The 115,343-nt window shown below is 41.9% G+C and carries 88 protein-coding genes and 1 riboswitch (2 of these 89 cut by a window edge); of the genes, 79 read left to right on the forward strand and 9 right to left on the reverse strand.

The window, feature by feature from the left end; genetic code table 11:
- The 15 genes from CTY48_RS19010 to CTY48_RS19080 form a co-directional block, all read left to right on the forward strand.
- On the forward strand, window positions 1-372 hold the 3' portion of the coding sequence (locus CTY48_RS19010) for a DJ-1 family glyoxalase III (RefSeq protein WP_099470003.1). 180 nt of this gene lie to the left of the window's left edge; only the last 372 of its 552 coding nucleotides appear in the window; its start codon lies beyond the left edge, outside the window; it ends in the stop codon at window positions 370-372.
- Window positions 373-385: 13 nt separating this feature from the next.
- Window positions 386-1,201, forward strand: a complete 816-nt coding sequence (locus CTY48_RS19015; protein ID WP_099470004.1) for a DUF975 family protein — start codon at window positions 386-388, stop codon at window positions 1,199-1,201.
- Window positions 1,202-1,203: 2 nt separating this feature from the next.
- Window positions 1,204-1,863: a hypothetical protein gene (locus CTY48_RS19020; RefSeq protein ID WP_099470005.1), complete on the forward strand. Its 660-nt coding sequence runs from the start codon at window positions 1,204-1,206 to the stop codon at window positions 1,861-1,863.
- A 110-nt stretch (window positions 1,864-1,973) separates the two neighbouring features.
- Window positions 1,974-3,263, forward strand: coding sequence for a trigger factor (gene tig, locus CTY48_RS19025; protein WP_099470006.1), 1,290 nt, complete (start codon window positions 1,974-1,976; stop codon window positions 3,261-3,263).
- A gap of 75 nt (window positions 3,264-3,338) precedes the next feature.
- Window positions 3,339-3,920: an ATP-dependent Clp endopeptidase proteolytic subunit ClpP gene (gene clpP / locus CTY48_RS19030; protein ID WP_099470007.1), complete on the forward strand. Its 582-nt coding sequence runs from the start codon at window positions 3,339-3,341 to the stop codon at window positions 3,918-3,920.
- Between the two features lie 35 nt (window positions 3,921-3,955).
- Entirely contained in the window at window positions 3,956-5,254 is a 1,299-nt protein-coding gene (gene clpX / locus CTY48_RS19035; RefSeq protein WP_099470008.1) for an ATP-dependent Clp protease ATP-binding subunit ClpX, read from the forward strand.
- 135 nt (window positions 5,255-5,389) lie between these two features.
- Window positions 5,390-7,711: an endopeptidase La gene (gene lon, locus CTY48_RS19040; RefSeq protein ID WP_099470009.1), complete on the forward strand. Its 2,322-nt coding sequence runs from the start codon at window positions 5,390-5,392 to the stop codon at window positions 7,709-7,711.
- 13 nt (window positions 7,712-7,724) lie between these two features.
- The gene (yihA, locus tag CTY48_RS19045) at window positions 7,725-8,324 is read left to right on the forward strand and encodes a ribosome biogenesis GTP-binding protein YihA/YsxC (protein WP_099470010.1); all 600 of its coding nucleotides are present in this window, start codon (window positions 7,725-7,727) and stop codon (window positions 8,322-8,324) included.
- Between the two features lie 35 nt (window positions 8,325-8,359).
- The gene (ytvI, locus tag CTY48_RS19050; RefSeq protein ID WP_099470011.1) at window positions 8,360-9,481 is read left to right on the forward strand and encodes a sporulation integral membrane protein YtvI; all 1,122 of its coding nucleotides are present in this window, start codon (window positions 8,360-8,362) and stop codon (window positions 9,479-9,481) included.
- A 27-nt stretch (window positions 9,482-9,508) separates the two neighbouring features.
- Window positions 9,509-10,492 carry a D-isomer specific 2-hydroxyacid dehydrogenase family protein gene (locus CTY48_RS19055; protein ID WP_099470012.1) on the forward strand — a complete coding sequence of 328 codons (984 nt, stop codon included), beginning with the start codon at window positions 9,509-9,511 and terminating at the stop codon, window positions 10,490-10,492.
- Window positions 10,493-10,589: 97 nt separating this feature from the next.
- On the forward strand, window positions 10,590-11,750 hold the full coding sequence (locus CTY48_RS19060; RefSeq protein WP_099470013.1) for an iron-containing alcohol dehydrogenase: 1,161 nt from the start codon (window positions 10,590-10,592) through the stop codon (window positions 11,748-11,750).
- Between the two features lie 371 nt (window positions 11,751-12,121).
- Complete coding sequence (locus tag CTY48_RS19065; protein WP_099470014.1) at window positions 12,122-13,372, forward strand: hypothetical protein; 1,251 nt, start codon at window positions 12,122-12,124, stop codon at window positions 13,370-13,372.
- A gap of 134 nt (window positions 13,373-13,506) precedes the next feature.
- A complete protein-coding gene (locus CTY48_RS19070) occupies window positions 13,507-13,869 on the forward strand; it encodes an ArsR/SmtB family transcription factor (protein ID WP_236355034.1) in 363 nt (120 codons plus the stop codon).
- A gap of 35 nt (window positions 13,870-13,904) precedes the next feature.
- On the forward strand, window positions 13,905-14,126 hold the full coding sequence (locus CTY48_RS19075; RefSeq protein WP_099470015.1) for a cation transporter: 222 nt from the start codon (window positions 13,905-13,907) through the stop codon (window positions 14,124-14,126).
- A gap of 19 nt (window positions 14,127-14,145) precedes the next feature.
- Window positions 14,146-16,020, forward strand: coding sequence for a heavy metal translocating P-type ATPase (locus tag CTY48_RS19080; protein WP_236355035.1), 1,875 nt, complete (start codon window positions 14,146-14,148; stop codon window positions 16,018-16,020).
- Window positions 16,021-16,057: 37 nt separating this feature from the next.
- On the opposite strand, the gene CTY48_RS19085 is transcribed toward CTY48_RS19080, so the two are convergent.
- Window positions 16,058-16,447 (reverse strand): DUF5684 domain-containing protein, encoded by a 390-nt coding sequence (locus CTY48_RS19085; protein WP_236355038.1) that lies wholly within the window; start codon window positions 16,445-16,447, stop codon window positions 16,058-16,060.
- Between the two features lie 235 nt (window positions 16,448-16,682).
- Between CTY48_RS19085 and clpB the strand changes: the two genes are divergently transcribed.
- The 5 genes from clpB to CTY48_RS19110 all read left to right on the forward strand — a co-directional run bounded on the left by clpB (window position 16,683) and on the right by CTY48_RS19110 (window position 22,772).
- Window positions 16,683-19,265 carry an ATP-dependent chaperone ClpB gene (clpB, locus tag CTY48_RS19090; protein ID WP_099470016.1) on the forward strand — a complete coding sequence of 861 codons (2,583 nt, stop codon included), beginning with the start codon at window positions 16,683-16,685 and terminating at the stop codon, window positions 19,263-19,265.
- 141 nt (window positions 19,266-19,406) lie between these two features.
- Window positions 19,407-20,465, forward strand: a complete 1,059-nt coding sequence (locus CTY48_RS19095) for an HD-GYP domain-containing protein (protein WP_099470017.1) — start codon at window positions 19,407-19,409, stop codon at window positions 20,463-20,465.
- A gap of 20 nt (window positions 20,466-20,485) precedes the next feature.
- Entirely contained in the window at window positions 20,486-20,659 is a 174-nt protein-coding gene (locus CTY48_RS19100) for a DUF4250 domain-containing protein (RefSeq protein ID WP_099470018.1), read from the forward strand.
- A gap of 69 nt (window positions 20,660-20,728) precedes the next feature.
- Entirely contained in the window at window positions 20,729-21,415 is a 687-nt protein-coding gene (locus CTY48_RS19105; RefSeq protein ID WP_099470019.1) for a polysaccharide deacetylase family protein, read from the forward strand.
- Window positions 21,416-21,443: 28 nt separating this feature from the next.
- Window positions 21,444-22,772 carry a replication-associated recombination protein A gene (locus CTY48_RS19110; protein WP_099470020.1) on the forward strand — a complete coding sequence of 443 codons (1,329 nt, stop codon included), beginning with the start codon at window positions 21,444-21,446 and terminating at the stop codon, window positions 22,770-22,772.
- 64 nt (window positions 22,773-22,836) lie between these two features.
- Here CTY48_RS19110 and CTY48_RS19115 read toward each other — a convergent pair whose 3' ends face one another.
- The 3 genes from CTY48_RS19115 to CTY48_RS19125 form a co-directional block, all read right to left on the reverse strand.
- The gene (locus tag CTY48_RS19115; protein ID WP_099470021.1) at window positions 22,837-23,352 is read right to left on the reverse strand and encodes a DUF4364 family protein; all 516 of its coding nucleotides are present in this window, start codon (window positions 23,350-23,352) and stop codon (window positions 22,837-22,839) included.
- A 98-nt stretch (window positions 23,353-23,450) separates the two neighbouring features.
- The gene (locus CTY48_RS19120) at window positions 23,451-24,383 is read right to left on the reverse strand and encodes a TIGR01212 family radical SAM protein (RefSeq protein WP_099470022.1); all 933 of its coding nucleotides are present in this window, start codon (window positions 24,381-24,383) and stop codon (window positions 23,451-23,453) included.
- Window positions 24,384-25,535, reverse strand: a complete 1,152-nt coding sequence (locus CTY48_RS19125; protein ID WP_099470023.1) for an NAD(P)-dependent malic enzyme — start codon at window positions 25,533-25,535, stop codon at window positions 24,384-24,386.
- 162 nt (window positions 25,536-25,697) lie between these two features.
- Window positions 25,698-25,880, forward strand: a riboswitch (Lysine riboswitch).
- Between the two features lie 263 nt (window positions 25,881-26,143).
- Here CTY48_RS19125 and dapA point away from each other — a divergent pair.
- The 8 genes from dapA to CTY48_RS19165 all read left to right on the forward strand — a co-directional run bounded on the left by dapA (window position 26,144) and on the right by CTY48_RS19165 (window position 36,981).
- The gene (gene dapA, locus CTY48_RS19130) at window positions 26,144-27,034 is read left to right on the forward strand and encodes a 4-hydroxy-tetrahydrodipicolinate synthase (RefSeq protein WP_099470024.1); all 891 of its coding nucleotides are present in this window, start codon (window positions 26,144-26,146) and stop codon (window positions 27,032-27,034) included.
- A gap of 23 nt (window positions 27,035-27,057) precedes the next feature.
- Complete coding sequence (dapB, locus tag CTY48_RS19135) at window positions 27,058-27,813, forward strand: 4-hydroxy-tetrahydrodipicolinate reductase (RefSeq protein ID WP_099470025.1); 756 nt, start codon at window positions 27,058-27,060, stop codon at window positions 27,811-27,813.
- A 196-nt stretch (window positions 27,814-28,009) separates the two neighbouring features.
- Window positions 28,010-29,173, forward strand: a complete 1,164-nt coding sequence (locus CTY48_RS19140) for a galactokinase (RefSeq protein ID WP_099470026.1) — start codon at window positions 28,010-28,012, stop codon at window positions 29,171-29,173.
- Window positions 29,174-29,228: 55 nt separating this feature from the next.
- The gene (galE, locus tag CTY48_RS19145; RefSeq protein WP_099470027.1) at window positions 29,229-30,221 is read left to right on the forward strand and encodes a UDP-glucose 4-epimerase GalE; all 993 of its coding nucleotides are present in this window, start codon (window positions 29,229-29,231) and stop codon (window positions 30,219-30,221) included.
- A gap of 10 nt (window positions 30,222-30,231) precedes the next feature.
- Window positions 30,232-31,725 (forward strand): UDP-glucose--hexose-1-phosphate uridylyltransferase, encoded by a 1,494-nt coding sequence (gene galT, locus CTY48_RS19150; protein WP_099470028.1) that lies wholly within the window; start codon window positions 30,232-30,234, stop codon window positions 31,723-31,725.
- Window positions 31,726-32,086: 361 nt separating this feature from the next.
- Window positions 32,087-33,133, forward strand: a complete 1,047-nt coding sequence (locus tag CTY48_RS19155; protein ID WP_099470029.1) for a tetratricopeptide repeat protein — start codon at window positions 32,087-32,089, stop codon at window positions 33,131-33,133.
- A gap of 19 nt (window positions 33,134-33,152) precedes the next feature.
- Window positions 33,153-34,403 carry a GTPase HflX gene (gene hflX / locus CTY48_RS19160; protein ID WP_099470030.1) on the forward strand — a complete coding sequence of 417 codons (1,251 nt, stop codon included), beginning with the start codon at window positions 33,153-33,155 and terminating at the stop codon, window positions 34,401-34,403.
- A 166-nt stretch (window positions 34,404-34,569) separates the two neighbouring features.
- The gene (locus CTY48_RS19165; protein WP_099470031.1) at window positions 34,570-36,981 is read left to right on the forward strand and encodes a ribonucleoside triphosphate reductase; all 2,412 of its coding nucleotides are present in this window, start codon (window positions 34,570-34,572) and stop codon (window positions 36,979-36,981) included.
- 121 nt (window positions 36,982-37,102) lie between these two features.
- On the opposite strand, the gene CTY48_RS19170 is transcribed toward CTY48_RS19165, so the two are convergent.
- Both CTY48_RS19170 and CTY48_RS19175 read right to left on the reverse strand, forming a co-directional pair.
- Window positions 37,103-38,779 (reverse strand): S8 family peptidase, encoded by a 1,677-nt coding sequence (locus CTY48_RS19170; protein ID WP_236355041.1) that lies wholly within the window; start codon window positions 38,777-38,779, stop codon window positions 37,103-37,105.
- Between the two features lie 75 nt (window positions 38,780-38,854).
- Window positions 38,855-39,706 (reverse strand): AraC family transcriptional regulator, encoded by an 852-nt coding sequence (locus CTY48_RS19175; protein WP_099470032.1) that lies wholly within the window; start codon window positions 39,704-39,706, stop codon window positions 38,855-38,857.
- A gap of 163 nt (window positions 39,707-39,869) precedes the next feature.
- On the opposite strand from CTY48_RS19175, the gene CTY48_RS19180 reads away from it, so the two are divergent.
- From CTY48_RS19180 to hisA, 24 genes are all read left to right on the forward strand, one after another.
- Window positions 39,870-40,958: a glycoside hydrolase family 88/105 protein gene (locus tag CTY48_RS19180; protein ID WP_099470033.1), complete on the forward strand. Its 1,089-nt coding sequence runs from the start codon at window positions 39,870-39,872 to the stop codon at window positions 40,956-40,958.
- Between the two features lie 184 nt (window positions 40,959-41,142).
- On the forward strand, window positions 41,143-42,426 hold the full coding sequence (locus tag CTY48_RS19185; protein WP_099470034.1) for a dihydroorotase: 1,284 nt from the start codon (window positions 41,143-41,145) through the stop codon (window positions 42,424-42,426).
- 18 nt (window positions 42,427-42,444) lie between these two features.
- Window positions 42,445-43,368 (forward strand): orotidine-5'-phosphate decarboxylase, encoded by a 924-nt coding sequence (pyrF, locus tag CTY48_RS19190; RefSeq protein ID WP_099470035.1) that lies wholly within the window; start codon window positions 42,445-42,447, stop codon window positions 43,366-43,368.
- Window positions 43,369-43,385: 17 nt separating this feature from the next.
- The gene (locus tag CTY48_RS19195; RefSeq protein ID WP_099470036.1) at window positions 43,386-44,153 is read left to right on the forward strand and encodes a dihydroorotate dehydrogenase electron transfer subunit; all 768 of its coding nucleotides are present in this window, start codon (window positions 43,386-43,388) and stop codon (window positions 44,151-44,153) included.
- Window positions 44,153-45,055 carry a dihydroorotate dehydrogenase gene (locus CTY48_RS19200; RefSeq protein ID WP_099470037.1) on the forward strand — a complete coding sequence of 301 codons (903 nt, stop codon included), beginning with the start codon at window positions 44,153-44,155 and terminating at the stop codon, window positions 45,053-45,055. The genes CTY48_RS19195 and CTY48_RS19200 overlap by 1 nt, the downstream gene beginning before the upstream one ends.
- A gap of 30 nt (window positions 45,056-45,085) precedes the next feature.
- Entirely contained in the window at window positions 45,086-45,760 is a 675-nt protein-coding gene (gene pyrE, locus CTY48_RS19205; RefSeq protein WP_099470038.1) for an orotate phosphoribosyltransferase, read from the forward strand.
- An 18-nt stretch (window positions 45,761-45,778) separates the two neighbouring features.
- Window positions 45,779-45,931, forward strand: a complete 153-nt coding sequence (locus CTY48_RS19785) for a hypothetical protein (RefSeq protein WP_180272787.1) — start codon at window positions 45,779-45,781, stop codon at window positions 45,929-45,931.
- A gap of 83 nt (window positions 45,932-46,014) precedes the next feature.
- A complete protein-coding gene (locus tag CTY48_RS19210; protein WP_099470039.1) occupies window positions 46,015-46,479 on the forward strand; it encodes a VanZ family protein in 465 nt (154 codons plus the stop codon).
- Window positions 46,476-46,811: a DUF6142 family protein gene (locus CTY48_RS19215; protein WP_099470040.1), complete on the forward strand. Its 336-nt coding sequence runs from the start codon at window positions 46,476-46,478 to the stop codon at window positions 46,809-46,811. Before CTY48_RS19210 ends, CTY48_RS19215 begins: the two co-directional genes overlap by 4 nt.
- Before the next feature lie 21 nt (window positions 46,812-46,832).
- Window positions 46,833-48,908 carry an aminopeptidase gene (locus CTY48_RS19220; RefSeq protein WP_099470041.1) on the forward strand — a complete coding sequence of 692 codons (2,076 nt, stop codon included), beginning with the start codon at window positions 46,833-46,835 and terminating at the stop codon, window positions 48,906-48,908.
- Between the two features lie 167 nt (window positions 48,909-49,075).
- On the forward strand, window positions 49,076-50,203 hold the full coding sequence (locus CTY48_RS19225; RefSeq protein WP_099470042.1) for a 5-(carboxyamino)imidazole ribonucleotide synthase: 1,128 nt from the start codon (window positions 49,076-49,078) through the stop codon (window positions 50,201-50,203).
- 33 nt (window positions 50,204-50,236) lie between these two features.
- On the forward strand, window positions 50,237-50,752 hold the full coding sequence (gene purE, locus CTY48_RS19230; protein ID WP_099470230.1) for a 5-(carboxyamino)imidazole ribonucleotide mutase: 516 nt from the start codon (window positions 50,237-50,239) through the stop codon (window positions 50,750-50,752).
- 65 nt (window positions 50,753-50,817) lie between these two features.
- A complete protein-coding gene (purM, locus tag CTY48_RS19235; RefSeq protein ID WP_099470043.1) occupies window positions 50,818-51,843 on the forward strand; it encodes a phosphoribosylformylglycinamidine cyclo-ligase in 1,026 nt (341 codons plus the stop codon).
- Window positions 51,837-52,460 (forward strand): phosphoribosylglycinamide formyltransferase, encoded by a 624-nt coding sequence (gene purN / locus CTY48_RS19240; protein WP_099470044.1) that lies wholly within the window; start codon window positions 51,837-51,839, stop codon window positions 52,458-52,460. Before purM ends, purN begins: the two co-directional genes overlap by 7 nt.
- Before the next feature lie 22 nt (window positions 52,461-52,482).
- Window positions 52,483-53,754 carry a phosphoribosylamine--glycine ligase gene (purD, locus tag CTY48_RS19245; protein WP_099470045.1) on the forward strand — a complete coding sequence of 424 codons (1,272 nt, stop codon included), beginning with the start codon at window positions 52,483-52,485 and terminating at the stop codon, window positions 53,752-53,754.
- A gap of 125 nt (window positions 53,755-53,879) precedes the next feature.
- Complete coding sequence (locus CTY48_RS19250) at window positions 53,880-55,955, forward strand: glycosyl hydrolase 115 family protein (protein WP_099470046.1); 2,076 nt, start codon at window positions 53,880-53,882, stop codon at window positions 55,953-55,955.
- 31 nt (window positions 55,956-55,986) lie between these two features.
- Window positions 55,987-58,068, forward strand: coding sequence for a beta-galactosidase (locus CTY48_RS19255; protein ID WP_099470047.1), 2,082 nt, complete (start codon window positions 55,987-55,989; stop codon window positions 58,066-58,068).
- 127 nt (window positions 58,069-58,195) lie between these two features.
- Entirely contained in the window at window positions 58,196-60,157 is a 1,962-nt protein-coding gene (locus tag CTY48_RS19260) for a fructose-1,6-bisphosphatase (RefSeq protein ID WP_099470048.1), read from the forward strand.
- A gap of 332 nt (window positions 60,158-60,489) precedes the next feature.
- Window positions 60,490-61,497 (forward strand): ABC transporter ATP-binding protein, encoded by a 1,008-nt coding sequence (locus CTY48_RS19265; protein WP_099470049.1) that lies wholly within the window; start codon window positions 60,490-60,492, stop codon window positions 61,495-61,497.
- Window positions 61,481-62,344: an ABC-2 transporter permease gene (locus CTY48_RS19270; protein ID WP_099470050.1), complete on the forward strand. Its 864-nt coding sequence runs from the start codon at window positions 61,481-61,483 to the stop codon at window positions 62,342-62,344. Before CTY48_RS19265 ends, CTY48_RS19270 begins: the two co-directional genes overlap by 17 nt.
- A 12-nt stretch (window positions 62,345-62,356) precedes the next feature.
- On the forward strand, window positions 62,357-63,817 hold the full coding sequence (locus tag CTY48_RS19275) for a GldG family protein (protein ID WP_099470051.1): 1,461 nt from the start codon (window positions 62,357-62,359) through the stop codon (window positions 63,815-63,817).
- Window positions 63,817-64,398, forward strand: a complete 582-nt coding sequence (locus CTY48_RS19280; protein ID WP_180272788.1) for a DUF4340 domain-containing protein — start codon at window positions 63,817-63,819, stop codon at window positions 64,396-64,398. Before CTY48_RS19275 ends, CTY48_RS19280 begins: the two co-directional genes overlap by 1 nt.
- 73 nt (window positions 64,399-64,471) lie before the next feature.
- Window positions 64,472-64,867: a hypothetical protein gene (locus tag CTY48_RS19285; RefSeq protein ID WP_099470053.1), complete on the forward strand. Its 396-nt coding sequence runs from the start codon at window positions 64,472-64,474 to the stop codon at window positions 64,865-64,867.
- 167 nt (window positions 64,868-65,034) lie between these two features.
- Window positions 65,035-65,811 (forward strand): phosphoribosylformimino-5-aminoimidazole carboxamide ribotide isomerase, encoded by a 777-nt coding sequence (gene hisA, locus CTY48_RS19290; RefSeq protein WP_099470054.1) that lies wholly within the window; start codon window positions 65,035-65,037, stop codon window positions 65,809-65,811.
- Between the two features lie 165 nt (window positions 65,812-65,976).
- Here hisA and CTY48_RS19295 read toward each other — a convergent pair whose 3' ends face one another.
- On the reverse strand, window positions 65,977-66,177 hold the full coding sequence (locus CTY48_RS19295) for a cold-shock protein (protein ID WP_099470055.1): 201 nt from the start codon (window positions 66,175-66,177) through the stop codon (window positions 65,977-65,979).
- Window positions 66,178-66,543: 366 nt separating this feature from the next.
- Here CTY48_RS19295 and gmd point away from each other — a divergent pair, with 366 nt between their 5' ends.
- Window positions 66,544-67,617 carry a GDP-mannose 4,6-dehydratase gene (gmd, locus tag CTY48_RS19300; RefSeq protein WP_099470056.1) on the forward strand — a complete coding sequence of 358 codons (1,074 nt, stop codon included), beginning with the start codon at window positions 66,544-66,546 and terminating at the stop codon, window positions 67,615-67,617.
- A gap of 28 nt (window positions 67,618-67,645) precedes the next feature.
- Window positions 67,646-68,575, forward strand: a complete 930-nt coding sequence (locus CTY48_RS19305; RefSeq protein WP_099470057.1) for a GDP-L-fucose synthase family protein — start codon at window positions 67,646-67,648, stop codon at window positions 68,573-68,575.
- Window positions 68,576-68,675: 100 nt separating this feature from the next.
- On the opposite strand, the gene CTY48_RS19310 is transcribed toward CTY48_RS19305, so the two are convergent.
- Both CTY48_RS19310 and CTY48_RS19315 read right to left on the reverse strand, forming a co-directional pair.
- Complete coding sequence (locus CTY48_RS19310) at window positions 68,676-69,341, reverse strand: nitroreductase family protein (RefSeq protein ID WP_099470058.1); 666 nt, start codon at window positions 69,339-69,341, stop codon at window positions 68,676-68,678.
- Window positions 69,342-69,397: 56 nt separating this feature from the next.
- Window positions 69,398-69,766, reverse strand: a complete 369-nt coding sequence (locus CTY48_RS19315) for an ArsR/SmtB family transcription factor (protein WP_099470059.1) — start codon at window positions 69,764-69,766, stop codon at window positions 69,398-69,400.
- Window positions 69,767-69,932: 166 nt separating this feature from the next.
- Between CTY48_RS19315 and CTY48_RS19320 the strand changes: the two genes are divergently transcribed.
- The 25 genes from CTY48_RS19320 to radA all read left to right on the forward strand — a co-directional run.
- On the forward strand, window positions 69,933-71,651 hold the full coding sequence (locus tag CTY48_RS19320; RefSeq protein WP_099470060.1) for an oleate hydratase: 1,719 nt from the start codon (window positions 69,933-69,935) through the stop codon (window positions 71,649-71,651).
- Window positions 71,652-71,928: 277 nt separating this feature from the next.
- Window positions 71,929-73,032, forward strand: coding sequence for an ABC transporter substrate-binding protein (locus CTY48_RS19325; protein WP_099470061.1), 1,104 nt, complete (start codon window positions 71,929-71,931; stop codon window positions 73,030-73,032).
- Between the two features lie 72 nt (window positions 73,033-73,104).
- On the forward strand, window positions 73,105-73,905 hold the full coding sequence (locus CTY48_RS19330) for a cyclase family protein (protein ID WP_236355042.1): 801 nt from the start codon (window positions 73,105-73,107) through the stop codon (window positions 73,903-73,905).
- 4 nt (window positions 73,906-73,909) lie between these two features.
- Window positions 73,910-76,363, forward strand: coding sequence for an ATP-binding cassette domain-containing protein (locus CTY48_RS19335; RefSeq protein WP_180272789.1), 2,454 nt, complete (start codon window positions 73,910-73,912; stop codon window positions 76,361-76,363).
- Window positions 76,360-77,295: an ABC transporter permease gene (locus CTY48_RS19340; protein ID WP_236355043.1), complete on the forward strand. Its 936-nt coding sequence runs from the start codon at window positions 76,360-76,362 to the stop codon at window positions 77,293-77,295. Before CTY48_RS19335 ends, CTY48_RS19340 begins: the two co-directional genes overlap by 4 nt.
- Window positions 77,296-77,312: 17 nt before the next feature.
- Window positions 77,313-78,332, forward strand: coding sequence for an alcohol dehydrogenase catalytic domain-containing protein (locus CTY48_RS19345; protein ID WP_099470062.1), 1,020 nt, complete (start codon window positions 77,313-77,315; stop codon window positions 78,330-78,332).
- 93 nt (window positions 78,333-78,425) lie between these two features.
- Complete coding sequence (locus tag CTY48_RS19350) at window positions 78,426-79,106, forward strand: GntR family transcriptional regulator (protein ID WP_099470063.1); 681 nt, start codon at window positions 78,426-78,428, stop codon at window positions 79,104-79,106.
- A 162-nt stretch (window positions 79,107-79,268) separates the two neighbouring features.
- Window positions 79,269-79,712, forward strand: coding sequence for a MarR family winged helix-turn-helix transcriptional regulator (locus tag CTY48_RS19355; protein ID WP_099470064.1), 444 nt, complete (start codon window positions 79,269-79,271; stop codon window positions 79,710-79,712).
- A gap of 13 nt (window positions 79,713-79,725) precedes the next feature.
- Entirely contained in the window at window positions 79,726-81,453 is a 1,728-nt protein-coding gene (locus CTY48_RS19360; protein ID WP_099470065.1) for an ABC transporter ATP-binding protein, read from the forward strand.
- Entirely contained in the window at window positions 81,453-83,351 is a 1,899-nt protein-coding gene (locus tag CTY48_RS19365) for an ABC transporter ATP-binding protein (protein ID WP_099470066.1), read from the forward strand. Before CTY48_RS19360 ends, CTY48_RS19365 begins: the two co-directional genes overlap by 1 nt.
- A 90-nt stretch (window positions 83,352-83,441) precedes the next feature.
- Window positions 83,442-83,915, forward strand: a complete 474-nt coding sequence (locus CTY48_RS19370; protein WP_099470234.1) for a methylglyoxal synthase — start codon at window positions 83,442-83,444, stop codon at window positions 83,913-83,915.
- 356 nt (window positions 83,916-84,271) lie between these two features.
- Window positions 84,272-92,359, forward strand: coding sequence for a rhamnogalacturonan lyase family protein (locus tag CTY48_RS19375; RefSeq protein WP_099470067.1), 8,088 nt, complete (start codon window positions 84,272-84,274; stop codon window positions 92,357-92,359).
- Window positions 92,360-92,719: 360 nt separating this feature from the next.
- Entirely contained in the window at window positions 92,720-99,784 is a 7,065-nt protein-coding gene (locus CTY48_RS19380) for a rhamnogalacturonan lyase family protein (RefSeq protein ID WP_099470068.1), read from the forward strand.
- A 309-nt stretch (window positions 99,785-100,093) separates the two neighbouring features.
- The gene (gene licT / locus CTY48_RS19385; protein ID WP_328587816.1) at window positions 100,094-100,957 is read left to right on the forward strand and encodes a BglG family transcription antiterminator LicT; all 864 of its coding nucleotides are present in this window, start codon (window positions 100,094-100,096) and stop codon (window positions 100,955-100,957) included.
- An 85-nt stretch (window positions 100,958-101,042) separates the two neighbouring features.
- Complete coding sequence (locus tag CTY48_RS19390) at window positions 101,043-101,861, forward strand: HAD family hydrolase (RefSeq protein ID WP_180272790.1); 819 nt, start codon at window positions 101,043-101,045, stop codon at window positions 101,859-101,861.
- Window positions 101,862-101,892: 31 nt separating this feature from the next.
- Window positions 101,893-103,308 (forward strand): glycoside hydrolase family 1 protein, encoded by a 1,416-nt coding sequence (locus CTY48_RS19395; RefSeq protein WP_099470071.1) that lies wholly within the window; start codon window positions 101,893-101,895, stop codon window positions 103,306-103,308.
- Between the two features lie 35 nt (window positions 103,309-103,343).
- Complete coding sequence (locus CTY48_RS19400) at window positions 103,344-103,601, forward strand: HPr family phosphocarrier protein (protein ID WP_099470072.1); 258 nt, start codon at window positions 103,344-103,346, stop codon at window positions 103,599-103,601.
- A gap of 20 nt (window positions 103,602-103,621) precedes the next feature.
- A complete protein-coding gene (ptsP, locus tag CTY48_RS19405; RefSeq protein ID WP_099470073.1) occupies window positions 103,622-105,250 on the forward strand; it encodes a phosphoenolpyruvate--protein phosphotransferase in 1,629 nt (542 codons plus the stop codon).
- 212 nt (window positions 105,251-105,462) lie between these two features.
- Complete coding sequence (gene glpK / locus CTY48_RS19410) at window positions 105,463-106,974, forward strand: glycerol kinase GlpK (protein WP_099470074.1); 1,512 nt, start codon at window positions 105,463-105,465, stop codon at window positions 106,972-106,974.
- Between the two features lie 340 nt (window positions 106,975-107,314).
- A complete protein-coding gene (locus CTY48_RS19415) occupies window positions 107,315-109,243 on the forward strand; it encodes a beta-glucoside-specific PTS transporter subunit IIABC (protein ID WP_099470075.1) in 1,929 nt (642 codons plus the stop codon).
- Window positions 109,244-109,370: 127 nt separating this feature from the next.
- Window positions 109,371-110,804 (forward strand): 6-phospho-beta-glucosidase, encoded by a 1,434-nt coding sequence (locus tag CTY48_RS19420; RefSeq protein ID WP_099470076.1) that lies wholly within the window; start codon window positions 109,371-109,373, stop codon window positions 110,802-110,804.
- A 168-nt stretch (window positions 110,805-110,972) separates the two neighbouring features.
- Entirely contained in the window at window positions 110,973-111,341 is a 369-nt protein-coding gene (locus CTY48_RS19425) for a GntR family transcriptional regulator (protein WP_099470077.1), read from the forward strand.
- Between the two features lie 14 nt (window positions 111,342-111,355).
- Complete coding sequence (locus tag CTY48_RS19430; RefSeq protein WP_099470078.1) at window positions 111,356-113,833, forward strand: ATP-dependent Clp protease ATP-binding subunit; 2,478 nt, start codon at window positions 111,356-111,358, stop codon at window positions 113,831-113,833.
- Between the two features lie 88 nt (window positions 113,834-113,921).
- Window positions 113,922-114,335, forward strand: a complete 414-nt coding sequence (locus tag CTY48_RS19435; protein ID WP_099470079.1) for an endosialidase — start codon at window positions 113,922-113,924, stop codon at window positions 114,333-114,335.
- 154 nt (window positions 114,336-114,489) lie between these two features.
- Window positions 114,490-115,343, forward strand: partial view of a DNA repair protein RadA gene (radA, locus tag CTY48_RS19440; protein WP_099470080.1) — the 5' portion only. 502 nt of this gene lie beyond the right edge of the window; only the first 854 of its 1,356 coding nucleotides appear in the window; the start codon lies at window positions 114,490-114,492; its stop codon lies beyond the right edge, outside the window.

Genomic DNA, 115,343 nt, shown 5'->3' on the forward strand with positions numbered 1-115,343 from the left:
GACAGGGAATACGATATGCTGATATTGCCGGGAGGTATGCCTGGTACGAAAAATCTAGGGGCAAAGGAGGCACTTGTGGAGCGGCTGAAACGCTATGCAAGGGAGGACAAAAATATTGCTGCAATATGTGCGGCACCATCCGTGCTAGGGGACAATGGAATTTTAAAAGGTAAAAAAGCAACCTGCTATCCGGGGTTTGAGGAGCGCTTGACAGGTGCGGCTGTATCCTACGATAATGTGGTGACTGACGGCAATATTATAACAAGCAGAGGAATGGGAACCGCAATGGATTTCGGCTTTGCAATTATAGAAAAACTAATAAACAAAGAGACAGCTTTAAAAATAAAAGCTTCGATTTGTTACAACAATTAAGGGGGATCATATTATGTGGAATAGGGCAGGTTTGAAAGCAAATGCCAAGGAGAATCTGAAGAGATTTTACTGGCCGGCATTTTTGGTATGTTTAATTGTAGGAATGTTTACAAACGGCGGCGGAGGCGGTAGTGTAGCCAATGGTCTGCAAGGCGTGTTTATGCTTGGCACAGACTATGACAGCTACTACGATGACAGTTTCTATGATGACAGCAGCTATTATTATGGGGATACTTCCTCTGATGTATTCTCTTCGGTTGAGTCGCTAATTGTTATGCTTGGTGTGATGACAATTGTTTTTGCAATCGTTTTTGTAATTGCGTTAATTGTTAAGCTGCTGATTGGCAATCCTTTGCTGGTTGGTAAAAACAGATATTTCATGAGCAACCGTGATGTGAAAAGCAGTATCGGTGAAATCGGTTTTGCGTATAGCAGCGGACATTTTGGAAATGTGGTGAAAACCATGTTTTTGATGGATTTATATGTTTTTCTATGGTCCTTATTACTTATTATTCCGGGAATTATCAAATCCTATGAGTATGCGATGGTGCCTTATCTCATGGCAGAAAATCCTGCAATGGAATCAAGTCGTGCCTTCGAGATCAGCAGGGAAATAATGCGGGGCGAAAAGTGGAATTACTTTGTGCTTCAGCTTTCCTTTATCGGATGGTTTCTCTTAGGCTCAATGCTCTGCCTTATCGGTGTTGTATTTGTAAATCCGTACTATGAGGCTACACTGGCGGAATTTTACGGCTGGGGAAGAGAAAAAGCAATGGGAGCAGGAATTAGTAACAGTTATGAATTAATCGGATTCGGGGAGAATAAATAGTTATGAAAATGGGGAAGAGTATCATAATAGTAATCAGTCTGTTGGTTTTAACTGCATTTAGCGGCTGTTCTGCAATCAGTCTGCTGACACAGGGAGAATTTGATGCATCGGGATATGTCGTATCCCTTTTGGATGCAGGCTATAAGGGCGAATTTGAACAGTATATCAAGCTCACGAAGGATACCGAGGAAAATGTTCAGAGTACCTATGACGGTGTGATGGAGGCGAAAGCAGACGGATTTATCAGCTTTGTGGGAGCAACATCGACCGAGGAGCTGAAAGAAAAATACATTGCGTACAGCAAGCAAATTTTTAGTCATGCAAAGTATGAAGTGGCAAACACGACGAAGACAGAAAACGGTTTTACAGTAGAGCTTACAGTTTACCCGATTACATTATTAGAGAAGGTTTTGGAAGAGGGAGAGGTCTATGTAGCCGATTTTAATCAGAGAAATGAAAACGGTGAATTTGCTGAATATACAGACGAAGAATTTGAGGCGGAGTATGCCAACGGAATTACGGCGATTTTTGAAAACAATGTTGCGAATATTGAGTACGCCGAGCCGGTTACTCTCACGATCAATCTTATTTTGAGTGATGGCAAGGTTTATGAGATGAGTGATGCAGATTATACAGCGATAGACGGTGCGTTATTGCAGTAGTAAGAAAAGACTAGTAATTTCAAAAAGCTTGTGATATACTATTAAAATGACTGTACGTATGGATAAGTATAGATACTTTTCGCATATATTTTAAGGAGGAATTTGTAAAAATGAGTTTACAAGTAGAAAAATTAGAGAAAAATATGGCAAAGCTTACAATAGAGACTTCAGCAGAAGAATTTGAAAAAGCTTTACAGACCGCATATCAGAAAAATAAAAGCAAGTTTAACGTTCCTGGATTTCGTAAAGGCAAAGTGCCTCGTCAGATGATTGAAAAAATGTATGGAGCTGCTGTTTTCTATGAAGATGCGGCAAATGAGATTATTCCTGAGGCTTATTCCCAGGCAGCTGAGGAGAGCGAGCTTGATATCGTTTCTCAGCCAGAAATCGACGTGACACAGATTGAAAAAGGAAAAAACTTTATTTTTACAGCAGAGGTTGCATTAAAGCCAGACGTTACATTAGGCGACTACAAGGGAATTGAAGTAGAGAAAATTGCTGTTGAAGTGGCAGACGAAGAAGTGGATGCAGAGTTAGATAAAGAAAGAGAAAAGAATTCCAGAGTAGTGGAAGTTTCCGATAGAAAGACCGTACAGGATGGCGATATGACAACAATTGATTTTGAAGGATTTGTTGACGGAGTTGCATTTGAAGGCGGAAAGGGCGAGGATTATCCGCTCACAATCGGTTCTCATTCCTTTATTGACGGATTTGAAGAAGCTTTGATCGGCGCTGAAATCGGTGTTGAGACAGATGTAAATGTGACCTTCCCTGAGGCTTATCAGGCAGCAGAGTTGGCAGGAAAGCCTGCATTATTCAAGGTGACAGTAAAAGAAATCAAAGCGAAGGAGCTTCCGGCAGCAGATGATGATTTTGCAAAAGACGTTTCTGAGTTTGATACAATTGCAGAGTACAAGGCTGATTTAAAGAAAAAGCTTGAAGAGAAAAAAGAAAATGAAGCAAAGGGAGCAAAGGAAGACGCTGTAATCGAGAAAATCATTGAGAATGCAACCATGGACATTCCGGAAGCAATGATTAAAACTCAGATCAGACGTATGACAGATGACTTTGCACAAAGAATTATGTCTCAGGGCTTATCAATCGAGCAGTACTTCCAGTTTACCGGTTTGGATTACGATCAGCTTTCAGAGCAGATGAAGCCGCAGGCGTTAAAGCGTATTCAGAGCAGATTAGTGTTAGAGGCAGTTGCGAAGGCTGAGAAGATTGAGGCATCAGAAGCTGATGTTGAGAAGGAAATTGCCACCATGGCAGAAGCTTACAAGATGGAAGCTGACAAATTAAAAGAATTAATCGGAGAAAACGAAAAAGAGCAGATGAAAGCAGACCTTGCAGTACAGGAAGCTGTTAAGGTTGTAGTAGATGCTGCCGTAGAAAAATAATAAGAAACACTCACGTCGGAGGCATATTAGTTGATATGTCTCCGAAGAGTCTATATATAAAAAGGAGGAATCAGTATGAGTTTAGTACCATATGTCATTGAGCAGACGAGCAGGGGCGAAAGGTCTTATGATATTTATTCCAGATTGTTAAAGGAAAGAATTATCTTTTTAGGTGAGGAAGTAAATGAGACAACAGCAAGTCTTATTGTTGCCCAGTTATTATTTTTAGAGTCAGAAGATCCGACAAAGGATATTCATTTATACATTAACAGTCCGGGTGGGTCCGTTACCGCAGGTATGGCAATTTACGACACTATGAATTATATCAAGTGTGACGTATCAACCTACTGTATCGGTATGGCAGCCAGCATGGGAGCATTTTTGCTTGCAGGCGGCAAAAAAGGAAAGAGATTTGCAATGCCGAATGCTGAGATTATGATTCATCAGCCGCTTGGCGGTGCACAGGGTCAGGCTACCGATATTAAAATCGCAGCAGACCACATTATTAAGACACGTAAGAAATTAAATGATTGTTTGGCAGCAAACACAGGCCAGCCACTTGAGGTAATCGAGAAGGATACAGAGAGAGACAACTGGATGAGCGCTGAAGCTGCAAAGGAATATGGCTTAATCGACGATGTGATTGTGAGCAGATAGTCGATTGAAAACCAAGAATGAAGTGAGGTGAGCGCATGGCAGGAAAAAATGGCGATGAAAGATTGAGATGTTCCTTCTGTAACAAGACACAGGAACAGGTAAGAAAGCTGATTGCAGGGCCAAACGGCGCATATATTTGCGACGAGTGTGTCGACATTTGCGCGGAAATTATAGAAGAGGAATACGAAGAAGAACCAAGAAGTGCTGAGGAGATTAACCTATTAAAACCTGAGCAGATTAAGAGTTTTTTGGATGATTATGTAATCGGACAAGAAACAGCGAAGAAGGTTCTTTCTGTTGCGGTATATAATCATTATAAGAGAATTACATCAGGCAAAGATCTGGATGTAGAACTGCAAAAGAGTAATATATTGATGCTTGGACCGACCGGTTCAGGAAAGACACTGCTAGCGCAGACACTTGCCAAACTGATTAATGTACCTTTTGCGATAGCGGATGCGACCGCTTTGACGGAGGCAGGCTATGTAGGTGAGGATGTTGAAAATATTTTGCTGAAGCTCATACAGGCGGCAGACTATGACATTCAAAGAGCAGAGTACGGAATTATATACATTGACGAGATTGACAAGATTACAAGAAAGTCTGAAAATGCTTCCATCACAAGAGATGTATCTGGCGAAGGTGTACAGCAGGCTCTTCTTAAAATATTAGAAGGAACGGTTGCATCCGTACCGCCGCAGGGCGGAAGAAAGCACCCTCATCAGGAACTCTTGCAGATTAACACAACCAATATTTTGTTCATCTGTGGCGGAGCGTTTGAGGGGCTGGAAAAAATTATTGAGACGAGAATGGATCAGAAGTCCATCGGTTTCAATGCTGATATTGCAGATAAGAGAGAAGAGAATATAGGTGAGATACTGCGTCAGGTATTGCCGCAGGATTTTGTGAAATTCGGATTGATACCTGAATTTATCGGGCGTGTGCCGATTAATGTATCCTTGGAGCCTCTTGATAAAGAAGCACTGGTTCGCATTATCACAGAGCCTAAGAACTCCATTGTCAAGCAGTACAAGAAATTGTTTGAGCTGGACGGAGTAAAATTAAGCTTTGATGAGGATGCGATTGGGGCAATTGCAGAACGCTCCATAGCAAGAAAAACAGGGGCAAGAGGACTTCGCTCCATTATGGAAAGTGTTATGATGGATGTCATGTATACGATTCCGTCTGATGAAACAATTGTGGAGTGCATAATAACAAAAGAGGCAGCAGAGGGAAGCGGAGAACCGATTATTGAGCGGAAGGAAGAGCTTCCAAACAAAAAGAAAACAATTGCACAAAAGATTCTAACAAAAGCCGGAGACGAAAGTGCTTGAGCTGAAATAGAGTAATAAAAAGAAACTGTTATAAGGTGTCTCTGTTGGGACACCTTATGTTATATAGGAAATTATATAATTATATTGTGCGCAGAATGTGCGAGAGTACATTCTTTTTACAGAAGGAGGAAGAATATGAGTGAATTAGAACAAATAAGACTGATACCGACCGTGACACTCAGAGGAATGACAATTCTTCCAGATATGGTGATACATTTTGATGTGAGCAGAAAAAAATCAATTAAAGCGGTAGAAAAGGCAATGCTTGGCGACCAGAGAGTTTTTCTGGTTACACAGATTGATACAGACGAAAATGAACCAGACATGGAGGGCTTATATAAAACGGGCTGCATCGCCACGATAAAACAGGTGATTAAGCTGCCCAACAATATTTTGCGGGTGCTTGTGGAAGGCGAAGGAAGAGGAGAACTGAATCTGATAGCGGAAGACGGGGAATATATTTTATCCGAGGTATGTGAGCTTGATGCGGATATGGGGTTTGAATTGTCAGAAGCAAGCAAAGAGGCGATGGTTCGAAATTTAAAAGAACTGTTTGCACTTTACAGCGCGGAGAATACAAAAATCGGGAAAGATATGGTAAAACAGCTTCTTGAATATGAGGATTTGCAAAAGCTGGTGGATCAGATTATCATTAACCTGCCTCTTCGTTTTGAGGATAAGCAGAAAATGCTTGATGCGGTTGAATTGGAGGGCAGATATGAGGCTCTTTCCGTACTTTTGAGCAATGAAACAGAGATATACCGAATTAAAAAAGATTTACAGGCAAAAATAAAAGAAAAGGTAGATAAAAATCAAAGAGAATATTTGCTTCGCGAGCAGCAGAAGTTAATCCGCGAAGAACTCGGCGAAGATAATATTGAATCGGAGGCTGAGCGTTATTACGAGCAGATGAAGAAGCTGAAAGCTTCTAAGGAAGTGAAAGAAAAAATTGAAAAAGAGATAAACCGATTCAAAAATATTTCTTCCAATTCCTCCGAAAGTGCGGTGATTCGAGGATATATCGAGACACTTTTGGAAATGCCTTGGAATAAGGTATCAAAGGACAACACTGATTTGAAATATGCAAAAGACACCCTGAATGAGGACCACTACGGGCTTGAAAAGGTTAAGGAGAGAATATTAGAATTCCTTGCGGTGAGAACTCTGACAAAAAAAGGGCAAAGCCCGATTATTTGTCTGGTAGGGCCTCCCGGAACCGGAAAGACCTCAATCGTGAAAAGCGTTGCAAAGGCACTGGAGAAGGAATATGTGCGTATCAGCCTTGGCGGTGTGCGTGATGAGGCAGAGATAAGAGGGCACCGGAGAACCTATATCGGAGCTATGCCGGGGCGTATTGCAAACGGACTTAAACAGGCAGGGGTAAAAAATCCGCTTATCCTTCTGGACGAGGTGGATAAGGTAAGCAGTGATTACAAGGGAGATACCTCTTCCGCTCTTTTGGAGGTGCTGGACTCAGAACAGAACATTAAATTCCGAGATCATTATATTGAGCTGCCGATTGACTTATCTGAGGTGTTATTTATTGCGACAGCAAATTCCCTTCAAACGATACCGAGACCTCTGCTTGACAGAATGGAGGTCATTGAGGTCACAAGCTACACAGAAAATGAGAAGGAACATATAGCGAAGGAACATCTCATAAAGAAACAGCTTGAAAAGCACGGATTGACAGCAGCGCAGCTCACTATCACAGATAAGGCACTTACCTCCCTTATCCGCTATTATACAAAGGAAGCGGGGGTACGAAGTCTTGAGAGAAAGCTTGGTGAGATATGCAGAAAGACAGCAAGAGAGATATTGGAAAACAGTAAGGACTCCGTTGAGATAACAGAGATAAATCTGGAAAAGTTTTTAGGAAAGCCAAAATTCAGCTTTGATATGGCGAATGAGCAGGATGAGATAGGAATTGTCAGAGGGCTTGCATGGACGAGTGTCGGGGGAGATACTCTTCAAATTGAAGTAAATGTAATGCCGGGAAAAGGTGAGCTTCAATTGACCGGTCAGCTTGGAGATGTGATGAAGGAATCTGCAAGGGCAGGCATCAGTTATATCCGGTCTATGGGAAAAGAATATGAAATTGATGACGGCTTTTTCAAGAAAAATGACATTCATATACATATTCCGGAAGGAGCGGTTCCAAAGGACGGACCGTCAGCAGGTATTACAATGGCGACCGCTATGATTTCCGCAATAACAAACCGAAAGGTGAAAGCAAGCGTGGCAATGACCGGTGAAATTACACTGAGGGGCAGAGTGCTTCCGATTGGCGGGCTGAAGGAGAAGATTCTTGCGGCGAAGAATGCCAAGCTGAAAACAGTGCTTGTGCCGGAAAAAAATAAAAAGGATATTGAAGAGGTATCGGATGAAATTAAAGAGGGACTTCGGATTATATTCGTAAGTCACATGGAAGAAGTACTAAAGGAAGCCTTGGTATAGAGAGGAAGTTTAAATGATTATTAAAAATGCAGAACTGGAAATTGTATGTGGTATCACAAGCAAATTACCTGAAAATGAACTGCCGGAAATTGCGTTTGCCGGAAAATCAAATGTGGGGAAATCTTCCCTGATTAATGCGCTGATGAATAGAAAGTCACTGGCAAGAACATCAGGACAGCCGGGAAAGACGCAGACCATCAACTTTTACAATGTAAACAAGGAATTTTATCTGGTGGATTTGCCGGGATACGGCTATGCGAAGGTGTCAATTGAGATAAAAGAAAAATGGGGGAAGATGATTGAGCGGTATTTAAAAAGCTCAAAGCAGCTCAAGCTTATTTTTCTCTTGATTGATATTCGCCATGAGCCTTCCCAGAATGATAAAAGCATGTACGACTGGATTGTATATAATGGATATGAACCGGTTATTATTGCGACAAAAATGGATAAGCTAAAAAGAAGCCAAGTTCCAAAGCATGTCAAAATGTTGAGGACAGGGCTTGATCTGGCAAAAGAAACAACGGTTATCCCATTCTCCGCTGAGACAAAGCAGGGAAGAGATGAAATACTGGATTTGGTGGAAAGCTATCTGGCACCAGAAGAGGTACAGTAGAAAACGGTGACGTACTCTGAGATTGAGGTGGTTGTTTGAAAAAATCTACAAAATATTTAAAGCTTTTTGTAAACATACTAGTTATCATTGTGTCTCTCGTTATCATCATATATGTGGTTCCGAGAGTGCTCTGGTTTTTTCTGCCCTTTGTAATCGGCTGGCTGTTGTCTGTAATAGCGAATCCGCTTGTGAAGTTTTTGGAAAAGCATTTAAAGCTTGTGAGAAAGCACAGCTCCATGCTTATTATTATAGCAGTGCTTGCTCTTGTTTCCTTTGGCGGCTACTTTGCGGTGGCAAAAATCGGCGGCGAGGCTATCAGTCTGTTGAATAACCTACCGGAAATATATGAAAATACAGCAAGCGAATTTAATAAGGTGGGTGATAATTTACAGGTGGTTTTTGAACGACTGCCGGAAAATATTCAGACGTCTCTTTCGGAGGTACAAAGTGATTTTTCTGATTATGTTGGAAATATCATAAGTGCTGTCGGTATGCCTACGGTGGAGGCTGCCGGAAATTTTGCAAAAAATCTCCCGTCAAGGCTGATTGCTATTATTATGACGATATTATCTGCTTATTTTTTTATTGCAGACAGAGAAAAAATCGTTATGTTTGTAAGTGAACATACTCCAGCGGTTGTAAAAAAGAATACAGATGCGATTATGGAAGAGCTTCGGCATGCAGTGGGCGGCTATTTTAAAGCGCAATTTAAAATTATGTTTATTGTTGCCGTTATCTTATTTGTCGGATTTACCATATTGGGGGTGGACTATGCGGTTTTGCTTGCACTGCTTATCTCCTTTTTGGATTTCCTGCCCTTCTTCGGAACGGGAACGGCATTGATACCGTGGGCATTGGTTAAATTCTTATCTGCAGATTACAAAATAGCGGTAGGGCTCCTTATTATTTATGGAGTGAGCCAGTTGGTCAGACAGCTTATCCAGCCTAAAATCGTGGGCGACAGTATGGGGCTTAATCCTCTGCTGACCCTGATATTTATGTATGCAGGTTATAAGCTAAAGGGTGTTTTAGGCATGATTTTGGCGGTTCCAATCGGTATGATTGTCATCAATCTTTATTTGAGCGGCATTTTTGACAATATCATCAGAATTGTCAAAGAGGTATTAAAGGATATAGACGAGTTTAGAAAGCTTTAACAACGTTTTAGAAAAGAGGAAAACAGGATGAAAATATTTGTGTACAATTATCGTAGAGATGATGAAGAAGAATTTTTTGAACTTTTTTCCAAGCAATATCAAGTGACATTAGGAATCAGCGAAAAGTCCCCGACCGTGGAAAGTGCAAAGCTGGCAGAAGGTTATGAATGCGTAAGCGTTATTACGACGAAGATTGATGCCGCTATTTTGGGAAAATTCCATGAAGTGGGAGTGCGGTTTATTTCCACGAGGACAATCGGCTTTGACCACATTGATTTGGAAAAGGCTAAGGAGCTTGGAATAAAGGTTGGAAATGCAACCTATTCCCCAAGCAGCGTGGCAGATTATGCTATTATGTTGATTCTCATGTCACTTCGAAAGATGAAACTGATTTTAAACAGGACGAACTATCAGAATTTTGCGCTTGACGGTGTCAGAGGCAGGGAGCTTCCGACGCTCACGGTTGGAGTGCTTGGAACCGGTCGGATTGGCAGATGTGTAATAGAGCATTTAAGCGGCTTCGGCTGTAATATTCTGGCCTATGATTTATATGAATCGGAGGAGGTAAAACGGTACGCCAAATATGTGGCATTGGAGGAGATATTACAAAGCTCAGATATTATCACGCTTCATATGCCTGCTACCGAAGATAACGAACATTTGATTCAGGCAGAGACAATAAGGAAAATGAAGGATAACGTAGTCATCGTGAATACAGCGAGAGGCTCTCTCATCGATACAGAGGCTCTGATAGAAGGGCTGGAGAGCGGGAAAATCGGTGCTGCCGCCCTTGATGTGGTGGAAAACGAGTCACGCCTGTTTTACAAGGATTGCAGCACAAGAGTAATCGGAAACCATGAGCTTTTGCTGCTAAAGAGTTATCCGAATGTTATTCTGACCCCTCATACTGCCTTTTACACGGATCAGGCAGTCAGTGATATGGTAGAAAATTCGATTAAAAGCTGCTGTCTTTTTCTGCAAGGAGAGAAAAATCCTTGGGAAGTGGCTTGACATAGAGTTAGCTCTACATCTTATAATGAGTTTAGAATAATAAAACAAAGATATATGTTAATAGACATGATATCTGGGTATCAGAAAGGAGCTTTTAATGGAAAATTTTAGGTTTAATGCGTATACGGAGATTCTTTTTGGAACGGGACAGATTGAAAAGCTGGCACAAAGTGTGGAGACCTATGGGAAAAATGTTCTTTTGACCTATGGAGGAGGAAGCATTAAAAAAAGTGGGATTTATGATAAGGTGAAAGCACTCTTAAAGGATTTCAATATTGTTGAATTGAGCGGAATTGAGCCAAATCCAAGAATTGAGAGTGTTCGAAAGGGAGTTGAGCTTTGCAGAGAGCATAACATTGACGTAATTTTGGCAGTGGGCGGCGGAAGTACAATCGATTGCAGCAAGGTGATTGCGGCAGGCTATTATTATGACGGAGATGCGTGGGATATCGTGACAAATCCGGAATTGATTGACAAGGTGCTTCCGATTGTGACGGTGCTTACATTGGCGGCAACCGGCTCTGAGATGAATAAGAACGCTGTAATCTCCAATATGGAAACAAATGAAAAGCTTGGCACTGCGAGCATGAAAATGATCCCGCAGACCTCTATTTTAAATCCGGAGTATATGTTTACACTTCCGGCTATTCAGACGGCGGCAGGAACAGCAGACATTATGTCTCATGTGCTGGAAAATTATTTCCAGAAGACAGAGGGAGCTTTCGTTCAGGATAAAATTTCCGAAGGGCTGCTGCAAACCTGTATCAAGTACTGTCCTATCGCAATAAAGGAGCCGAATAATTATGAGGCGAGAGCCAATTTGATGTGGGCGAGTTCACTTGCATTAAACGGACTGTGCGGCTGCGGTAAGAGCGGAAGCTGGACCTGCCATCCGATTGAGCATGAGCTGAGTGCTTACTATGACATTACACATGGCGTAGGCCTTGCTATTGTGACACCAAGGTGGATGAGATATATACTAAGCGAGAAAACGGTGGATAAGTTCGTGGATTACGCGCTGAATGTATGGCAGCTCTCTCCGAATGAGGATAAGTTTGCATTGGCAAATGAGGCAATTAATAAGACAGAAGAATTCTTTAAGAGCTGTGGTATTCCGTCTACTTTGACAGAGCTTGGAATCGATGACTCCAAATTTGATTTGATGGCAGAGAAAGCAGTAAAATTCGGTGGCTTGGAGTATGCTTATGTAGGGCTTACACCGGCTGATGTGAAGAAAATATTAGAAGCCTGTCTGTAGGATAGGGATAAAAGAAAGTGTGAGCTTTGCTCACACTTTTTTTATATGGTAGGAAAATTCTTCGAATTTCCTACCATATAAAAATATTATGCGCACCTCGCGGAGTGGAAGTAGTTGCTACGCAACCCGCTCGGGCGCGAAGTGTGAGCAAAGCTCACACTTTCTTATGATTGCAAATAAATATTTAAGAATATCTTACGTTTCCATAACGGGAAAAGTGGCTGAAAAAAAGTGCCTAAAATCCGGTGTTTTGAAGGGGACAACCGGGAGAGAAATGGAGTGGAATTATTTGACAGAAAGCTTGAAACATACTATACTGTTTAATATAAAATGAACTAAAATAGTTCAAAAGAAGGGAGAAGGAGATTAACATGAGAGTATTAAAAAAATCAACTATTGCAGCTGTTTTAACCTTTATATTTATCTTGGCAGCCTCCATTTTACCGGCTGATTCAGCCTTGGCTGCTACAAAACCATCACTGAATTCTACCTCAGGCACTGTCTTTATGTATACGGAGGATAGTATATATGTGAAGAATATCCCAGCTGGTCTTGAAAGTATTTCATGGAGTTCAAGCAACAAATCTGTATTAAAGGTAAAGTCAAATGCAAAAACAGGTGTAGAATGTACCTTGCTTCCACAGAAATCCGGAACGGCAACAGTGACCTGTACAATCGTTTCATCAGAGAAAACATATAATTTGACCTGTAAGATTACAGTAAAAAAAGCAAGCCCTTTCAAGAAGATTTATATTGACGGAAAGAACAAATATAAATCAAAGACATCGTCCATCACTTATAATACAACAAGCTCAAGCAAGATAAAGGTGACATCAAAATTGGCAAGTGGCTGGAAGCTTGTAGGTGCTGAATATCAGGTGTTTAACACTGCTACAAGTGCAAAGAGTGTAGTGGATATTCCAAGCAACAATAAAGTTCCTATCGGCAAATACATGACCAAAGTGTATTTTACGGCGATGAATGATGACAATGAATATTTTGTTTATACGGTTATTTTAAAGAAAACGGTAAGTGAGACGGCAAAGCCTAGCTTTTCTAAGAAGACAGACACGATTTTCTTAAAGACTACGAATAACACAGTATCGGTTAAAAATTTTCCAAGTGGTGCAACTGCTGTTTGGAGCACAAGCAAGAAGAGCGTAGCGACGGTTAAGGCAGGCGATGAGGCAGGAACAGCTGTATTGACACCAAAGAAGGCAGGTACTACAACCATTACCTGTACAATTACAAAAAAGAATAAGACAGTTTCTACCATCACCTACCAATTGAAGGTAGCGAAAAAGGTAAAACCACTTGAAGCAGTAGAGATTGACGGAAGCAATATTATAGGAAAGACGAGCAATAACTACTACAAGTTTAGTACAACCGATCATTCTGTATTAGTACAAAGCTATGAGAACAGCGGTTGGACCATACAATCCGAGAACTATGTTGTGTATAAGTCTCCAACATTTTGCGGTACAGAGCAAAAGATTACAGGCATTGGAACCGTACCAATCGGAAATTATAAAACAGTTGTGCAAGTAAAACTGAAAAATAATAAGTCGAGTGCAATTTATACCTTTACACTGGAGCTTTATAACAAGAACTATAAAAAATAAATTTTGATGAACAAGAGGAATATACAAAAAGCTAATAATTTTTGTATATTCCTTTTTGATTCCTATTGACAAACTTTCCAAATGTGATAATATGAACATATGAACAATCATTCATATGAAAGGAGACAAGATAATTGAGAGAGCAAAACGAAGTAGCAAAATGCGAAGAACTTTGTATCCATGAAAATGTGGTAAAAGATGTTCAGGGACATATGCCGCCCGATGAAAAACTAATTGATTTGGCAGATTTTTTTAAGATATTTGGAGACACAACAAGAATAAAAATTTTATATGTATTATTTCAGTCTGAAATGTGCGTGTGTGATATTGCAGATCTTCTGAATATGACCCAGTCGGCTATTTCGCATCAGCTTAGAGTATTAAAGCAGATGCAGCTTGTAAAATTCAGAAGAGAAGGAAAAACAGTATTTTATTCTCTGTCAGACGGACATATTAAGACAATTATAAATCAAGGTATGGAACATATTAACGAATAAGGAGCAGGCTGCATGAGCAGCAGGAAGGAAAGATTATGAAGAAAATATTTATATTGGATGAATTAGATTGTGCAAACTGCGCAGCAAAAATGGAGACAGGAATCAACGATTTGGATTGTGTAAATAAAGCGACGGTATCCTTTATGACGAAAAAGCTTGTCTTGGAGACAGATGAGGATAAAATGGAACAGGCAATCGCGGAGGCATCAAAGGTTGTGAAAAAGATTGAGCCGGACGTTGTGTTAAGAGCAAAATAATCGGTAAAGAGGGTGCACTATGACAAAAAAAATGAAACGACAGCTTAGAAATATTATATTTGGTGCCATCGTATTTATGATTGGAATGATATTGCCAAGGATTGTTGCCGTTGGCAATAACGGTGAGCTTTTTATTTTCTTGGCAGCTTATCTTATCGTAGGAAGTGATATTGTAAAGCGGGCGGTAAAAAATATACCGACCGGACAATTATTTGATGAGAATTTCCTGATGAGTATTGCAACCATCGGAGCCTTCCTCGTAGGTGAATATCCGGAAGGTGTGGCGGTTATGCTGTTTTATCAGATAGGAGAGCTGTTCCAGAGCTATGCGGTTGAAAGGTCTAGAAAATCAATCACAGAGCTTATGGATATTTATCCGGAATACGCAAATCTTAAAAAAGGCGACACAATCGAGCAGATTGATCCGGATGAAGCAGAGGTCGGCGATATTATCGTCATTAAGTCGGGAGAAAAAGTGCCTTTGGATTGTAAGGTGATAAAAGGAACAACAACACTTGATACGAAAGCACTGACAGGTGAATCGCTGCCAAGGGAGATTGAGGTGGGCGATAGCTTAATCAGCGGCTGCATTAATATAAATGGTGTTGTGGAAGCAGAGGTTATCAAGGAATTTGGAGAATCAACAGTAAGCAAAATTCTTGATTTGGTTGAAAATGCCAGCAGTAAAAAGGCAGAGGCAGAAAACTTCATCACCAAATTTGCAAGATATTACACTCCTATCGTTGTGATTTGTGCAATAGCACTTGCGATTATCCCTTCTCTTATTGTAGGAGGCTGGGAGACTTGGATTTACCGTGCATTATCTTTCTTGGTAATTTCATGCCCTTGTGCTTTGGTTATTTCCATTCCGTTAAGCTTTTTCGGAGGACTTGGAGGCGCATCCAAGACGGGAGTTCTCGTAAAGGGCAGCAACTATCTGGAAGCGTTAGCAAATGCTGAGATTGCGGTGTTTGATAAGACCGGAACGCTGACAAAGGGAACTTTCCAGGTAAAAGAGGTAAAAAGCAGGGGTAAATATAGCGATGAGGAGCTGATTCAATTTGCAGCCTATGCGGAAAGCTACTCGAATCATCCTATTGCCGATGCACTGAAAAATGCTTATGGCAAGGAAATAAATTATGATGATATCCTTAATGCGGAAGAAATTGCGGGTCATGGCGTAAAAGTAGAGATAGACGGTAAGACGATATATGCTGGAAATGGAAAACTGATGAAAAAACTGGGTATCAATGCAGGCGAGGAAGACTTCGGGGGTACGCTGGTTCATATCGCAGTGGACATGGAGTACGCCGGCTATATTGTGATTGCCGATGAGATAAAAGAAGATGCAAAGCTTGCAATTGACGCATTAAAACACGCTGGTGTAAAAGAGATAGTTATGCTGACCGGAGACAGAAAGAAAGTCGGGGAAGCGGTGGCAAAGGAACTTGGCATTGACACGGTGTACACAGAGCTGTTACCTGCTGATAAGGTAGAAAAGGTGGAAGAACTGTTTCGGAAAAAGTCTCAGAAAGGAAAGCTTATATTTGTTGGTGACGGAATCAATGATGCACCGGTGCTTGCGAGAGCAGATATTGGCATTGCAATGGGAGGACTTGGTTCAGATGCGGCGATTGAGGCAGCCGATATCGTGATTTTAACGGATGAGCCGTCTAAAATTGCAAAGGCAATGCAGATTTCGAAAAAAACGCTTCGAATAGTAAAACAAAATATTGTGTTTGCGATTGGGGTAAAGGTTTTGGTACTAATACTTGCCGCAATCGGCAGTGCAACCATGTGGGCGGCTGTGTTTGCCGATGTGGGAGTATCGGTCATTGCAATCATCAATGCCATGCGTGCATTAAAGGCAGGAAAAGGGGCTGTCACACTTTAGTGTGACAACCCCTTTTTGCTACATAATAAAAACTGTTTTACACAGCCTCAGGAGCAGTATACTCTGCTTTGCCGAAGCCAAGAATTATGTAGAAAATTGTTGGTAAAAAGATGAGTCCCAATGTAAAGCCAATACCTTTACCAAAAGCTTTTGCAAGCTTGTATGAGGTCATGATTGAAATAACAAAAGAAACAATCGGGATAATATAAGCTAAGAATACCCAACCGGTTCCCCATGTTATTTTACACAGGCAATAAAGATTATAAATTGGAATTATGCATTTCCAACCTGCAAGTCCAGCCTTTGTAAACATTTTCCACATGCCGGCAAGAGTAAGTACTCCAATAACCAGTATAACAATCAGATATACTCCTAATACTGCCATGATTGCGGATTCATCATAAGAATAATAACCATAAGCGTCCATTTTCTTTTCCCCCTTCATTTTTTAGACTATAATAATATATCATATTAAGTCGAATTGAGCAACTTATTTTACTTCTGACATTAGTACTAATTTATTTTGAACAAAAGTACCGATTTGACTGAAAATAAGAGAGGAATAAAAGTTAAAAAAATAATAAAAAAGTGATTGACATTATAAAAATAAGTGTTATATTAGTTATAGAACAAACAACAAATAAAAATGAGGAGGTGGGCTTATGAATATAAGCAAATTTACACAAAAGTCAATGCAGGCGGTAAATGACTGCGAAAAGCTTGCGTATGAGTATGGAAATCAAGAAATTGAACAGGAGCATTTGCTATACAGTCTGCTCATGCAGGAAGACAGCCTTATTTTGAAGCTGATAGAGAAAATGGAAATTAATAAGGACTATTTTGTCCAAACAGCGGAAAATTATCTGAAAAAGAGAGTGAAGGTGTCAGGCGGCCAGGTATACATTGGTCAAAATCTGAATAAAGTGTTGATTCATGCGGAGGATGAGGCGAGGCAGATGGGAGATGAGTATATCTCCGTGGAGCACTTGTTTTTGTCTCTTGTTCAGTATGCAAACGGTGCGCTGAAGCAGATTTTCAAGGAATATGGTATTACAAGAGAACGCTTTTTAAAGGCACTATCTACGGTCAGGGGAAATCAGAGAGTGGTGAGCGACAACCCAGAGGCGACCTATGACACACTGAACAAATACGGTTATGATTTGGTGGAGCGTGCTAAGGAGCAAAAGCTTGATCCGGTAATCGGACGTGATAGTGAAATCAGAAACGTAGTTCGTATCCTGTCTCGTAAGACGAAAAACAATCCGGTGTTAATCGGTGAGCCGGGTGTCGGAAAGACGGCAGTTGTGGAAGGGCTTGCTCAGAGAATTGTGAGAGGAGACATTCCGGAAGGATTAAAGGATAAGAAACTGTTTGCCCTTGACATGGGTGCCTTGGTGGCAGGAGCTAAATACAGAGGTGAGTTTGAGGAACGCCTAAAGGCGGTGCTTGAGGAAGTCAAAAAGAGTGAAGGTCAGATTATTCTGTTTATTGACGAGCTTCACACGATTGTGGGAGCAGGAAAGACTGACGGTGCAATGGATGCCGGAAATATGTTAAAGCCAATGCTTGCAAGAGGTGAGCTTCACTGTATCGGAGCGACAACACTAGACGAGTACAGAATGTACATTGAAAAGGATGCAGCGCTGGAGCGACGCTTCCAGCCTGTTACAGTAGACGAACCGACGGTAGAGGACACAATCTCTATATTGAGAGGACTGAAAGACCGCTATGAGGTTTTTCACGGGGTCAAGATAACCGATTCAGCTCTTGTGTCTGCGGCGGTTTTGTCAAACCGTTATATTTCGGAGCGTTTCTTGCCGGATAAGGCGATTGATTTGGTGGATGAAGCCTGTGCCTTGATTAAAACAGAACTTGATTCCATGCCGTCAGAGCTTGATGAACTGTCTCGAAGAGTTATGCAGATGGAGATTGAGGAGGCGGCCCTGAAAAAAGAGACAGACCGTCTGAGCAAAGACAGACTGGACGCACTTCAAAAGGAGCTTGCAGAACTGAAGGATGAATTTAACAACCGAAAGGCAAAATGGGACAATGAGAAAAATGCGGTAGAAAGGCTGCAGAAGCTTCGCGAAGAAATCGAGGATATGAATAAGCAGATACAGCTTGCACAGCGGGATTATGACTTGAACAAGGCCGCAGAGCTTCAATATGGAAAGCTTCCGAAATTGGAGCAGCAGCTTGCCATTGAGGAGGAAAAGGTCAGAGCGGCAGATTTGTCCCTGATTCATGAGAGTGTGACGGAAGAGGAAATCGCAAAGATTATTTCCAGATGGACCGGAATTCCGGTTGCAAAGCTGACAGAGAGTGAGCGAAGCAAAACACTCAATCTTGACAAAGAGCTTCACAAGAGAGTGATTGGTCAGGAGGAGGGCGTCACAAAGGTAACAGAGGCGATTATCCGTTCCAAGGCAGGAATCAAAGATCCGACAAAGCCGATTGGTTCCTTTATTTTTCTCGGACCTACCGGTGTCGGAAAGACGGAACTTGCAAAAGCTCTTGCGGCAACGCTATTTGACAATGAGCAGAATATGGTGCGTATCGATATGAGTGAATATATGGAGAAATACTCCGTATCCAGACTGATTGGAGCTCCTCCCGGATATGTAGGTTATGAGGAGGGTGGACAACTGACCGAGGCGGTGCGCAGAAAGCCGTATTCCGTCGTGTTATTTGACGAGATTGAAAAGGCTCACCCGGACGTATTTAATGTACTTTTGCAGGTGCTAGATGATGGAAGAATCACCGATTCACAGGGAAGATGTGTGGATTTTAAAAATACCATTCTCATTATGACCTCCAATATCGGTTCCGGTTATTTGCTGGAAGGAATCGACGAAGAGGGCGAGATTAAGGAAAGCAGCACCGGTATGGTTATGGCAGATTTGAGAGCTCATTTTAAGCCTGAATTTTTAAACCGACTGGATGAAATTATCATGTTTAAGCCTCTGATGAAGAAGGATATCGCTTCGGTTATCAACCTGCTTGTGAAGGATTTAAACAGCCGTCTGGAGGATAAGGAGCTGGAAATCGAAATCAGCCAGGAGGCAAAGGATTTTATTGTGGAAAACGGCTATGACCCAGTTTATGGTGCAAGACCGCTGAAGCGTTATCTGCAAAAGCATGTGGAGACACTCGCGGCAAAATTGATACTTGCAGATGAAGTTTTGCCGGGCAGTAAAATTGTAATCGAAGTAAAGAATAATGCATTAAATGCCCATATTAAATGACAAAAAAGTAAAATAATCTAAAATTATTTAAAACTCACCCGATTTTGGCAGAAAATAGGAGACAAAACTTGTCTTTGGTAGTATAATAAAGTTGAATTATAACTATGTCATGATTTCCTGTATAGAAAGTCGGGTGAGAATATGAATAACACGAGTGTACTTATTGTTGAACAGCTTAATCCGGGTATGATTGTCGCGGAGGATGTTTATGATAATAGAGGTCATCTGATCATTTCACACGAACTGGCAATTTCCGAGAAAATGATAATGCGGCTGAAGCTATTTTCAATTGAGCGGGTCAAGGTATATGAACCGGAGGGAATGAGCGGTAAGGAGACTGGAAAAGGACATCTTGCGGAGAGTCTGGAATTTCAGGAATTTAAGCAGAAGTATGTAAAAAATGTGGACGAGTTCAAAGATACAATCAATGATATTGTATATGGAAATGAGCCGCTTGACCAGAATATGCTTCTTAGCAATATCAATGAGTTTGTGCAGGAAAGCCCAAGCCGGTCTCAACTGTTTTACATGCTCAGAAGCCTGAAGGAATATGATCATACGGTTTATACCCATAGCTATAATGTAGCAATTATTTGTAAAATGTTTGGTATCTGGCTGAATAAGAGCCTGGACGATATAGAAGCCCTTACTATGGCGGGCCTTTTGCATGACATCGGAAAGCTTGCAGTGCTTGAGAGGATGACAGGCAAGGAGACAAAGGAAGAACGCGAGATTCTTATGCGAAGCCACACGCTCCGAGGCTATGAGGTGCTGAAAAATAAAAAGATTGATGAGAGAATCAAGCTGGTGGCACTGGAACATCACGAGAGAAGAAACGGCAGCGGGTATCTGAGAGGACTAAAAGGCAATGAGATGAGTGAGTTTTCACAGATTGTCGCAATTGCAGATATTTATGATAAGATGACAGCGAGCGGAAAGATAGCAAGAACCGCGCCGATGTATGTGTTTGAATATTTTAAAAAGGAAGGCTATGATTTGTTTGAGAGTAGATTTTTACTTCCGTTTATTGAAAAAACGGTGGAAACCTATCTGCACAACAAAGTAACCTTGACAAACGGCGTGGAAGGTGAAATAATAATGCTGAATCCGCAGGAGAAGAGCAGACCGCTTGTTCGTACTCCTTATGGCTTCATCGATTTGAATACAGAGCGGAATTTGGAAATAAAAGAGATATTATAGAAGTTAGAAAGAGGCAGTTGATGTTACCGAAAGATCCCATGATACTGCTTAGCTATGTGAATACGCAATTACGGGATTTTTATCCGAGCTTGGAGGAAATGTGTAAGAGTATGAATGTGGTGCAAGCAGAAATAGAAAATCGTTTAAGAACGATAGATTATGAATACGATAAAGCCCTGAACAAGTTCGTTTAGGGCTTTATGTGATTAAATGGAGCGGCTTCACATATATTTATTATATATTGTCATGGAAAAGGTTGCAGCATGAAGCGTCGATGTTTTATTTTGTTTTGGATTGATTTGGTGTTGATTTGTATACTATTTGCCATAAATATAAAGGAATTAAAAGCGGAGGTTTTTTTGCAGTCGCCGCCGGAACAGCCTGTTACGGAAGTGGAGGACAATGCCAAGAAGGTGGCACTCACCTTTGACGACGGACCGCATCCTGTTTATACGAAACAAATTTTGGAGGGGCTTAAGGAGCGGAATGTAAAAGCCACTTTTTTTATGATCGGGAAAAATGCAGAAGCCTATCCGGATGTTGTGAAGCAGGTTTATGAGGAGGGGCATTTGCTTGGAAACCATACATACAGCCATGCACAGCTTAATATTTTGAGCGAGGAAGAGCAATGTGAGGAAATCACAAAGGCGAGTGAGGTGATTTTTGAAATCACAGGTACTTACCCAGAGTTTATAAGGCCATCCTTTGGAGAGTGGGATAAGAATTTAGAATGCGATTTGATTCCTGTGCTCTGGACAGTGGATACGCTGGATTGGACAACGGATAATGTTGCAAAAATCGTAAAAAAAGGAACAAAAAATATAAAGGACGGAGATATTATATTGATGCATGACTGTTATGGATCGTCCGTGAAAGCGGCACTTCAAATTATTGATGAATTGCAAAAAGAGGGATTTGAATTTGTGACAGTAGATGATATTATATTATAAGAGCATTAAGCCACAAAGGAGAGAAAAAATGGATTTATTTGAATATATGAGAAGCAATACCTTGGAAAAGGAATCACCGCTTGCCGCAAGACTGCGTCCGCGAAAGCTTGAGGAGGTAGTGGGGCAGCAGCATATCATCGGAAAGGACAAGCTGCTTTATCGTGCCATTAAGGCGGATAAGCTGAGCTCCATTATTTTTTACGGTCCGCCGGGAACGGGAAAGACGACGATTGCAAAGGTCATAGCGAATACGACACGCGCGGAATTTACCCAGATTAACGCGACGGTGGCGGGAAAAAAGGATATGGAGCAGGTCATTGAGCAGGCGAAAAACAATCTTGGCATGTATGGGAAAAAGACCATATTGTTTGTCGATGAGATTCATAGATTTAATAAGGGCCAGCAGGATTATTTGCTTCCGTTTGTGGAAGACGGAACGATTGTCCTAATCGGAGCAACGACAGAAAATCCTTATTTTGAGGTGAATTCGGCTTTGATTTCAAGATCGATTGTATTTGAACTAAAGCCTCTTGAAAAAGAGGATATTGCCCTTTTGATTGATCGGGCGGTTTATGACAAAGAGAGGGGAATGGGTGCCTACGAGGCGATTATCGATGATGACGCAAAGGAGTTTTTGGCAGATATTGCAAACGGAGATGCAAGAAGCGCACTCAATGCCATTGAGCTTGCCGTTTTGACCACGGAGAAATCGGAGGACAAGAAAATCCATATCACGATAGCGGTTGCCGAGGAATGTATTCAAAAAAGGGTGGTACGTTATGATAAGTCGGGAGATAACCACTATGATACGGTATCCGCGTTTATTAAGAGTATGAGAGGCTCCGACCCTGACGCGGCAATCTACTATCTGACAAGAATGCTCTATGCAGGGGAAAGCATTACGTTTATCGCCAGAAGAATCATTATCTGCGCGGCGGAGGATGTCGGAAATGCAGATCCGAATGCTCTCTGTGTGGCGGTTGCAGCTTCGCAGGCAATTGAGCGGATTGGAATGCCGGAGGCAAAAATTATCCTGTCACAGGCAGTCAGCTATGTAGCGACAGCGCCAAAGAGCAATTCTGCCGTTATGGCGATTGATAAAGCATATAGAGTGATGGAGGAGACAAAGACGGCACAGATACCGGCACATTTGCAGGATGCCCACTATAAGGGGGCTTCCAAGCTTGGACATGGCTTGGGATATCAGTATGCTCATAATTTTAAAAATCATTATGTAAACCAACAATATCTGCCCGACGGATTGGAAAATATGGTATTTTACGAGCCGTCACAAAACGGATATGAAAAAAACATTTCGGAGCATATGAGACGAATACGGAAAGAAGCAGAAGAGTAAAGGAAGCTGTTACTTCGCAAAAAAATCAGCCAAGCCCCTCATTCATGGAGGCTTAGCTGATTTTTTATCTCATTAATTTATCCATCAGATAGGAATAGACCTCCTGGCTTTCTGCCTTCCAGTTGGAGCAAATGGCATTCGCCTGTTCCTTTGTAGGGACAGTAAGGGTGAGGCTGATTAAATCAACATTTCTTTCTTTTACCCTGCATTCAACGGCGTAATCATTGTTTGTCGTCTTATAAAAATCCGCAGTGGTGGAAACTTCGTCAATCAGGGAAAATTGGTTGACAGTCAGATATTCGTCGATATCGGCGACAATGGAGGAAGAAATCTTATTTCCAAAATAGTCCAAGGTGCTGATGCCTTCCTCTGTTATATGGTAATGGGAACTGTTTCGGAAGGTTTCAACCTTGATTAGGTCGGCATCAATAAGCTCTGAAATTGCCTGTCTGAGAGAAAAATAAGTCGTATATTCTTTTCCTAGAATAAAATCGGTAATCTGAGCCTCTGTCAGCGGAAAATTAACCTTATCAAGCATATATAAAACAATCAATTTATAAAGTGTTAATGATTCAGACATATATTCTACCTCCTATATCCAAACAAGATGAAGCGGTAAACAGCTTCACTTATCATAAATGATAACACATGAACAAGTTCATATATTATAGTATACCACTAAATGAGCTTACCTTGCCAGCTATCTTTTTCCTTAAATTTCCTATGAATTGAATTTAGAACATATTTTTTATTCAAGCTCCATTTCGGCTCAATGAGTAAATCTCTGGGACCGTCACCGGTTATGCGGTGAATTACGATATGCTCAGGAAGCCGTTCTATTATATTGATTACAATATCGATATACTCCTCCATAGATAAAACAGGAAAGGGCTCCTCTTCATACAAAACAGCTAAGTCTGTATGTTTCAAAATATGAAGCAATGAAAGCTTTATGCCGTCAATCGTAAGCCCTGCCAGATAAGTAGAGGTTTCCTGCATATCCTGTGCCGATTCGCCCGGGAGTCCTACGATGACATGCGCAATAACCGGAATGGAAAGTTCGGATAACTTAAATGCGGCGTCCTCAAAACAAGAGAGCGGGTAACCGCGCCGGATAAGGCGTTCACTTTTTTCATGGATAGTCTGCAGTCCAAGCTCAATCCATATTGGCTTAATTTGATTTAGCTCATCTAAAAGGGCAAGTACTTCAGCGCTTAAACAGTCAGGCCTGGTGGCAATGGAAAGAATTGCAATGTCAGGATGAGAAATCGCTTCGTAAAATAGCTTGCGAAGATAAGCGACCGACGCGTAGGTATTTGTATATGCCTGAAAATAGGCGATATACTTTTGACCGGACGTTTTGTGCTTCACGAGCTGCTTCGCCTGCTCGATCTGCTCGGTGACGGAGAGCAGCGGGCTTGCGGCAAAGTCGCCGGAACCGCCTTCGCTGCAAAAAATACAGCCTCTTGTGCCAAGTGTGCCGTCACGGTTTGGGCAAGTCATGCCTCCGTTTAGGGAGAGCTTATATATTTTTTCACCGTAGGTATTTTTAAGAAAAGCGTCAAGGGAGTGATAACGTTTCTCGCCCCATGTTTTAACCTTGTCATTCATCTATTTGATATGGTCCTTTACCGCCTTGCTGACAACCTGTGCAACTCTCGGGTCAAAAGCCTCCGGCATAATGTTATCCTCATTTAAATCCTCATCAGCGACTAAGCCTGCAATGGCAGCAGCGGCAGCCAGCTTCATCTCCTCCGTAATTTTGGAGGCACGTCCTTCCAAGGCTCCTTTAAAGATACCCGGAAAAGCAACTACATTGTTGACCTGATTTGGGAAATCAGAGCGTCCGGTTCCGACAATCTTTGCACCGGCAGCCTTTGCGATATCCGGCATGATTTCCGGTACAGGGTTTGCCATTGCAAAAATAATTGCATCTTTATTCATGGAAGCAACCATCTCAGCGCTCACGATGTTCGGAGCGGAAACTCCGACAAAGATATCGGCACCCTTTAGTGCATCGGCCAAGGAGCCGCTCTTGCCAGAGAGATTTGTCACCTCTGTCATGTTTTTCTGCATCCAGTTCAAATCGGCAGTGTCCTTGGAAATGATACCGCATTTGTCGCACATAAGTACATTTTTAAAACCATAGGTCAATAAAAGCTTTGTGATGGCAATGCCGGCAGAGCCTGCTCCGTTTACGACAACCTGACAATCTTCTTTATTTTTGCCTGTCACCTTCAGGGCGTTGATGATACCTGCCAATACCACAATCGCGGTTCCGTGCTGGTCGTCATGGAAAACCGGAATATCAAGCAGTTCATTTAAGCGGTCTTCAATCTCAAAGCAGCGCGGTGCGGAAATATCCTCGAGATTAATACCACCAAAAGCAGGTGCGATAGCTACTACAGTGCGAATGATTTCTTCTGTATCCTGCGTATCAAGGCAGATTGGAAATGCGTTTACATTGCCGAATTCCTTGAATAAAACAGCTTTTCCCTCCATAACGGGCATAGCGGCATAAGGACCGATGTTGCCAAGCCCTAAGACAGCACTTCCGTCGGATACAACCGCAACGGTATTAGATTTTATTGTATATTTATACGCAGCCTCTTTGTCAGCGGCGATTACTTTACATGGTTCTGCTACGCCCGGAGTATAAGCAAGACTTAAATCCTCCCTTGACTTTACAGGTGTTTTAGATACTGTTTCAAGCTTACCATTCCACTCCTCGTGGAGAAGCAAGGCTTTTTCGTTTGTTGTCATAATAGCCTCCATCTTTCGCAACGGCGAATTAATCTTTTGAATAATAATACCATTTACTTTGCATCAAATCAAGGTCAGTGACTAAAGTTATCGTTACGGTTGACAGCACACATAAATGGTGATATAGTAAGGATAACTTAATAAAGGTAGCAGTTGTGAAACTGCTTTGGTAGAGGTTGCGTTTGACAAGAGTATATTGTTTGATGTGTCAGGCATAGAAGAGAACAATAGAAAGGGGATAACGCCGAAGAGATATATATCCTGTATATATATATTTTCTGGGCATATGGTGAATAGCTATGTGACTGTCATCTTATTCGTATAAGGTGGTGCGCTATCTGGAAGAAAGTAATGAAAACGAAATCTTTTTAGAGTCTGATGCACTGCGTCGGCTCTTTTTTTGTATGACAGGAAAGTTCTCAAATTCCCTATCATTAAAAGATATTATGCGCATCGTGCAAAGAAGAAGTTGCTTCACAACCCGCTTGGGCGCAATAATGTGCCAAGTCACATTATTTTATTAAGCTGGAGTGCACAAAAAGATAATTTCATGGATAGACTATATTACCATAGCAATTAAGTAAAAATTGTTTAAGGAGGATTTGAACATGGCAATATTTAAAGGAGCAGGTGTAGCGATTGTCACACCGTTCAAGGAGAATTCTGAGGTTAATTATGAAAAGCTGGAGGAAATCATCGATTACCAAATTGACAATGGCACGGATTCCATTATCATTTGCGGAACGACAGGGGAAGCTTCCACGCTGACACATGAGGAGCATTTGGAGTGTATTAAGGTAGCGGTTGAGAGAACGAAAAAGAGAGTTCCGGTTATTGCGGGCACAGGCTCTAACTGTACGAATACTGCGGTTTATCTGTCAAAGGAGGCACAAAGTTACGGTGCGGACGGGGCTTTGATTGTAACCCCTTACTATAATAAGGCAACACAAAAGGGATTGGCAGCGCATTATACTGAGATTGCAAAAAATATTGACATTCCGATTATTATGTATAACGTTCCGAGCAGAACCGGTTGCAATATTCTTCCTGAGACAGCGGCAGCACTTGTGAAAGAGGTAGATAATATCGTTGCAATCAAAGAAGCAACGGGAAACATCTCCCAGGTTGTCAAGCTGATGCAGCTGACAAACGGTGATATTGACCTGTACTCCGGAAATGACGATCAGATTGTACCGTTGCTGTCCGTAGGCGGACTTGGTGTTATCTCGGTTCTATCCAATATTGCGCCGAGAGAAACACATGATATCGTTGCAATGTATCACGCAGGAAACCGCGAAGAAAGTCTTGCTCTTCAGTTGAAGGCGATTCCATTGATTGACCAGTTATTCTGCGAAGTGAATCCGATTCCGGTTAAAAAAGCCATGAATCTGATGGGCTTCGAGGTAGGTCCTCTCAGAATGCCGCTGACGGAGATGGAGGAAGTACATGCCAAAAATCTCGCACAGGCAATGAAGGATTTTGGAATTAAATTAGTGTAACGATAAAATAGGTAGGAGGCAATATGATAAAAATTATAATGCACGGATGTAACGGACATATGGGTCAGGTTATATCGGAAATTGTAAAAAATGATGAGAACAGTACGATAGTTGCAGGCATTGATTTAAATGCAGAAAAGAAAAATGATTATCCTGTGTTTCGCTCGCTTTCGGAATGTGATGTGAAGGCAGATGTCATCATAGACTTTGCTTCCCCGAAGGCGACAGATTCACTTCTTGACTATTGTATAGAAAATAAAGTTCCCGTTGTCTTATGTACAACAGGCTTATCTGAGCAACAGATAGAGCGAATTGAGAAGGACAGCAGCAAGGTGGCTGTTTTAAAATCTGCCAATATGTCTCTTGGAATCAACACGCTGTTAAAGCTTCTTCAGGATGCTGCGAAGGTATTTGTACCGGCAGGCTATGATGTGGAGATAATTGAAAAGCATCACAACCAGAAGGTGGATGCCCCAAGCGGTACGGCGCTTGCCCTTGCCGATTCCATCAATGAGGTGCTTGACAATGAATACGAATATAAGTATGACCGAACGCAGGAACAAAAGAAGAGAGAGAAGAAGGAAATCGGAATGAGCGTGGTGAGGGGCGGCACGATTGTGGGAGAGCACGAGGTATTGTTTGCTGGAACAGACGAGGTAATTGAGATTAAACATACGGCGTACTCCAAGGCAGTCTTTGGAAAGGGAGCCGTGGAAGCGGCAAAATTTCTTGCAGGAAAAGAGCCCGGACTTTACAATATGAGCCATGTGATAGGATAAAAAGCAGACTATAAAATGAATGATAATCAATAGACTTGTAAAAAGAATGTGTCTTGGCACATTCTTTTTTATATCACATCACAACTTTATCTAATCTATTTTCTTATTTACAACAGGCATATATATGGTATAATAGAATTAACAACATAAAATATGTTTTAAAACAGAAAATATATATTTATAAAGGAGCGTAAAGATGAAGAAAGAATTGATAAAAAAATTCGAAGAAGTATTTGGAAGCGACGGAGAAATCAAGGCTTATTTTGCACCCGGAAGAGTAAACCTCATTGGTGAGCATACAGACTATAATGGTGGTCATGTATTCCCGTGTGCGCTTACAATCGGAACGTATGCGATTGCAAGAAAGAGGGAGGATGACAAGCTGCGTTTTTATTCTATGAATTTTGAACAGCTTGGTATGCTTGAAGCTGATTTAAAAAGTCTTGCGTTTGATAAGGCAGCAGACTGGACAAACTACCCGAAGGGTGTTATGTGGGCATTTCAGAAAAAGGGCTATGAAATTTCAACAGGCTTTGATATTCTTTTGTTCGGAAATATTCCAAACGGTTCAGGTCTCTCCTCCTCTGCTTCCGTTGAGGTGGTGACCGGAGTTCTTCTTAAGGATATGCTTGGACTGGATGTGACGATGGTGGATATCGCATTAATCGGACAGTATGCAGAGAATAATTTTAACGGTGTAAATTGTGGTATTATGGATCAGTTTTCCATTGCGATGGGTAAGAAGGATAATGCGATTTTCCTTGACACAAGCGATTTATCCTATGAATACGCACCGATTAAACTGGAAAACAGTAAAATTGTCATTATTTCCAGCAATAAAAAGCGTGGACTCGGAGATTCTAAATACAACGAAAGAAGAAGCGAATGTGAGACGGCTCTGGCAGAAATCCAGAAGGTGAAAGCTGTTCAGTCGCTTGGAGAGCTGACCGAGGAGGAATTCCACGAGGTGGAAAGTGCAATCGCAGACCCTGTGAGAAGAAAGAGAGCAAAGCATGCGGTGTATGAGAACCAAAGAACCATCAAGGCGGTAAAGGCATTGAAGGAAAATAACATTGCCCTGTTTGGAAAGCTGATGAACGAATCACATGTCTCCCTTCGTGATGACTACGAGGTGACGGGAATTGAACTTGATACGCTGGCAGAAGCAGCATGGGAGCAGGAAGGTGTAATCGGCTCCAGAATGACAGGAGCAGGCTTTGGCGGCTGTACGGTAAGCATTGTGGAAAATGACAAGGTAGAGAGCTTTATTGACAAGGTAGGAGCAAAATATCTGGAGAAGATAGGATATGCAGCAGACTTCTATGTGGTTGACATAGGAGAAGGTGCAAGGGTAATATAAGAAGAGTAAAATAACAAAAACAAATCAAATTAAAAAATAAATCGGAGGAAGAGACATGACCATTTTAGTACTAGGCGGAGCAGGCTACATCGGAAGTCACACGGTATATGAGCTGATTGACAGAGGAAACGACGTAGTCATTATTGACAATCTGGAAACCGGGCATATAGAGGCTGTACATGAAAAGGCAAGATTTTACGAAGGAGACATCAGAGACCGTGCGTTTGTGGATGGGGTGCTGGATAAAGAAAAGATTGATGCAGTCATTCATTTTGCGGCAAACTCCCTTGTGGGTGAGAGTATGGTAAACCCGCTGAAATATTATGACAATAATCTCTGCGGAACGAAGGTACTGTTGGAGTCCATGATTGCGCATGATGTGAAAAAAATTGTTTTCTCTTCCACAGCGGCAACCTACGGGGAACCGGAGCGAATCCCGATTTTGGAGGGAGATAAAACAGAGCCGACGAATACATACGGTGAGACGAAGCTTTCGATGGAGAAAATGTTCAAATGGACAGACAAAGCACATGGTTTAAAATATGTATCGCTGCGCTACTTCAATGCCTGCGGTGCGCATAAGAGCGGCACAATCGGGGAGGCGCATAAGCCGGAAACTCATCTGATACCGCTGATTTTACAGGTGCCGTTAAAGCAGAGAGAGGCGATACAGATATTTGGAGAGGACTATGACACGAAGGACGGAACCTGTATCCGCGATTATATTCATGTCACAGATCTTGCACAGGCACATATTCTTGCGGTGCAGTACCTGATGGAAGGAAACGAGAGCGACATCTTTAATTTAGGAAACGGAGTCGGTTTCACGGTTAAGGAAGTGATTGATACGGCACGAAAGGTAACCGGTGAAGAAATCAAGGCAGTTGTGGCAGAGAGAAGAGCCGGAGACCCTGCCCAGTTAATTGCGTCCAGCGAAAAGGCGAAGTCAGTACTTGGCTGGAAGCCGGAGCATGCTGATTTAGAGGAGATTATTGCTGATGCGTGGAAGTGGCATAAGTCACATCCGCAGGGATTTAAAACCGTTTAAGGAGAAGAACATGATAAACAGAAATATAAAACAGCTTGTAACCTATGGTCTGGAAACCGGTCTGATTGAAAAAGAGGATATCATCTATGTGACAAATCAGCTTTTGGAGCTGTTAAAGCTTGATGAATATGAGGAGCCGGAAGAGGCTGACAAAGTGATTGATTTGGAAAAGGTGCTTGACGCTTTGTGTGATTACGCCTACGAGCAGGGGATTATTGATGATAATGGTATTGTGACAAGAGATTTATTTGATACAAAACTTATGAATGTACTGCTGCCAAGACCGAGTGAGGTGATTTCACGTTTTCACAATCTTTACAAGGAAGCGCCGAGGAAGGCTACCGACTACTTTTATAAAATCAGTCAGGACAGCAACTATATCAGGCGCTACCGAGTAGAGAAGGACATGAAGTGGATTACAAAAACGGAATATGGTGATTTGGATATTACAATCAATCTCTCAAAGCCGGAAAAAGACCCGAAGGCAATTGCGGCGGAAAAGCTTGCCAAGCCAAGCGGCTATCCAAAGTGTCTTCTGTGCAAGGAAAATGAAGGCTATGCGGGACGCATTAACCATCCGGCAAGACAAAATCACAGGATTATTCCGATTGAAATCAATGACAGCCAGTGGGGCTTTCAGTATTCTCCATATGTTTATTACAATGAGCATTGTATTGTATTCAACGGGGAACATGTACCGATGAAGGTTGAAAAGGCGACCTTTAAAAAGCTGTTTGATTTTATTAAGCTGTTTCCGCATTATTTTATCGGCTCCAATGCCGATTTGCCTATCGTGGGTGGTTCCATATTAAGCCACGACCATTTCCAGGGAGGAAACTATGAATTTGCGATGGCGAAAGCACCGATCGAGAAAACCTATGCGATAAAAGGTTTTGAAGATGTGGAGGCAGGTATTGTAAAATGGCCGCTGTCCGTTATCCGAATTCGTTCCAAGAGTGCCGAACGTTTGGTGGAGCTGGGAGACTATATTCTTGGAAAATGGCGTGAATACACCGATGAAGAGGCATTTGTCTATGCTTACACGGACAAGGAACCTCACAACACGATTACGCCGATTGCCAGAAAATCAGGAGACTTATTTGAACTGGACCTGACTCTTCGAAACAATATCACGACTGAGGAATGTCCGCTTGGAGTTTACCATCCGCATAATGAACTTCATCATATCAAAAAAGAAAACATTGGGTTGATTGAGGTGATGGGACTCGCCGTTTTACCGGCAAGACTAAAAGATGAAATGCAGGAACTCTCCCGTTATATAGTGGAGAAAAAGAACATCCGGGAAAATGAAATGCTCGCAAAGCATGCAGACTGGGTTGAAGAATTCCTGCCAAAATACAGTGATGTGAGCGAAGAGACAATCATGGATATACTAAAAGAAGAGATCGGTATTGTCTTTACAAGAGTATTGGAGGATGCCGGTGTATACAAGTGCACGGAAGAAGGAAGAGCGGCATTTGAACGGTTTATTGTATCACTATAATATAAGTGATATTAATTGTTTTTTATGAGTTGGCAAATATAGAATAAAGAATGAGCATAGCCTCGCTGCCTTGAAGAGAAAAGGACGCGGGGCTTTTTGCAGGCAAACTCAGGAGAGAATAAAATAATGGTAACTGTTCAGAACCAATCTTGAAAACACTACGTGTTTTCAAGATGTGGCGTATCCGCCAAATAAATTTGATAAAGAGTATGCTTATAAATGCGAGCATTTAACGCATAAGCTTTATCAAATTTGCTTGGCTCTGAACAGTTAAAAATAATGTATATATTTCTTACCAAATAAATGGTATAATAGCGACATGAGTTTTTTGTAGAATTTTGGTTATAGTTTGGAGGATATTATGAAGAGATGGATGACCATTTTTATAATAGCAGCATGTCTGCTTGGCGGATGTGCTAAGGCGGGAGAAGAAACGTCATATACGGAGCAGGGAATGACGGCGATTGAGAACAAAAGCTATGATGAGGCGCTGACCTTTTTTGAGACGGCGGCAAGCAAGGGCGAGGATGAACAGCTTGTATTTCGCGGAAATGGGATTGCTTACATAGGAAAGGGAGAGTATGAGACTGCTATCGAGAATTTAAAGATAGCCTTGAAGAAGGCATCCGGCAAGGTGACGGATTTGGAGATTGACACATCCTATTATCTTGCACTGGCACAGTACAAAAACAGTGACAGAGCGGCAGCGATACAGACATATACAAATATTCTTGCATTTGATGAGAAGGATTCAAGAGCATATTACCTGCGTGGAACCGTATATCTTGCAGATGGGGATTTAGACAGTGCAACCAAGGATTTTAACGCGGCAATCGACTGTGATAAAAACGAATATGAAATGTATATTAATATTTTTAACAATTTAAACAACAAAGGTTATACGGAGCAGGGACAAAGCTATCTGAACAAAGCGCTGGAGATTGACAGCAAGGATGACGGCTTGAAAAAAGGTATGATTTACTACTACTTGGGAGATACTGAAAATGCCATGAGTTCTCTGACCAAGGCAAGAGAAGCGGGAAATAAAGAGGCGCTTTTGTATCTTGGAAAGGTATATCAGCAGCTTTCTGATAACAACAGTGCAACTGCTTTGTATGAGGAATACATTGCAGGGGCAGGGGGCGCAAGCGGGCTTGGAATGGTCTACAATACCCTCGGTATGTGTAAAATGGAAAGCGAAAGCTATGATGAGGCTTTGACGGCATTTCAGGCGGGTATCGCATTGAATGAGGGAGACTCCATTCAAGAGCTTTTGTTTAATGAGATAGTGGCATATGAATACCTGAGTGATTTTGCGGCTGCGAGTGAGAAAATGGAGGCATATGCCTCGCTTTATCCAAATGACAATACGGCGAGCAGGGAATATGAGTTCCTAAAGACGAGATAACAAAAGTGAGGAGCAAAGCGTGTCTGAAATGATAGAATTAGATGAAATACAAGAAAAGGTAATATTAATCGGTGTGTGCTTAAACGACGAGGATGATACAAGAGAGTCCTTGGAGGAGCTTGCTGATTTGGTTAAGACCGCAGGTGCCGAGGCAATTGCAACGGTAGTCCAAAACCGTGAGGCGATTCATGCGGGAACCTATATCGGAAAAGGAAAGATTGAGGAGACAAGAGAGCTGGTCGAAGAGCTAGGGGCGACAGGAGTAGTCTGTGATGATGAGCTGTCTCCGGCGCAGCTTCGTAATTTGGAAGAGCAGCTTGGGACAAAGGTGATGGACAGGACCTTGGTTATCCTTGATATTTTTGCAAAAAGAGCGACAACGAGTGAGGGTAAGATACAAGTTGAGCTGGCACAGTTAAAATACAGCCTTGCCCGTCTGGTAGGTCTTAGAAGCTCTCTGTCCCGTCTGGGAGGCGGTATCGGAACAAGAGGTCCCGGTGAAAAGAAGCTTGAGATGGACAGACGTTTGGCAAAGGAGCGTATCTCCCAGCTTAAAAGGGAACTGGCGGAGGTGGAGCGTCACAGAGAGGTGACAAGGAGCCAGAGGAGTAAGAAAAACACTCCGGTGGCAGCAATCGTTGGTTATACGAATGCAGGAAAGTCCACACTTTTAAATACATTGACGGGAGCGGGTGTGCTTGAGGAGGATAAGCTATTTGCAACGCTTGATCCGACGACAAGAATGCTGGAGCTTCCGAGCAAGCAGCAGGTGCTGCTGACGGATACGGTCGGCTTTATCAGAAAGCTGCCTCATCACTTGATTGAGGCATTTAAGAGCACCTTGCTGGAGGCAAAGTATTCCGATATTATTATCCATGTGGTGGATGCTTCCAATCCGCAGATGGAGAAACAGATGCATATTGTATATGAGACCTTGGACAGTCTCGGCATTAAGGACAAGCCTGTGCTTACCCTTTTTAACAAGCAGGATAAGCTTGAGGAGAGAATTATTTTGCGGGATTTTCGCGCAGATAAAATCCTTCATATATCGGCAAAGCGTGGAGAAGGACTTGAGGAATTGCAGGCGGAGCTTGAAGAGCTTTTAAGGCAGCAGAATATTTTGGTAGAACGGTTATTCCCATATGACGAGGCAGGAAAGATTCAAATTATAAGAAAACACGGTGAGCTGTTGGAGGAGGAATATAAAAATGACGGTATTTACGTCAAGGCATATGTTCCGGTCCAATACTATGAAACGGTTGTAAAATAAGAGTTTGGTGACTGTCAAGCATAAATGCCAGGAACACTATATATTGTGTAAAATTAACAAAAAACACAATATGTAGTGTTTTTTTGTTGACCTTCTATTTGAAATTTGCTAAAATTTTCATTAACGGATCATAGTACGTGTTGGGAAAAATAGGGAGGGATATGTAATGTTTCAAGTAGTAAAAAGAGACGGTGAAGTAGCTGATTTTAATTTAAAAAAAATCAATGAGGCGATTTCAAAAGCGTTTCATGCAACGCAAAAGCAGTATAACGAGGAGATAATCGATTTACTTTCACTGCGTGTGACGGCAGATTTTCAGAAGAAGATGAATGATACGCTGATTCATGTGGAGGATATTCAGGACAGTGTGGAGGCAACTCTTGAGCAGGCAGGCTACACAGATGTGGCAAAGGCATATATTTTATACCGGAAGCAGAGAGAGAAAATCCGTAATATGAAATCCACTATTTTGGATTACAAGGACATTGTAAACAGCTACGTCAAGGTGGAAGATTGGCGCGTCAAGGAAAATTCAACCGTTACCTACTCGGTGGGTGGACTTATTCTGAGTAATTCGGGGGCAGTGACGGCAAACTACTGGCTTTCTGAAATTTATGATGAAGAAATTGCGAATGCACATAGAAATGCGGATATTCATCTGCATGATTTGTCCATGCTGACTGGATATTGTGCGGGCTGGTCTCTAAAGCAGTTAATTCAGGAAGGTCTTGGCGGCATTACCGGAAAGATTACTTCTGCGCCGGCAAGCCATCTTTCTACACTTTGCAACCAGATGGTTAATTTCCTTGGTATTATGCAGAATGAATGGGCGGGAGCGCAGGCATTTTCCTCCTTTGACACCTATCTGGCACCGTTTGTCAAGGTGGATAATTTAAGCTATTATGATGTGAAGCAGTGTGTTCAGTCCTTTATCTATGGTGTCAACACACCGAGCCGCTGGGGAACGCAGGCACCGTTTTCCAATATCACGCTTGACTGGACTGTTCCAAATGATTTGGCTGAACTGAATGCCCTCGTAGGCGGCAGGGAGATGGATTTTAAGTACAAGGACTGTAAGAAGGAAATGGATATGATTAACAAAGCCTTTATCGAGACGATGATTGAGGGCGATGCGAACGGAAGGGGCTTCCAGTATCCGATTCCAACCTATTCCATCACAAAGGATTTTGACTGGAGCGAGACGGAAAATAACAAGCTGCTCTTTGAAATGACGGCAAAATATGGAACTCCGTATTTTTCCAACTACATCAACAGTGACATGGAGCCAAGCGACGTGAGAAGTATGTGCTGTAGGTTAAGGCTCGATCTGAGGGAGCTTCGTAAGAAAACAGGCGGCTTCTTCGGTTCCGGAGAGAGCACCGGATCGATAGGTGTTGTGACGATTAATATGCCAAGGATTGCGTATTTGGCAAAGAACAAAGAGGACTTTTATCAGAGACTGGATCGTATGATGGATATTTCCGCACGTTCTCTAAAGATAAAAAGAGGTGTTATCACAAAGCTGTTTCATGAGGGCTTGTATCCATATACAAAACGTTATCTGGCTGGTTTTGACAACCATTTTTCTACAATCGGACTGATTGGAATGAATGAGGTCGGGCTAAATGCCAATTGGCTCAAGGCAGATTTGACACAGGAAAAGACACAAGAATTTACAAAGGAAGTCCTAAATCATATGAGAGAGCGTTTGTCCGATTATCAGGAAAAATACGGCGACTTATATAATTTAGAGGCGACGCCGGCGGAATCCACGACATACCGGCTTGCAAAGCATGATAGGAAGCATCATCCTGCTATTATCACGGCGGGGCATGAAAACGATACCCCTTATTACACAAATAGCTCACATCTGCCGGTAGACTACACGGAGGATATTTTTGAAGCGCTGGATATACAGGATGAGCTACAGACTTTGTACACATCGGGAACGGTATTTCACTCCTTCCTCGGTGAGAAGCTTCCGGATTGGCAGGCAGCAGCTAAGCTTGTTAAAACGATAGCAGACAACTATAAGCTTCCTTATTATACGATCTCACCGACATATTCTGTATGCAAGGACCATGGCTATATCAGCGGCGAGCATTTCAACTGCCCGATCTGCGGCGCGACGGCGGAGGTATACAGCCGTATTACGGGCTATTACAGACCGGTTCAGAACTGGAATGAGGGAAAGACACAGGAATATAAAAACAGGGTAACCTATGATAAGGAAAATGCCTGTGAAGGCAATGCATGGAAAGAGGCGGCTTGCAGTACAGAACATGAGGAAGCTGCACGTAGAAGCTATATGACCATTTCAAATGATGAGGTTACGATTACACCGGCAAACCAAGAAACAAAATATTTATTTGTCACAAAAACCTGTCCGAATTGCAAAGTGGCAAAGGAATATTTGTCAGAGGAAGAATATGAGATTGTCGATGCGGAGGAAAATAGTTCCCTGGCGCAAAAATATGGTGTGATGCAGGCTCCGACGTTGATTGTTATCAAAGACGGCGAGGCAGAAAAATATGTCAATGCTTCAAATATTAAAAAATATATAGATGACGTGAAATAAAGCTATTGAACAGTTAAAAACAAGAGGAAGCTGCTTGCTGCTTCGCTTGTCATAAATAAAGAAAGGGAAGCTCTGCTTGCAATTTCCGGCAAGTGAAGGGCTTCCCTTTTTTGTATGCAGGCTAAATAAGCATTCGAAACATACCATAGACATCAACCATGCCGTAGCCCCATACATTGTTTGGATAGGTCAGAGTAGGCAGGCGTCTGGCACCTCTTATAAGCAATTCTTTAATGATAAATCCGTTAATCGGTATAAAATTATCTTCCACTACTGCCCATTCCAATACCATCGCAGTGATTCCTGTTGTGTGGGCGGCAGAGGCTCCGGTTCCGGTTATGGCGCCATAACCGTTGTTCAAGGTAGGGCAGGTGAGATTGACACCGGGGGCCGCCAAATCCGGTTTTATGCCTCCGATGCGTGTGTACCCTCTGCTTGAAAAGGGAGCGATTCCATCCGTTGTGGGATCATAGGCGGTAATGGTCATAATGTCGGGGGCATTAGCGGGGGAGGTAATTGTGATATCCGGGTTCGAATTGAGAAAGTAGGTTTCCGGCGAAATTAAGTTGCCGGCGGGCAGCCATACGTTAAATTCGGAAACCGTATTATCAATGTTTCTTATTCCAAAGCGCCAAATTCCTTCCTGTGCGTTATTAAACCGAATTAGAATAAGCTGATCACCGGACTGGATATCGAACAACATATTGTTGACATACAATCTGCTGGGCTCAAAGATAAAGGTTATTTCATTACATTCTTCTAAGGTAGGGTAAATCGGAGCAATGTATTCTCCGGTAGGAGAGCGGATATCGATGGAAAGGCGAAATGGAATCTGCTGCCATAGCTCCATAAAAAATTCCTTGTCATTACTGCTTACATTTAATTCAAATTCGGTAATCTCACCGCTTGCCCTAGTTGTTCCGTTGAAATGCCGCCTTGTATTTCCTTCATTTCCGGCAGAAGCAACGACTGCAGTACTCGGAAGCCGGGTGACATATGCCAGATAGCGGCTTAGGGTTCCGTAACCGTCATGTCCGCCCTGGCTGCTTCCGAGTGCAATACAAACAGTCAGGGGACGGTTTAAACGCTGAGCGACGGAGATTAAATAGTTGACTCCGAACATGATATCTGATTCCTGATAGCAGAGCCTATCAACGGGAATGGAAAGCATTTCCTTGTTAATTATTTTTGCGGGTTTTAGCTTTACTATAACGAGTTGAGAATCGGGGACAACGCCGCTGAAAGCCTGAGATACATTGGGTGTTCCGGCAATAACGCCGGCAATCATGGTACCATGCCCCTCTACATCCTGCGAGGGAACAATGGCCAGGGGATCCTCGCTTGCTAATGCGGCATCAATCTGCTCCTTTGTGTATTCTGTTCCGTAGGTAAAGCCCTGCGGCGGATTTCCACCATCATTGATTGTCTGGTCCCAGATAGAGACTATTTTACTTGTTCCGTCCCTTCCTATGAAGGCTTCATGCTGATAGTCGATACCGGTATCGACTATTCCGATCAATACACCTTGTCCGTAGAGGTTAAAGTTGGGGTTGAGCTGAATTTGCTGAATGCCCGATTTCTCCAGACTAAGGGTGGCCTCGGTAGTGTAAAGAATCGGAAGAACGGAATAGGAAAAGGTCGCCTGCCCCAGGGAGCACTTGTTAAATGTATTTACCGGGATATGGACAAGGGAAGAGACAAAGGTAATAGTTGTGTAAGGGCTATTTCTAAACAGAGGCAACAGTTCATTTTCTACTATAATATCTAGATAATCTTCGCTTATTATTTCATTTGCCAATGCTGTCCTCCTGTATTGTCAAAATAGGCATTGTTTTTACATCATATGAAGGAAAGAACCCTGTTATGCAAGCATTTAGCCTTTTTGCGCGTCTCGCTTTCTGTAATAAAGTGGGGAATGCCCAGTAATTTCACGAAAAATCCGTCCAAAATGTGTGATGCTTCCAAAGCCCACACGTTCAGCAATTGTGTATACCTTAAGGGAAGTATTTTCCAACAGCTTAATTGCTTCTTTTACCCGCACACTGTTAATATATTGCACAAAGCTAAAGCCAGTCACCTCTTTAAATGTTCGGCTTAGGTAATAGGGGCTGACAAAAAAATGATCCGCCACAAGGGAAAGTGATAAATCTTTTTTGTAATTTGCATTGATATAGCGGACAATTTCAGAGACACGCTCATGCATCGGATTGATGTACTCCAAGGCTTCCATATTGTTTAATTCCATATGCCGGGATGCAAAAACAAGAAGTTGTGCCAAAAGTGATTGTATTACAATATCATAGCCCTCGCGTAATCCCTGTGCTTCCTTTACAATCTGCAAAAGATAATCCTCAAAGCGCAGTCTATGCTGCATAGAAAAGTGAATGACCAGATATTCCTTCGAAAATTCGGGGCGCAGTGTCTCAAAAAAGCTCTCGTGCAGGGAAGGCAGGAAGGCTTCCTTAAAGTTCAATATTATTTTTTCGTGCTCAGGCTGATTGGTATTGGCAGTTTTGTGAAGCACATTTGGGTGTACAAGCAAAAAATCACCAGCCTTTAGCAAAAGAGTACGGTCCTTGATAAAGAAAGTGCGTTCACCGGACAGTAAATAATATGCCTCATAGGTGCTGTGAAAATGACTGTTTGGCATAAGATGTTCCGCCTGTTTTCTTTTGGAAACAGAAAATAAATCTTCTGTTGCGTTAAGGGTAAAGTTTTCATCCATCACGGCAGCCTCCTTAGTAAATGTGATTGTAAAAAGGAAAAATAACAAAAGAACAAGATATAAGAAGATTTTAAACGATTCGGCAATAAATGTACAGATAAATCGTTTATGATAGGGGTATAAGAGCTGTGATTGAAACAGCCAGTGTGAAAGGAGTATTTTCATGGAAAAGATAAACGGAAAAACACCGTTGCAGTGGGGCGAACTTGCCTGTGATACGTTGATAGCAAAATTTGAGGCAAAGAATTTACCGCCTGCGGGGCATTTTCACTATCATCAGGGTGTGTTTTTGCTGGGGATGGAGCAATGTCTTAATCAGAACGGCGGAGAAAAGTATGCCGGGTATATAAAAGCTTGGATTGACAGCGTGATAGATGAAGAGGGAATGATTATTGATTATGACCCTACCCAGCTTGATGATGTACAGCCCGGAATGTTATTGTTTTCCCTCTATGAGAAAACGAAGAATGAACGCTATAAAAAGGCGCTGGATACGCTTGGAGACCTGCTAAAAAACTGGAAGACAAACTCTGTCGGAGGCTTTTGGCATAAAGGCATGTATCCGAATCAGATGTGGCTGGACAGCCTCTTTATGGGAGGTCCGTTTGCCGTTAAATACGGGAATATGTTTCAGAAGCCGGAATATTTTGACATGGCAGCTTTGCAGGCAAAGCTGATTTATGAGAATACGGTTGATGAAAAGTCAGGATTATTGTATCACGGATGGGATGAGAGCAGGGAGGCGGAGTGGGCTTCTCACGAGACAGGAAGAGCACCGCAGTTTTGGGGACGCTCCATCGGTTGGGTTCCGGTTGCAATATTGGAGATGTTTGATTCTATGCCGGATGACCATAAAGATAAGAAGAAGCTTGTACATATCTTGCAAAATGTCATCAAGTCACTCATTCCGTTTCAGGATGAGGAGACAGGGCTTTGGTATCAAGTAATAGACAGAGTAGACGATTCAAGAAATTGGCTGGAGACATCCTGCACCTGCCTATTTGTCTACGCAATTGCGAAGGCAGTCCGCATGGGATACCTGCATGAAATTTACTTAAAATATGCAAAAAAGGGTTTTGAGGGTGTGATTAACCGCTTAAAAACAGATGAAAACGGAATCGTCATTGACGGCGTATGTGTGGGAACCGGAATCGGCGACTATGAGTTTTACCTGGACCGTCCGACAAGCACAAATGATTTGCACGGTGCGGGAGCATTTATCATCATGTGCGCAGAAATGAATTTAGCATAAAACATTACAAAAAAGATGTAAGGTATGACAAGTTAAAAGATAATTTGTACAGAGAAAATGGATACACCCTTTTTTAAAAGAAAAAGGGTGTATTTTTGTAATAGATTTATTATTGTGACACTCTTGGGAGTGTGGTACAATAAAAATAAATATTTGCAGGAAATGGATTTAGAAAGGAATAAATATGAAGCTGTTAATTAAAAATGGCAGGGTGATTGATCCTGCGAGCAAACAGGACGAAGTGATGGATTTACTCCTTGAAGACGGAAAAATTGCAAAGAAAGCCGCCAATATTCAGGAAAAAGAGGAGACGCTTACTGTGATTGACGCGAAGGGTTGTTTTGTTATGCCCGGGTTTATTGATTTGCATGTACACTTGAGAGAGCCAGGCTTTGAGAACAAGGAGACGATAGCAACAGGGGCAAGGTCTGCGGCAAGAGGAGGCTTCACAACAATCTGTGCAATGCCGAACACGAAGCCAGTCATTGACAATGTGGACCGTGTTAAGTTTGTGCTGAACAAGGCAGCAGAGGTTGCAGCGGTTAATATATGCCAGGTAGGTGCGGTCACGGTCGCACAGCAGGGCGAGGAGTTAGCTGATATCGAGGGCATGGCAAAGGCGGGAGCGATTGCTATCAGCGAGGACGGAAAGTCCGTTATGAATGTAAAATTATATGAGGAAGCCATGAGACTGGCAGCGCGCTCTGGTATTCCGGTATTTGCCCACTGTGAGGACAAGGATTTGGTTGGTGCAGGGGTGATTAATAAAGGAGCAAAGTCGGAAGAGCTTCAAGTGGAAGGCATCAGTAATTTGGTGGAGGACATCATTGTAGCCAGAGACATTTTGATAGCTAAAGAAACGAATGCGAAGCTTCATCTGTGTCATTGCTCGACGAAGGACAGTGTCAGTCTGGTTGAGGAGGCAAAGAAAAAGGGTATCTCCGTGACAGCCGAGGTTTGCCCGCATCATTTTACCCTGACAGAGGACGATATTGTAGCAGGAGATACGAACTACAAAATGAATCCGCCGCTTCGTACGAAGGAGGACGTGGAAGCCTTGAAGCTGGGGCTTAAAAATGATATTATGGATATTATCGCAACAGACCATGCGCCTCACCATGCGAAGGAAAAAGCAAAGTCATTAAAGGAAGCACCTTTTGGCATAGTAGGTCTGGAAACAGCGGCTTCCCTCACAATCACCGAGCTGGTTGATAAGGGCTATCTGACACCGATGCAGATGGCGGAGAAATTAAGCTATAACCCGGCGAAGGTAATCGGCATAGACAGAGGAACACTTGCGGAAGGAAAAATAGCGGACATTGTCATACTGGACCCGGAGAAGGAATATGTAGTGGATGTAAATGATTTTGCCTCGATGGGCAAGAATACCCCTTTTGCAGGAAGAAAGCTGAAGGGACAGGTTGTCGCTACAATTGTGAACGGAAAAGTTGTGTATCAAAATAATTAGTTCAATACGGAGGATATTATGATAAATAAACTGATAACGAAAATTCAAAAGACAAATGCACCAATCGTGGTAGGTCTGGACCCAATGCTTGACTATGTACCGGAGCATATCAGGAAGCGTGCTTTCGCCGAATTCGGTGAGACACTTCAAGGCGCAGGTGAGGCAATCTGGCAGTACAACAAGGAGATTGTGGACACAGTGCATGACTTGATACCGGCGGTAAAGCCACAGATTGCAATGTATGAGCAGTTTGGATTAGAAGGGCTGAAAGCGTTTAAAAGAACGGTTGATTACTGTAAGGAAAAGGATTTGGTCGTAATCGGTGATATCAAACGAGGCGATATCGGTTCTACCTCTGAGGCATATGCCGTGGGGCATATCGGCAAGGTGCAGGTAGGTTCAAAGAGCTATGCGCCGTTTGATGAAGATTTTATAACTGTAAATCCTTACCTTGGAACAGACGGTATCAAGCCTTTTGTTGACGTTTGCAAGGAAGAGAAAAAGGGATTGTTTATCTTAGTGAAAACCTCCAACAAATCAAGCGGAGAATTTCAGGACCGTTTAATTGACGGAAAACCATTATATGAATATGTAGGCGAAAAAGTTGCCGAGTGGGGCGCTGATTGTATGGGCGACTCCTACAGCTATATCGGTGCCGTAGTTGGTGCTACCTACCCTGAGATGGGCAAGGTGCTTCGAAAGGTTATGCCAAAATCTTTTATTTTAGTGCCGGGATATGGTGCGCAGGGAGGAAAAGCCTCCGACTTGCTTCCGTATTTTAATGAGGACGGCTTAGGAGCCATCATCAATTCCTCAAGAGGAATCATTGCTGCTTATAAAATGGAAAAATACCAGAAGTTTGGTGAGGAAGCTTTTGCGGATGCATCCAGACAGGCGGTTGTGGATATGATAGAGGACATCAATCAGGCACTTAACAAATAGGAAGCGTAGGGAATACAATGTCAGAGAAATTTCAGGAAACGGCATCTGTGCTAAGTCAGGAAAGGCTGGCAGCAGGTGTATATAGCATGTGGATTCAGACAGAAAATATTGCGAAGGCCTCAAAGCCGGGGCAGTTTATATCAGTTTATTGCAACGACCAGAGCAGAATGCTGCCGCGTCCGATCAGTATATGCGAGATAGATACAGAAAAAAATGCACTCAGAATTGTCTACCGCATATTGGGAAAAGGAACAGAGGAATTTTCTTCATATAAGGCAGGTGACTCTGTTCGGGTTTTGGGACCGCTTGGAAACGGCTTTCCTCTCAGCGATAAAAAAGCGATTTTAATCGGTGGGGGTATCGGAATACCGCCGATGCTTGAACTTGCAAAGTCGTTAAAGGGCGAGAAGGATATTGTGGCGGGATACCGCGATGAGCTGTTTTTGCAGGAGGAACTGAAGCAAAACGGTGATTTTTATGCGGCAACCGAGGACGGAAGCACCGGAACAAAAGGAAACGTCATGGACGCCATTCGGGAGAACAAGCTGGAGGCGGAGATTATTTATGCCTGCGGCCCGACTCCTATGTTAAAAGCAATCAAGGCATATGCGATAGAGCACAACATCGAAGCTTGGCTCTCCTTGGAGGAAAAAATGGCATGCGGCATCGGTGCCTGTCTTGCCTGTGTGTGTCAATCCAAGGAGAAGGATGAGCATACGAACGTGAATAACAAGCGAGTTTGCAAGGAAGGTCCTGTATTCTTGGCGACGGAGGTAGAATTCTAATGAATATGAAGATAAATTTGGCAGGAGTAGAATTAAACAACCCCGTTATGACCGCGTCTGGCACTTTTGGCTCGGGCGAGGAATACAGTGAATTTGTGAATTTGAATCACCTGGGAGCAGTCGTGACAAAGGGCGTGTCCAACGTACCTTGGACGGGAAATCCAACCCCTAGAATAGCCGAGACCTACGGCGGAATGATGAATGCAATCGGACTTCAAAATCCGGGCATGGAAGTGTTTATAAAAAGGGATATTCCTTTTTTGAAGAAGTATGATACCAAGATCATTGTAAATGTATGTGGAAAAACGACAAAGGATTACTGTGAAGTTGTGGAAAGACTCGCAAGTGAGCCTGTGGATATGCTGGAAATCAACATTTCCTGCCCGAATGTAAAAGAGGGCGGAATTGCCTTCGGACAAAATGCAAGCTCCGTTGAGGCAATTACAAAGGAAATAAAAAAGTACGCAAAGCAGCCGGTTATTATGAAGCTGAGCCCGAATGTGACGGATATCACAGAGACTGCCAAAGCAGCAGAGGCAGGCGGAGCCGATGTTTTATCCTTGATTAACACGCTGACCGGAATGAAGATTGATATAAACCGCAGAAGCTTTGCTCTTGCCAATAAAACAGGAGGATTGTCCGGTCCTGCAATCAAGCCGATTGCGGTCAGAATGGTATATCAGGTTGCCAATGCAGTGAAGCTTCCGATTATCGGCATGGGCGGCATCGCAACCTATGAGGATGCAGTGGAATTTATTCTTGCGGGTGCAAGCGGAGTTTCCGTAGGTACCGCCAATTTTGCAAATCCGTTCGCGACGCAGGAGGTTGTTGACGGTATTGCAGACTATATGAGAAGAAACAAGATTGAAGATATACAGGAATTGATTGGTGCGGTAAAGTAAGTGAAATAGACAGAATGAGAGGAAAATACTATGAACGAATACAAGAAAGAATTTATCGAATTTATGGTAGACTGCGGCGTGCTGAAGTTTGGAGATTTTGTGACAAAGAGCGGAAGAAAAACCCCGTTTTTTGTGAACACAGGTTTTTACCGTACAGGTGCACAGCTTAGTAAGCTGGGCGGTTATTATGCACAGGCGATTCATGACAAATTCGGAGTGGATTTTGACGTATTATTCGGACCTGCCTACAAGGGAATCCCTCTGACGGTAGCGACTACAATGGCAATGAGTGAAAAATATGACAAGGATATCAAATACTGCTCCAACCGAAAAGAGGTAAAGGATCACGGGGACACCGGGATTTTACTTGGAAGTCCAATCAGTGACGGAGATAAGGTTATCATCATCGAGGATGTGACAACTGCCGGAACGTCCATACAGGAGACACTTCCGATTATCAAGGCACAGGGAAATGTTGATGTTATGGGACTTGTGGTATCCGTAGACCGAATGGAGAGAGGACAGCATGAAAAGAGTGCGCTAGCTGAAATCGAGGAAAACTACAACATAAAGACGACTGCTATTGTAACGATGGCAGAGGTTGTGGAGCATTTGTATAACAAGGAATACAAAGGAAACATTATAATAGATGATACTTTGAAAAATGCAATTGATGCATACTATGAGCAATACGGCGTAAAATAGTCTGGGAGGTGACTTAATATGGGTGAAAAAGCATATAAAGCAATGGGCGGCGTGGGTGCGCTGAACATTACAGTTGGAATTATTGTGATTGTTGTGGGCGTTGTCTCAGGTATTCTGCTTATTGTAGGCGGCGGAAGACTTCATAAGAATAAATCTGAGATTATATTTTAGTAAAAAAGAAGCAAAATAGTGTCTTAAAATAATAATTTTATTTTGAGGCACTATTTTGGTAGACGGGAAAAGAGGAAGCAAGATTGAAAAAGAAAGAAGCAAATAAGGTAAAATGGATAGGAACTTTGCTTTTTATTATATATATTATTTTCTTGGTTTATTTCCTGTTTTTTGCAGAGAGCATGGGGCGCACTGTGAGTAACAGAGAATATTCCTATAATTTAATTTTGTTCAAAGAGATAAAAAGATTTATTCGCTATCGCAATGAACTTGGAATGATGGCAGTTGTCACAAATATATTTGGAAATATCATATGCTTCATTCCGTTTGGAGCTATGCTTCCCCTTTTAAGCACAAAGCTTCGAAGGCTTTTGGTTGTCACACTGGTGAGTTTTGAGCTGAGCCTTGTGATTGAGGTGACGCAGCTTGTTTTCAAAGTGGGAAGCTTTGACGTAGATGATTTGGTGCTGAATACAATCGGAGGTTTTATTGGTTTTATTTTGTATAGCATCATGGTGAAAATTTATAGAAAGTGGTCAAAAAAGTGAAGAGAAGGCAAAAGAGAAAACAAAAGGATATAAAATTTTCGGATAAGAGACATGCAGTTTCCGGCATTACATCAACGGTGCTTGGAGTGATTTCGTTAGGGCTTATGATTGCCCTGTTTATTATTTCCTACCTTCAAAAAGGTAATGCGGGAATTTATACAGGTTCTATCGGATTGTCGGCGCTGATTATTGCAATCGTAGGCTTGGTGAAAGGGCTTAAAAGCTTTGGAGAGAAGGAGCGGTATTACCTGTTTTCTAAAATCGGGTCGATTACCAATGCCATCATTTTAATATTTTGGATTGCAATCTATGTGATAGGAACATGGTATTAAGAAAAAGAAAAGGAGTCAGATATGAATTATAGAGAATTATTTAAAGAAGAAAATGAAGCGATAATGGAGAGATATGACCTCTCCATGGAGAGAATTGAGGTAATCTCAAAGGAAGAGAATGTGGCGGAGCCTTACCGCGACTTTTTTCATAGGACGGCAAGATTTATTATAGAAATCGCTGACTTGGTGAGAATGGTACAGCGCGATGAGTTGGAGGCAAAAAGCCTTGAAGAGGTGCAGGCATTAAATACATCACTCTATCAGGATATTTTAGGCGATAACTATGAGAGAAGCTACGGAAATCCAGCGTATGCAGTTAATCACCTCGGAGAGGAATACGGAAGATATTTAAGCTTTTTATACACGGAAATAAGAGGTATGATTATCTATGCCTACGAGCAGAGACTGACGGACATTACGATTCACAATGAGTTGTTTATCGAGATTTACAATGCATTTGAGGATATGGAAGAGCTCACGCCGGAGACTGTGAAAAATACACTGTACTGGTTTGTAAGCGACTACTCCGATATGACGGTGGAATATCGAATCAGAGAGCAGCTTGACATAGAGCTGTCTTTTGCGGCGGATATTATCACGAAGGAAGACTTGTCAGACTTGCGTTACCTGTATAAATTCGGAGAGTATATTACGGAAAATGAACTGAAAACAGCAAAGCATTTAAATAATATGAGCGAGGAACAGATCGAGGCGATGGCAAGCACCTATACGGAAGGCTACCGCATGGGCTTTATCCTTGGCAATAAGGACTTATCAAAGAAGGAAATTGTAAATATCCGCTATAATTTAGGATTTGAGCGCATCGTGAAAAAAGCAATTGAGCAGTTTGAAAAAATGGGACTTCGTCCGGCGATTCACAGAGCGGCAGTCAATACGATAAATAAAAAGCAGCATTATAAGATGGGCTATTATGGCGCCATTGCAAACAAGCAGTTTGAATATGACCATCGTGCAGACAATGCGATTTATCTGGATAAGGCATTTGTGGAGCGAAAGCTTGGCGTTTTAAAGGTGGCATATGAGAAATATAAAAAAGAGGCTTCCAAGTTTGCAGGACCTGCGGTGATGGAGATTTTTGGAGAGGTTCCGTTTGCACCGGAAAGTAAACCGGAGAGCTTTACGCTGTCAGACAAGCAGCAGAAATGGTCTGTGGAATATGATACAGAAGCAGGACAGCTTGTAAATCAGTATATTAAAGGCGAGGAGAGAAGCTTTACGATTATCGCCTATCCGGTACCGGAGATTGGAGAAAAATACGAGGAAATCTTTGATGAGACGGTAAAAATTAACACACTCGATTATAAGCTATATGAAGGTATCCAGCAGATTATCATCGATGCGCTGGATGAGGGAAGCCACGTTGTCATCAAGGGCAGAAATGGAAACAAGACGAATTTGACTGTACAGCTAAAGGAGCTTGCGGACAAGGAGAAAGAGACAAAGTTTGAAAACTGTGTTGCAGATGTCAATATTCCGGTCGGCGAGGTGTTCACTTCACCTGTTTTGAAGGGAACAAACGGTATTTTGCATGTCAGCCAGGTCTACTTAAATGAGTTAAAATACATTGATTTGGAAATTGAGTTTGAGGACGGCAAAATTAAGAACTACACATGCAAGAACTTTGAGCAGGAAGAAGAGAATAAAAAGTTCATCAAAGAGAACATTCTGCGCAATCATGAGACGCTTCCAATGGGAGAGTTTGCCATCGGAACGAACACGACTGCTTACATGGTCGCAAAAAAATATGATATCGCAGATAAGCTTCCGATTTTGATTGCGGAAAAGATGGGACCTCATTTTGCAGTGGGTGACACCTGCTATAGCTGGTCGGAGGACAATAAGATATACAATCCGAACAAAAAGGAAATTGTGGCGAAGGACAATGAAATTTCCATTCTCCGAAAAGAAGATGTGAGTAAGGCGTACTTCAACTGCCATACCGATATCACCATTCCGTATGAGGAGTTGGGAGAAATCACCGTGATGACAGAGGAAGGAAATGGAATTACGATTATTAAGGACTCACGTTTTGTCTTAGCGGGGACGGAGGAATTGAACAAACCGTTTGACATGTAAGGAAAATGACTAAATATTGATTAGAAAATCTAATAGGCAGAAAGCCGCAAAATGCAAAATATAGGTTGACTAGGCAGAAAAGTCCTAGTAAAATTACTTATAAATAGAACGATTTTTAGTAATTAGACTTATAAAAGAAATTTGTTTTTTACAATAAAGGAGAAAGCATGAAGAGAATTGGTATCATAGGCGGCGGTCAGCTGGGAAAGATGATGATTTTGGATGCAAAAAGGCTGGATTACTATTTTGTGATTCTGGACCCGACACAAAACTGTCCGGCTCACAGCATTGCAGATGAGCATATCGTCGCAGGTTTTGATGATATAGAAGCCATCAAGCAGTTGGCGGAAAAGTCTGATGTTGTGACCTATGAATTTGAGCATATCAGTCTTAAGGCATTGCAGGAGCTGGAGAAAATGGGACATAAGGTTTACCCTTCCAGTGAAACACTCTCTCACATCCAGAATAAGTATGACCAGAATAACTGGCTGAGAGCGCATCAAATACCAATTCCCGATTATGTTTTCATCAACAATCTTAGCGAGCTTCAAGCTGCACATGAAAAATTTGGCTATCCGATGATATTAAAGACATGTACCGGAGGCTACGACGGCAAAGGAAATGCAGTCATTGAGAAAGCCGGAGATGAGGAAACGGCATATGAAGCACTTGGAGGCGGAACCTTGCCGCTTATGATAGAGGAGTGGATTCCGTTTGAAAAAGAGGTGTCGATACTCGCATGCAGAAGCATAAACGGTGAGGTTGCAGTTTTTCCGGTTGCGGAGAATGTGCATAAAAACAGTATTTTGGATGAGACAACCGTTCCGGCAAAAATCAGTGAGGAATCCAACAAGGAAGCCTTTAAGATAGCCAAAGCGTGTCTGTCAGCCTTTGATGCTTACGGAATGATATGTATTGAGCTGTTTGTCACAAAAGAGGGCAGAATACTGGTCAATGAACTGGCACCAAGGCCCCATAATTCCGGTCACTATACGATTGAGGGCTGTTATACATCCCAATATGAGCAGCATATCCGTGCTATTTTAGGGCTTCCGCTCGGAAACCCGGCACTCATCCGCCCGACAGCGATGAAAAATATCATCGGTGACAAGAGCGGAAAAGCGGAGCTAAAAGGAGTTGAAGAGGCTTATCAATACAGCAATGTCAAGCTTCACATTTACGGAAAAGAAACCGTGTCAAAGGGCAGAAAAATGGGACATATCACTGCCACAGGAGATACGATAGAGGAGGCTCTTGCACAGGTGAGAGGAGCCTATGATAAATTAAGCTACTAGCCACAGGATTTTGAGGAAAGGACAATGCAAAATATGAAGCCAGTTGTAGGAATTATTATGGGAAGCGATTCGGATTTGCCGGTTATGTCAAAAGCGGCAGAGATACTGGACGCTCTGGATGTAGATTATGAGCTTACAATCGTGTCGGCTCACCGCACCCCTGACAAGCTATACAGCTATGCCAAGGAGGCAAAGCAAAAAGGATTGAAGGTTATTATCGCGGGAGCCGGAGGAGCCGCACATCTTCCGGGTATGACAGCGGCGATGACGCCATTGCCGGTTATCGGCGTACCGGTGCAGACAAAGGCACTTGGCGGAGTGGATTCGCTTTATTCCATTGTGCAGATGCCGCCGGGAATACCGGTTGCAACCGTAGCGATAAACGGAGCCTTAAATGCGGGCTTGCTGGCGGCAAAGATTGTTGCCACAGGCGATGATAAATTGTCAAAGAGAGTGGAAGACTATGCAAAAGATTTGGAGACAATGGTAGAAGAAAAAGCCTCCAAGCTGGGGGATATCAAATATAAGGCTTATTTAGATCAGATGTAATAGATAGGCAAAAGAAACAGCCACAATAACCAACCGCACAACAGTGCAATCTAGGAGGAAGAAAAATGGATTACAAAAAAGCAGGCGTGGACATTGAAGCAGGATACAAATCAGTAGAGCTCATGAAGGAGCATATCAAAAAGACAATGCGTCCGGAGGTTTTAACGAACATCGGAGGATTTTCAGGAGCATTTTCCATGGAAGCATTTAAAAATATGGAGAAACCTACCCTTGTATCGGGAACGGATGGAGTCGGAACCAAATTAAAGCTTGCTTTTATTTTGGATAAGCATGACACCATCGGCATTGACTGTGTTGCGATGTGTGTGAATGACATTGCCTGTGCAGGCGGTGAGCCGCTGTTTTTCTTGGACTATATTGCGTGCGGCAAAAATGAACCGGAGAAGATTGCGATGATTGTAAAAGGTGTTGCAGAGGGCTGTCAGCAGTCAAATGCTGCATTGATCGGCGGTGAGACGGCAGAGATGCCGGGCTTTTATCCGGAGGACGAATATGACCTTGCAGGCTTCGCGGTAGGTGTGGTTGACGAGAAAGATTTAATTACCGGCAAGAATTTACAGGCAGGGGACGTATTAATCGGAATAAAATCCTCAGGCGTTCACAGCAACGGTTTTTCTCTTGTAAGAAAAGTATTTGATATGACCAAAGAGTCGTTAAATACATACTACGAGGAGCTTCAAACGACACTTGGCGAGGCACTTTTGGCACCGACCAAAATCTATGTAAAGGCGCTTAGAGGCGTTAAAAATGCGGGTGTTACCATAAAAGCATGCAGCCATATCACAGGCGGCGGTTTCTATGAAAATGTACCGAGAATGCTGCCGGAAGGAAAGCGTGCCATAATCAATAAGAACAGCTATGAGGTTCCTGCTATTTTCAAAATGCTTGCAAGCAAGGGTGACATCGCAGAAGAAATGATGTACAACACCTACAACATGGGTATCGGAATGATCGTTGCGGTGAAGAAAGAAGATACCGAAAAAACGCTTGCCGCAATCAAAGAGGCAGGCGAGGAAGCGATGATAATCGGTGCGGTTGAGGACGGCGAAACAGGAGTTACATTATGCTAAAAATAGCGGTGCTCGTATCAGGCGGAGGTACGAACCTCCAAGCGATTATTGACGGGATAGAAAAGAAAACAATCACGAATGCAAAAATAGAAGTTGTAATCAGCAATAACAAAAATGCCTATGCATTAGAGCGTGCAAGGCAAAACCAAATTCCTGCGGAGTGCATTTCTCCGAAGGATTTTGAGACGAGAGAGCTTTTTAATGAGACATTATTAAGCACCATCGAGGCCTATCAGGCAGACCTCATTGTGCTTGCAGGCTTCTTGGTCGTACTGCCGCAGAAGATGGTGGAAACTTATGTAAACCGTATTATCAATGTCCATCCGTCTCTTATACCGGCATTTTGCGGAAAAGGCTATTATGGGCTGAAGGTTCACGAGGAGGCACTGGCGCGCGGTGTGAAGGTAAGCGGTGCTACCGTGCATTTTGTGGATGCAGGGACGGATACCGGCCCGATTATCCTCCAAAAGGCAGTAGAAGTAAAGGAACAGGACACTCCTGAAATACTCCAAAAGCGTGTGATGGAGGAGGCAGAGTGGGTGATTATGCCAAAGGCGATTGATTTGATTGCTAATCAGAAAATACAGGTGACAGACGGTAAGGTAGTGACGAAATAAGTCCACAGAGCGGAGGAATTCGATGAAAGTATTAATTGTTGGAAGCGGCGGAAGAGAACATGCCATCGCATGGAAGGTATCCCAAAGCAGCAAGGTAGATAAAATTTACTGTGCTCCGGGCAATGCAGGAATTGAAGAGTATGCAGAGTGTGTCGATATCGGCGCGATGGAGTTTGACGAGCTGTTGGCATTTGCGAAGGAAAAAGAGATTGATTTGACGGTAATCGGCATGGACGATCCTTTGGTAGGAGGAGTTGTGGATGTGTTCGAGGCGGCAGGAATGCGCGTGTTCGGACCTAGAAAGAATGCAGCGTTTCTGGAAGGCTCTAAGGCTTTTTCCAAGGATTTGATGAAAAAATATAATATCCCGACAGCGGCATATGAAAACTTTGATGACCCGGATAAAGCGATTGCCTATCTGGAGAAGGCAGAGTTTCCGCTTGTTTTAAAAGCGGACGGGCTGGCACTGGGAAAAGGTGTATTAATTTGCAATACTCTGGAGGAAGCAAGGGAAGGTGTCAAAGCCATCATGCTCGACAAACAGTTTGGTGATGCCGGAACCCAGATGGTTGTAGAAGAATTTATGACAGGCAGGGAGGTTTCCGTGCTGTCTTATGTGGACGGAAAGACGATTAAGACAATGACTTCGGCTCAGGACCATAAGAGGGCATTGGACGGCGACCAAGGCTTAAATACAGGCGGTATGGGTACGTTTTCACCGAGTCCTTTCTACACAGAGGAAGTGGATGAATTTTGTAAGAAGTATGTTTATCAGGCGACGGTAGATGCGATGGCAGCAGAGGGCAGAGAATTTAAGGGGATTATTTTCTTCGGACTGATGCTGACGGAGAAAGGACCTAAAGTGTTGGAGTACAATGCACGCTTTGGAGACCCGGAGGCACAGGTTGTTCTGCCTCGAATGAAAAATGATATTGTGGAAGTATTTGAAGCCTGTATTGACGGCACGTTAGACCAGATAGATTTGCAGTTTGAGGATAATGCAGCTGTATGTGTCGTGCTGGCGTCAGAGGGCTATCCGGTTGCTTATGATAAGGGACTCGTAATCTCAGGACTGGATGCTTTTAAAGAGAAGGATGGCTATTATGCTTTCCATGCAGGAACGAAGAAAACGGACAAAGGCATTGTCACAAACGGAGGACGTGTCATCGGTATAACAGCCAAAGGAGCTGATTTGAAGGAAGCAAGGGCGAATGCCTATGATGCAGTAAAATGGGTGGATTTTGCCAATAAATATTGCAGAAATGATATCGGAAAAGCAATTGATGAGGCGTAAGAGCCTTTCGTAGTGTTAGTACAAAAAAGGAACTGTTTGTAGAGCAGTTCCTTTTTTGTACCTAAAAGGTCAATATATGCAATGTTTTAGTCAAGAATAAGAATGAAATATATTACAGTTGTGATATGATAAAAGCAGGTAAACACGATAAAAAGGCAGAAGAGATTCAGCAAAAAAAGAAAAGTGAGGATACCGCCATGTTTATGTTTAGCAAAAATACTGTAATTACAGCTAAGACCATGAGTAAACCTGTTTTAAATGCAATCTGCATATTGGAGAGAGATAGGGATAAGGTGTTTTCGGACAGCACCTGTCCGGCAAATGAAATCATACTGAAAGAAGAAGTGCTGCAGGAAGAGCAATTTGTCCTGAAGGTAGAGGACAGTCAGGTAAGCGTGACCGCAGGTGACGATTTAGGCTTTATCTATGGCTTATTATATATCAGTGAACACTATTTAGGCATTAAACCATTTTGGTTTTGGATGGATCAAAAGATAGAAAAGAGGACAAGCATAGAGCTTAAAGCAGTACGCCATAAGTCTGAAAAGGCAGCAGTGCGTTTTCGCGGCTGGTTTTATAATGATGAAGTACTGATGATGAAGTGGAAGTATAATGAAAATGGTGTGGACGGCTGGAAGATGGCATTGGAGGCACTTTTAAGGTGCGGCGGAAATATGGCAATTCCGGGGACAGACACGATGTCGCGCAGAAACAGAGCGATGGCGGCAGAGATGGGATTGTGGATTACACATCATCATGCGGAACCTCTCGGAGCGGAGATGTTTGTTCGCGCTTATCCGGATACGGAGCCTAACTTTATGGAGCATCCGGAGCTTTTCTATAAGCTGTGGGAGGATGCGGTCTTAGAGCAAAAAGACTGTAAGGTTGTTTGGAATCTCTGTTTTCGTGGGCAGGGAGATGTGCCGTTTTGGCATACCGATACGAGCGGTCAGTTTGATACGCCCCAAAAGCAAGGACGTTTGATAAGTGAGCTGATTAAAAAGCAGTGTGATATCGTAAAAAAGCATGTGGCTTCCCCAGTATTTTGCACGAATCTTTATGGTGAAATCATGGAGTTATACGAGCAGGGATATATCGACCTAGATGAGGATATTATCAAGGTCAGAGCTGACAACGGCTTTGGCAGAATGGTGACAAGAAGACGTGACAACCACTGTGTCAGGGTCTCTTCCATGCCGGACAAGAAGGACAGCGGTGCGCAGGGAATTTATTATCATGTTTCTTTTTATGATTTACAGGCGGCAAATCACATTACCATGCTTCCAAATTCTGTCGATTTTGTGGATAGAGAGCTTACACAAGTAATAGAAAATGGCGGGGATGATTTCTGGGTGATTAACTGTTCTAATGTGCGCCCTCATACCTACTATCTGGACGCAGTTAGGAAAAAATGGTTTGGAAGAAAGATTGATGATGCGGTGCAAAGCAGGGAATTTGCGGCTGATTATTATGCAGGAAACAAAAGCATAGCACAATACTATGAGGCTTATCCGCAGGCAATGATTTCTTATGGTGAGAATGAAGATGACCATATGGGAGAGCAGTTTTACACGGAAAATTTGAGAATTATTGCACACCAGCTTTTGGTGGACAGGTCAAAGAATGCGGAGCCCCTTTACTGGATTGCAGGGGAGGGCACCTTGGCAGAGCAGGTAAAAAGAGTATGCGAGCTATGCCAAAACGGGTTTAACAGGCTGGAAGAATATTATAAAAAATGTGAGGAGATAAGCGGGGAGCTTGCCAAAGCGGAAAAAGAGCTTTTTGACGCGACTCTTCTCTTACAGGCAAAAATTCATTATTACGGCGTAAAGGGAGTTGTACTGTTTGGTGAGGCATACCGCTTCTTTGAGGAGCGGGATTATAAAAAAGCCTTTGTTTTATTCGGACGAAGTGCAGAATGCTTTGATGTTGCAGACAAGGAGATGCGGGCAGCCGAATATGGAGTGTGGGATAATTTTTATCTGAATGACTGCTTTGCAGATTTAAAGCATACCGCCTATATGATAAGAAAGGTGATGGGTCTTGTCCGTGAGCTGGGGGACAATGTACGCCATGACTCATGGTATCACGGTTATTGCTACGCGAAGGAGGATCAGAAGGTATTTCTTTTGCTTGTCACGGATAATCATATGACGGATCAAGAGCTTTATGAGGTGATGCGGGAAAAGGAAATGATGTAAATCGTTATAATAAATTAGGAGGGCTTTTTAAATGAAAGGTATCGGCAGCAAAAAGGGAAATGTATGGAGCAAAATAGGGCTTGGCGTGTGCTATTATCCGGAACATTGGGATAAGAAGTATTGGCAGGACGATTTACGGCGCATGAAGGAGCTAGGCATTCAGACAATCCGAATTGCAGAGTTTGCCTGGAATAAATTTGAGCCGGAAGAGGGGACATTTGTGTTTGCCTTCTTTGATGAGTTTATGGAGGTTGTGAAGCAGGAGGGGATGAAGGTGATTTTCGGAACACCGACCGCAACGCCTCCCGCTTGGCTTACCCAGAAATACCCAGAAGTCTTAAATGCGGCAATCAACGGAGATTTGTATAACCACGGTGCCAGACGGCATTACAATTACAATTCATCTAAATATCGGGAGCTTAGTGCCAGAATCGTGAGAAAGCTAGGAGAGCACTACGGGAGTCACCCCAATATTGTGGGCTGGCAGATTGACAACGAGCTAAATTGTGAGGTGGACGTATTTTATTCGGAGAGCGACCACGAGGCATTTCGCGTGTATCTGAAAGAGCGATATAAAAAACTGGAAGCGTTGAATGCTGCTTGGGGAACAAACTTCTGGAATCAGACCTACTCTGACTGGGCACAGATATATGCACCGCGCTTAACCGTGAACAACGGCTTTAATCCTCATCAAAAGCTGGATTATATCCGTTTTATATCGGAAAGTACGATAGCGTTTTGTAAAATGCAGAGTGATATTTTGAGGGAGTATGTAAAAGAGGGGGATTTTATCACAACAAACGGTATGTTTGGTCATTTGGACAACCATAAGATGACGAAGGAGTGCCTTGATACCTACACCTATGACTCTTATCCGAATTTTGCCTATGCGCTGAACAGTGACCCACAAAAATCAAACAACCTAAATGACAGAAAATGGTCCAAAAACCTGACAGAGGTTCGCTCGGTTTCATCGCATTTTGGCATAATGGAGCAGCAGTCTGGAGCAAACGGCTGGAATGACCGAATGGAGGCGCCTGCACCAAAGCCGGGCCAGATGATGCTTTGGGCGATGCAAAGTATTGCGCACGGAGCGGATTTTGTCAGCTTTTTCAGGTGGAGAACAAGCTGTATCGGCACGGAGATTTATTGGCAGGGTATTTTGGATTACGACAATCGGGATAATCGAAAGACGGCAGAGGTAAAGCAGATAGCAGAGCGTCTCGAAAAAATCGAGGAGATGGCAGGAGCAGATTTTTTTGCTTCCTTTGGACTCATAAAGAGCTACGATAATGTTTGGGATGAGGAAGCGGATGTATCGCATCAAAAGGTGCAATCCTTCAGTGAACAGGAAATTTTTTGCGCCGCGCAGCTCTCCCATACACCGTTTGATATCATCTATCTGGGCGATGACTTGCAGGAAAATCTGGAAAAGTTAGAAAAGTTTCCGGTTGTATTTTATCTGCACGCTTCTATCGTGGGCGAAGGGGAGCAAGAGGTGTTGGAGCGATATGTAGAAAACGGCGGTATTTTGTGTATGGGCTGTAAGAGCGATTATAAAAATGAGAACGGGCATTGCAAGATGGAGCCGGCACCTGCACAGTTGAGAAAGCTGACAGGAGGAAATATAAGAGAGTTTACATGGGTCAGACCGGAGGAGAAAGTCACCTTAGCATGGAATGAGAAACAATATGAAATGCCGATATTCAATGATGTTTTAGAAGCGGAGGAGGCAAAGGTGTTAGGTACTTTTGGCGGCAGCTATTATGAAGGAAGCCCTGCACTGTTAGAGAATAATTACGGAAAAGGGAAGGTACTACATTTAGGAGGTGTATTCACCAGAGAGATTGCAACGGCAATTTTGGAATATACGAGTGTAATCCGTCCTTTTGAAAGCCTCTTAGCGGCGCCAAAGGATTGTGAGATTGTGTTGCGCAAAAAAGAAGGAGCCCATTATCTTTTTGTGTTAAATTACAGCAAGGAGGAACAGACTATTTTTCTCAAAAAGGAAATGCACGATGTTGACAGCCAAGAAGCCGTAATGGGCGAGGTTATACTAAAGTCCTATGAGACAAAGGTGTATTCTTTTCCTGGAAATAGTGTGATAAGTTAATTAATTAACAGTATTTAAGGTTTTCACGGCTTCTTTTTTGTGTTACAGTATAATTGAAAAAATATTGCTACCAGCCGTTGGCTTTATGCAATGAAATATGTAGATACAATATATGGAGGCATTTAAAATGAATGATTTGGAACTTAAATATTTAAAAAGTATTGCAAATCTTTATCCAACCATAGCGGCGGCTTCGACGGAGATTATCAACTTACAGTCTATTTTGAACTTACCAAAGGGGACAGAGCATTTCTTGACTGATATTCATGGGGCAGATGAACAATTTTTGCATGTACTGAAAAATGGATCGGGATCGGTCATTCGAAAAATTAATGATGCGTTTGGAAATACATTGAGCAGCCGCGATAAAAAGATGCTAGCCACTCTTATTTATTATCCGGAGCAAAAGATTGAAATGGTATTAAAACAGGAAGAAAACATTGAGGATTGGTATAAAATTACATTGCACCGGCTGATTCTGATCAGCAAGCGGGTGGCGTCAAAATATACCCGCTCAAAGGTGCGAAAGGCGCTGCCGAAGGATTTTTCTTATATTATCGAGGAGCTTATTACGGAAAAAGCAGAGGTTTTGGATAAAGAAGGCTATTACAACGAGATTATCAATACAATTATTCGGATTGGGCGGGCGAAGGAGTTTATCATTGCCCTGAGCAAACTGATACAGCGGCTTGTGATCGACCACTTACATATTATTGGAGATATTTTTGACAGAGGACCGGGACCGCATATCATTATGGATACGCTGATGGACTATCACTCTGTGGATATTCAGTGGGGAAATCACGATATTCTGTGGATGGGAGCAGCTTCCGGACATCCGGCATGTATTGCGAATGTGGTCCGGATTTCAGCAAAGCACGGAAACCTCGATATGTTGGAAGAGGGATATGGCATTAATCTGATTCCTCTTGCAACCTTTGCCTTAAATACATATAAAGATGACACCTGCCAGCGTTTTCAGGTTGACAGCTCTGCATGCAATTATGATGAGAAGGATTTGGAGATTGACAGCAAAATGCATAAAGCGATAACCGTCATCCAGTTTAAGCTGGAGGGCCAGTTGATTATGCGAAGAAGCGACTTTGCGATGGAGAGCAGATTGCTTTTGGATAAAATTGATTTTGACAAGAACACGATTGTTATTGACGGGCAGGAATATGAGCTGCTAGACAGTAATTTTCCGACAATCGACAGGGCAAATCCTTATCAGCTTACTGAGGAGGAGGAGCAGGTCATGGAACGGCTCAAATCCGCATTTCAAAAGTGTGAGAAGCTGCAAAAGCATGTCCGCTTTTTATTTGCAAAGGGAAGCCTGTACAAGGTATATAATTCCAATCTCCTCTATCACGGCTGTGTTCCTCTGAATGAGGACGGAAGCTTTAAGACGGTGACGCTGTTTGGAAAGCAGTACAGCGGCAGAGCGTGGTATGACTATCTGGAGAATTGCGCAAGAAAGGGCTATTACAGCGAGGAGAATACGGAGGTAAGACAAAAAGGGCAGGATATCATGTGGTATATCTGGTCGAATGAGAATTCTCCGCTGTTTGGAAAAGCCAAGATGGCGACGTTCGAATGTTACTTCCTAAGCGAGGAAGAAATGCATAAGGAAAAGAAAAATCACTATTATTCCATGCTTGAGGAGGAAGCGGTGGTGAACCGCATACTGGAGGAATTTGGTGTGGATAGTGAGATCGGACATATTATCAACGGGCATATGCCGGTGGAGCTGAAAAAGGGTGAAAATCCGATTAAGTGCAACGGAAAGCTGCTGATTATCGATGGTGGTTTTTCCAAGGCGTATCAGAGAAAAACCGGGATTGCAGGCTACACACTGATATCCAATTCCGTCGGACTCCGTCTTGTATCGCATGAGCCTTTTGAGTCGGCAGAGGACGCAATCGTAAATGAAAAAGACATCCATTCTGACACAACGATTGTGGAGAGCTTTCCGACGAGAAGATGTGTGGGTGATACAGATATCGGAAAAGAGTTGAAGGAGAAAATCCATGAATTGGAAGCACTTCTCCGCGCATACAGACGAGGAACTCTGATTGAGAAGGAAGCTTAGGGATAGTAAAGCCTCAGTATACGTGTAAAAAGCTGTCGAGTGAGTTCATAAAAAATACACAGAAACATTTCATAAAATACACATTTTATTACTATGCTACTACATGGGTAATTAAATGTGTATTTTTTTATATCATAGGAAATTGCTTTGCAATTTCCTATTGATATAAAAACTATTTTTGCGCACCTCGCGGAGTGGAAGTTGTTGCTTCGCAACCCGCTCGGGCGCGAAGTATGAGCAAAGCTCACACTTTCTTATATTGTTTAGAAAATATTCTCAAAAGTGTAAAAATAATACACATTCCTTATACTATAATTAGGAGGGTCATAAAATTGATAGAAGTGAAAAACCTTGTGAAAAGGTACGCGGACAATGTCGCGGTAGACAATTTGAGTTTTAAGGTAGAAAAGGGACAAATCTATGGCTTCTTAGGACCAAACGGAGCCGGAAAATCAACAACAATGAATATTATTACGGGCTACATAGCGGCGTCCGGCGGAGAGGTTATCATCAATGGACATGATATCTTTGAGGAGCCGGAGCTGGCAAAAAAATCGATTGGTTACCTGCCCGAGATACCCCCTCTCTATATGGATATGACGCCATATGAGTATTTGAAATTTGCAGCAGAATTAAAGAAAATAGAGAAAAAAGAGCGAGAGGGCATGATTGAGGAGGTTATGAAGCTGACAAAGATTGAGGATGTCGGCAACAGGCTGATTAAGAATCTGTCCAAGGGTTATAAGCAAAGAGTCGGACTTGCACAGGCGATACTGGGCTACCCGGAGGTTATTATTTTAGACGAGCCTACCGTAGGTCTTGACCCGAAGCAGATTATTGAAATCCGAGATTTGATTAAGAGTTTAGGCAAGAAGCACACGGTTATTTTAAGTTCACATATTCTATCCGAGGTTAGTGCGGTATGCGACTACGTTATGATTATTTCAAAGGGAAAGCTGGTGGCAAGTGATACGCCGGAAAACTTAGGAAAGCTTATGGCAGGAACAAACTCTTTGGATTTGACGATAAAGGGCGAAGAAAAACAGGTGGAAGAAATACTTGCGTCAATAGAAGAAATTCAGGAATTTACAATACATCATTCTGTGGAGGCAGATGCAGTTGACATCTCCCTAAAAACAGCAGAGCAGGTGGATGTGAGGGAAGTTGTTTTTTATAAAATGGCAGAAGCAAAATGCCCGATTCTTTCCATGAAGACCTCCAATATGTCTCTTGAGGACGTATTCCTCGAACTGACAGGAGGAAACAAGGAAGTAGAGGAAAATCAATCTTTTGAAGAGGATGAGGAAGAGGAGGAAAAAGAAGATGACAGCAATTTATAAGAGAGAGTTAAAAGCGTATCTGACCTCCATGACGGGATATATTTTCATGGCATTCATCATGTTTTTGGTTGGTATTTATTTTACAGCCTATAATTTAACGTACGGTTATGCTCATTTTGGATATGTATTATCCTCCTCCGTCTTTGCCTTCTTGATTGTAGTGCCTATTTTGACCATGCGCCTTCTGGCAGAGGAAAAGAAGCAAAAGACTGACCAGATTCTGCTCACAGCACCGGTAAAAGTACTGGATATCATTTTGGGAAAATATTTTGCCATATTGACGATATTCACGATACCGGTTGTACTGTTTTGCTTCTACCCACTTTTATTGTCTCAGTTTGGAACGGTGGCATTTCCTATGGCTTATACTTCCATTATAGGATATTACCTTCTGGGTGCAGCGTATCTTGCGGTGGGAATGTTTGTCTCCTCCTTGACGGAGAGCCAGGTAATTGCAGCGGTAATCGGTTTCGGAACCTTGCTTGTCAGTTATATGATTACGGGACTTACCCAGTTTGTTTCAAGCAGTGCCATTGCCTCCTTTATCGGATTTACGATAATTGTCCTGATTATAGCGCTTGTGGCATACAACATGACAAGAAATCTTGTTTTTTCCGCAGCAGTAGGTGTGGCGTTTGAAGCGATTATGCTTATCCTGTATTTATATAAATCGACTCTTTTTGCAAGCTCAATCGGAAAAATATTAAATGTAATTGACCTTGCCTCCAGATATGAGAACTTTGTTAACGGAATATTTGATGTTACGGGAGTTGTATACTATTGCTCCGTTATCGTATTATTTATATTCCTCACCGTTCAGTCATTACAAAAAAGACGTTGGAGCTAGCAGGAGGTTAAAATGAAAATAATAGATGATTTAAAAAACAAAGGGCCGAAGGAGCCTAAATTCATAAATAAAAAAAGCTTGAGAAACGGATCCTACAGCATGGCTGTGACAGCACTGGTGCTGGCGATTATTGTAATTGTCAATTTGGTTATCAACAATCTGCCATCCACCTACACAAAGTTTGACTTAAGCGATACGCAGTTATTCAGCATATCGGAGGAGACGACCAGCCTGCTTGGCAGTCTTGAGGATGATGTAACGATTTATCTTGTTGCACAGACAGGAAATGAGGACAGTACCATTGTGGAGCTGTTGGATAAATATAAGGCGTTATCTTCCAGTATTAAGGTGGAGTACAAGGACCCTGTCCTATACCCGAATTTTTTATCCGGTTATACGACAGACCAGTTAAATGAAAACAGTCTTGTTGTGGAGAGTGCAAAGCGCTCCAAGGTGGTTGATTACAGCGATATTTTCCAGACAACAACAGACTATACGACCTATGAATCCACAACAGAATTTGACGGAGAGGGTCAGCTTACAAGTGCGATTGACTTTGTAACCTCCGATAATCTTCCGGTTGTCTACGCGTTGGAAGGACATAATGAACAAACCCTGTCAAGTGATTTGCAGGAGCAAATTGAAAAACAAAATATCACGGTGGAGACACTTAGTCTTATGACTAATGAGGCGGTTCCGGAGGACTGTGCATGCCTTTTGATTTATTCCCCGTTAAACGATATCTCAACGGAGGAAGCAGATAAAATAACAGCCTATTTAAATGGCGGCGGTGATGCCTTTATTGTTTCCGGTTATCAGGAGGAGGAGTTGCCAAACCTTGATAATCTCTTAGCGACTCTCGGTGTGGAAAAGACAAGTGAAATTGTATTTGAAGGGGATTCAAACTACTATGCAGCGCCATACAATCACTATTTGGCACCAATGCTTGACAGCCATGAAATTACATCACCGCTTAGCACGGCAAAAGAAAGAGTATTACTGCCATATGCTTTGGGTATCAAACAGCTTGACACGAAAGCAGAGACAATATCAATTGTTCCTTTGCTAAGTACGACGGATTCGGCATATGGAAAGCTTTTGACGTCTGAGACTTCCACGACAGAGAAGCAGGACGGCGATACTGACGGACCGTTTGATTTGTCAGTGGCAATCACAAATACAATTGATGACAGCACAGAGAGCAAAGTTATTTTGACAACATCTGATTACTTAATGGACGATTCTGCAAATAAGACGGTAGCAGGCGGTAACCATGATTTTATTTTAAATTCGTTCAACTGGCTGACAGAGCATGAAAGCGGTATTACAATCCACTCAAAGAGCATGGACAGCGCAAAACTGGTACTAAGCGCAGCACAGGTTAACTTCTGGAGCTTTGTTGCAATGATTTTACTGCCGCTGGCAGTGGTTGTTACAGGAATTGTTGTATGGTTGAGAAGGAGAAAGAAGTAATGACGAAAAAGAATAAAACGGTAAAACTAATCTCTTTGCTCGTTCTGTTGATTCTTGCGATTGCTGCTTATTTCGTTGTTGAAAAAATTAACAAGGACAATGAGGAGAAAGAAGCGCAGGAGGAAGCCGCCGACACCATCATCATAAATTCTGTTGAAACAGATAAAATTGCCTCCTTTTCCTATATTTATGACGGGACTACATATGTATTTAGCAAGGACGGCGATACATGGTACTGCGCGAACGAAGCGGGAACCGAACTTGATCAGATTTTAGTGGAAAATTTAATAAAAAATTTTGAAAGTGTGGAAGCAACAAGGCTTGTGGAAGAAAATGCAGCCGATTTGTCACAATACGGACTCGATGAGCCGGCAAATGTGATTTCTGTGACTGATACGGACGGAACTACGATTTCTTATGAAATTGGAAATGAAAACCAGACAGTCAGTGAATATTATATGAAGAAAAGTGACAATAATACAGTATATCTAGTCGGAACGTTTGCGACATCTTTTCAAAAAACAATTGAGGATTTAAAAGCGGCAGAGGATGAGACAACAGATGAAATAACACAGGATTAATTTGACAAGTATAAAAAATTGATTTTACGTGCATATTAATATTGAAATTTAATATGTAAAGGAGAAGTCAATTATGAAAAAGTTTAAAAAGCTATGTGTTGGTGCAATTTTAGTTGTTGCCATTGGCTGCCTGACCGCATGTACAACGACAGATACAACAAAGGATAATACGACAGGCACGGGCACAACAACCGGAACGACGACGGACAAAACAACCGGAACGACGACAACGGACACAAATAAAGCGGACGGAAATACAGGAACTACAACAACGGACACAACGAAGGATACAACAACCACGACAACGGATGATAACAAGGGTGTTGTGGGAGAAGTGGCTGAAGATGTAGGAGATGCAGCTGACAAGGTAGGAGATAAAGTGGAAGATGCGGTAGATAATAATACGACCACGGACAAAGCGGCCACAACCAATGATACCACAACAAACAAAACGACTACCAATCAGTGATAGAAGAAATTCTTGTGTTAAAATGATAAGTTGTATATAATAAAATAGAAAGCTAAGCGAAACGGATCGTTTTGCTTGGCTTTTTAATTCATGACAAGTGAAGCTGCAAGCAGCTTTATCTTGTTATCATTAGGAAAGTTTTTGGGAAATGTACATAGGAGGAAATCATGAAATTCAGACCATGTATTGATATTCATAACGGTAAGGTGAAACAGATTGTGGGCGGAAGTCTTACAGATGAAAAAAATCAGGCAGTTGAAAACTATGTTTCGGAAATGGATGCGGAATACTATGCATATTTTTATGAAAAAGACGGCTTAAAGGGCGGACATATTATTCTTTTGAACAGCAGAGAATCCGAATACTACGAGGCAACCAAAAAACAGGCAGTCATGGCGCTGAATGCGTATAAGGGCGGCTTGCAGATTGGCGGAGGAATACAGGCGGAGAATGCGGCGGATTATTTGGATGCAGGTGCGAGTCATGTCATTGTGACCTCTTATGTATTTCAAGGCGGAAAGATTCATATGCCTAATCTTGAGAAAATAAAAAGCGAGGTGGGGAAAGAGCGCCTTGTGCTTGATTTAAGCTGTAGGAGACGTGGAGAGCAATATTATATTGTAACGGATCGCTGGCAGAACTATACGGATGTCATAGTGAATGAGGAAACGCTTGACTTTTTTGGTAAATACTGTGATGAGTTTTTGATTCATGCGGTTGATGTGGAAGGAAAGGCGCAGGGCATTGAAAAAGAGCTTGCGAAAATGCTTGGAGGCTGGGGAAAAATTCCGGTTACTTATGCCGGAGGAGTAGGCAACTTTGCTGATTTAAAAGAATTAAAGGATTTGGGACAAAATAAATTGGATGTGACAATAGGGAGTGCTCTTGATTTATTTGGCGGAAAAATGCCTTATCAGGAAGTACTTCGATTTATGAGTAACTGAACTGCTACTTTTATAAAGCAAAAAAGATGCGCACTTGCATGAAATGTATCAGTGATACCGATCATGCGAGTGCGCGCTTTTTGTTTTAGTCACCTACAATAGCTTTAATCAAAAATAAAAAATCGAAATTTATATTAATGAAAAAGGCACATCTTGAAAGACTGATTATAATTTGTTTACGTTAGTAGCCTGAGGACCTTTTGCGCCGTTTACGATTTCAAATTCAACAGCCTGTCCTTCTTCTAATGATTTAAATCCGTCCATCACAAGGCCTGAATAATGTACAAATACATCGTTTCCTGCTTCGTCAGAAATAAATCCATATCCCTTTTGGTTATTAAACCATTTAACTGTACCTTTGTTCATAATAATATACCTCCATAATAAATAAAAAAAGTAAATAGTTCATGTTGTTTTTCCTACAACATGTTTAAAGAATATCATAAAATATTCCAATTGTAAAGAAGAAATTTTAAAAATTTGGTATAAAAGTTACAAATAACAGGATGATAAAATTGTTTTGTTTAGGAAAAAATAACAAATAAATACAAAAAGCGACAGGAAATACAGAGGAATATGTGAAAGAAATAACTACCCTAGCAAGATTTTACCTTTTTAGAGCAAATAAATCTATTATTATTATAAAAATAATGTGATATATTAGAAAACGTTGGAATGAAAATAAAGCAAGATTAAACATAACGATGAAATATAAAATAACGGAGGAATAGAATGGGAAAGACAGCGTTAATAACAGGTGTGACAGGGCAGGACGGCTCTTATTTGACGGAGCTTTTATTAGAGAAAGGCTATGAGGTACACGGAATTATTCGAAGACATAGCAGCACAAACGTGGAAAGAATCAAGCATTTATTACAGAATCAGGATTCTAAATTTCAGCTCCACTATGGAGATTTATCAGATTCCAGTAATCTCAACCAGCTTTTATACAAAATAAAGCCGGACGAAATCTATAATTTAGGAGCGCAGTCTCATGTAGGTGTATCCTTTGAGGTGCCGGAATATACAGCGGACGTAACGGGTGTCGGAACACTTAGGCTGCTGGAAGCAATTCATCTTTTGAATAAAGATGCAAGATTCTATCAGGCATCCACCTCAGAATTATTTGGAGGATTGCCGGAAACAGCGCCGCAGAGTGAGAAAACTCCATTCTATCCAAAGAGCCCATATGGTGCTGCAAAGTTATATTCCTACTGGATTACAGTAAATTACAGGGAGTCCTATAACTTATTTGCATCAAACGGTATTTTATTTAACCACGAATCACCGCGCAGAGGAGAAAACTTTGTGACAAGAAAGATTACAAGAGCAGCTTCCGCTATCCATCTTGGATTGCAGGACAAACTGTCCCTTGGAAATCTAAATGCAAAGAGAGACTGGGGCTTTGCAGGAGACTATGTAGAAGGCATGTGGAGAATGCTCCAGCAAGATAAGCCAGATGATTATGTGCTGGCGACAGGAGAAACTCACACAGTAAGAGAATTTGTAGATTTAGCATTTGCGGAAATCGGAACAGAATTAAACTGGGACGGTGAAGGCATCAATGAAAAGGGTTATGACAAAAAGACAGGAAAACTATTAGTGGATGTGGACCCTGTATTTTATAGACCGGCAGAGGTTGAATTTTTATGGGGAAATGCGGCTAAGGCAGAAAAAGAGCTGGATTGGAAGAGAAAGACAACCTTTGAGGAACTGGTAAAAATGATGATGGCATCGGATTTGGAACAGCTTAGCAAGGCAGAAATCGGAGTAAATCAATTCAGCCTGATTGAAAAAATCGGATAAGCAGCTTGCTTTGTTAGGAGGCAGAAAAATGGAAAGAAATTCAAAAATATTTGTGGCAGGTCACAGGGGAATGGTAGGTTCTGCGATTGTACGAGGGTTACAGGCAAACGGCTATGAAAATATTGTGACACGCACCAGAGCGGAGCTTAATTTGCTCAGACAGGATGAGGTTGAGAAGTTTTTTGCAGAGGAACAGATCGACTATGTATTCTTAGCGGCGGCAAAAGTTGGCGGTATCATGGCAAACAGCCAGTATCCGGCAGATTTTATGTATGAAAATATGATGCTCGAGATGAACGTAATTAAGAGTGCTTATGACAATCAGGTAAAAAAATTGATGTTTTTAGGAAGCTCCTGCATTTACCCGAGAATGGCACCGCAGCCGATGCCGGAGGACTGCCTTCTCAGCGGCAAATTGGAGGAGACAAACGAGGCATATGCCTTAGCGAAAATATCGGGACTGAAGTACTGCGAATATTTAAATAAGCAGTTTGGCACGGATTATATTAGTGTTATGCCGACGAATCTCTATGGCATCAATGACAATTATCATCCGACCAACTCACATGTTTTACCGGCAATGATTCAGAAAATGCACCTGGCAAAGGCAAATAACGAGGCAGAGGTTGTCATATGGGGAAGCGGAACACCGCTTCGTGAATTTCTTTATGCGGATGATTTGGCGGATGCCTGCATTTATCTGATGAACAACTATTCGGGAAATGAGACGGTCAATATCGGAACCGGAAAAGAAATTGCAATCGGAGACTTGGCAAGGCTTGTCAAGGAGGTTATAGGCTTCGAAGGAAATCTTGTTTTTGACAAGACAAAACCAGATGGAACACCGAGAAAGCTTTTGGATGTGAGAAAGCTTGAGAGTCTGGGATGGAAATATAAGACGGAACTTCGAGAAGGAATTAAGTTTGCGTATGAGGATTACCTAAAAGGGCATAAATAAAGTGTGTTACGGCAGAACATTTGCCGAGACAGACTTCTGATATAAATATAGGGAGGATTCCAGAAGAATCCTCCCTATATTTATGTGCCGAAACCTGAAACTAAGCCCACTTAAAATTCTCAATACCAGCTCCAATTTCAAAATGATATTTAGCAATACCAAGGTCAATTTTGCTGTTAACACCAAACCCTGCTTTTGCTGATACAATATCTTTATTCAGTGAAAATACAAATTTTTGTTGATTCATCGCTGTAGGAGCAAGAAGTGCAGCTTCCACACCCTTTTGAAACCACTCAGGAGCGGCACCGTTTGATTTGATGACGGAATCACTCGATTTTGATTTGTGAGGAACGCCTTGCGTTTCACCATATCCGATAGAAATGACAAGATAAAGTTTCTCACCTTCTTCAATCTGGTAAGCTGATTTTACTTTGCTGAAAGTCAAAGCGACCCAGCAGGTATTCAATCCGAGCGTTTGCGCCAAAAGAACTACTTTTTCTCCGTAATAACCACATTTTTCTTCGAAACCTTCGCCCTTTTTCCCTACAACTGCAATATAATTTTTTACGCCTGAGAATTTTCCGTAATGTGCCAGTCTTCCGTCAAATCCCTTTGGCTCATCAAGAACGAGCTGCATGTGAAGACCGCCTTCCTTATTACATTGCTCGATACAAGACAGCAGCTCTTTTTTTACTTCACCCTCAATCCGTTTGTCCGTATAAGCGCGGACGGAATGTCTTATGTTAATTGCTTCGAATAAATCCATCTTTGTTACCTCCTAAGGTTTCTGTTATTTTGGGTATGTTCTCTCACTAATATATGTTACAAATTATTAAGATCACCACTTCTATCTGGCACATACTTCATAATGTTTTTTATATCCTGAAAAAGAATAATCAAATTATTCAGTTCATTGTCCGTTGGATCAAGATAATAATAGACACAGGTGCCCTCTTTTCGCACCTTTACAATTCCTGCATCCTTTAGTATCTGCATGTGATGGGAAACGGCAGGTCTTGAAAGATTAGTTTTTTGAGCAATATCCACCACACGGCTTCCATGACATTCGCCTTTTAGCATGATGCAAAGCAAATGCTGCCTTGTTTGGTCCCCGATTGCAGTTAAAGTCTTTTGGCAGGATTTAAATTCTGCCTCAAGCTGCTTGATATCTTCTAACGTATTTTCTGGCATAACTATCACCTCGTTTTGTTTAAGTACTTGAACACTTGTATTATATCATAGTTTTTTTTAAATAAGTTATCTGTAAAGAAAATCAAGATGAATAAAATAAAAGCTGAATAAATTTCTGGAATTAAGAGAATATGTATACTAAAAACAAAATAAGGAGAAATGACCTATGGCAAAACGAGCAGTGAAGGCACTGGCGGTCGGAGCAACAGCGGCGGCAGCGGCAGGAGCGGTATATACGGCAAAGAAGAGTGCAAAAAATATGGAGATAAAGAGGGCAGAAAGACTGATAAAGGCTTATGATCCCCAAGACAGACGAGCGTATTTTGTGGGAGGCGGACTTGCTAGTATGGCGGGAGCCGCATATCTCATTCGGGATGCCAACTTCAAGGGAGAAAATATTTTTATTTATGAGGGGAAAAGTATATTGGGCGGCAGCAACGACGGTATGGGAACGCCTGAAAACGGCTTTGTATGCAGAGGCGGCAGAATGCTGAATGAGGAGACATATGAAAATTTCTGGGAACTTTTTTCTACGATTCCGTCTCTGGAAAAGCCGCATAAAAGCGTCACGGAAGAGATATTGGAATTCGACCAGGCACATCCGACTTGTGCAAAAGCCAGATTGATTGACAAGAACGGGAAAATTGTTAACGTTTCAAGCATGGGCTTTAAAAATGAGGATAGGATGGCTCTTGGAAAGCTTATGATGACACCGGAGGATCAGCTTGATGATTTGACCATTCAGGATTGGTTTCGTGAGACACCGCACTTTTTTGAGACAAACTTCTGGTATATGTGGCAGACGACATTTGCATTCCAAAAGTGGAGCAGTCTATTTGAGTTTAAACGATATATGGAACGAATGCTCTTTGAATTCAGCCGGATTGAAACGCTTGAAGGAGTTACAAGGACACCTTATAACCAGTATGATAGCGTGATTCTTCCGATAAAAAAGTTTTTGGAGGATAAGGGGGTAAATTTTGTTACAAACTGTGTTGTAAAAGACATTGATTTTCAAAATGACAGCACGATTACTGCAACAAGTATCCATTTGGAGAGCAATGGTGAAGAGGATGTGGTGTATTTGAAGGAAAAGGATTTATGTCTTATGACGAATGGCTGCATGACGGATTGTGCCACACTTGGGGATTATAATACCCCGGCTAAAATGGAGGCTACAAACCCAATTTCTGCGGAGCTGTGGAGCAAGGTTGCGGAAAAAAAACAAGTACTTGGAAACCCGGCACCTTTTTTCTCAAAGCCGGAGGAAACAAATTGGGAGAGCTTCACGGTCACCTGCAAAAGCGACTGGCTTCATAAGCTCATCGAAGAAATATCGGGAAATATTCCGGGAAGCGGTGCGCTTATGACTTTCAAGGACTCAAACTGGCTGATGAGCATTGTGGTTGCGGCGCAGCCACATTTTATCAATCAGCCTGCCGATGAATATATTTTCTGGGGTTACGGGCTGTACACAAATACTGCGGGAAACTATGTACAAAAGCCGATGAGAGACTGCACTGGAAAAGAAATTCTGGAAGAACTTTTATATCATCTTCATCTGCAAGAAAAGGAATTGGAGATAAAAGCTGATATTGTCAATGTGATTCCTTGTATGATGCCTTATATTGACGCACAGTTTCAACCGAGGAAAAAAACAGACCGCCCGCCGGTAGTGCCTCCAACCTCTGTAAATTTTGCTATGATAAGTCAGTTCGTGGAAATTCCCGAAGACATGGTATTTACAGAGGAATATTCTGTGAGAGCTGCAAGGATTGCGGTATATCAGCTTCTGGGACTGCCAGAGGTAAAAATTTGCCCGGTAACGCCATTTAAAAAGAATCCGATTGTTTTGGCTAAGGCATTGAAGACAGCGTACCGGTAATGAGCTTATATATTATAGAAGAAAGAGGCTGTCATGTGACAGCCTCTTTTTGTATGATAGGAAGGTTCTTGTGTATAATCGACAAGAATAAGAAGTATAAATTAAACAAAATGACGAAAAATAAAATAAAAATATTATTAATATAGACAGAAATATAGTAGTATGCTAATATATTAGTATCGAAAGAGACATAAAACAAAACCTCGAGTCGAAGAAAATGTTAAAACTTGCAAAATCTATAATGACATTTTGCAAAACAGAGAGAAGGAGAAGTAAGATGAAAAAGAAAAACAAATTTATTGCGTCACTTGTTGCTTTGTCAATGGTGGCAGCTTCCTTAACAGGATGCGGCAGCAGCACTGCAGACAATGCAAACACAACAGATACTGCAAATACCAGTGAAGGGGCAAAGAGCGAGGACAGTGCGGCCGCCGATGCATCATCAGGAAAGGGCTATGTAATCGGTTTTACCAATTCCTATAACGGAAATACTTATCGTCAAAAAATGGAAAGCTATATGAATGAAACGATTGAGGAATTAAAGGCAAGCGGAGAGGTCAGTGAATTTATTATTGCAGAAGCAAACCAGAATAATTCCACACAGGTTCAGCAAATCCAGAATTTTATTACACAAGGAGTAGATGCTATTATTATTGATCCGGGCTCAGCTACCGCATTAAATGGTGCGATTGAGGAAGCTTCAGAGGCAGGAATTCCATGTATCATAATCAACGACGGACCGGTTGATTCTACCGCAGACCTTTGCTATCAGATTAACTTCGATACCATATCTCAGATGAGTGCTTTGACGGAATATGTGGTAAAGGCTATGGGTGGTAAAGGTAATCTGATTGAGCTGCGAGGAACAGCAGGCTCTCAATTTGATGAAATAGCACATCAGGGAGTAGCGCAGGTGCTTGAAAATTATCCGGATGTCAATGTAGTGGCAGAGATCTACACAGATTGGACAGGTTCAAAGGCACAATCTGAATTAGCATCCGTACTTCCTACCCTTGATAAGGTAGATGGTGTTGTAACGCAGGGTGGAGACTCTTATGCGGCAGTCCAGGCATTTGAATCAGCAGGCCTTGATTTACCGATTATTGGCGGCGATAACAGAGGATATTTCTTGAAATGGTGGGCAAATAACGCGCCAAAGGGATATGATACTATTTCTGTTTCCTCTAATCCTTGGATTGGCGCATCAGGAATTTATGTTGCGATTGATATATTAGATGGCAAGGATGTACCGAAAGATATGACTCATCCGTTTGGTATCGTTACAGCAGAGCAGGTAGGCGATTATGCAGATGTGGCAGATGAAGATATTTCTTGCCCAACCTATGACAGAGAATGGGTAAGAGAAAATCTTTACCAATAAAATAAGTTATAGTTTCTGCAAAAGATAGACCTTCCCCTTCTGGCGGATACATCCGTACAGAAGGGGAAACGGTTGAATAGGAAACAAGAAAAACAGGTATCTAAAGAAGGGATAATGATGCGAAGCATCAGGTATAACATGGTATCAATAGATAATCAATTTATTTCGATGATGGAACAAGTAAAAAAGAATTTTCAAATTATCGATTTGAGTTACACCTTAGAAGAGAATATGCCTGTATGGCCGACGCACCCGAGATATGGTGCGGTTGTATATGAAACCTATGAGCAGGGCGGTACTTCTATGCATCGGATGATAACAATTGGAGAACATAGCGGAACACATATAGACAGTCCGAAGCATTTTATCGCAGGTGGCAGAGGTGTGGATGAGTTGGATATTACATCTGTCATGGGACGAGGTGTGGTACTGCATGCAGAGCATATTACGCCCAAAGGTGTACTGACACTAAAAGAAATAAAGGAATTTGAAGAAAAATACGGAGAAATCCAAAAAGGGGATATTGTTATAATCCGTTTTGGATGGGAAGAGAAATACGCACTTGGAAGAGAAGGGGAAGAATTTTTAGCTGACTGGCCCGGATTATCTGAAGAAGGAGCAAAATATTTTCTAGATAAAGAGGTATTGGCAGTGGGATGCGATACACTATCCTTGGATGCCTTTGGCGTAAAGGAATATGTGTGCCATGAAATCTTACTGGGAAATAATATTCCGATTATTGAAAATATGTGTAATTTAAAGAAATTACCTCCTGTTACCTATGTGATAGGTTTGGCAAGCAAATTTAAAGGAGGCTCAGGCTCTCCAATCCGCATTACGGCGTTCGTAGAACCAGATAAAAAAGGAGTGTGATTGTGTGAAGGAGAAAGAAAAGCGTGCTCCCTATATGGAGCTGATTGAGATAGATAAGTTTTTCGGGGTTACAAAGGCGCTTCAGAAAGTTAGTTTAGAGTTGTATGAAGGAGAGGTAATAGGTCTTGTTGGCTCAAACGGTGCGGGAAAGTCCACACTTATGAAGGTCATCACGGGCGTTTTGCCGCCTACCGACGGAGCGATTAAGGTGAACGGGCAGGTGCTGTCTAAGTACACAACAAAGGAAGCAAAAGAAGCGGGAATTTCCTGTGCTTATCAAGACTTGTCTCTATGCAGCAATTTAAGCGTATATGAGAATTTTGCCATGCTTAATGTTGACCATAAGCTTATGAGCAAAAGAGGATGGAGAAAAAAGGCAAAACAGGAAGCAAAGGATTTGCTCGAGCAATATTTTCCCAATAATAATATTGATGTTATGGTGCCTGTTGAGAAGCTGTCATTGGCAGAAAAACAGATTGTAGAAATATGCAAAACACTTATGATGGAAAACTTAAAGGTGCTTATTTTAGATGAGCCAACCTCGGCTCTGTCCACAGATAAGGCGCGTCAATTGCAGAAGGTAGTAAAAGAATTAAGTGGCAGAGGAATTGCTGTTATTTATATTTCCCATAAGCTTGATGAAATTAAAGAGGTGTCAAACAGGATTGTACTGATGCGAAACGGTCAAAACATGGGAGAGTGTAATCCGAATGAAATACAGACCGATGAACTGATACAGATGCTTGGAGGAGAAAGTAAGAGAAGCAGAGTAGAAAAGCAGACAGCAAAGGGAGCAGTAGAAGAAACCATTTTAAAGATGCAAAACGTGACAACGAATTCCCTTTTTGATATCAATATGGAAGTAAAAAGAGGGGAAATTGTAGGAATTTCAGGATTAGTCGGTTCCGGGCAGACACAGCTTCTCAATGCGATTTTTGAAACAGGAAAGCGTATCGGAAAAGATAATAAAAACGGAATTCGATTGGATACCACTGTGGCGTATGTGAGTGGTGATAGAGCCAAGGAAGGAATTTTTTCTCTGTGGGATATTCACAATAACATTATGATTTCTAATTTAGATCAGGTGAAAAAAGGATTGTTTTTAAATAAGGAAAAGGCAGAGGCTTTGACGACGCACTGGTATGATAAATTAAAATTCAGAGCAGAGGGAATTCATAGTCCGATTATGTCCTTAAGCGGAGGAAATCAGCAAAAGGCTTTGATTGCAAGAGGTATTGCATCAGGCGCGGACCTGATTATCTTAAACGACCCGACCGCGGGAGTTGACATTGGAACAAAGCAGGATATTTATGGGCTTTTGGAGGAAGCGAAGAAGGAAGGAAAGTCTTTTCTGCTTTATAGTACAGAGGATGCAGAAATTGAAATTTGTGACAGGGCTTATATTATGCATGAAGGAGAGATTACGGAGGAACTGAAAGGTTCTGATATAACCGTGGCAAATATTGTAAAAGCCTCCTTCAAGGAGGTGGTACATAAGAGTGAGAACAAGGAGAAGACACGCAGCCGTATGTCTGCATTATTTAGCTCAAGAGCACTGCTTCCTATTGCAACAATGCTGATTATGATTTTAGTCAATGCTGCAATAAATCCTAATATTTTATCCTACTCTGGACTTCGTATGCTGATGGGCTCAGCCGTGCCTCTTGTTTTTGCTGCATTGGGACAGATGTTTATCGTTGTTTCCGGCGATATTGATATGGGAAACGGCTACTCAATCGGTTTGGTCAATGTGTTGATAGCGGTGCTACTGACAAGCAATCCGGTATTTGGAATTATAGCTTTAATTATTTTTATTGCAGCATATTCCCTTATGGGTGCCTTGGTACATTTAAGAAATATTCCGGCTATTGTGGTTACTTTGGGGGCACAGTTTATATGGCTCGGCTTTGCGCTGATTTTTGCCCCGACTCCGGGTGGATATGCACCAGAATGGCTGCTGGCAGTCTATAAACTTAAGTTCCCGGTTATCCCGATGCCGATTATCATTTCTATATTGGCAGCTTTTATCGCATGGTATGTTTTATACCGTGCAAAATACGGCATGATACTCAGAGGAATCGGAAATAATCCAATTGCGGTGGAGCGTTCCGGTTGGTCCTATTTATGTGCGAAGATGACAAATTACGGTATTTCAGCAGTTATGGTTATCCTGGCAGGTATGTCCTTCACGGCGGTATGTCTTGGAGCAGATGCCAACGCCTCAGCTTCTTACTGTATGCTCAGTATTGCAACAATTATTTTGGGAGGCTGTGAGATGGCAGGAGGGCGTGTGACACCGGTAGGTGTTGTGGCAGGTGCAATTGCGATGTCCTTTATTACAACGCTGCTTACCTCATTGCAGATAGATTCTAACTTCCAGACGGCTGTAACCGGATTTATTTTGATTTTTGTATTGGCAGTTAAATTGATTTCCCACAAAAAGGAGGCGGTAAAATGATAAAAAAGACGTTAAATCGATATGAATTTATATGGCCGCTTTTAGGCTCTATTGTACTGTGGGTTTTAATTGTGACAGTTTCGGGAAAGTTTAGCATGAATCAGTTGTTTTCCAGCGGTAAGCTTGCTACCTTTGCGCTTCTTTTGGCGCTGGCTCAGATGATTGTCGTAACCGGAGGTGACGGTGCGATTGATTTATCCCAGACATATATTTTAACTTTATGTGCCTATGTATCCAGTGATTTGATGAATACAAATATTTTTCTCGGACTGTTGGCAGCGGTTTTAGTTGGAGCACTGTGCGGCTTGGCAAACGGTTTGATTAATATTTATTTAAAGGTTCCGGCAATGATTACAACCTTGGCGACGGGCTACATTATATTTACGATTGTGCTCCTTGCAGCACCTAAGATGAAAACATTGCCAAATGCAGATTTTGTAGCATTCATCAACTCTAATTGGAAAGGCTTCTCCATGTTGACGGTAATTTGTATTGTAGTAGCAGTTTTGCTTGCGGCGCTTTTATACAAGACCAAATACGGAAAACAACTGCATGCAGCCGGACAAAACAGATTGGCAGCAAAATATACAGGAATTAATGTGAATTTCGTTGTAATAGCAGCATTTACTCTGGGAGGTGCCCTCTGCGGCTTCGCGGGAGTATTGTGCGGTGCATTTATAGGAGGTGCTTTCCAGGATATGGGTTCAACCTATTTTCTGCCGTCGATTGCAGCGGCATTTGTAGGAGGAACTGCGGCGGCAGGAGGAAAGTCAAATGTAGCAGGTGTATGTCTCGGTGCGTTGATGATGTCCTTTATGTCAACCTTTTTAAATGCGGCACACCTGTCACCCGGAGTGCAAAAGCTTATTTTAGGTACGTTCTTGGTACTTATTTTGGTAGCTTCTGTCAGCAATGCAACGAAGAAAAAATAGCGGAAAGGAAAATGACTATGAGAGGAATACAAATTGTAGAGCCATATGAGATTAAAATGGTTACTCTGCAAAAACCAATAATTACACAAGAAAACAATGTATTGATAAAAATGAAGGCTGCCGGTATATGCGGCTCTGATGTAGGAATTTATCATGGAACAAATGCGGCAGCAGTATATCCTAGAGTAATAGGGCATGAGATGGTAGGTGTCGTAGAAGAAATCGGCGACGATGTAAGCAAGGTAAAGGTAGGGGACAGAGTCATCGTGGATCAGGTTGTAAAGTGCGGTGAATGTTATGCGTGCAGGCACGGAAGAGGAAACGTGTGCCAAAATCTCAAGGTAAGAGGAGTACATATTGACGGAGGATATCAAGAGTATATTGCTGTTCCGGAACAGGACTGTTATCTTATTCCGGAGGGATTATCGAATGAGGATGCGATTATGATTGAACCGACGACAATTGCGATACAAAGCTGCGCCAGAGCAAATCTTGTGAAAGAGGATAATTTGTTGCTGCTGGGCTGTGGTGCATTGGGGAGCAGTATTTTAAAAATTGCACGTTTGTCCGGTGCTACTATTATAGTAGCAGATGTGGTGGAGGAAAAACTTCAGGAGGCGCTGGAAAACGGAGCACACTACGCAATCAACCTGAAAAAAGAGAATTTGGAGCAAAAGGTTCAGGAATATACGGGCGGTTATGGACCTACGGTATCAATTGATGCGGTTTGTAACAAGGATTCTTTGGCAAACCTTCTAAATGTCACAGGAAATGCAGGAAGAGTAATTACAATGGGCTTTTCCGTGTCGCCTACAGAAGTTACACAGTATTCGATTACCTCAAAGGAATTGGATGTGAGAGGTTCCCGACTGCAGAACGAAAAGTTTCAGGAAGCCGTAGATTTGATTCAGAAAGGCTGCCTTGACTTAAATGGAAGCGTATCCCATGTTTTCCCATTCATGGATGTCCAGAAGGCATTTGATTTTATTGAGAGTAGAAATCCGTCCATTCGAAAAGTAGTTTTGACCTTTGAATAAAAATAATAAAATGTAAGATGTTGACAGAAATATGTCCATTCGCTATTATATTAACATAGAGAAGTTTAGAAAAAAGAAAAAAGGATATACGGGATGAAAGTACGTCGAAAACATGCAGGTGAAGCGGCAAGAGAATATGCACTATCTGTTATAAAAGAGAATATTATATCGTTTGATTTGGCTCCGGGCTCTTCTATTAATATTAACGAATTGGCAGCACAGCTTGGGATAAGCAGAACACCGATACGAGAAGCAATATTGGAGCTGAGCAATGAGAAAATAATAGAAGTATATCCGCAGATCGGAAGCATGGTATCTTATGTAGATTTTGAGATTGCCAATGATGCCAGATTTGTGCGGCTTGCGATTGAGCGTGCCGTAATTGAGGAGGCATGTGAAAGAGCAACGCAGCAGGATATTGAAGAGTTACAGCTAATGCTGAAAATGCAGGAGTTGTATTTGGAAAATGGCTCTGCAGCACAAGTTTTGGAACAGGACAATGATTTCCATAGGAAGTTGTTTGAAATCGGAGGCAAGGAAGCAGCATTTTTTGTCAAAGATTATCTGTCTATCCATTTTGACAGGATACGAAGTTTGCGTCTAAACGCAATCCGTGACAGTAAGACTGTGAATGAACATCGAGCGATTGTTGAGGCAGTGAAAAATAAGGACAAGGAAATGGCAAGAAGTGCGATTGATAAGCATTTGAGCGGCTATTCCTTGGAAGAGCAAACACAGATGAGGGAGAAATACCCTCAATACTTTAAAAAGTAAAAAAACAGATGCACTCTGAATTTCGGAGGCGTCTGTTTTTTTATATCACAGGAAATTCTTGTAATATAAAAAATAAATAACTTGTTGACAACTCAACTATATTGTATTAAAATAGTTAGAAGTTAAACTGTTAGAAATCAAACTAATAAGAAAGGGGAAATTATGCACGATAAATGTGAACAGAAACGTATAAGTAAAGTAATAATCGATTTATCCTACCAACTCAAAAGAGACCTTGACGCAGCAGCGGCAAAGCATGGTCTTACAAGAATGCAGGCGGTCGTTATAAAACATCTGGAGGAGGAGACCCAAAAAGGGGATGTCTTTCAAAAGGATATAGAAAAGGAATTTCGCATCAGGAAGTCCTCGGTTACAAGCGTTTTACAGCTGCTGGAAAAGAACGGATATATTGTGCGCGAGAGCGGAAAAGAAGATGCTAGACTGAAAAAAATTGTTTTAACGGATAAGGCGAAGACTGCAAATGCCATGATTGGCAATACACTTGAGAGAAGAGAAGAGAAACTGAATCAGATATTATCAGAAGAAGAGAAAAAATACTTTTTTCAGGTGGCTGAAAAAATAGCAGAGACATTGGAAGGAAATTAGAACGGAGGAATCTATGATTAAAAAACTATACAGCTATATCGGTGAATTTAAGAAGGATACTTTTCTGACACCGGTATTCATTATGTTTGAAGTAATATTTGAAATTATTATCCCGACGCTGATGGCGCTCATTATTGACAAGGGACTTGAAAACGGGGATATCAATTATGTGATAAGAATCGGAGTTGTGATGGTTGTAATATCACTGTTATCTCTGGCGAGCGGAGCGTTGGCGGGAAAATTTGCAGCGACTGCATCGGCGGGCTTTGCAAGAAATTTAAGAAGGAGCATGTATGAAAATATTCAGGAATTTTCCTTCTCAAATATTGATAAATATTCAACGGCAGGATTGATTACAAGACTGACAACCGACGTCACAAATGTACAGAATGCATTTCAGATGATTGTCAGAACTTGTGTGAGAGCACCGTTTATGCTTATCAGTGCGATGGCTATGTCCTTTATTATCAATGCAAGGCTTGCGGTTATCTTTTTGATTGCGACAATTTTCCTTGGAACTGCCCTGTACTTCATTATGACAGGTGTGCACCCGTATTTCGTTCAGGTGTTTAAAAAGTATGATGACTTAAATGCCAGCGTGCAGGAGAACTTAACCGGTATTCGCGTGGTAAAGGCATATGTAAGGGAAGAGCATGAGGTTATAAAATTTGAAAAGGCATCTAGGGTTCTGTATGAATTATTTATAAAGGCAGAAAAAATTATTATATTAAACAGCCCGCTTATGCAGTTTACAATGTACACCTGTATCATGCTCCTGTCATGGTTTGGCGCAAAGCTGATAGTAGGTGGCTCCTTGGGAACCGGGCAGCTCATGAGCTTTTTTACCTATGCGACAAGTATTTTGATGAGCCTTATGATGATATCCATGATTTTTGTCATGGTAATCATGGCAAGATCCTCCTCAGAGCGTATCGTTGAGGTGCTTGAGGAAAAAAGTGATTTGGTAAATATAGAAAAGCCAAACTTCAAGGTGAAGGATGGCTCAATTGAGATGAAAGACGTAGCATTTAGCTACAGCAATGATTTAGATAAGCTTGTGTTAAGCGATATCAATCTGTCCATTAAATCTGGTGAGACAATCGGAATTATCGGCGGTACGGGTAGTGCGAAATCCTCCCTTGTACAGCTTATACCAAGGCTCTACGATGTTATACAGGGAAGTGTGAAGGTTGGCGGTGTTGACGTGCGGGAATATGACATTGAGACACTTCGCAATGAAGTATCAATGGTATTGCAGAAGAATGTATTGTTTTCAGGCACGATTAAAGAGAACTTAAGATGGGGCAAGCAGGATGCGACAGAGGAAGAGATTATCAGAGTCTGCCGGCTTGCACAGGCAAGTGAATTTATTGAGAAACTGCCGGATGGGTATGAGACTTATATCGAGCAGGGAGGAACCAATGTTTCCGGCGGACAAAAACAGAGGCTTTGCATTGCGAGAGCATTGCTGAAAAAGCCCAAAATCCTTATTTTAGACGATTCTACCAGTGCGGTGGATACAAAGACAGATTCCTTGATTCGAAAGGCATTTATTGAGGAGATACCGGAGACGACGAAGATTATCATTGCGCAGAGAATTTCCTCCATACAAGATGCGGACCGGATTATTATTTTAAATGACGGCAGAATTGATGGTTTCGGAACGCACGAAGAGCTTTTGGCAGAAAATCAGATATACAGAGAAGTGTATGAATCACAGGTGAAGGGGGCGAATGCATAATGGCAGAAAATAATAAAAATCAAGCGCCTTCAAAGAGAAGTGCAAATGCGGGAAAGACATTAAAAAGACTTCTTGCTTATATTTTTAAAGGGTATAAGCTTCCGTTTATCGTTGTAGCGGTTTGTATTTTAATCAGCTCATTGGCGAGTGTAATCGGAACATTGCTGTTGAAAAATTTAATTGACGATTATATTGTGCCGATGCTTGGAACGGACAGCCCAAATTTCGGACCCCTTTTAAAAATAATCGGTGTGATGGGTATTGTTTACTGTGTTGGAGTTATATCCACCTATGCCTACAGCAGAATTATGGTTCAGATTTCACAGGGTACACTGCGAAGGATAAGAGATGATTTGTTTTCCCATATGGAGACACTTCCGATTCCTTTCTTTGATCGGAATGCACACGGAGATTTGATGAGCTTGTATACAAATGATACAGATACGCTCAGACAGATGATCAGCCAGAGCTTACCGCAGCTATTAAGCTCGATTGTCACGGTTGTCAGTGTATTTATCTCCATGCTTATCTTAAACGTTCCTCTTGCGATTGTATCTGCACTCGTGGTTGTTATCATGCTTCAGGTTACAAAGAATGTGGGAGGAAAGAGCGGAAAGTATTTCGGCGCCCAGCAGAAGGATTTGGGTATGGTGAATGGCTATATCGAGGAGATGATGGAGGGGCAGAAGGTTGTAAAAGTATTTTGCCATGAAGAGGAAGCGCAGAGACAATTTAATAAGTTGAATGATAAGCTCTTTGACAGTGCGAACAATGCAAATATATTTGCAAATATCCTGATGCCGATTATGGGAAATCTGGGCTACTTAAACTATGTTCTCGTAGCAGTGATAGGCTCTCTTTTGGCAATACAGGGAATTGGAGGTTTCACGTTGGGAGGACTTGCTTCTTTCCTGCAATTGACAAGAAGCTTTAATATGCCGATTACGCAGATGTCGCAGCAGTTTAACTCCGTTATCATGGCGCTTGCAGGCGCAGAGCGAATTTTCAGGGTAATGGATGAGGCTTCAGAGGAGGACGACGGCTATGTGAAGATTGTCAATGTCACGGAAGACAGTGAGGGAAATATCGTTGAAGTAGAGAAGCGGACCGGAATGTGGGCATGGAAGCATCCTCATGAGGATGGCAATGTGACGTACACGAAGCTTTTGGGTGATGTTGTGTTTGAAAATGTGGATTTTGGCTATGTGCCGGAAAAGACAGTATTGCACGATATTACACTCTACGCAAAACCGGGACAGAAGGTTGCCTTTGTAGGCTCCACAGGTGCAGGCAAAACGACGATTACAAATCTGATTAACCGATTTTATCCGATTATTGACGGAAAAATCCGTTATGACGGTATTAACATCAATAAGATTCACAAGCCGGATTTGAGACAATCACTGGGTATTGTTTTGCAGGATACGCATCTGTTTACCGGAACGGTTGCAGATAATATACGCTACGGAAAGCTGGATGCTACGAATGAAGAAGTGGTAGCAGCGGCAAAGCTTGCCAATGCGGACGGTTTTATACGCCATCTTCCGGAGGGATATGACACCATGCTCAGAGGAGACGGAGGAAGTCTTTCTCAAGGGCAGAGACAGCTTCTGGCAATCGCCAGGGCGGCAATTGCAGACCCACCGGTGCTTATATTGGATGAGGCAACCTCAAGTATTGATACGAGAACAGAAGCGATTGTACAGCAAGGGATGGATCGTCTCATGGAGGGCAGAACCGTATTTGTCATCGCACACAGACTTTCGACAGTCAAGAATTCGGATGTTATCATGGTGCTCGAACAGGGTGAAATTATTGAGAGAGGAAGCCATGACGACTTGATTTCACAGAGAGGAAAATATTATCAGCTTTACACGGGAGCGTTTGAGCTGTCTTAATGCTACGGCGATTTTATCAAAAATATATAGGATTTTGGGCGAAAATGATATATAATGGGTGTAGTAATGATATACAGAAAGGATGAAATTATGATAAACGAAGAATATATAACACTGGCGCTGAACAAAAGTAAAAGCATTGCCTTAATCGCACATGATAATAAGAAGAGCGAGCTGATTGACTGGTGTATCGCCAACTATGAAGTGCTCAAAAACCATACACTTTGTGGAACAGGAACAACGGCAAGAATGATAACGGACAAAGCTGGCTTGCCGGTAAGAGGTTATAACAGCGGACCGCTTGGAGGAGACCAGCAGATTGGTGCCAAAATTGTTGAGGGAAAAATTGATTTGATTATTTTCTTTTCCGATCCGTTGACGGCACAACCCCATGATCCGGACGTGAAGGCGCTTCTTCGAATTGCACAAGTATATGATATACCGATTGCAAACAACAAGGCGACAGCCGACTTTATCATCACCTCCCCTTATATCAATGAGGTATATGAGCACCAGGTTATTAATTTCAGCAAAAATATAAAAGATAGGGCAAACACCCTGTAAATAGAATTTAAAAGTCACCTGCTATTCAAATGGACGAATGGCAGGTGATTTTTTTGTGATTTAACCGTCAAAATTACGAAAAACGCAACTTAAATTTGATTTTCATGGTTAAAAATGATTATTATAGGGTCCGAAAACAATAAAAACCAAGAAAAAATGATAAGGTTTTTAGAGAAAATAAAAATAAAAAAATAATGAAAAAAATGAAAACAATGTAAAAATGTGGTATAACCAACAAAAAAATAGAGGGACAAAAATGATAAGCACAATCAAAATTGATTATTGAGAATAAAAATAAAAGATAGTATGCTCCGAATGTAGTAAAAAAATACAATCGGAGAGGAGAGGTATTCTTTATGATACCCAAAATGAAAAAGATTCATCGTTATTTAAAGAATATGCTGGTGATGGTGCTGGTAGTTGCGCTGGTGGGAAGCAATCTGCTAACATCATCCATGACGGCATATGCCAAGGAAGTGACAACAGAAAACACTGAAACAAATGAGGCAGAAGAAGCAAGCGCCCAGGATGAAACGGCTGCGGAAGATACGACTACTGATACAAGTAGTACAGAAACAACAGCTACCGAAGGAACAGCTTCAGAAGCTACAGATGAATCCGTAACGGAAACAACCACAACGGAGCCAGTGGCAGATACGGATGAGACAAGTAGTACAGAAACAAATACTACAGAAACAGCAGAAAATGAAAGCGAGACTACAGATTCTGCAGATGAGGCTGAAAAGAGTTTGACGGTAGATGCCCAAAAGTCAGGCGAAAAGGTATTGGCAGCACAAAAAACCTATAATTTGGGAAATGGAAAAGACATCTCAAAAGAGACTCTTTTTGATGATGCAGTTGGATATGGTTTTAGTGATGCAGCTTATCCGAATGAAGCACAAGGATGGATATCCGGTGTCTACTATCCAAGAGAGGCATCCGTTACAACGGGAGCAGCTTCTTATGTAGAAAATGGTGATGGTTATGCAGCTATTTCCAGTAAGGTGTGGACAGAAACAGAAAGCACCGGTTATGGTATTTATACCTACGAAAATACTTCTACTTTGGATTTTAATTTGGATTCAGCTAACTACGATGTAACAGTAACTTTGGTTAATCCAACGAGCAGTGAAATTTCAGCTTATGTAGAGGCAGAAGATATCACAAAGGAAAGTGCCATTACAGTAGCAGCAGGAGAAACAAAAAATGTTGAGTTTACTGCATGCTTAGTAGACGGCGTGCTTAATCTGAAATTTTTAGGAACAAGCTCTGCGACTACAGAGGCAACAGCATCAACAAAGACAGTATATGTTAAAAGTGTAAGCTTTGAAAAAGTGGAAAATGAAGCAGGAAGCAAGCCTACTATTTTTATTGCTTCCGATTCAACCGTTCAGACTTATGAAGCTTCTTACTATCCACAAAGCGGATGGGGCCAGGAATTATACAAGTTCTTTGGTGAGCTTGTAGATGAGCGTGAATGTGATGATTGCGATTACAGTCAGAGCCAAACTTATGAAACTGAAAATGTTATAATTGAAAATAGAGCAATCGGAGGAAGAAGTTCTAAATCCTTCATAGAAGAAGGCAAGCTGGACGATTTACTCGAAGATGTAAAACCGGGAGACTACCTGTTAGTTCAATGGGGACACAATGATGCAACTAGTTCAAGACCAAACAGATATGTATCCTCAGCAGATTTTGAAAAATGGATGCAGTATTATGTAGACGGAGCAACACAAAGAGGAGCGACTTGCGTTTTAGTTACTCCGGTTGCAAGATATAGCTATACGACAACAGAAAGCGGAGAGTTAGACAGCTTTGCAAGCAACTTTGAAGCTTACAGACAAGTAATGAAGAAGATTGCAGACGAACAAGACGTTCCGTTAGTTGATTTAACACAGTTATCAATTGATCTTTGTAATAATTTCGGTATCGAAGGTGCAAAATCCCTGTTTCTTATGTTAGCGGCAGGAGAGTATAGCGGTTATTATGCAGGAGGAGTATCTGATTCAACTCATCTTCAACAATATGGTGCATACAAATTTGCACAGTGTGTTGCAAAGGGAATTGAAGATAATGATAAGTTGGCAGAACTTGCATCAACGGTAAAGCTTACATTACCGGAAAATGTGCCAGCTACACCGGCTAATTTAGCAACTACCACAATCGGAGCTTCCAGTATTTCTATGACTTGGGATGCTGCCTCAGACGCAGAGTTGTATTACATATTCCGTCAAGAGCTTACTGAAGGTCAGACTGCGGATGATGTTGACTTTTCATCTGCAACAAAATATTCCGTAAGTTCTAAAAACAGCTACACGGATTCTGCTTGTGCAGGCGGAAAAACTTATGTATATGCAGTTGCAGGCTTTAATGAATTAGGCTTAGGTACTTTATCTGATAAAATTACGGTTACTACAAAGTCATCAGCTTATAAGTTTGACTTTGGATTATCTACCAGTTCAAACGTAATGGAAGGCTGGACCGAAATAACAGAAAAGACCATGTACTCAGCATCAGTTGGATATGGTTTTATTACAGCACCAGGAGCAGCAAGAAATCGTGCAAATAATGGTAATGCAGATTCTTCTGCCTTAGCAGACGATTTTTGTCTTGGAGCATCAGAATTTGCATTAGATCTTCCAAATGGAGATTATGAAGTAACGATATATGCTTGTGATTTACTTCCGGGAACAAGTACCATTAAGGCAAGTTACACGGGAGAAGGAAAATCTATTGGTACCATTTCCACAAAACTAGCATTGGCAAGTATGACAGCAACCGTTCGAGTTGCAGACGGACAATTAAATATCGGTATCGGTGGAACCAATGCGTATATCAACGGTATGGAAGTAACACCGATTTTAGGAACACCGACTCAATTAACCTATAATGAGAATGAATTGGAAATTGGAGATTTTCAGTCCACTTTCTTAATCAGCTTTATGGGAATTGATGAAGCAGCATATTATAATGTATATCAGAAAGCTACTGCTACAGATAAAAAGTTCTCTGTGATAAAGAAAATTCAGGCAGCGGATATAAATAATTTGGATGCTCTTGCCATGACCGCAGTATCAGGAGAAACTTATCAGTATTATGTAACAGCAGTAACTGCAGGAGGAGCTGAAAGTGGTCCAAGTAATACGATAGAAATTAAAATGATTGATCTATCAGTTCCTGTTCCGGTAGCGCCTCAAAATGTAAAATGTGACAATGCACAAAACGGTTCTATTACCCTGTCATGGGATAATGCTGGTGATGCATCATCATATGTTATTTATCGCTCTTCAAAAGCAGAAGGCGAGAAGGGCTTTAAAGAATTTACAAAAGTAGGAACAAGTACAACTGCAAGTTTCACCGATACAGGCAGTGATTTAACAACAAATATCCACTATTACTATAAGGTTCAAGGAAAAAATAAAGGTGGAGTAGGTGAATTATCTGCAGCATGCCAGACACCGATTACCGGAGAATTAGTAGCTTCAGCACCGGAAAAGTTAACAGACAGAGGTATAGTAGCAGTAAACCTTGCAGGAGATGCAGGAGCTGACACTAGTCTATCTGCGACAGATTCAGAGGGAAATGAATATACAAGCGGAGTTTATGTAAGCTGGAGAGCCTTTGAAGCTGATTTTGACGGTGATAATAACGTGACTACAACCTTTACCGTATACAGAAACGATACCCCGATTGCTTCTGACATCAAGGTTACCAACCTTGTAGATGAAGGAGGCAAAGTAGGTGATGTGTACAAGGTAGTGGGAAGCAACGACGGTTCACTTGGATTACAGCCAAAAGAAACAAAGGCTTGGGATAACCAGTATCTTGAATTACAGTTATATAAACCGGCAGATGAAACAATGCCGGATGCAACAACCTGTACCTACACAGCAAATGATATGTCAGTAGGTGATGTAGACGGAGACGGAGATTATGAGTTGTTTGTAAAATGGTATCCGTCAAATGCACAGGATAATTCAGTAGCAGGTTATACAGGAAAGACATTTATCGATGCTTATGATATTGATATGTCAACGGGCGCAGTTAAACTTTTATACAGAATTGACTTTGGAGTTAATATCCGTTCCGGTGCTCACTATACACAATTCCAAGTATGGGACTATGACGGAGACGGCAAGGCGGAATTAGCAGCTAAGACAGCAGATGGTACAACGATTTACCAGAGTACTGATGGAACAGATACAGGCTTAGTAGAAACCGGATATGTGGGAGCATGCAACACCGATGCACTTCCAACAAATACCATCAGCAGTGCAAATGATTATAGAAATTCCTCCGGATATATCTTAAACGGATCGGAATATCTGACCATGTTTGATGATGATGGAACTATTTTAGATACAACAGATTATCTTCCTGCAAGAGGAACTGTTTCAGCTTGGGGAGACTCCCATGGAAACAGAGTAGATCGTTTCTTGTCAGCAACGGCATATTTAGATGGAGAAACTCCGTCAGCAATATTCAGCCGCGGGTATTATACAAGAATGACCGTGACAGCATATAATCTGTTGGATACAGACAACGACAATATAGGCGATAAGCTTGCCACCACTTGGGAATTTGATACAAATAATTTATTAGAAGAATATACACAAGAAGAAATTGAAGCACAGGGCTTTCATAATCTTAGCATTAATGATGTAGATAATGATGGAAAAGACGAAATTATCTATGGTTCTGTAACGATAGATCACGATGGTTCTTTGATGTATACCACAGGACTTGGGCATGGAGATGCAATGCATGTTTCTGACTGGGTTAAATGGAATGATGGATTAGAAATTATGCAAGTGCATGAGCATGACAATGCGGCTTACCATGTAGAAATCCATGATGCAGAAACCGGAGAAATCTTAATGGGTTATTACACAGGTAAAGATACGGGACGTGGAGTAGCAGCAGATATCGACCCGACCTATCCACAAGCCGAATTTTGGTCTATTGCGTCACCAAGTTATGTTTCAAGTGACGAACCTGCTTGGAATTCCAAAACAGGCGGGGTATATTCAAGCTCTTCAACTTTGGAAAAACTTATAACAATTTCAAATTCTTCACCTGCTTCAAATGCTGCAATATTCTGGGATGGAGATTTGCTGTCTGAAATATTTGACCATACATTTGATACAACAGCTTATGTCCCTCTTACAACAACCATATCTGATTGGGATTATGAGACAGGCAAAGAAGTGATAAATTTTGAATCATCTGAGGTATTTACTTCTAACGGAACAAAAGGAAATCCGGGATTAATTGCAGATATTCTGGGTGACTGGAGAGAAGAAATGATACTTCGAAGTGCAGCAGATAACAGCAAGATCAGAGTATATACAACAACGATTCAAACTGATTATGTGGTTCCTTGTCTGTTGGAAAACTTAGCATACCGTGAAGGTGTTGCTTGGCAGAATGTAGGGTACAATCAGGTGCAAAGCTTAAGTTATTTGTTATCAGATAGTGTTATTACTGCTCAGGTTTCTGTAGCAGAAACAACAAAGAATTCCGTAACGATTAACTTTACACCGGCAAATGATGGAACCTACGGACATGAAATACAAGGCTATGAAGTGTATCGTACAGTCACAGGCAGTGAGGATTACTCCTTAGTGGCAACGATCCAAAATAATGACCTTATCGTAAAAGACGGAACCTCCGGCGAAAACACGGTATATGTTTATAAGGATACTACAGCAAAGGGTGGAACCGGCTATGTGTATAAAGTAGCAGCAATCATAGATAACAAAACTTCCTTTATGTCAAGAACATCCAGTGCAAACACATTGGTGGATGTAAAAGAAGTAAAAGCGCTTACTCTGGCTGATATCGTAGAGGATACTGCTTTAGCAGAAGGTCAGACAGTTGCAAGTCTTCTTCCTACGACAGTAACAGTAGTTGATTCCAATGATAACGAAGTACAAGCTGACGTTGCATGGGATGTTTCAGAAGTTGATCTTTCAACACCGGGAACTTATAAGGTGTATGCAACTGTTTCTGGATACGATGAAGTGGTAGAAGTAACTCTTAAGGTTATTGAAAATGCAATAACAGCGTATACGGCAATTAGTGATATTAAAACAGTAATCGGAAATACTGTGACTTTACCGTCTACGGTAGAAGTTACATATTTAAATGGTACGAAAAAGTTAGTTAACGTAGTTAAATGGAATGGAACCTATGATAATAATAAACTGGGAACCTATAAGATGACAGCAGAAGTGGAAGACGAGTCCAATGTTGAAATTTCAGTTAATGTTGTTATCGTAAATGATTATGTAACAGCAGTAACAGGAACTTTTGAACCAATTGAAATTTTAATAAATGATGAGATGACGACGAGTGATTTGCCTTCCACCATTGCAGTGAAATATGCAAGCGGCAATACCGGAACGGAGGAAATTGACTGGAATCTTATAGCGGTGGATACGTCCAAGGCAGGTGTGATTACAATCAAGGGAAGCGTGGATGATGTAGCGGTTTCTCAGATTGCAAGAGTAGTAGCATACCCAGCATTATACAAATTTGATTTTGGTATTGATAAAACAATGGTACAAGATGGCTGGACAGGTGTCACGACCAATATTAAGGGCGGAACAAAAAGTGTAGTAGAATTAGGAATTGAATATACAAAAGAAAAGGGATACGGATTTGTAGAAGCAGCCAGCTTCCAGGGAAGAACGGAAACCTCCTATACCCATCAGGATGACAATTATCCGATGCCGACAAAAGTATACCATGACTTTGCACTTTTAAGCGGTCAAGAATTTAAGGTAGACCTTCCTAACGGAGATTATGTTGTTGAAATCATGTGTAACTCTGAACTAAAGAGCAATGCGCAGGGCTTGATTGAAGGCGTGGCATATAATTTTAGTGCCGCAGCAGGTAAATATGCAGTTCAGTCATTCAATGTAAGTGTTAAAGACAAACAGATGAACATTACATTTACAAACAGTAACTCTCGTATCGGAGCTGTAGTAATCCGTACGGTGAAAACAAAGTTTGACGTAACATTTGATACAGACAGCGGAAGCGCAGTAGCAACTCAGACAGTAGAAAAAGATGGGCTTGTAACTGAGCCGACAGTACCGACCAAGGAAGGCTATACTTTTGAAGGCTGGTACAAGGATGCTGAATTTACAACGGTATGGAATTTTGCAGCAGACAAAGTTACAGCAGATACCGTACTGTATGCAAACTGGATTGAAGCATCTACCACTCCGACAGATCCGGAGAAAGAGAAGTTTACAGTATCATTTCATACAAATGGCGGAAGTGCGGTGGCAGATCAGACAATCGAAAAGGATGGACTTGTGACGAAGCCGGAAATACCGACAAGAGAAGGTTACACATTTGAAGACTGGTACAAGGACTCTGAATTTGTGACGGCATGGGATTTTGGGGCAGATAAGATTACGGCAGATACCGTGTTATATGCAAACTGGACAAAGGACGTAGTAGTAGAAAACTATACTGTAGCGTTTAACTCAAACGGAGGAAGTGCAACTGCTTCCCAGACCATAGAGTCAGGAAAACTTGTAACAGAGCCAAAAGCACCGACAAGAACAGGCTATACATTCGGCGGCTGGTACAAAGAGAACTCATTCCTCACAAAATGGAATTTCAAGAGTGATAAGGTTACAGGAGCCACCATTCTTTATGCAAAATGGAATGCAATTAAAGTATCAAAGATAGCAATCAGCGGAAATGATTCGATTATCGGCATTGGCACAACCAACACACTGACAGCAACGGCAGAGCCGACGAATGCAGCAGTGAAAACTGTGTTGTGGTCATCCTCTGACAGTAAAATTGCAACAGTAAGTACAAGCGGTGTTGTGACAGGAAAGAAAAACGGAACTGTTACAATTACAGCGACAGCAGCAGATGGAAGCGGCGTGGCAGCATCCGTGAAGATAACGGTAGGTTATAAGATTACCTATAAGCTTAATGGCGGTAAAAACAATGCTAAAAATCTATCCGGCTTTGAGGGAAATAAAGCTGTGAAGCTACAGACACCGACCAGAAGCGGCTATACCTTTAAGGGCTGGTACACAGACAGTAAATTTAAGACAAAGATAACACAGATTAAGAAGGGCACGAAGAAGGCAGTTACGGTTTATGCAAAATGGGAAAAGATAACCGTTGACAAAGCAAGCATTAAGAGTGTTACCAACTCCGGAAAGAGCGCAATGAAAGTAACCACAAATGCGGTAAGCAAAGCAAAGGGTTACGAGATTGTTTACTCAACGGACAGCAAGTTTAAGAATAACGTGACGACTGTTTTGGCAAAGAAGAGTGCAACAATTAAGAATCTGACAAAGGGCTCAACCTACTATGTAAAAGTAAGAGCATACAAGGTAGACCCATCCGGAAATAAAGTTTACGGAAAATACAGTTCAGTAAAGAAAGTACAGATTAAGAAGTAAAACCAAAAGAGAAATATAAAGAAGATGTGCCGTTCATTCATAGGAATGAACGGTGCATTTTTTATATAATAGGAAATTTATGCGCACGAATGCAAGTTAATATTGATTCTCAACCTCAAAAATGATTAATTGACAGCAAAAATAGGGAAGAAAATTGTGAAATAGCTTGTTTGATTTTGTAAAATAAAAGAATAAAAAAGAACTCGTCTCAATCCTACACCTTTTTATATAGAAGAAAAGCAAGCGAAAATAACAAAATTAAAAGTGATAGGCGGTATCAAAAATGATTGTTGTACAGGAAATAAAAGGTGCGTATGCTTCAAGTGTAAAAATATTTGGAGAGGAGAGGGATTCTTAATTATGCCCAAAAGGAAAAAGATTTATTGCTGCTTAAAGCGTATGCTGGTTTCGGTGCTGATTTTGGCGTTAGTATCAACTAACTTATCAGTGCTCAACGTGGCTGCGTATGCGAATGAAGCGGCAAGGGAAAGCGTGGGGATTAACGCGACAGAGACAGATGGCACTCTAACTGAGACAGGGGAGAATGAAACAGAGGAGGATGGTGTCAAAACTGAAACGGAAGAGAACGTAATAGAGGAGACAGACGAAACACAGGCAGAAGCTGGTGAGTCTGATGAAAGCCAAAATACAGATGAGACAGCTGATACAGAAGCTGATATAGATACAAAAGAGACTGACGCTGCAATCAGCGAGGAAAAAGAGACCAGTCTTAAGAAAGATGCAGATGGAAGGGTGCTTGCGGAGGAGAAAACTTACTACTTTGGCACTTCCAAAGATATTTCGTCAGAAACTCTTTTTAGTGACGAGGCGGGTTATGGCTTTAGCGATGTGACCTATCCTGACGAAGCGAAAGGCTGGGTAAGCGGTATCTATTATCCGAGAACAAGCCTGGTTGAGCAGAGCACAGCCTCCTTTGTTGAGGATGGAAGTGATTATACGGCGATATCCAGTAAGGCATGGACCGAGACCGAAAGCACCGGATATGGTGTATTCACCTATGAAAATACATCTAGTCTGGATTTTAATCTGGAGCCGGCAAACTATAAGGTAATCGTCGAATTGGCGAATCCGACTGACAGCGAAATAGCGGCATGCGTTGAAGCAGAGGATATTACCAAGAAGAGCGGCATTACAGTGGCAGCAGGCGAAACAGAGGCAGTTGAGTTTGTCTCCTGCCTGGTTGATGACGTGCTCAACCTGAAATTTTTAGGAACAAGCACTGCCACAACGGAGGCAGATGCCGAGACAAAAACGGTGTATGTAAAGAGCATAAGTCTTGAAAAGCTGGAAAATGAGGCAGGAAATAAGCCGACTATATATCTTGCTTCCGATTCAACCGTTCAGACCTACGAAACCTATGAATATCCCAAAACAGGATGGGGACAGGAGCTGGTCAACTTTTTTGGCACATTCGTAGAAGAGCGGGAGGCTGAAAATTGTGATTATAGCCAGAGTCAGGTTTATGAGACCGAGAATGTGATAATTGAAAACAGAGCAATCGGCGGAAGAAGCTCCAAGTCCTTTATCGAGGAGGGAAAACTCGATGATTTGCTGGAGGATATCAAGCCGGGAGATTATCTGTTTGTGCAGTGGGGACATAATGATGCGACATATTCAAGGCCGAACCGCTGGGTTTCCTCTGAGGATTTTGAACAGTGGATTCAGTATTATGTGGATGGAGCGGCACAAAGGGGAGCAACCTGTGTATTAGTTACTCCAATTGCGAGACTCAGCTATAAGACGACCGCAAGCGGTGAACTAGACACCTTCGTGTGCGACTTTGAGGCATATCGAAATGTGATGAAGAAGATTGCAGAGGAACAAAACATTCCTTTGATCGATTTGTCACAGCTCACAATCGATCTTTGCAACTCTTTTGGAATTGAAGGGGCAAAGTCCTTGTTTCTCTGGCTTGCAGCCGGAGAATATGATACATATCCAAGCGGTTCATCCGATGCAACCCATTTACAGCAATATGGCGCATATAAATTTGCACAATGTTTGGCAGGCGGGATTAAGGATAATGAAATGCTTGGTGAACTGGCAGCTTATGTTGATCTGACACTTCCATCGGAAAAACCGGCAAAGCCATCTGATTTGACGAAAAAGACAGTCGGATCTTCCAGTGTTTCTATGAGCTGGACAGCGGCAGACAGCGCCGAACTCTACTACATATACCGCGCAGAGCTTGAAAAAGGCGAAACGGCCGATGATGTTGATTTTTCCGAGGTAAAAAAATATTCCGTAAGCTCTAAAAACACCTATACCGATTCTTCCTGTGAAGGGGGAAAAACCTATGTATACGCAGTTGCAGGCTTTAATGCATTGGGGCAGGGTGAGTTATCGGATAAGCTAACTGTCACAACAAAGACACCTGCATACCGATATGACTTTGGAATAGCAAGCAGCTCCTACGTGATGGAGGGCTGGACAGAGATAACGGAAAAGACATTGTATTCGACAGACACAGGATACGGTTTTATAACCCCTCCTGCAAAAGCAGGAAGACTACGCTCGAACAATGGAAATGCAGATTCTTCAAGAATGGCGGATGATTTCTGCCTTGGAGAGTCCGAGTTTGCACTTGATGTTCCAAACGGAGATTACGAAGTGACCATTTATGCCGGAGACTTATTGTCAGGCACGAGTACCATCAAGGCAAGCTACACAGCGGAAGGCAGTGCCATCGGTACAATTTCAGCCAGACAATCATTGGAGAGTCTGACAACGATTGTGAATGTAAGTGATGGACAGCTAACCATTGGAATTGGGGGAACCAACCCTTATATTAACGGTATGGAAGTAACATCGTTATCGGACACGCCGACGGAAGGTGAACTGGTGCCGTCAGAACCGGAGACGTTGACCGACAGAGGCTTGGTAGCGGTAAATCTAGCCGGAAATGCAGGGGCAGACACATCCCTTTCTGCAACCGATAATGAGGGGAAGGAGTATACCAAAGGAGTCTATGTAAGCTGGAGAGCTTTTGATGAGGATTTTGACAGTGATCATAACCTTACGACAACTTTTACCGTTTACCGAAATGACACTGCGATAGCGACCGATGTAAAAATTACGAATCTTGTAGATGAGGGCGGAAGCGCAGGTGATACATACCGCGTAGTCGGAAGCAATGACGACGCACTTGGAAACGGTGGTTTACAGGTGAAGGATACACAGGTTTGGGATAACCAGTATCTTGAACTGCAGCTATATAAGCCGGCAGATGAGACGATGCCGAACGGAAAGACCTGTACCTATACAGCAAATGACATGTCAATCGGCGATGCTGACGGAGACGGGGATTATGAGCTGTTTGTCAAATGGTATCCGTCGAATGCACAGGATAATGCCAATTCAGGATATACCGGAAAAACCTTTATAGATGCCTATGATATTGATATGGCAACAGGTGAAGTCAAGCTTTTGTATCGGATTGATTTCGGCATTAATATACGTTCAGGTGCACATTACACACAGTTTCAGGTATGGGATTTTGACGGAGACGGAAAGGCAGAGCTTGCAGCAAAGACGGCGGACGGCACGACTGCTTATATCAGCAGTGACGGTACGGACGCGGGACTTACAGAGGCAGGCTATGTCGGAGAATGCAATTCGGATGCTCTGCCGACTGATACAATCAGCAGTGCAAATGATTATAGAAATTCCTCCGGCTATATTTTGAACGGACCGGAGTACCTGACTATGTTTGATGATGATGGAAGTATTCTGGATACGACTGATTATATTCCGGAGAGGGGCGATGTCTCAGCGTGGAAGGACTCTTACGGAAACCGTGTAGATCGCTTTTTGTCAGCCGTTGCATATTTGGATGGACAGACTCCGGCGGCAGTATTTTGCAGAGGATACTACAGTAGGACAACGCTGACTGCATATTGCCTGCTGGATACGAACAATGACGGATTCGGTGATACACTGGATATCTACTGGAAGTTTGATTCCAACAATTTGCTTGATGAGTATGCGGCAGATGATATCGAGGCGCAGGGTTTCCACAATCTGAGCGTCAATGATGTAGACGGTGACGGGAAAGACGAAATTGTTTACGGTTCCCTTCTTATCGACCATGACGGAACGCTGGCTTATACGACCAAGCTTGGACATGGCGATGCGATGCATGTCTCTGACTGGGTAAGCTGGAATGAAGGACTTGAGATTATGGAGGTGCATGAACACGCCGAGGTCCCTTATCATGTGGAAATACATGATGCGAAGACCGGAGAGGTGCTGATGGGTTACTATGTAGGTAAAGATACCGGACGAGGCGCGGCAGGCGATATCGACCCAACTTACTTGGGGGCAGAATTTTGGTCTATTGCAGGGCCGAATTACTCTTCTTCTGATAAACCGGCTTGGAATTCTAAGGAAGGAGGAGTTTATTCAACTTTATCAACAATCGGAAATATTGTGACAACTGCGATAAATTCCCCGGCGTCAAATGATACTATTTTTTGGGACGGAGATTTACTGTCCGAAATATTTGATCATACCTTCAATGAAGCGGCATATGTTCCCCTTACGACCACTGTTGCAGACTGGGATTACGGGAATGGAACGGAGAAACTGGTTTTTGAATCAGATCAGGTTTATACCTCCAACGGAACAAAGGGAAATGCAGGTCTGATTGCTGATATTCTCGGAGACTGGCGCGAGGAAATGATACTGCGGTGTTCCGCGGATAACAGCAGGATACGAGTTTATACGACGACAATACAGACCGATTATGTAGTTCCTTGCCTCACAGAAAATCTGGCATACCGCGAGGGCGTTGCATGGGAGAATGTGGCATATAATCAGATGCCAAAACTAAGCTATCTGCTTTCCGAGAACCTTGTTACGGCACAGCTTTCCGTGGAAGAGACAACGAAAACTTCCATAACGTTGAACTTCACACCTGCAAATGACGGAACCTATGGAAATGAAATCCAAGGCTATGAGGTATATCGAGCGGAGGGAGACAGTGAAAACTATTCGCTTATCGCCACGATTTTAAATGACGACCTTACAGCGAAGGAAGGCACCTCGGGCGATAGTCTTATGTATGTATATAAGGATACGAAGGTTTCGGGAGGAACGAACTATTCTTATAAAATTGCTGCGATTGTGAATGACAAGACATCATTTTTATCTCAGGTAGTGGCAACAGATACACTGGTTGACATAAAAACAGTAAAAGAGATTATACTGGAGCCTATTGCGGCAAATACAGAACTTAAAGAAGGACAGACGGTTGCAGACCTCCTTCCTGCTTCTGTTGCAGTGATTGACCAAAATGATAAGGAAACAACAGCGAGGGTTAGCTGGGATGTTTCTGCAGTTGACCTCTCCACGCCGGGAAGTTACACCGTTAAGGCTTCTGTTTCCGGTTATAGCCAAGTAATCGACGTGACACTTCAAATTGTTGAAAATACAGTGACAGGCTACACGCCGATTGCAAATATTAAATCTGTAATCGGCAAAACCGTGATACTCCCTGAAACAGTGGAATTGACTTATTTAAATGGAAGCAAAAAGACAGTCAATGTGGCAAAGTGGAACGGAGAATTGGATAACAACACGCTTGGAACGTACACTTTGACTGCGGAGTTGGAAGAGCAAACAAATCTTGAAATTACGATCAAAGTCATTATTGTAAATGATTACGTGACAGAGATAACCGGAGTGCTGGAGCCGATTGAGGTTTTAGTAAACAGCGAAATAAAAGCTGCTGATTTGCCGGCAACCGTCACCGCAAAATATGCGAGCGGCGCTACAGGAGCGGCAGCGATAAGCTGGAACACTTCAAACTTGGATACGAGCAAGGAGGGCGTTATTACAATTAAAGGAAATGCGGACGATTACGGGGTTTCCCTACTTGCCCGTGTTGTGAAATACAAAGCACTCTACAAATTCGATTTTGGTATTGATGCGGCAAAGGTTTACGAGGGCTGGACAGGGGTTACCGTGAATGCCAAGAACGGAACAAAAACCTCCAAGGAGCTTGGCATTTTATATTCAAAGGAAAAAGGCTACGGTTTTGCAGGAGACGGCACGGAAAAGATTGAGGGCAGAACGGAAGGCTATACTCACTTTTTTGAAACCTATCCGCTTTCGGTATTGGTATACAACGATTTTGTACTTCCGGCAGGACGAACCTTTAATGTTGATATGGAAAACGGGCACTATATTGTTGAGATAACAGGCGGTACGAATACCGGCTCAAGCGAGGTAAGAGCAACGCTGGAGGGAAGTGTTGCGGTTTCCGTAAAGAATGCTAAAAATGAGTATAATGTGGGTATCTATGAGGTTGATGTGGCAGACGGACAATTAAATATTGCCTTTGACGAGAGTGTTATCTCAAGATGCTGTTCTATTGTAATTCGTCTGGCAGAGGGTGAAGATCCAACTGATCCAACCGACCCGGTTACTCCTGTGGAAAAATTCACAATCAACTTTCGTACAAACGGCGGAAGCGAAGTTGCAGCGCAGACCGTTGAAGCAGGAAAATTAATAACGGAGCCGACTAATCCGACCAGAGCAGGCTATATCTTCGAGGGTTGGTATAAGGAAACTTCGCTTACGACTAAATGGAATTTCCAAAGCGATAAGGTGCAGGCAAATACCATTCTTTATGCAAAGTGGAAAGCCATTTTAGTAAGCAAAATTACAATCAAAGGGCAGGCGTCCGTCATCGGTGTCGATACAAGCAACACGCTGACCGCCACCGTGACCCCTGAAAATGCAGCGAACAGGGCAGTGCTCTGGTCCTCCTCCGACAGCAAAATAGCGACGGTCAGCCAGAACGGTGTTGTGACAGGAAAGAAGCGGGGAACCGTGACAATCACAGCTACTGCATCGGATGGAAGCGGTACTTATGCGTCCTGCAAAATAACAGTAGGCTATAAGATTACCTATAAGCTAAACGGCGGCACCAACAATGCCAAAAACCCTTCCGGTTTTGCAGGAAATAAGGCAGTGAAACTTCAAACTCCTGCCAAGAAAGGATATGTGTTTAAAGGCTGGTATACAGACGGAAAGTTTAAGACAAAGATAACCCAGATTAAGAAAGGCACAAAGAAAGCAGTCACAGTTTATGCAAAATGGGAGAAAATAACCGTTGGCAAGGCAAGCTTGAAGAGCCTCACCAATTCCGGCAAAGGAAAGATGAAGATGACAGCGGATGCGGTAAGCAAGGCAAAGGGATATGAGTTTGTTTACGCGACGGATAAGAAATTCACCAAGAATGTGACAACTGTGCAGTCAAAGAGCAAGAGTACAACAATCAAAAAGCTCATCAAAGGCTCTACCTACTATGTAAAGGTTAGAGCGTATAAGACGGATGCTTCAGGAAATAAGATTTATGGAAAATACAGTTCGGTAAAAGCGGTCAAGATTAAGAAATAAAAGCAAAAATAAAAAGTAGGAAGCCGGCATACCAGCATTTGACATGCCGACTTCCTGTTTTGTTGTAATATTACACAAAATTAACAGGCCAAGTTTAATTAAAATGACGAAAAGAACAAACAACTTTGACAATAATAAGACAGTATGGTATCATAAGTCCTATAAAGAATTTGCTTTATTTATATATTATTAATAAGATTAGGATTGTTACTGGTAATGCAGGCGAAACCAACAGATTTGAACATTTTCAAAGGGATTGTTCTAATTTTGTGTGGTTTATTTTTTTAAGCAATTGGCGTCACGCTTATTATGAATATAATGATAGGAAATGATGGCAGAATGAAAATTGAGAAAATTATTAATAATAACATAGTAAGTTCCTTTGATAACAAAGACCGAGAAATCATTGTAATGGGAAGAGGTCTTGGCTTTGGGCGGAAAATCGGTGAAACGATAGAGGATGCCAAGGTTGAAAAAGTTTTCAGAATGGACACCGAGGCGGAGACGGCACACCTGCAAAGCGTGCTGGCGGATGTTCCCCTCGAAAATATACAGGTTACGGATGAGATTATTACATATTCGAAGACAGCGATAACAAAAAAGCTGAATAAGAGTATTTACATCACGCTGACAGATCATATTAATTTTGCCATTGAGCGCTATAAGCAGGGACTTAATTTTAATAATGCCCTTTTGTGGGAAATTAAGAAGTTTTATGTTCAGGAATATGCGGTGGGCAAGAAGGCACTTGAGATTATAAAGGAAAGACTTGATATAGAGCTTCCGAGTGATGAGGCAGCATCGATTGCCATGCACTTTGTCAATGCGGAATTCGGAACAGATATGCCGTATACGATTGATATCACGAAACTGATTCAAGGTGTTCTAAAGATTATCAAATATAATTATCAGATGGAAATTGATGAAGACTCTCTTAATTATGAGAGATTTATCACACACCTGAAGTTCTTTTCCCAGCGTATTATCACAAATCGTGCGAACGCGGGACATGATGAAGAATTTTATGAGATGATTAAGAATCAGTATTATGAAGACTATAAGTGTGCAGAAAAGATAAAAAAGTATATTGAGACGGAATTTAAAATGCAAGTTCCGGAGGAGGAATTGGTCTATCTGACCGTCCACCTAAAAAGAATAACGTCAACCAATTAGGGTTGTTACTGGTAATGCAGGCAAGACCTAGGCTTATATGTTATGTGATAAGTCTAGGTTTTTTTCTAGACAAGGAGGCAGAAGAATGGAACGAATCATTTTTATAGATGTGGACGGAACGCTCTGCGACGTAGACGGAACGGTTCCGCAGTCAGCCATAACGGCAATTCAGACCGCAAGAAAAAATGGTCATAAGATTTTTATATGTACCGGCAGGGCAAAAAGTGAGGTTTACCCTTCTATTTTTGCAATCGGCTTTGATGGAATGGTAGGCTCGGCAGGCGCATATGTGGAATGCGGCGACGAGGTTGTGTTTCATAAAAGTATAGAGGAAGAGGCACTCAAGGAGCTGATAGGCTATCTGGAGGAAAATAATATTGCATTTTTATTGGAGACGACAAAGGGCGTTTATCTGAAAAAAGAGGATAAAGAAGAGCTTGAAAAAATATTTAAGAGAAGCAATATGGCAAAAAACGGGGCTGCCGAAGAGTTTGTAAGCCTGATGCACGCGGTGGAAAATATTCATGATATCAAGAATGTCAATAAAGTTTTGTACTTTAGGGCGCCGCTTGATATTGAGATTATGCAGGAAAGGCTGAAGGAGCACTTTCTCATATTGCCGAACAGCATAGGAGGTTTTGGAGAGAACAGCGGGGAGATATCCGATAAAAATATTAATAAATCAACCGGAATACAGAAAGTTTTAGGATATTACGGTAAAACTAAGGAGAGTGTAATCGCCCTCGGAGACGGGGCAAATGATGTGGAAATGCTGAAGTTTGCCGAAGTCGGAATTGCGATGGGAAATGCATGGGATTATTTAAAAGAGTACGCTGATGAGGTGACAGACTCGGTAAAAGATAACGGAATTTACAACAGCTTTAAGAAACATGGGCTTATCTGAATAAAATAAAAGATAGAAAGAAGGAGAAAATATGGTAAAAGATTTTCCGGAAGGATTTTTGTGGGGCGGTGCAGTAGCTGCAAACCAATGTGAGGGTGCCTACCTTGAAGATGGAAAAGGGCTGAGTCTTCAGGATGTTACTCCGAAGGGAGGAATAGGAGGATTAATTACACCCGAACCGACTGAGGATAACATGAAACTTGTAGGTATCGATTTTTATCATCGCTATAAAGAAGACATCAAGCTGTTTGCTGAGATGGGCTTTAAGGTGTTTAGAACCTCAATCGCATGGTCCAGAATTTTTCCGAACGGCGACGATGCTGAGCCAAATGAAAAAGGATTGGAGTTTTACGACAATTTATTTGATGAATGTCTAAAATACGGAATTGAGCCGCTCGTTACGATATCGCATTATGAGACGCCGCTGAATCTTGCAAAGAAATATGACGGCTGGAGAGACAGACGCCTTATCGGTTTTTATGAAACCTATGCAAGAACTATTTTTACGAGATATAAGGATAAGGTAAAATACTGGCTGACATTCAATGAAATTAATTCAATTGTACATGCACCGTTTATGAGCGGCGCGATATACACAGAGAAAGAAAAGCTTTCCATGTCAGATTTGTATCAGGCAATTCACCATGAACTGGTAGCAAGTGCGCTTGTAACCAAGCTTGGACATGAAATTATGCCGGATGCCAAAATAGGCTGTATGGTGCTTGGGATGCCGGTATATCCGATGAGTCCTAAGCCGGAAGACGTCCTAAAGACATTGGAGAGAGACAGAGAGAACCTTTTGTTCAGTGACGTACAGGTAAGAGGAAAATATCCGTCATATGCAAAGCGTTTGTTTAAAGAACAGAATATCCAGATTAAAATGGAGCCGGGAGATGAGGAAATCCTGAAAAATACGGTGGATTTCATATCCTTTAGCTACTATATGAGTATTTGCGAGAGTACAGACCCTTCTGCAAAGGCAGGACAGGGAAATATCATGGGCGGAGTGCCAAATCCGCACCTAAAAGCCAGCGAATGGGGTTGGCAAATTGATCCAAAAGGGTTAAGATATATATTGAATACTTTATATGATAGATATGAAAAACCGCTGTTTATTGTGGAAAACGGACTGGGAGCTGTAGATAAGCTTGTGGAAGATGAAAACGGAAACAAGACAGTGGAAGATGACTATCGTATTCAATATCTAAATGACCATTTGGTTCAGGTTGCAGAAGCAATTGAAGATGGTGTGGAACTGATGGGCTATACCACATGGGGCTGCATTGATTTGGTAAGTGCGTCCACAGCAGAGCTGAAAAAGAGATATGGTTTCATCTATGTTGACAGAAACGATGATGGAACAGGTACCTTAGAGAGATATAAGAAAAAATCATTCGATTGGTACAAAGAAGTAATTGCCACAAACGGCAAATCACTGATAGAATAAAAAATAAAAACACGCAAAAAGGAAGGAAGAAAATTATGAAAAATTTTAAGTATGTAATCAAAGATGAGTTAGGAATTCACGCAAGACCGGCAGGTTTATTAGTAAAGGAAGCTGGTAAGTTCCAGTCAGCAGTTAATTTGAAGTCAAACGGAAAAAGCGGAGATGCAAAGAGAATTTTCGGTATTATGGGAATGGCAATCAAAAAAGGTGATGAAGTGACTGTAGAGGTAGACGGAGCAGATGAAGGCGAAGCAATTGCTGCATTAGAACAGTTCTTTAAAGCAAATCTTTAAGAGGAAAAGGAAATAAATCGATGACGGTATTAGAGGGAAAGAGCGTTTTTAATGATGTTTGTATGGGAACAATATCATTCTACAAACGAAAAGAAAGCGTTATAAAAAGATATAAGATAGAAGATACAGAGGCGGAAATCGGACGCTTTGAAGAAGCGAGGGATGAGGCTAAGAACCAATTGAAAGAGCTTTATGAAAAAGCACTTGAGGATGTAGGAGAGGCGAATGCAGCTATCTTTGAAATTCATCAGCTCATGCTTGAGGATTTGGATTACTGTGAATCTATCGAAAATATTATTACCGCTCAAAAGGTCAACGCAGAATACGCAGTAGGAGCAACGGCAGATAATTTTTCTGCCATGTTCCGGGCGATGGATGACGCTTATATGCAGGGAAGAGCTGCTGACGTAAAGGATGTGTCAGAAAGAGTTCTTAAGGTTCTCACCAATGCAGAAGACGGCGTTCAAGTTTTAGAAGAAAAAGTAATTATTGCAGCAGACGACCTTGTTCCGAGTGAGACGATACAGCTTGATAAGGAGAAGGTATTAGGCTTTATTATGCAGCACGGCTCTGCCAACTCCCACACCGCCATCTTGGCAAGAAGTATGGGGATTCCGGCTATTATAGGGCTTGGGGACAGTCTTTCGGAGTCGATGGACGGCAAATTTGCTATCGTGGATGGCTTTGCCGGAAAGGTTTATATTGAACCGGATGAAGCGACAATGGCGGCAATGCAGAAGAAGCAAAAAGAAGCATTGGAGCGAAAAGAACTGTTACAGCAATTGAAGGATAAAGAAGATATCACACTTGACGGAACAAAGATCAAGATTTTTGCCAATATCGGAAACTCTGCCGATGTCGGAAACGTATTGAAGAATGATGCGAGAGGTATCGGTCTGTTTCGAAGTGAATTTTTATATTTGGAAAACAGTGATTATCCGACAGAGGAGCAGCAATTTATCGCATATAAGACAGTAGCGGAAAATATGGCGGGTAAAAAGGTAATTATCCGTACGCTTGATATCGGAGCCGATAAGCAGGTGGATTATTTTAACCTCGACAAAGAGGAGAACCCGGCACTCGGCTATCGTGCAATCAGAATTTGCCTGACAAGACAGGATATTTTCAAAACACAGCTTAGAGCGTTATACCGTGCGGCTGCATTCGGAAATATCTCAATTATGTTTCCGATGATTATTTCAGTGGAAGAAGTGCTGAAGGTAAAGGAAATTATCAAAGAAGTGTTAGATGAGCTGAGACAGGAAAAAATTCCGTTTAAAGAGGATGTGGAAATCGGTATTATGATTGAGACACCTGCTTCGGTTATGGTCAGCGATGAGTTGGCAAAGGAAGTGGATTTCTTTAGTGTTGGAACAAATGATTTGACTCAGTATACATTGGCGATTGATCGTCAGAATCAGAAGTTAGAGCCGTTTTACAACGCACATCACAAGGCTGTTCTCAGAATGATTAAGATGGCAGCCGACAATGCTCATGCAGAGGGAAAATGGATTGGAATCTGCGGTGAATTGGGAGCAGATACCACATTGACAGAAGAATTTTTGAAGATGGGCATCGACGAACTCAGCGTTTCTCCAAGTATGGTACTGGAAGTGCGCAAGAGAGTGCGTGAAATTAATTTGAGATAACAGTTTAGCCATGCAGAAATGATTATATAAAACGGCCGTGAGTGCTTGCACTCTAAGGACATTTTATATAATCATTTCTATAAGGCGGACGCCATGTCATTCATAATGTGCCAATCATTAGTAAGATACTTAGCATATTCTGGCACATTATGAATGACATGGCTGAACTGTTGTGTTTTGATCAAAATAAATTTACAAGGTTGGGTTACCCAATGAATAAGCAAAAGTATATTTTGGCAATTGATCAGGGAACGACAAGCAGCAGAGCGATTCTTTTTGATAAGGAGACGAACATTGCTGCGAGTTCCCAAAAGGAATTTACCCAGATTTTCCCGAAGGCTGGCTGGGTAGAGCAGGATGCGAATGAAATTTGGATTAGTGTCATGTTTACAATTATGGATGCGATAACCAGCTCGGGTATCAGGCCTGAGCAAATCAGCGGCATCGGAATAACAAACCAAAGAGAAACCGTCGTAGTCTGGGACAAAAAGACAGGTGTGCCGATTTATAACGCCATCGTCTGGCAGTCCAGGCAGACTACGGCTATTTGTGATGAGTTAAAAAGCAAAGGCTTGGAAGAATTGATTCATAAAAAGACGGGGCTTGTGATTGATCCATATTTTTCGGGAACAAAGGTAAAATGGATACTGGACCATGTTGAAGGTGCGAGAGAGCGGGCAGAAAAGGGCGAGCTGTTATTTGGAACAATCGATTCTTGGATTATATGGAAGCTCTCCGGTGACCGCTGCCATGTGACAGATTACTCCAATGCCTCCAGAACCCTGTTGTTTAATATTTATGATTTGCAGTGGGATGAGGAGTTATTGGAGTTGTTTAAAATTCCAAGAACAATGCTTCCTAAGGTCATGCCGTCCTCTCATATATATGCCTATACGGCACCTTATCATTTTTTTGGGGAAAAGATTCCGATTGCAGGTATTGCGGGGGATCAGCAGGCGGCTTTATTTGGACAGGCATGCTTTGAGCCGGGAATGGTGAAAAATACTTATGGAACAGGTTGCTTTCTTCTCATGAATACAGGTGAGGAGCCGATTGAATCAAAGTATGGACTTTTAACAACGATTGCATGGGGCATTGACGGCAAGGTGGAATATGCCTTGGAAGGAAGCATTTTTTCGGCGGGAAGCGCAATTCAATGGCTTCGTGACGGTTTGGAAATGCTGACCACGGCAGAAGAAAGTGAGGCAGTAGCAGCAAAAGTTGAGGACAGTGACGGTGTTTACGTTGTGCCCGCGTTTGTAGGTCTGGGTGCTCCGTATTGGAATGACAAGGCGAGGGGAGCTATATTTGGGCTTACAAGAGGAACGACAAAAGCGCATCTGGTCAGAGCGACGCTTGATTCTCTTGCTTATCAGACAAAGGACCTCATCATTGCTATGTCCAAGGACAGTGGAATTGAATTGAAGAAGCTGAAGGTGGATGGTGGCGCAGTCAAGAATAATGTTTTGATGCAGTTTCAAAGCGACATTTTAGATACTGTGGTGGAACGTCCTGTTATAAATGAGACGACCGCTCTCGGAGCGGCTTATCTTGCGGGGCTTGCGGTTGGCTTCTGGAAAAATAAAGAGGAAGTAAGTGACCATTATAGAATAGACAGGTTGTTTGAGCCTTCTATGGATGAAGGAAAGAGAAAAGAGCTCTATGAGGGCTGGCTGGACGGCGTAAAAGCGACCTGTACGTTTCATGGGAACAAAAAGGCGTAATGCCGAAAGAATTTGCAACTTTTGGTAGGAATAAAAACAGGGATTTAGGCAAAAAATACAAATGAGACGCCTAAAATTCATGAAAAACATACAAAGTTACAAATTCATATTGACAAAAACAAAAATAAGATGTACACTATGTCTATAGTGAATATGAAAAAGGTTTGCGGATTGTTACTTTTAGGGAGGCAAAACCCAAATCAAATTTAGGTAGTACGCGCGTATACTTGAATTTGGTTTGGGTTTTTCTATTTCCCGGGGAATCCAAAGCCGGTTTACTAGTTTCACCGTTGAGATTCAGACAACAAACTAAAAACTACAATACTAGGAGGATACGAAAATGAATAAGTATGATGGATTAGCAAGAATCATTATTCAAAACGTTGGTGGAAAATCAAACATTATCAGTTTGACCCACTGTATCACGAGACTTAGGTTTAAATTAAAAGATGAAAGTAAAGCAAATACAGATATTTTAAAGAACACGGACGGCATTGTAACCGTAATTCAAAGCGGCGGACAATATCAAGTCGTTATCGGCAATCACGTTCCTGATGTTTATCAGACTGTTTGCGAGGTAGGACATATTACAGGCGCGTCTTCCGCTGAGGAGCAACCGTCAGGCGGCGAGAAGATGAGCGTCGGAGCTCGATTTATTGATATCATTTCCGGTGTGTTCTCTCCTACATTGGGCGTTTTGGCTGCAGCCGGTATTATAAAAGGTTTATTGGCACTATGGGCGTTTATTGCTTCACGCTCAGGAGTTGATGTAACAACTTCCGGTGCATACATGATTTGGTACACGGTAGCGGATGGTTTCTTCTACTACCTGCCGATTATCTTAGGATACACAGCAGCTAAGAAGTTTAAGATGAATGAGTTTACCGGTATGGCGCTTGGTATCGCACTTGTTTATCCGTCAATGGTTAGTATTGCAGCGACAGATGTGGTAGGAAGTGTTTTTGCAGGAACTGCATTTGCGATGAACTGGCATACAACCTTCTTCGGACTTCCGGTTATCATGCCGGCAAGCGGTTATCCTTCATCCGTAATTCCAATCCTTCTTGCGGTTGTATGCGCAGCATGGCTTGAGAAGAGACTGAAAAAAATCATTCCGGATGTAGTTAAGGTGTTTATTGTTCCTGTTTTGGTACTCGCTATTATGATTCCTGCTACTTACCTTGTTGTAGGACCGATTGCAACTATATTAAGCAACTTAATCGGAGCTCTGTTTGGCGCATTGTTTGAAATTCCTGTTGTGGGTGGTTTGGTTGCCGGTACGTTACTTGGCGGAGCATGGCAGGTGTTCGTTATCTTCGGATTACACTGGGGCTTAGTTCCGATTGCAATTTTAAATCTTTCAACATATGGATATGACGCTATATTAACTACTGTTTTTGCAGCATCCTTCGCACAGTCAATGGTAGTACTTGCAATTATTTTGAGAACAAAGGATCAAAAGCTTAAGAGTATTGCAATACCTGCATTTATTTCAGGTATGTTTGGTGTAACAGAGCCTTGTATTTACGGTGTAACTCTTCCGAAGAAAAAGCCATTCGTAATTTCCTGTATCGGTGCAGCGGTTGGTGGCGGTATCATCGGTTTCTCCGGTGCCAAAGGATATATTTTGGGCGGACTTGGATTATTTGGTCTTCCGAACTATATTGACCCTGCAACAAACAGCATTTACAGCTTAATCTGGGTTCTTATCGGTTTAGCGGCAGCGATGGTAATTGCATTTGTTTTGGCATTCATTATGTATAAGGATGATGCACCGACAAAAACAGAAACAAAAAATATTTCTTCAAGCTCAGCAAAGAATGAAATAGTTACCTCCCCTTTAAATGGTGAGATTATTGAATTGAGTCAGGTAGAAGATGATGCATTTGCTTCAAATGCACTTGGACAGGGACTTGCAATTATCCCTTCAGAAGGAAAGGTATATGCACCTTTTAACGGAAGCGTTATTACCATATTCCCAACCGGTCATGCGGTAGGACTTCTCTCAGATGACGGTGCGGAGTTGTTAGTTCACATCGGTTTAGATACCGTGAAGTTAAACGGCGAAGGCTTTACAAAAAAAGTGGAGCAAGGCAGTGTGGTAAAAAAAGGCGATGTGCTTGTAGAATTTGATATTGATAAAATAAAAGCAGAGGGTTATTCGATTGTATCCCCTATTATAGTAACAAATACAGCGGACTACACAGATGTAATCCCGACAGATAAAAAAGAAGCAAAAGTTGGTGAAGAGATTATCACATTGCTTTAAACATTATTTTAGTCAAAAGACAACAAAGTCTATGCTGCAAATCAAGTTATTTGCAGCATAGATTTTATAACAATAAAGAAAGGTGTAACAGTGAAGGTACGAAACAGTTACAAAAGGTGTTAAATAGATGAGTAGAAAGGGATTACCCGAAGGATTTTTATGGGGAGGAGCAACGGCGGCAAACCAATGTGAAGGCGGTTACAAGGAAGGCGGAAGAGGTCTTGCAAACGTCGACGTGGTTCCGGCAGGAAAGGATCGCTTTCCGGTTGCATTAGGTGAGCTTAGAATGCTGGAATGTGATGATGCTCACTATTATCCGGGCCATGAAGCGATTGATATGTACCACCATTATAAGGAGGACATTGCTCTGTTTGCAGAGATGGGCTTTAAATGCTATCGTCTCTCCATCGCTTGGAGCAGAATTTTTCCAAACGGTGATGAAAAGGGGCCGAATGAAGAGGGCTTAAAGTTCTATGAAAATATATTTGATGAGTGCCTCAAATATGGTATTGAGCCACTTGTAACAATTTGCCACTTCGATGCTCCGATGCATTTAATCAAGACAATCGGTGCATGGAAAAATCGCAAGATGATTGACTATTATGTGGCATACTGCGATGCAATCTTCAGACGCTATAAAGATAAAGTAAAATACTGGCTCACCTTTAATGAGATTAATATGCTCCTTCACCTTCCGTTTATGGGAGCAGGTGTTCTGTTTGAAGAGGGTGACAACAAGGAGCAGGTGAAATATCAGGCGGCACACCATGAACTGGTAGCAAGTGCTCTTGTGACAAAGCTTGGACATGAAATCAATCCTGATTTCAAAATCGGCTGTATGCTGGCTGCGGGAAATACCTATGCCAACACCTGTGCGCCGGAGGATGTTTGGGAGTCTATGCAAAAGGACAGAGAAAATTATTTCTTCATCGATGTTCAGTCGAGAGGAGAATACCCAAACTATGCCAAGAAGATGTTTGAGAAAAACGGACTTACAATCAAAATGCAAGACGAAGATGAGGCGATTTTGAAGAATAATACAGTAGATTTCATTTCCTTCTCTTATTACGCTTCCCGTCTGACCAGTGCTGACCCTGAGGTGAACAGCAAAACAGAGGGCAACGTATTTGCAACACTGAAAAATCCATATTTGAAGGCGAGTGAATGGGGCTGGCAGATCGACCCACTTGGTCTTAGAATTACAATGAATTCCCTCTACGACAGATACCAAAAGCCTCTGTTTATTGTGGAAAACGGTCTGGGAGCAGTGGATATTCCGGATGAGAATGGTAATATAAACGATGTATATCGTATTGAATATTTGAAGGCACACATTGAGGCGATGATAGATGCAGTAAATGAGGATGGCGTGGAACTGTTAGGCTACACCCCTTGGGGCTGTATTGATCTTGTAAGTGCCAGCACAGGAGAAATGAAGAAGCGCTATGGCTTTATCTATGTAGATAAGGACAATGAAGGAAACGGTACCCTTAAGCGTTCTAAGAAAGCCTCCTTTGATTGGTATAAGAAAGTTATCGAAACAAACGGTGAGTGCTTATAAAATAGAATATATTTTGCGCAAATTTCCTATATTATAGTGATTGTAAAAATAGACATTGTCAAGAAAATGACAATGTCTATTTTAATAAAAAAGTATTGCAAATATTTCATAGTGTGCTACTATATATATAACAGATAAAATACTAACAATACTTAAGAAGGTGAAACGGTGTTTATTGAAATTGATTTTAACAGTGAGGAAGCATTATACATTCAGCTAAGAAACCAAATAATAATCGGAATTGCAACTTCTAAAATTCAGGAGGGTGAAACACTGCCATCGGTCAGGCAGCTGGCAGACAATATTGGAATTAATATGCATACGGTAAACAAAGCGTATTCGGTATTAAAACAGGAAGGCTTTATTACGCTGGATAGACGAAACGGTGCGATGATTGCTTTGAGCTGTGATAAGATAAAGGCACTGGAAGAGATGAAGAAGGATTTGAATGTACTGTTGGCAAAAGGCTGTTGTAAAAACATTACACGCAGTGAGGTACATGAGCTGATAGACGAGATTTTTAACGAATATTTTTAGACGGAGGACGTTATATGCAGGATAAATATACGAAAAAGGCTGCGACCGCACTTGAGCTGGCGAAAAAGACGGCAAAGCAGTTGAAGCATGGTTATATAGGAACAGAACATATACTGGTAGGACTTTTGAAAGAGAACTCCGGTGTAGCGGCACAGGTATTACAAAGCAGCAATATAGAGGTTCATTCATTGCTTGATTTGATTGAGCAATTGATAGCCCCTTCCGCTGACAATACGATGATTTTGGAGAGAGAGGGTTATACGCCGAGATCTCTCAAAGTACTGGAAAATAGTGAAAAGGAAGCAAAACGGTTTCGTTCCGATAAAATAGGAACCGAGCATATTTTAATTGCCATTATAAAAGAGACGGACAGTGTAGGAGCAAGACTGCTTACGACACTGGGGGCAAATATGCAGAAAATTTATGTTGAGATTCTGGTGGCAATGGGAGAGGACGGAAGTCTTTACAAAGAAGAATTCCAAAACGGAAAACCGATTAAGAAAAAGACAAAGTTAGATACACCTACCTTGAACCAGTACAGCAGAGATTTGACGGAACTGGCGAAAAACGGGCAGCTTGACCCGGTAATCGGCAGAGAGAAGGAAATTGCAAGAGTAGTACAAATTTTAAGCCGAAGAGGAAAAAATAATCCGTGCCTAATCGGTGAGCCGGGAGTCGGCAAAACCGCGATTGCAGAGGGACTCGCCTCCCGCATGGTAGCCGGATTGCTGCCGGATACGGTAAAGGATAAAAGACTTGTAACGCTTGATTTGTCAGGCGTGGTAGCAGGTTCTAAATACAGAGGAGAATTTGAGGAGAGAATCAAAAAGATACTTTCCGAAGTAAAAGAGGCAGGCAATATCCTTTTGTTTATCGATGAGATTCACACGATAATCGGAGCGGGAGGAGCCGAAGGTGCGATTGACGCCTCCAATATTTTAAAGCCTTCCCTTGCAAGAGGAGAAATCCAACTGATTGGCGCAACGACCATTGAAGAATACCGCAAGTATGTCGAGAAGGATGCGGCTTTAGAGAGACGTTTCCAGCCGGTTGTCGTGGAAGAGCCATCCGTTGATGAGACGATTGAAATATTAAAGGGACTGCGTGCAGAATATGAAGACCATCATCATGTGGAAATTACAGATGAAGGAATTGAAGCGGCTGCAAGGATGTCCGATCGCTATATCAACGACCGCTTTTTACCGGACAAGGCAATCGATATCATTGATGAGGCTGCATCCAAACTGAGATTAAGCGGTACGAAAATACCAGACAGTGTATCGGAGCTTGAGGAACATATCAAGGAACTGGAACAGTTTAAGGAAGAATTAATCAAAGCAGAGGACTTTAACAAGGCTGCCGAGATAAGTGATAAGCAGAAAGAAGAAAAGGCAAAGCTTGATAAGATTAAGCATAAGCTGGAAAAGAACCTGCGAGATAAACGTCTTGTAGTAGGAGAAAATGAAGTGGCGGGCATTGTTTCTGACTGGACGAAGATACCGGTAAGCAAGCTTGCAGAGGAGGAGACGGAGCGTTTAAGACGTCTGGAGACCATTCTTCATAAGCGCGTTATCGGTCAGGAGGATGCAGTAAATGCAGTTTCAAGAGCAATCAAGCGCGGAAGAGTAGGATTAAAGGACCCGAATCGTCCGATTGGCTCGTTCCTGTTTTTGGGACCTACGGGTGTCGGTAAAACGGAGCTTTCTAAGGCATTGGCAGAGGCAATCTTTGGTGATGAGCAGTCAATGATTCGAGTTGATATGTCAGAATATATGGAAAAGCACAGTGTTTCCAAGATGATTGGCTCCCCTCCGGGTTATGTCGGTTATGACGAGGGTGGACAGCTAAGCGAAAAGGTGAGAAGAAATCCATATTCCGTTATTTTGTTTGATGAGGTGGAGAAGGCGCATCCGGATGTGTTTAACGTATTGCTTCAGGTGTTGGACGACGGCCACATTACCGACTCACAGGGGCGCAAAGTAAGCTTTAAAAATGCGGTTATCATTATGACCTCCAATATCGGAGCACGCTTGATTGTTGAGCCGAAAAAACTTGGTTTTATCACAGCCGATGATGACAAGAAAAATTATGAAGCAATGAAGAAAAATGTAATGGATGAGGTGAAACAGACCTTTAAGCCTGAGTTTTTAAACCGTATCGATGAGACGATTGTATTCCATTCTCTTAGCAAGGAGCATGTGAAGAAGGTTGTGAACATTATGCTTAAGACGCTTATCGTTCGCTGCAAGAATCAGATGAGTATTGAACTTACCGTAAGAGATTCGGTTAAGAAGTTTATTGCGGAGAGCAGCTACGATGAAAAGTATGGCGCGAGACCGCTGAGACGTGCAATTCAGAGCAAAATCGAGGATAAGCTTGCGGAAGAGATTTTAAACGGTACAATTAAGACAGGAGATAAGGTCGCAGTTGGAATAAAAAACAAGCAAGTCGAATTTTCTGTGAACGAAGCAGAAACTTCTAGCAAAAAGTAAGGATTTATTATATAATAGAATAAGATTGAAGGAATGAATCAGTCAGAACAATCGAAAAATTTATGTTGCCATATAGGAGGGCTATACGATGGCGGTTATTAAAGAGTTAATACGCAGTGAAGCAGACGGAACCATCAGTTTTGGAGACTATACATTAAACACCAAGTCAAAACTTCAGGACTTTGAACATCAGGGGGATTTATACAAAGTAAAGACCTACAATGAAATCACGAAATTAGAACGCAATGGAATGTTTGTATACGAATCAGTTCCGGGAACCGCAGTGAATCATATGGAAGTAACTGAGACAGGAGTTCAATTTTATGTTGAAGGAGCGGACGATGCTCAGATAACAGTGGAATTATCAGAAGATACCGAATATAAGATATTTATCGATGATACAAATGTGGGCAAGATGAAAACAAACTTAGGCGGCAAGCTGGCACTTAGCGTTGAGCTTAATAAAGATGAGCAGTCAAAGGTAAAGATTATTAAACTGTAAGGACAAGCCTAAGCATATTTATAGTAAGAAAAAAGAGTGTTACAGCATAGAGCATGAGCCGGCTGTAACATTCTTGATTCATATAGTAGGAAATTCTTTCGAGATTCCTACTATATGAAAATATTATGCAGGAATTTTTCAAAAGGAGAACATTATGGCAAAGGGGAAAACAACAATTTTTTTCTGTCAAAGCTGCGGAAATGAGACAAGCAAATGGATGGGGCAGTGCCCAGCATGTAAAGAGTGGAACACGCTTGTCGAGGAACCGGTATCAAAGGGAACAGGCAGCAAGACGAAGAGGGGGGAGACCTCACAGCCTTCTAAGATATCGGAAATCGAGACGAATGAGGAAGAGCGGATAAAAACAGGAATGCAGGAGTTAGACCGTGTGCTTGGAGGCGGTATTGTACAAGGCTCCTTAGTGCTGGTAGGCGGAGATCCGGGTATCGGAAAGTCTACGCTGCTGTTGCAGGTGTGCCAGATGCTGACCATGCAGAAAAAATCCGTGCTTTATATCTCCGGTGAGGAATCCTTAAAGCAGATTAAGATGAGAGCACAGAGAATTGGACAGTTTACCGATGATTTGCTTATTTTATGTGAAACTAATTTGGCGGTAGCAAGCGAGGTTATCAGGAAGATAAAACCTCAGGTGGTTATTATTGATTCCATTCAGACTATGTATAATGAAGAAATTTCATCCGCTCCCGGAAGTGTTTCGCAGGTAAGGGAGTCCACAGCTTTACTGATGCAGTTGGCAAAAGGGAACGGTATTTCTATTTTTATTGTCGGACATGTGACAAAGGAAGGCGTTGTGGCAGGACCGAGAGTGTTGGAGCATATGGTGGATACCGTATTGTACTTTGAAGGGGATAGGCATGCAGTATACCGTATTTTAAGAGGAGTAAAAAATCGTTTTGGTTCCACGAATGAAATCGGTGTGTTTGAGATGGCGGAGAAGGGCTTGATAGAAGTTACGAATCCATCTGAATATATGCTGGAGGGAAGACC

It is taken from the genome of Konateibacter massiliensis (assembly GCF_900184995.1).
Taxonomy (GTDB): domain Bacteria; phylum Bacillota; class Clostridia; order Lachnospirales; family Lachnospiraceae; genus Lachnotalea; species Lachnotalea massiliensis.

Excerpts from the sequence above, each read along its gene's own strand:
- dapA (WP_099470024.1), top strand. The coding sequence starts at position 26,144 with ATGGCAATATTTAAAGGAGCAGGTGTAGCGATTGTCACACCGTTCAAG.
- galT (WP_099470028.1), top strand. The coding sequence starts at position 30,232 with ATGATAAACAGAAATATAAAACAGCTTGTAACCTATGGTCTGGAAACC.
- CTY48_RS19310 (WP_099470058.1), bottom strand. The coding sequence starts at position 69,341 with ATGGATTTATTCGAAGCAATTAACATAAGACATTCCGTCCGCGCTTAT.
- tig (WP_099470006.1), top strand. The coding sequence starts at position 1,974 with ATGAGTTTACAAGTAGAAAAATTAGAGAAAAATATGGCAAAGCTTACA.
- CTY48_RS19115 (WP_099470021.1), bottom strand. The coding sequence starts at position 23,352 with ATGTCTGAATCATTAACACTTTATAAATTGATTGTTTTATATATGCTT.
- CTY48_RS19260 (WP_099470048.1), top strand. The coding sequence starts at position 58,196 with ATGAATGATTTGGAACTTAAATATTTAAAAAGTATTGCAAATCTTTAT.
- CTY48_RS19250 (WP_099470046.1), top strand. The coding sequence starts at position 53,880 with ATGATAAAAGCAGGTAAACACGATAAAAAGGCAGAAGAGATTCAGCAA.
- CTY48_RS19280 (WP_180272788.1), top strand. The coding sequence starts at position 63,817 with ATGACGAAAAAGAATAAAACGGTAAAACTAATCTCTTTGCTCGTTCTG.
- hisA (WP_099470054.1), top strand. The coding sequence starts at position 65,035 with ATGAAATTCAGACCATGTATTGATATTCATAACGGTAAGGTGAAACAG.
- CTY48_RS19350 (WP_099470063.1), top strand. The coding sequence starts at position 78,426 with ATGAAAGTACGTCGAAAACATGCAGGTGAAGCGGCAAGAGAATATGCA.
- CTY48_RS19055 (WP_099470012.1), top strand. The coding sequence starts at position 9,509 with ATGAAAATATTTGTGTACAATTATCGTAGAGATGATGAAGAAGAATTT.
- CTY48_RS19420 (WP_099470076.1), top strand. The coding sequence starts at position 109,371 with ATGAGTAGAAAGGGATTACCCGAAGGATTTTTATGGGGAGGAGCAACG.
- CTY48_RS19390 (WP_180272790.1), top strand. The coding sequence starts at position 101,043 with ATGGAACGAATCATTTTTATAGATGTGGACGGAACGCTCTGCGACGTA.
- CTY48_RS19430 (WP_099470078.1), top strand. The coding sequence starts at position 111,356 with ATGCAGGATAAATATACGAAAAAGGCTGCGACCGCACTTGAGCTGGCG.
- CTY48_RS19110 (WP_099470020.1), top strand. The coding sequence starts at position 21,444 with ATGGATTTATTTGAATATATGAGAAGCAATACCTTGGAAAAGGAATCA.
- CTY48_RS19120 (WP_099470022.1), bottom strand. The coding sequence starts at position 24,383 with ATGAATGACAAGGTTAAAACATGGGGCGAGAAACGTTATCACTCCCTT.
- CTY48_RS19015 (WP_099470004.1), top strand. The coding sequence starts at position 386 with ATGTGGAATAGGGCAGGTTTGAAAGCAAATGCCAAGGAGAATCTGAAG.
- pyrF (WP_099470035.1), top strand. The coding sequence starts at position 42,445 with ATGATAAATAAACTGATAACGAAAATTCAAAAGACAAATGCACCAATC.
- CTY48_RS19140 (WP_099470026.1), top strand. The coding sequence starts at position 28,010 with ATGAAGAAAGAATTGATAAAAAAATTCGAAGAAGTATTTGGAAGCGAC.
- clpX (WP_099470008.1), top strand. The coding sequence starts at position 3,956 with ATGGCAGGAAAAAATGGCGATGAAAGATTGAGATGTTCCTTCTGTAAC.
- CTY48_RS19325 (WP_099470061.1), top strand. The coding sequence starts at position 71,929 with ATGAAAAAGAAAAACAAATTTATTGCGTCACTTGTTGCTTTGTCAATG.
- CTY48_RS19395 (WP_099470071.1), top strand. The coding sequence starts at position 101,893 with ATGGTAAAAGATTTTCCGGAAGGATTTTTGTGGGGCGGTGCAGTAGCT.
- CTY48_RS19225 (WP_099470042.1), top strand. The coding sequence starts at position 49,076 with ATGAAGAGAATTGGTATCATAGGCGGCGGTCAGCTGGGAAAGATGATG.
- ptsP (WP_099470073.1), top strand. The coding sequence starts at position 103,622 with ATGACGGTATTAGAGGGAAAGAGCGTTTTTAATGATGTTTGTATGGGA.
- CTY48_RS19370 (WP_099470234.1), top strand. The coding sequence starts at position 83,442 with ATGATAAACGAAGAATATATAACACTGGCGCTGAACAAAAGTAAAAGC.
- CTY48_RS19125 (WP_099470023.1), bottom strand. The coding sequence starts at position 25,535 with ATGACAACAAACGAAAAAGCCTTGCTTCTCCACGAGGAGTGGAATGGT.
- CTY48_RS19275 (WP_099470051.1), top strand. The coding sequence starts at position 62,357 with ATGAAAATAATAGATGATTTAAAAAACAAAGGGCCGAAGGAGCCTAAA.
- purM (WP_099470043.1), top strand. The coding sequence starts at position 50,818 with ATGGATTACAAAAAAGCAGGCGTGGACATTGAAGCAGGATACAAATCA.
- CTY48_RS19345 (WP_099470062.1), top strand. The coding sequence starts at position 77,313 with ATGAGAGGAATACAAATTGTAGAGCCATATGAGATTAAAATGGTTACT.
- CTY48_RS19285 (WP_099470053.1), top strand. The coding sequence starts at position 64,472 with ATGAAAAAGTTTAAAAAGCTATGTGTTGGTGCAATTTTAGTTGTTGCC.
- gmd (WP_099470056.1), top strand. The coding sequence starts at position 66,544 with ATGGGAAAGACAGCGTTAATAACAGGTGTGACAGGGCAGGACGGCTCT.
- CTY48_RS19180 (WP_099470033.1), top strand. The coding sequence starts at position 39,870 with ATGGAAAAGATAAACGGAAAAACACCGTTGCAGTGGGGCGAACTTGCC.
- CTY48_RS19400 (WP_099470072.1), top strand. The coding sequence starts at position 103,344 with ATGAAAAATTTTAAGTATGTAATCAAAGATGAGTTAGGAATTCACGCA.
- CTY48_RS19155 (WP_099470029.1), top strand. The coding sequence starts at position 32,087 with ATGAAGAGATGGATGACCATTTTTATAATAGCAGCATGTCTGCTTGGC.
- CTY48_RS19270 (WP_099470050.1), top strand. The coding sequence starts at position 61,481 with ATGACAGCAATTTATAAGAGAGAGTTAAAAGCGTATCTGACCTCCATG.
- CTY48_RS19785 (WP_180272787.1), top strand. The coding sequence starts at position 45,779 with ATGGGTGAAAAAGCATATAAAGCAATGGGCGGCGTGGGTGCGCTGAAC.
- CTY48_RS19360 (WP_099470065.1), top strand. The coding sequence starts at position 79,726 with ATGATTAAAAAACTATACAGCTATATCGGTGAATTTAAGAAGGATACT.
- CTY48_RS19340 (WP_236355043.1), top strand. The coding sequence starts at position 76,360 with ATGATAAAAAAGACGTTAAATCGATATGAATTTATATGGCCGCTTTTA.
- CTY48_RS19255 (WP_099470047.1), top strand. The coding sequence starts at position 55,987 with ATGAAAGGTATCGGCAGCAAAAAGGGAAATGTATGGAGCAAAATAGGG.
- purN (WP_099470044.1), top strand. The coding sequence starts at position 51,837 with ATGCTAAAAATAGCGGTGCTCGTATCAGGCGGAGGTACGAACCTCCAA.
- lon (WP_099470009.1), top strand. The coding sequence starts at position 5,390 with ATGAGTGAATTAGAACAAATAAGACTGATACCGACCGTGACACTCAGA.
- CTY48_RS19095 (WP_099470017.1), top strand. The coding sequence starts at position 19,407 with ATGAATAACACGAGTGTACTTATTGTTGAACAGCTTAATCCGGGTATG.
- purD (WP_099470045.1), top strand. The coding sequence starts at position 52,483 with ATGAAAGTATTAATTGTTGGAAGCGGCGGAAGAGAACATGCCATCGCA.
- CTY48_RS19375 (WP_099470067.1), top strand. The coding sequence starts at position 84,272 with ATGATACCCAAAATGAAAAAGATTCATCGTTATTTAAAGAATATGCTG.
- CTY48_RS19415 (WP_099470075.1), top strand. The coding sequence starts at position 107,315 with ATGAATAAGTATGATGGATTAGCAAGAATCATTATTCAAAACGTTGGT.
- CTY48_RS19105 (WP_099470019.1), top strand. The coding sequence starts at position 20,729 with ATGAAGCGTCGATGTTTTATTTTGTTTTGGATTGATTTGGTGTTGATT.
- galE (WP_099470027.1), top strand. The coding sequence starts at position 29,229 with ATGACCATTTTAGTACTAGGCGGAGCAGGCTACATCGGAAGTCACACG.
- CTY48_RS19355 (WP_099470064.1), top strand. The coding sequence starts at position 79,269 with ATGCACGATAAATGTGAACAGAAACGTATAAGTAAAGTAATAATCGAT.
- CTY48_RS19085 (WP_236355038.1), bottom strand. The coding sequence starts at position 16,447 with ATGGACGCTTATGGTTATTATTCTTATGATGAATCCGCAATCATGGCA.
- CTY48_RS19165 (WP_099470031.1), top strand. The coding sequence starts at position 34,570 with ATGTTTCAAGTAGTAAAAAGAGACGGTGAAGTAGCTGATTTTAATTTA.
- CTY48_RS19380 (WP_099470068.1), top strand. The coding sequence starts at position 92,720 with ATGCCCAAAAGGAAAAAGATTTATTGCTGCTTAAAGCGTATGCTGGTT.
- CTY48_RS19365 (WP_099470066.1), top strand. The coding sequence starts at position 81,453 with ATGGCAGAAAATAATAAAAATCAAGCGCCTTCAAAGAGAAGTGCAAAT.
- purE (WP_099470230.1), top strand. The coding sequence starts at position 50,237 with ATGAAGCCAGTTGTAGGAATTATTATGGGAAGCGATTCGGATTTGCCG.
- clpB (WP_099470016.1), top strand. The coding sequence starts at position 16,683 with ATGAATATAAGCAAATTTACACAAAAGTCAATGCAGGCGGTAAATGAC.
- pyrE (WP_099470038.1), top strand. The coding sequence starts at position 45,086 with ATGAACGAATACAAGAAAGAATTTATCGAATTTATGGTAGACTGCGGC.
- CTY48_RS19435 (WP_099470079.1), top strand. The coding sequence starts at position 113,922 with ATGGCGGTTATTAAAGAGTTAATACGCAGTGAAGCAGACGGAACCATC.
- dapB (WP_099470025.1), top strand. The coding sequence starts at position 27,058 with ATGATAAAAATTATAATGCACGGATGTAACGGACATATGGGTCAGGTT.
- CTY48_RS19065 (WP_099470014.1), top strand. The coding sequence starts at position 12,122 with ATGAGAGTATTAAAAAAATCAACTATTGCAGCTGTTTTAACCTTTATA.
- CTY48_RS19295 (WP_099470055.1), bottom strand. The coding sequence starts at position 66,177 with ATGAACAAAGGTACAGTTAAATGGTTTAATAACCAAAAGGGATATGGA.
- CTY48_RS19315 (WP_099470059.1), bottom strand. The coding sequence starts at position 69,766 with ATGCCAGAAAATACGTTAGAAGATATCAAGCAGCTTGAGGCAGAATTT.
- licT (WP_328587816.1), top strand. The coding sequence starts at position 100,094 with ATGAATATAATGATAGGAAATGATGGCAGAATGAAAATTGAGAAAATT.
- CTY48_RS19080 (WP_236355035.1), top strand. The coding sequence starts at position 14,146 with ATGACAAAAAAAATGAAACGACAGCTTAGAAATATTATATTTGGTGCC.
- clpP (WP_099470007.1), top strand. The coding sequence starts at position 3,339 with ATGAGTTTAGTACCATATGTCATTGAGCAGACGAGCAGGGGCGAAAGG.
- CTY48_RS19185 (WP_099470034.1), top strand. The coding sequence starts at position 41,143 with ATGAAGCTGTTAATTAAAAATGGCAGGGTGATTGATCCTGCGAGCAAA.
- CTY48_RS19175 (WP_099470032.1), bottom strand. The coding sequence starts at position 39,706 with ATGGATGAAAACTTTACCCTTAACGCAACAGAAGATTTATTTTCTGTT.
- CTY48_RS19305 (WP_099470057.1), top strand. The coding sequence starts at position 67,646 with ATGGAAAGAAATTCAAAAATATTTGTGGCAGGTCACAGGGGAATGGTA.
- CTY48_RS19020 (WP_099470005.1), top strand. The coding sequence starts at position 1,204 with ATGAAAATGGGGAAGAGTATCATAATAGTAATCAGTCTGTTGGTTTTA.
- CTY48_RS19220 (WP_099470041.1), top strand. The coding sequence starts at position 46,833 with ATGAATTATAGAGAATTATTTAAAGAAGAAAATGAAGCGATAATGGAG.
- yihA (WP_099470010.1), top strand. The coding sequence starts at position 7,725 with ATGATTATTAAAAATGCAGAACTGGAAATTGTATGTGGTATCACAAGC.
- CTY48_RS19320 (WP_099470060.1), top strand. The coding sequence starts at position 69,933 with ATGGCAAAACGAGCAGTGAAGGCACTGGCGGTCGGAGCAACAGCGGCG.
- glpK (WP_099470074.1), top strand. The coding sequence starts at position 105,463 with ATGAATAAGCAAAAGTATATTTTGGCAATTGATCAGGGAACGACAAGC.
- CTY48_RS19100 (WP_099470018.1), top strand. The coding sequence starts at position 20,486 with ATGTTACCGAAAGATCCCATGATACTGCTTAGCTATGTGAATACGCAA.
- CTY48_RS19060 (WP_099470013.1), top strand. The coding sequence starts at position 10,590 with ATGGAAAATTTTAGGTTTAATGCGTATACGGAGATTCTTTTTGGAACG.
- CTY48_RS19075 (WP_099470015.1), top strand. The coding sequence starts at position 13,905 with ATGAAGAAAATATTTATATTGGATGAATTAGATTGTGCAAACTGCGCA.
- CTY48_RS19200 (WP_099470037.1), top strand. The coding sequence starts at position 44,153 with ATGAATATGAAGATAAATTTGGCAGGAGTAGAATTAAACAACCCCGTT.
- CTY48_RS19195 (WP_099470036.1), top strand. The coding sequence starts at position 43,386 with ATGTCAGAGAAATTTCAGGAAACGGCATCTGTGCTAAGTCAGGAAAGG.